Raw genomic sequence first — 115,343 nt, forward strand, 5'->3', positions numbered from 1 at the left:
GCTCCGGGGCCTGGCCGGGGTAGTGCCCATGCTGCGTTTTGTTTTCTTTGGAGCGGGCGCGCCCGCGGGTTGGGGGGGGGGGGGCCCCCCCGCCCCCCCCCCCCCCCGGGGGGGCCCCCCCCCCGCGGCAGGTCCCACAACCTGACGCAGGGTCAGGCGGCCACGGTGTGCTCGGCGTTGGCCGGCTCCAGGGCCAGTTCCAGCACCTCGCGTACGTCGGCCACCGCGTGCACGGTGAGGCGGCTCAGGATCTCCTCGGGCACGTCGTCCAGGTCGGCCTCGTTGCGCTTGGGGATCAGCACCGTGGTGACGCCGGCCCGCTCGGCGGCGAGCAGCTTCTGCTTGACGCCGCCGATCGGGAGTACCCGGCCGGTGAGCGAGACCTCACCGGTCATCGCCACGTCCGAGCGGACCGGCCGCCCGGTGAGCAGCGACACCAGGGCGGTGGTCATCGTGACGCCGGCGCTCGGGCCGTCCTTGGGGACCGCTCCGGCCGGCACGTGGATGTGTACGCCCCGGTCCTTGAGGTCGCCCACCGGCACCTCCAGCTCAGCCCCGCGCGAGCGCAGGTAGGACAGCGCGATCTGCGCCGACTCCTTCATCACGTCGCCGAGTTGGCCGGTCAGGGTCAGCCCCGTACCACCCGTCTCCGGGTCCGCGAGCGACGCCTCGATGTAGAGCACGTCGCCGCCCGCGCCGGTGACCGCGAGCCCGGTGGCCACTCCCGGCACCGCCGTGCGCTGCTCGGCCTTGCTCAGCAGCGACTCCGGGGTGTGCCGGGGCCGGCCGAGGTAGTCGCGCAGGTCGCCGGCGTCCACCGTGATCGGCAGCGGGTGCGCGTCGGCGTCCAGCGCCTGCCGGGCCGCGACCTTGCGCAGCACCCGGGCCAGCGAACGCTCCAGGGTGCGCACGCCCGCCTCGCGGGTGTACTCGCCCGCCAGCAGCCGCAGCGCCTCCTCGGTGAAGGACACCTCGGTGGCTTCCAGGCCCGCCTTGTCCAACTGGCGCTTGATCAGGTGGTCCCGGGCGATGAGGACCTTCTCGTCCTCGGTGTAGCCGTCGAGACGGACCAGTTCCATCCGGTCCAGGAGCGGCTCGGGAATCGTCTCCAGCACGTTGGCCGTGGCCAGGAACACCACGTCGGACAGGTCGAGTTCGACCTCCAGGTAGTGGTCGCGGAAGGTGTGGTTCTGCGCCGGGTCGAGCACTTCGAGCAGGGCTGCGGTCGGGTCGCCGCGGTAGTCCGAGCCGACCTTGTCGATCTCGTCGAGCAGGACGACGGGGTTCATGCTGCCCGCCTCCTTGATCGCCCGGACGATCCGGCCGGGCAGCGCGCCGACGTAGGTGCGCCGGTGGCCGCGGATCTCGGCCTCGTCGCGCACACCGCCGAGCGCGACCCGGACGAACGAGCGACCCATCGCGCGGGCCACCGACTCGCCGAGCGAGGTCTTGCCGACGCCGGGCGGGCCGACCAGGGCCAGCACCGCGCCGGAGCGTCGTCCGCCGACCACGCCCAGTCCGCGCTCCTCACGGCGCTTGCGGACCGCCAGGTATTCGACGATGCGTTCCTTGACGTCCACCAGGCCGGAGTGGTCCGCGTCCAGGATCGCGCGCGCCTCGGCGATGTCGTACGCGTCCTCGCTGCGGTCGTTCCACGGCATTTCCAGGACGGTGTCCAGCCAGGTGCGGATCCAGCCGCCCTCGGGCGACGCGTCGGAGGCGTGCTCCAGCTTGTCGACCTCCTTGAGCGCGGCGGCCAGCACCTTCTCCGGCAGATTCGCGGCCTCGACCCGGGCGCGGTAGTCCTCCTCCTCGCTGTCCGGGGTGCCGTTGAGCTCGTTGAGCTCCTTGCGCACGGCGGCGAGCTGCTGCTTGAGCAGGAATTCGCGCTGCTGCTTGTCCATCCCCTCCTGGACGTCCTTGCGGATCGTCTCCGCGACGTCCAGCTCGGCGAGGTGGTCCCGGGTCCAGCCGACGACCTTGGTCAGCCGCTCCTCGACGTCGACGGTCTGGAGCACCTCGATCTTCTGCTGGAGCGTCAGGTAGGGGGCGTAGCCGGAGTTGTCCGCCAGGTCGCTGGGGTCCTCCAGGGCCTGCACGTGGTCCACCACCTGCCACGCGCCGCGCTTGCCGAGTACGGTGGTGACCAGGGCCTTGTACTCGCGGGCCAGCTCGTGGGTGTGCTCGTCCGCCTCGACGTCCGCCACCCGGGTCGCCTCGACCCACAGCGCCGCGCCGGGCCCGGTGGTACCGCTGCCGATCCGCACCCGGCCCTCGCCGCGCACCACCACGACCGACTCGCCCCCGGGCAGTCGGCCGACCTGCTCGATCACGCCGAGCGTGCCCACCGCCGGGTATTGCCCGTCGTCGCGCGGAACAAGCAGCACCCGCGCCTTGCTCTCACTACGGATGCCGGGTCCACCGGACCGCCCCGCGGCGGCCCGCGCGGCATCCACGGCGGCACGGGTCTCCGCGTCATCGAGTTCGAGCGGGACCACCATGCCGGGGAGGACGACCACGTCGTCCAGCGGAAGAACCGGCAGGGTCAAGGTCCCGATGGTCTCGCTCATGTCATGCCCCTCAGGTAGCCACAGTCGAAAAAGTTGCGCTGCATTGACTCAAGAAACAAGAGCCTCCCTTTGTTCCCCCACCCTCCCCGATCCGTGTTCGCCCTGGGCGAAGTTGTCGGTGGACGCCGCTAGCCTGCGGCGATGGGCATGGTCGGGGAGTACCTGAGAGTCGCCCCCGCCGAGTTGGCGCGGGCGATCACCGACCAGGCGTGGGGCGAGGAATTCATCGACGACGTCCTCGACGCCGAGTCGGAGGGGTGTCCCGACCCGACGCGGGCCCGGTCGCACAACACCGACAAGGCGTGGGACGCCCTGGGCTTCCTGACCCGGCGGATCGGCTTCACCGTCGACGTCGTCCACGGTGCGGAGGCGATGCCCTGGGACGAGAACGACTGGAGTCACGGGGTTCCGCGCTACCTCACCCCGGACCGCGTTCGAGCAGCCGCCGAGGCTCTGTCGGCGACTCCCGGTCACCGGCTCGTCGCGGGTGTCGGCCCGGCCGACCTGGTGCGTGCCGGGGTCTATCCGGCCTTCGTCTGGGAGCAGGCAGAATCCCTCGAGTACGCCACCGGGCACTACGCGGCGCTCGGCGTGTTCTTCCGCTCCGCGGCCGAGGCCGGGGACGCGGTACTGGTCTGGTTGTCCTGACTCGTGCGCCCCGGTGCGGGTCGGGGATTGGGCGCAGTGGGTGAATTCCGCGCCCGGCACTTTCGTCGTGGGTCGGTGGGGCGGAAGAATCGTGCGACTCGATACGAGGGGGCGAATCCGGTCAGTGAGCGACGTCTTTCCCGAACGTGTCCTGCCTGCGGGGCCGATCACACTGCGGCCGTTCGGCGCCGATGATGCCGAGGACAACCGAGCCGCCTGTGCGGACGAGGTAGTCCAGCGATGGTTACCGCTGCCCCGGCCGTACACCCTGGAGGCATCCGTCGACTGGTGTACGAAAACGGCGCACACGCTGCGCGAGTCGGGTGACGGGGTGCACTTCGCGATCGTCGACCCGGACGAGGGCCGACTCCTGGGCGCCATCGGGCTCAAGCGCACCGACTGGCACGAACTGGTCAGCGAGGTGGGGTACTGGGTGGCGCCGTGGGCTCGCGGACGCGGGATCGCCGCCTTGGCCACGCGGGTGCTCGGGCGCTGGCTGTTGACCGAGCAGGGCTTCGAGCGCCTCGAACTCAAGGCCGCCGTCGGGAACATCCCCTCGCGCAAGACGGCGATCAAGGCCGGCCTGCACCGCGAGGGCACGCTGCGCAACGCCGGTCGGCTGCACACGGGTCGGATCGATGTCGTGCTGTACTCACTGACCCCGGCCGACCTGTAGGCCGATCGGTAGGGCCGATGGGCCGACCCGTGGACGGATCCCGTCGGGCCGACCCGTGGGCGGATTCGTAAAGCCGACCCGTGCGGTGCGGCGGGTCGGCACGGGCGGCGGTCGATCTCCGACTGCTCGGCGGCGGAAGGACGTTGACGGCGGGATACCGCCAGACCCGGCGGGTTGCCGGCGGTTGTACTGGGGGCGCCCCGCTGTCGGGGCCCCACCCCCACCGCCGAAAGGGACTTCATGTCCGTCACGACCGGATCCGACGAGCACACGACCGGGCGGACCGACCCGGCTTCGCAAGAGCGAGAGCGGGCGCGGGAGCAGGCGCGGGCGCGGACGCGGGAGCACGAACCTCGGCAGTACTGGCCGGGTGTGGTGTGTCTGGGAGTCGGCATCTTCGCGATCGTGACCAGCGAGATCCTGCCGATCGGGTTGTTGACGCCGATCGGGGGCGAGTTCGGGGTCTCGGACGGCACGGCGGGGTGGTTGATGACCGTGCCGGGCCTGGTGGCGGCGATCTGTGCGCCGCTGGTCACCGTGACCACCGGGCGGCTGGATCGGCGGGGCATGTTGGTCGCGCTGATCGTGCTGCTGGCGGTGGCGAACTTCCTTGCGGCGATCGCACCGGCGTTCTGGGTGGTGTTGGTGGCGCGGTCGTTGGTCGGGGTGACCATCGGCGGTTTCTGGTCGATCGGGGCGGGGTTGGCGCCTCGGCTGGTGCACGGGAGGGTGGTGGGTACGGCGACCGCCGTGGTCTTCGCGGCGGTGCCGGCCGGCTCGGTGTTGGGGTTGCCGGCCGGGACACAACTGGGCGAACACATCGGCTGGCGCGCTTCGTTCGTGGTGCTGGGCGTACTCGCGCTGGGGGTGGCGATCGCGCTGCTCGCACTGCTTCCGCCGCTGCCGCCGCTTCAGGTGACCCGGGCCGCGGTGTTGCGTGGGTTGTTGCGCGGCACCGACATCCGGATCGGGCTCGTGGCGACCTGTCTGATCGTGATCGCGCACTTCGGCGCCTACACGTATGTGACGCCGTTCCTGGAGCAGGTCACCCACGTGGACCGGGGGCTGATCGGCGTCTACCTGTTGGCCTTCGGCGTGGCCGGCATCGTCGGCAACTTCGTCGCGGGCGCGACCATGGTGCGCGGCCTGCGGGCGACGTTCGTCACGTGCGCGGCGCTGATCGCGCCGGCCACGCTGCTGTTCCCGGTCCTGGGCCGGTGGGATGCGGGCGCGGTCGGGCTGCTCGTGGTGTGGGGGGCGGCCTACGGCGCCGTCCCGGCCTGCTCCCAGACCTGGTTCGCGCGCTCGGCCCCTCGGGCGCCGGAGGCCGCCATGGTCGTGTTCACATCGTCCTTCCAACTCACCCTCGCCACCGGCGCGCTCGTCGGCGGGGCCGTCGTCGACGCCACGTCCCCGTCGACGGTGATGGTGTGCGCCGGCGCCATCGCCCTCGCCGCGGTCGCCGCCCTCGCGGCCCTCGCCGCGCCGGACGAAGCACCTCGTCGCACCACCTGACCACCCCCGCACCCGGCTTGCGCAAAGGCCGTACGGCGGAAGGAAGACGGGCGGGGTTGACTTCAAGTCGACTTCAACTTCTAACGTCTTCACCAGGCGCTCGGAGGAAGCACTTCCGGGGCCTCACCGCACAGTTCGCCTTTCTTTTCCCGGGGGTTCCCATGAGCATCGCCACGCACACCGAGACGCGCACCCGGACCGACACCTTCCGGCTGGCCGTCATCGTCGGCAGCACCCGCGAAGGGCGCTTCGCCCCCGTCGTATCGAACTGGTTCGCCGAAACGGCCGAGCGGCACGGGGACTTCGAGGTGGACATCATCGACCTGGCGCACGACCGGCTGCCCGACGTGTGGGCTCCGATGGGCAGCGAGCCCGCCGCGGTGGTCGAGGCGGTGGGCGCTCGGCTGGCCGCCGCGGACGCGTTCGTGGTGGTCACACCCGAGTACAACCACAGCTTCCCGGCCGGGCTGAAGAACATGATCGACCTGTTCCGCAACGAATGGCAGGGCAAGCCGGTGGGCTTCGTGTCCTACGGCGGCATCTCCGGCGGCCTGCGCGCCGTCGAGCAACTGCGCCTGGTCTTCGCCGAACAGCACATGGTCACCACCCGGGACGGACTCGCCTTCCCGATGGCCTGGGAGAAGTTCGACGCCGAGGGCCGGCCGGTCGACGTCGCGGGCACCGAGGCCGCCGCCAAGGTGATGCTCGATCAGCTCGCCTGGTGGACCGAGGCCACCCGGTCGACGCGCCTGCGCCGCCCGTACGGCGTCTGAACACCCGCTCCGAAGCAGCCGCAGCCATTCCACCGCCGAACGCCAGGAGCCCGTGATGGCCTCGACCACCGCCCCGGCCGCGAGCGCGCCCGCGACCGCCGTCCCCACCCCGTCCCGCAACATCGCGATGATCGCCCTCGTGGTCGTTCTCGGCTCGGTGATGTCCGTACTCGACGTCACCGTCGTCAACGTCGCCCTCAATCACCTCGCGCAGGACTTCGACGCACCACTGGCCACCATCCAATGGGTCGCGACGGGGTACACGCTGGCCCTGGCCACCGTCATCCCCGCGGCCGCGTGGGCGATGGGCCGATTCGGCACCAAGCGGTTGTACATGTTCTCCATCGCCACCTTCGCCGCCGGCTCCGTCCTGGCCGGGCTGGCCTGGTCGGCCGAGTCGCTGATCGCCTTCCGGGTCCTGCAGGGGCTCGGCGGCGGCCTGATCATGCCGGTCGGGATGACCATTCTGGCCCGCGCGTCGGATCCGAGCCGGATGGGGCGGACGATGGCCATCCTGGGCATCCCGATCCTGATCGGCCCGCTCGCCGGCCCGATCCTGGGCGGATGGCTGGTGGACGACGTGTCGTGGCGCTGGATCTTCTTCATCAACGTGCCGATCGGCGCGGTGGCGCTGGTTCTGGCCGCCAAGGTCTTCCCGCGCGATACGCCGCAGCCGACCAGGCCGCTGGACGTGCCCGGACTGCTGATGCTCTCCCCCGGCCTGGCGCTGCTGATCTACGGTCTGGCCACCGGCGGCGAGAAGGGCGACTTCGGCGCCACCGGCGCGTTGGTCCCGGCGGTGTCGGGCGCGTTCCTGGTGATCGGCTTCGTGGTCCGGGCGTTGCGGGTCGAGCACGCGTTGATCGATCTGCGGCTGTTCCGCAGCCGCCCGTTCGTGGCCGCCGCGGGCACCATGGTGCTGTTCGTCTGCGCCTACTTCGGCTCGATGATGTTGGCCCCGCTGTACTACCAACTGGTGCGCGGCGAGAGCGCCACCGCGTCCGGCCTGCTGGGCGCGCCGCAGGCGCTGTTCACCGCGGTGTCCATGCAGATCGCCAGCCGGCTCAGCGACCGGATCGCGCCGGGACGGATCGTGCTGGTCGGGATCGTGGTCGCCGCCTCCGGTTTCCTCGCCTTCACCACGCAGGTCGCCGCGAACACGCCCTACTGGGTGCTGATGTCCTGCATGTCGGTGACCGGGATCGGGGTCGGCATGACGCTGATGCCGACCACCGCTTCGGCGCTGCGCACCATGTCGCACGAGCAGGTCGCGGTCGCCGGGACCACGTTGACCATCATCCAGCAGGTCGCCGCCGCGATCGGCGGGGCGCTGATGTCGGTGCTGTTGGCCGGTGCGATGCGCGAGGGCCTGCCCGCCGGGCGGGGGGCCGGGGGGCTCGGTGAACTGCACATGTTGTCGCCGGCCGCGGTGGACGAGATCGGGCCTCGGTTGGCGGACACGTTCCAGGGGACGTACTGGTGGGCGGTCGGGTTCATGGCACTGGCGTTCCTGCCGGCGCTGCTGATGAGTCGACGGGCACCGCTGCCGACGAAGTGAAGCCGGACCCGCGGCCGATGCGCCCTCGCCCGCCGGACGGGCCGAGTGCCCTCGAACACCGGACACACCGAACGCCGGACGGGCTGTCGTCGACAGCCCGTCCGGCGTTCGGTGTGTCCGGCGCTACCGCTCCCGGTCCCCGCGCTCGGTCATCGTGTCCGGGCCCTTGAAGGTGCCCTCCCGGGTGGTTTCACCGTTGGCCTTCCACTCCGTGGAGTGCTCGTCGCGCGCGAGCGGTGCCGGGGCCCCTTCGGGGACTTCCGCCTCGCGGACCAAGCCGACGATCCGACGGCCCGTCAGGCCCAGGCTGACCAGGCTGAGTCCGTCGAAGAGCAGGGCCAGCGAGATGAACGTGCCGATCGCGTAGCGGCTGCTGCTGGGCCATTCGGCCAGTACCAACAGACCCAGGACCAGGTCGATCACGCCGACCAGGATGGTCCAGATCATCTTGGCCGACATGCTCGCGACGCCGCCCACGATGCGGAACATGCCCGCGCCGAGCAGCAGCAGCGCCACGAACAGGGTGAGCGCCTCGGCCGCCACCTCGGGCCGGCGCAACAACACGACACCCGCCGCGATGTTGAGCGCGGAGACCGCGACCACCAGCCAGAACGCGTTCTCCTTGCGCGCCTGAATGGCCTGGACGAAGCCGACCACACCGCCGATCAACAGCAGCCAGCCGAACAACACCATCGTGGTCAGCGTGGCCACACCCACGTAGACCAGGCCGACGATCCCGCCGAGCATCAACAACGTGCCGAGCACGACCAGCAAACCGAAACCGAAGCCCTTGCCGCTGCGCCGATGCCGTCCCGCGCCGGATTCGGCGGTCGGTCCCGTGACGCCCTTCGTGCTGTCCATGGGTGCCGCTCCTCGGATGTGCCCACGCCCGCAGAATCGCGTGCCTGGTACGCCTTCCCGCTGGAAAGCGACATATCCGCACGATCGGCTGTCCGCACGATCGGCCGAGGGCGCCGATCACGCCGCCCGCACCGATCAGCGCCGGGTTCCCGGCGGCAACGACGGGGGCAGCGCGGAGCGCACCGGGGACAGTGCCGGGGACAGCGCCGGGCGCGTGGCGGGCATCGGGGTCGGCACCGACACACCCCGTACCGCCGGGCCCGGACGGTCCATCAGGCCCAGGAAGTGCCGCCGCAGCCGGTACTTCTCCACCCGCCCGTTCGGCGTCCGCGGCATCCGCGTGACGATGCGCACCTGCGCCGGCCGCATGTACGCGGGCAACGACTGGACGCACCACGCGCGTAGTTCGTCGGGGTCCAGCGGTCGGCCCGGCTCGGGCTCGGCGTACAGGACCACCTCGTCCTCGTCCTCCCGATCGGTGGGCACCCCGAACACCGCGCCGACCGCGATGTCCGGATGCTGGTTGATCAGGTCCTCGATGTGATAGGCCGACACGTTCTCGCCGCGGATCCGGATCCGGTCCACGACCCGGTCGACGAAGTGCAGCAGCCCGTCCTCCTCGTCGAACACCGCCGCGTCGCCGGTGTGGAACCACAGATTGCGGGTGGCCTCCGCGGTGCTCAGCGGGTCGTCCACGTACTCCTGCACCAACAGTCCCGGCAGATGCGGTCGGATCGCCAGGTGCCCGACCACACCGCGCGGCACCGGCCGATCGTGCTCGTCCAGGATCGCCACCCGGGCGAACGGCAGCGGCGCGCCCAGGCAGCCCTTGCGCACGATCCGCGCCCCGTCGAGCACCGGCACGCCCAGTCGGGCGCACACCTTCGCGATCGCCGCCGGCGCCAGGCCGCGGCGCAGCGCGGGCGGCGTGGCCTCGCTCGGGTCCAGGCCGGTCAGCACGGCCGCGATCGGCAGGCCGGTCTCGACCTGTCCGTAGCCGGCGACCACGGTGTCGATCCCGTACCGGCGCGCGAACGTGTGGTGGATCGGCGGCAGCGGCTGCATGAGCACCGTGCTCAGCGGGTTGTCGCGCTCGCCGCGGGTCTGGGGCGCGCCGGAGAGCCAGCCCACCATCGTCTCGGTGAGCACCGCGCTGGTGGCCCCCGCCGACGCCACGCGGCGCCAGAAGTCGACCGGGTGGAATCGGTCCCACAACGACACCCCGGCCCCCGCCCAGGCGGCCCGGGCCAGGCCCGCGAACGCACCCTGGACCGAGTGCAGCGGCAGGTCCACGTGCACCACGTCGTCGGGCGTGGTGAGCCGGCGCAGCAGCAGCGTGTACGAGGCCAGCCAACGGTGCGGCAACACGGCGGCCTTGGGTCGGCCGGTCACCCCGGCGGTGTGCACGATCATCCCGACGTCGCCCGGATCGATCCGCACGGCCGGCGGCACCGCGCGGGCGAGGAAGTTGGCGTAGGCGATCTCCGGGTAGCCGTGCGGCGGCCTGGGCCCGACCGCGTCGTGCACGGTCAGCCGCGGCAGCCGGTTCAGGTGCGGCCGGACCGCCTCCAACGCGGGCACCAGCGCGCGTTCGGTGACCACGAGCACCGGTTGGCCGGCTTCGAGTTGCTCGACCAGCAGGTCGCCGATCGCGTCCGGATCCACCGGGCAGTACACGGCGCCGGCCTTCCAGATGCCGAACATCCACAACGCGGCGGCGTACGCGCTGCGGCAGTGCACCGCGACCCGGTCGCCGCGGCGGATGCCCGCCCGGGCCAGGTTGCCGGCGATCGTGTCGGTGGCCCGCTTGGCCTCGGCGTAGCTCAGGTCCAGGCCGTGCTCGCCGTAGTGGATGAAGACCCGCATCGGGGTGCGCACCGACCACTGGTCCAGTGCTTCGACGACCGACTCCCCGTCCGCGGCGAGTTCGGCGGCGAGACCCGCCTCGAGTTGATCGGCGGTCATGGCTGTACAGCACCCCCTGCGACGCGCGGAATCCCGGAAGGTCCCGGCTGGAGTCCGTGCGTGTACTCGCTCACACGGGGAGACGAACATATCGCCTGGGCGTGCCGATTGGGGGCCCGGGCGCGGGCTTCCTACCGGTGAGTTCAGCGCCTAGCATCCAGGCAGTCCGGTTGTCGACAGTGTGTCCGGGTCGATGGACAGGGCGTCATGACGGAGGACGGAGGCACCTGTGGTGCGAGAGCGGGGCGACGTGAGCGATACGGACAGCGAGCCCACCGACGAGCCGACCGACACGCCGAGCCACGCGCCGACCGACGAGCTCGAGCGCGAAGCCGCCGACGGGATCGACGAGGCGGGCATTCGGCGTCGGGTGGCCGATCTGGTCGCGGCGCACGATCCGACCACGATGTCCTCGGTCGAGTTCCTGGGGCACCGGTTCGACGCGGGCCTGGCCTGGGTGCACTTCCCGATCGGGTGCGGCGGCCTGGGCGCCTCGCGGGCGTTGCAGCAGGTGGTGGAGAGCGCGTTGATCGCGGCGGGCGCGAAGACGGCCAGTGGGTACCGCAATCCGATCGGCCTGGGGATGGGCGCGCCCACCATCGCCGCGCACGGCGCGGCCCGGCTGCGGGCCGAGTTGTTGCGCCCGCTGTGGACCGGCGAGGAGATCTGGTGCCAACTCTTCAGCGAGCCGGGCGCGGGATCGGACCTGGCGGGTCTGGCCACCCGCGCCGTCCGCGAGGGTGACGGCGACTGGGTCGTCAACGGCCAGAAGGTGTGGACCTCGCTCGCGCACAAGGCGCGGTGGGCGATGTTGCTCGCCCGGACCGATCCGGACCTGCCCAAGCACCAAGGGTTGACCTACTTCTTCCTGGACATGACCGCGCCGGGGGTCGAGGTGCGGCCGCTGCGCCAGGCCACCGGGCAGGCGGAGTTCAACGAGGTGTTCCTGACCGACGTGCGGATCCCGGACACGCACCGGGCGGGCGAGGTGGGTCAGGGCTGGGCGGTGTCGAACACGACGCTGATGAACGAGCGGGTGGCCATCGGCGGCGCGGCGTCGGCCCGCGAGGCGGACGCGATCGGCGCGGTCGCGCGGATGTGGCGCGACCGCCCGGAGTTGCGCACGCCGGGGCTGCACGACCGGCTGTTGCGGGCCTGGGTGGAGTGCGAGGTGGCCCGGCTGGGCAACGAGCGGATCCGCCAGCAGCTCGCGGCCGGTACGCCGGGCCCGGAGGGATCGGCGGCCAAGATCGCCTACGCCCGGCTGAACCAGGACGTCACCCGGTTGTGGCTGGAGTTGGCCGGCGAGGAGGGCCTCGGCTACGACGACTGGGCGATGCGCCGCAGCGAGTTGGGTCAGGCCACCCTCGGGGCGCGGGCGCCGGGCTACTACTACCTGCGGGCCAAGGGCAATTCGATCGAAGGCGGCACGTCCGAGGTGCTGCGCAACGTGATCGCGGACCGGGTGCTGGACCTGCCGCGCGAGCCGCGTACCGACACCAAGGTGCCGTGGAAGGAGATGCCCCGGTGAGCGAGCCCAGGATTCCGTCGTTGTTGTACGGCGAGGTCGAGGAGGATCTGCGCGCGGCGCTGCGCGAGGTGTTGCGGGATCGGTGCGGATGGCACGAGGTGCTGGCGCGGATCGACACCGAGGAGGCGTACGACGACGGCCTGTGGAAGGCGGTCGCGGCCGAACTGGGCCTGGCCGGGCTGTTGATCCCGGAGGAGTTCGGCGGGGCCGGGGTCGGGGCGCGGGAGGTCGCGGTGGCGCTGGAGGAGTTGGGCCGCGCGGTCGCGCCGGTGCCGTTCCTGGCCAGTGCGGTGCTGGCCACGTCGGCGCTGCTGGCCTGCCCGGCCGGCGAGGCGCGCGACGCGGCGCTGCGGGTACTCGCGGACGGCTCGCGGACCGCGACCCTGGCGGTGACCGCGACCACGTGGCCGGGGGCGGGTTTCCCGCTGTCGGTGACGGGTGCCCGGGACGCGGACGGTTTGTTGCTGACCGGCGCGGTGACCGGGGTGTTGGCCGCGGATCGGGCCGAGTTGCTGGTGGTTCCGGTGGTGGTGGCCGGCGAGGCGCAGCTGGCTCTGGTCGCGGGCGACGCGGCGCATCTGGCCCGGCGGGCGGTGACCTCGCTGGATCCGACCCGGCCGGTGGGCGAGTTGACGTTGGATCAGGTGCGGGGCCGGGTGGTGGCCGGGCCGGAGCACGCCGAGGCGGCGCTCGGGCACGCGCTGCGGCAGGGGGCGGCGCTGTTGGCCTCGGAGCAGTTGGGGGTGGCCGAGCAGGCGTTGGCCGAGGCGGTGGCGTATCTGAAGGTCCGGCACCAGTTCGGCCGGCCGATCGGGTCCTTCCAGGCGCTGCGGCATCGTGCGGCCGACCTGTGGTCGGACATCGCCGCGGCCCGGGCCGCGGCGCGCTACGCGGCGGCGTGCCTGGCCGAGGACGCGGCGGACGCGGCGGTGGCCACCGCCCTGGCGCAGGCGTACTGCGGCGAGGTGGCGGTGCGCGCGGCGGAGGAATGTGTGCAGATGCACGGCGGGATCGGCTTCACCTGGGAGCACCCGGCGCACCTGTACCTCAAGCGGGCGATGGCGTCGGCGCTGCTGCTGGGCACTGCGGATCGGCATCGGGCCACGCTGGGCACGCTGGTGGACCTGCCGCCGGCGATCTGAGCGGTCCGGACACGGGTGCGGCCGGCCTCCGGGTGGAGGCCGGCCGTTCAGCTCCGCAGCATCAGGACGATCATCACGACCGCGACCGCCATGAGCACGGCCCACACCGCCGTGACGAGACGAAGGCGCTTTCCGTCCCGGGCGGCGGGGGTGTCGGTCGGACCGGGGTCCGCCGGTTGCGGGTTGTCGCTCATGTCCTGGCTGCCCTCCACGGTGCCGCGCGCGGTGTCCTCCCGTTCAGGATGACACCGCGCGCGGCCCGTTGAGGAGCCCTCGCCCCGGAATGTGGCTCAGTGTCCGGCCGGGGTGGTGGGCAGTACCGCGGTGGCGTCCGCCGCCGGCCCCGCGACCGCCGGGGCGGCCTGCGGTACCTGCTGGGCGGCGATCAGCCGGGCCAGCCAGAACCGCATGAACGTGGACAGCGAGTAGCGGATGAAGAGGGCGAAACCCAGCAGCGAGACCGGGATCGCCGACAGACCCAACGTGATCGCGTCGTTCTGGGTCAGGATCAGCGTCGTGCCGTGCGACATGAAGTAGGCGCCGATGCCCATGCCGATCCCGACCACCATCAGCCCCACGCCCAGCCACATGAGCTGGGTGTCGAGCATGGTCTTGGGCGCACGCAGTTTCAGCGCGCCGACGTCGGCGGTGAACTGTCGGGTCCGATCCTGAGTGGCCGCCGGGATCGCCGCATGGCGCGGGGCGAACGCCGGTGGTGGCCCGGCCGTCGGCACCCCCTGCGGAACCGTCGGCGGCTCGCCGGCGGGCCTCGCGGGTGCGGGCTGCCCGTCGGCGTTCACGCTGTTCATACTCATCTAAGTCGTCACCTCGTGGGTCGCCGTGAGGTTGGTACGTATCCGCGGACGGCCATGTGCGATCAGCCGCCCAGGTACGCGCTGTGCAGGTCGCCGGCGATCTCGTCCGGAGTGCCGACCTGAAGGATCCGGCCACCGCTCATGACCGCGGCGAGGTCGGCGACGGCCAGGGCCGTGCGCGCGAACTGCTCGACCAGGAGCACGGTGACACCGGTCTCGGCGATCTTGCCGACCACGTCGTACAACTGGTCGACGACGAGGGGCGCGAGGCCCATCGAGAGTTCGTCGAGCAGGATGATGGCCGGGTTGGTGGCGATCGCCCGGGCGACGGCCAGCATCTGCTGCTCGCCGCCCGACATCGTGCCCGCGGCCTGGGTCCGGCGTTCCTTGAGGCGGGGGAAGATCGGGAAGACCTTCTCCTCGATCTCCTTGCGGGAGACTCCTCGGTAGGTGGCCATCCACAGGTTCTCGGACACGGTGAGATTGGGGAAGACCCCGCGGCCTTCCGGGATGCTGCACAGGCCGATCCGGGCCAGGTCCACGGGTGCGGCCCCGGTGACGCACCGCCCGGCGAGGAAGATGTCCCCGCCGGTGGGCTCGTGCAGCCCGGTGATCACCTTGAGCATCGTGGTCTTGCCGGCGCCGTTGGGGCCCAGGACCGCCATGACCTTGCCGGTGGGTACCGCCAGGTCCACCTTGTGCAGCACCTCGACCTGCTCGTACGCGGCGCTGACGCCGCGCAGTTCGAGCAGCGGCGGGGCGCCGGCCGGCCCGGCGGGGCGCGCGTCGGCCACGTTCAGCGTCATACGGTCTCCTGCAGGACTTCGTCGGCCTCCGCGGCGTCGGCGGTACCGAGGTAGGCGGCCTGTACGGCGGCGTTGTTGCGGATCTCGTCGCACGTACCGTTGGCGATTTTTTTGCCGAAGTCAAGCACGTGCAGCTCGTCGCAGGTGTTCATCACCAGATCCATGTCGTGCTCGACCAACAGCACGGCGACCCCGTCCGAGGCGATCTCGCGCAACAACTGGCCGAAGCCGCGCGTCTCCTCGTCGTCCTGGCCGGAGGCGGGCTCGTCCAGGAGCAGGATCTTGGGCCGGACCGCCAACGAGCGTGCCAGTTCGACCACGCGGCCCTGGCCGGTGGGCAGTTGGTCGGCGCGCACGTGCGCGATCTCGGTCAGGTTGAGCCGGTGCAGCAGCCGCGCGGAGGTGTCCTGCGGTGTCTCCTTGGTGCCGCGGTTCAGTCGGCGGTACTGGGCGGCGGCGACCTGGATGTTCTCTCGAACGGTCAACGAGCCGAACAGTTCCAGGCGTTGGAAGGTGCGGGCCATGCCCAGGCGGGCCCGGCGGTAGGGCGCGAGTTTGCTGACGTCGCGTCCGTCCATCCGGACCCGACCCGCGGACGGCGGCTGAAGGCCGGTGATCACGTTGAAGATCGTGGTCTTGCCCGCGCCGTTGGGGCCGATCAGGCCGGTGACCTTGCCCTCGTGGGCCCAGATGTTGACGTTGTTCAGGGCGGTGTGGCCGCCGAAGCGGACCGTGACGCCCTCGACCTCAAGCCCCATGACGCGCTCCAGGCAGGGTGGGTGACGATGATTCGGCCAGCGCGACCGTCGGCAGCGAGGGCATCGCGATCAGCTTGTCCAGGGCCTCGATGTCGGCGGACTTGAACCGGTTGCCGTTCAGGCCCAGTCCCTCGGGCTGCTCGGACAGGCCCGGCGGCAACTCCTGTTCGGTCCGCTGCGCCGTGAGCATCAGCTCGACCTTGACCGCGGCCGGGATGCCGATCACCGCGAGCAGGATGCCGATCACGAAGGCCCAGTTGCCGATCACGTCGGTGAACCGCAGTACCACCAGGACCAGTTGGGCCGCCGCGCTGCCCGCCAGGATGAACGGCCGGCGCAGGGCGGGCTCCCATTCCGGGCGGATCTTGGCGGCGATGAAGCCGTTCGGGTTCTTGCCCAGCGCGATGCCGTTGAGGCCGATCAGGATCGTGGTGAGCTGGGCGTAGTCGGGGAAGAGGTTGGTGATCAGCGGCGTGCCCAGGAAGATGCCCGCGAACAGCGCGGCGCCCGGCGAGGTCAGGCCCGCGATCACCATCAGCATCAACACCGAGAGCCCGGCGGTGAAGTCGAAGCTGACCGGCGACAGCGTGCCGGTCGCGCCGCCCAGGATGCCGCCGCCGACGCCCGCCATCGCGGCGGAGAGGCCGAAGACGGTGAGCGTGGTCAGCTTGTGGTTCATCCCGATCGTCGCGCACGCCGCCGGGCTGTCCTTCATCGCCAGCAGCCTACGGCCGAACTCGCCGCGGCGGATCCACACCACCACGAGCGAGGACAGGGCGAAGAAGACCGCGCCGAAGATGAAGTAGGCCCGGTCGGAGGAGATGTCCACGCCCGGCCAGTCGAAGCGCTCGAAGTTGAGCGTGCCGCTGTTGAACAGGTCGATCCGGGTGTCGCCCCAGGTGAACGCGGGCAGTTGGAAGATCCAGCGGTCCAGCATGACGGCGAACGCGGCGGTGGCCAGGGCCAGGTAGATCCCGGACAGGCGCAGTGCCGGCAGCGCGACCAGCACGCCGATGCCCGCACAGATCAGCGCCGCCCACAGCAGCCCCAGCGGGTTGCCGCCGGAGCCCAGGTGCGAGACGCAGATCGCGCCGATGCCCGCGAAGCCCAGTTGGGCCAGCGACATCTTCCCGGCGTAGCCCACGAGCGGGATCACCGACAGCGCGATGATCGCGAAGCCCCACATCTTGGTGCTCGCGAACAGGTCCACGGTGCCGAGGGAGTGGGCCGCGACCACCGCGCCCGCGATCACCAGGGCGGCGAAGACGAGCGAACCGGTCCAGGTCGGGCGGTGGGCGATCTCCCGGGTGCGGGAGGAGGCGTGGCCGCGCAGCCGGGAGGTGGGCAGCAGCATGATCGCCACGAACAGCACCAGCACCGGCATCGAGTCGGTGAGGCCGGCGAGGTAGGGGCCCGCGGTGGGGAAGTCGGTCTCGGTGAGGTAGCCCTTGCCGTACTCGGTGACCAGGCCGATGATCATCGCGCCGACGAAGGTCCACGGCAGGCTCTTGAGCCGGCCGATCACCGCCGCGGCGTAGGCGTTGACGATCAGCAGGGTCAGCGGCAGCGCGGCGAAGGAGAGTTTGGGCGCGATCAGGATGCCCGCGAGCGCGGCCAGCATGGTGCCGGTCGCCCAGGCCAGCATGCCGGGCACCTCGGGACGCGAGCCGTTGAGCACCGCGAGGTTGCGGTCGTCGACGGTGGCGCGCATGGCCACACCGGCGCGGGTGGAGCGCAGCAGCACCCACAGGCCGATCGCGACGATCAGCGCCACGGCCAGGGTGATCAGGTCGTGGTAGGACACGCGCGTGCCGGCCATGTCCACGGACTCGCCGGGGAAGAAGTTGACCACGTTGCGCGGGGTCTGCGGGTCCCAGACCCACATCACCGTGGCGAGCAGGCTCAGCAGCACCGCGACGGTGACCATCAGGCGCGTCGTCTCCGACGTGCCCTCCAGCCGTCGCATGATGGCGAAGTGCAGGAACACCCCGAACGCCGGGGCCAGGATGCCCAGCACCACGACGATGGACAGCCAGACCGGCCAGCCCCAGTCGAAGTGCAGTTGCCAGTAGGTGAACGCGGCGAGCGCGCCGGTGACGCCGTGGGCGAAGTTGAAGATGCCCGTGGTGGTGTAGGTCAGGGTCAGGCCACCGGCGGTGATGGCATAGATGCCGCCGGTGACCAGGCCGCTGATGGTGAGGATGATGAACTCGTGCACGCGCCCTCCGTTCGGGCCGGGCCGTGTCGCGGGGCGATCGGTCTCGGAGACTGGTGCGGCACGGCTCCTGACAGGTCGTCAGGGCCGTGGGGGCCGTTGGTGCCGCCCTCCCGCCCGGTGCGGGGCGGGAGGACGACGGTTTCGCCTGGTCGGACCGAGCGGGGTCGGCGGCCGACGGGTTCGGCGGTGGTGCGGGGTGTTGCCGGTGGTGCGTTGTCGAGTGGCCGAGGATCGGCTATCGGCTCAGGTGACGTTCTCCGGCGGCGCGGCCGGCGGCGGTTCGCCTCCGTCGGCGGGCGGCGGGGTGTTCGTCTCGGGTGCCCCGGCCGGCGGGGGTGTGCCGGCGGACGGCGGCGGCGTGTTCTGCGCCGCGGGCGCACCGGGCGCGACGGCGACCACGTTGCTCGGGTCGCAGTTGAAGTACTCGGCCTTGTTCGGCTTGGTCAGCGCGGCGTCGTACTCGAAGCCCTTGGGGCTCACCTTGAGCATGGTGAAGCAGTCCGCGGCGCGTACGTCCTTGGTCTCCACGATCGGGCCGGGGGCGAACAGGCCGCCCGCGTCCCAGTTGGCGCGCTTGCCCTTGGCCAGCACGCACTCCGTGGTCAGGTCCGTACCGCACTCCTTGACCGCACTCGCCCACAACAGCCAGGAGTTGATCCCGGACATGTGGAAGAACTCGAGGTCCTTCTTCGGCTCCACGCTGTGCAGGATCTCCAGCGCCTTCTGCACGGCGGGGTTCTTGTCGCCGAGCGACTGCGGCACGAAGGTCGGGTAGATGTAGGTCTCGGGCATCTGCGAGTTCTTGGCGGAGGCGAGCGTGTAGCGGTTGTACGCCGACGCGTCGCTGACGATGACCTTGGGGTGCCAGTTCATCGCGTCCATCTCGCGGAACATCGAGGCCGAGTCCACCGCGAGCCACGTGGTGATCAGCATCTCGACGCCGGCGGTCTTCATCTTCTCCAGCGTGGTGCGGCCGGGCGGCGGGATGACGGGGACGTCTTCCTTGTAGACGACCGTGCCACCGGCCGCCTCGACGCCGGCCTTGTAGCGGACCATCGAGGGCCGCAACGAGGCGATCGCCTGGCCCAGCAGGCCGACCTTGGCCTTGACCTCGGGGTGCGCGGCGAAGACCGCCTTGTACGCGCCCACCACCGTGGTGGAGGTCGGCAGGCCGACCGCGAGGTCCTGGAGGTCGCCCTTGGCCGATTCCTCGCCGACCACGTAGGCCGGGAAAGCGCCGAGTTTGCACCCGGTGCGAGCCTTGACCCCGTCGTTGTCGAACGGGTTGCCGCCGCCGACCACCATGAAGTCGCTCTGGCAGGCCGCCGTCATGACCGTGCCGACGTTGCTCAGCGCGGCGTCGCGCTTGGTCAGCTTGATCGTGCGGCCGTTGATCCCGCCGAGTTCGTTGCACCACTTGGTGAAGCCGTCGGCCATCTCGAAGAACTCTTTGCCCAGGCCCGGTTGGGCGGCGGCCCCGGGGTCGCCGGTCACACTGACCGAGATCTCCTTCTCGGTGACGCCCCGGTCGGCCTTCTTGGTGAGCGGCTTGCCGTCGCCCTTGCCGCAGACGTCCTTGAGCGTGCCGAAGTCACCGGGCGCGCCGCCGGCGGCCGGCTTGCCGTCCTTCGTCGATCCGGGCGCCGCCGGATTCCCGGCCGCCTGCGGACCCTTGGCCACCGCGTCGTCACCCGAGCGACTACAGCCGACCGCCAACAGGAGCGGCACGACCAGCAAGCCGGCCGCCGCTCGGCGGCGCGTCCCACGCCGCCCGGCGGAAGTTGATGCCATCAGCCCTCCCGACACTTCGTTTCCGCGGGCCGGGCCGATGTGCCCGGTGCGCTCTCACGTACTTCTCCTGCGCTGTGCTCGCGTCGTTCTCGTCTTGTGCTCGCCCTGCCCCGGGCTCCGCCTGCGAGGCGTCCCTGCGACTGGATCTGACATGCCATCAGTCAATGGGCCATGAAGCAATGGCCGGGACCTTAACGGGGTGTTCCACAGGGTGCAAGGGTCACCGAACCGGCGAAAACCGCTGGCCGGCAGCCCGAGAACAGTCCATCGTGCGGCGGGGCGCGTCACTACACACGTGTCACCGTTTCGCCCGTCAGGGTCGCAATTCATCGGCTTCGTGATGGCACTGTTATGAGGTGCCGACGATCCGTTTCCCGCGGTCCGCCAAGCGCCCCGCGCAGCGAAAAGGCGACACGGCGACACCCGTTCTCCATAAAGCGACAAGGAGTCAGCGAACCGATGCACCCGATCGATTCGACCACCGACGCACGCGAGATCGAACGAGTCCCGGCGGCGGACGGCGAACTCGTCCTGCGACGTGCGGGCGAGCACTACGAGATCATCAGCAACGGCTGCTTTTTGATGGACACGCGCGCGGGCGCCTCGGAGCGGCTGCTGGTGCGCACCGCGCTCGACGCGCTCGGTGACGACACCGGACTGCGGATCCTGGTCGGCGGACTGGGCGTCGGCTTCACCCTGCGCGAGGCACTGACCGACCCCCGGGTCGCGCAGGTGACGGTGATCGAACGCGAGCCCGCCGTGGTGCGCTGGGGCTCGGGGCCGCTCGCGCCGTTCTCCGGCCACGCCCTGACCGACCCGCGCGTGAGGGTGATCACATCCGACCTGGTGGCGTGGGTGCACTCGGGTCGCACCGGGGCGGTCGCCGAGCCCGCCGGGCGGGAGTCGGACGGGCGCTTCCACGCGCTGTGCCTGGACATCGACAACGGGCCGGACTGGACGGTGACCGACGGCAACGCCTCGCTCTACGACGACGCGGGGCTGGCCGCGCTGCAGGCCCGGTTGTTGCCGGGCGGAGTGTTGACCGTGTGGAGCGCGACGGCGAGCCCGGCCTTCGCCGACCGACTGCGGCGGCGGTTCGGCCGGGTGGGCGTGCATGAGGTGCCGGTCCCGCGCGGGGAGCCGGACGTGGTGTTCGTCGCACGCGAGGGGTAGCGGGTCGCGGCGCCGGCAAGGGATGGCGAGTCGGCGGTGGTGCGGCGGCCCGGGCGTGCGCGAGATGTAACTGACACGACGTCAGAGAAACTTGCGTGTGTCATCCAACTGCTGCCAGCATGCGATCGACGGCTGGTGAAAGGGTGGACATGCACGACGACGAGGCGGATTCGCCCGTATCCAACACTTCGGGCGAACTGCGCGATCGCAGCGAACTCCGGGACGTGGTGCAGATCTACGCCCACGGCGCCGACCGCCGCAAGCCCGACCTCGTCGCCTCGATGTTCACGCCCGAGGGCCGCCTGGTGATCCACCGCGACCCCGGCTCCACCGAACCGCCGGCGGTACGCACCGGCCGCGCCGCCATCGCCAAGGCCCTCACCAGCCTGGACCGTTACCTGGCCACCACCCACCTGATCGCCAATCAGCTCGTCGCCTTCGAGCCCGGCGGCGATCGGGCGAACGCCGAGACGTACTGCACGGCGCACCACATCTACGAATCCTGCGGGGTGCGCCGCGACCGGGTGATGTCGATCCGCTACCTCGACACGTTCGTGCGCACCGACGAGGGCTGGCGCATCGAGACCCGCACCCTGCACTGCGACTGGGTCCAGGACCGGCCGCTGACCGCATGAGCGCCGGCACGAAGGGGGCCGCGCGCACGCCGACCAGGCGCCACGGCCCGACGATGATCCTGGTCGCCCTGTCCTTCGCGGCCACCACGATGGCGGTCATGCAGACCGTGGTCTCGCCGATCCTGCCGCAACTGCAGAACCGGCTCGGCGTCTCCAGCTCGGCCATCGCCTGGGTGCTCACCGGCAACCTGCTCGCCTCGGCGGTGGCCACGCCGCTGCTCGGCCGCCTCGGCGACCTGCGCGGACGCAAACGATTCCTGCTCTACGCGCTGGCGGCGGTCACGCTCGGCTCGATCCTGGCCGCGTGCACCACCTCCTACGTGATGCTGATCGCCGGCCGGGTGCTCCAGGGCATGGGCGGCGGCGTGGTCCCGCTCGCGCTCAGCGTGGTGCGCGACGAGTTCCCCAAGGAGCGCTCGGCGGGCAGCATCGCCACCATCGGCGCCACGATCAGCGTCGGCGCCACCTTCGGCTCGGTGATGACCGGGCTGATCGCCGACCGCTGGGACTACCACCTGCTCTTCTGGCTCTCCGCGCTGGTCGCGGTGGTGTCCATGCTGATGGTGTGGCGGGTGGTGCCGGACACCGCCGAACGACGCTCCGGCCATGTGGACCTGGTCGGCGCGCTGACCCTGTCCGGCTGGCTGGCCGCGCTCCTCGCCGCGGTGAGCATGGGCAGCCGGTCCGGGTGGGGCGATCCGCTGGTGCTCGGTGGGCTGATCACCGCCGCGGTGATGTTCGCCGCCTGGATCGGCTGGGCGCTGCATCACCCCGAACCCCTGGTCGACCTGCGGGTGATGGCCCGCCGGCCGGTGTTGCTGGCCAACCTGTCCGGGGTGTTCACCGGCATGGCGATGTACGGCTCCTCGCTGCTGTTCCCGCCGTTCATCCAGGCACCGTCGGCGCTCGGGTACGGCTTCGGCAAGTCGGTGCTGATCGCCGGGCTGATCATGCTCCCGGGCACGATCGGCAACCTGGCGGCGGCACCGGTCGCGGCCCGGATGACCAACCGGTACGGGCCCAAGCCCGCGCTGGTGCTCGGACCGCTGCTCAGCGGCACGGCCTTCGCGCTGCTGATGCCGCTGCACGGGCACTGGTGGGCGTTCTCGATGGTCGGCGTGTTGTTCGGCTTCGGCCTCGGGCTCGCCTTCTCCGCGATGCCCGCGCTGATCAACGACCACGTGCCGGCGGACATGACCGGGGTGGCCAACGGCATGAACGCGGTGCTGCGCACGGTGGGCGGGGCGACCGGCACGGCCGTGCTCGGCGCGATCCTGAGCGCGTCCCTGGTCGACGCGGGCACCGCTCGGGCGGCGGGCGTCGCCCAGGCACCGGAGCTGGCCGGCTACCTGATCTGCTTCGGCATGCTGGGCATCGGCTGCCTGCTCGCGGCGCTGCTCGCGTGGTCGATCCCGAGCGCGCGCCGAACGGCGCAACCGGTGCGGGTGACGGCCGAACCCGACCGGGTGCAGGCGACCCGATAGGGAAGACTGCCCGGATGATCGGGAACGAACGAGACACCGCCCTGGCCGAGGCGATCGCGCTGCGCGAGGGGGGTCGGGTCGAGGAGGCCCGGGCCCGCTTGGTGCCGCTGGTCGAACGCCACCCGGGCGACGCGCGGATCGCCTACCAGGCGGCGTGGGCGCACGACGTGCTCGGCCTGGAGCGCGAGGCCGTGCCGTTCTACGAATGGGCGCTGATCGGGGACGGCCTGACGGCCGAGGAGCGACTGGGCGCGTTCCTGGGCCTGGGCAGCACGTACCGTGCGTTCGGCGCGTACGACAAGGCGGTGGCGATCCTGCGTCGGGGCCTCACCGAGTTCCCGGGCGACGCGGGCCTGACCACGTTCCTGGCCATGGCCCTCTACAACGCCGGCGACGCCAAGACCGCGATCGAATCCCTCCTGCGCGTCATCGCCGACACCGGCGACGACCCCGGGCTGACGCCTTACCGCAAGGCCATCGAGCTCTACGCGACCGACCTGGACGCCACCCACGGCTGACCCGGTCGGCGCGCCGTCCGGCGCTTGCCGCGCCGGCGCGTCCACGGCGTGGGCGGCGCCCACCGTGCTCACGGCGCTTGCGAACAACCGAACGGGCGACGCCGACGCGCCCGAAGCGGCGTGGGCCGCGGGATCGAGGGAGTCCCCTTGAATGCTCCTATTTCGGTTGCCGAGGCGATTCCCGGGCGGCCATGGTTCAGCGGTGCCGCCGAGTAAACGACACGGCACGGAAGGGACATCGTCATGACCTACCGCATCGGGCCGTTCGCCGGCCGCACGGCGTTCACCGCGATCGTGGCCGTGCCGGCCGTCCTCCTGCTGGTCTGCGCCTGCAATGGGGACGGCAAGAACTCCGCGCGCGTCTCGGCCACGGCCACGGCCACGGCTTCCGCATCCGATTCGGTGTTCGCACCACGCACCGCGAGCGCGACGACACCCGTCTCGACCAGGACCCGGGCCACCGAATCCCCGTCCGCGACGAGCCGCGCGACCCGGACCTCCGAGTCCTCCGCCACGCCGGAGAGCACCAAGACGGCCTACGACAAGGGCGAATGCCTCAGCGGCAGGATCAGCACGGGCGGGAGCCAGGAGAAGCTGATCACGGTCGGCTGCTCGGACCCCAAGGCCAACTTCAAGGTCCTGCGCGTGTTCCCCTACATGACGGCCGGCCGGCCGTGCGACAACGTGAGCGGCGCGGACTACACGTACTCCAGCTACTGGACGCGCAACGGCATCCCGACGTACGGAAGCACGTACTGCCTCTCCGAAATCGGCTGAGCACCCGCGCCGACCGGCGCGCCGATGCCGACCAAAGTCGATCGGGCATCGCAGCCCGGTCAGCGCCGAACCCGCGACCCGCTGCCCGGGCTGCGAACGTGTCCGAGATCCGCCGTCGCCCGAACGACCCGCCAGTCGAGCCGGTCGCCCGCACGCGCCCGACCGGCCTCCCGGCCCGGACCGGACCGGCCGCGCGTGGGCGGCCCATCTCGGCTACGCCCTCGCCGCCTTGGTGCTCGGCTCGATGAGCCTGGCCACCGCGCTCCAGGAGGACGACCAGGCGCCGACCGTCCGGGTCGAGACGGTCCTGGGCGGCGTCATGTTCGCGGCGATGTTGCTGTTCCGCCGCGGTTGGGCGACCCAACTCGCCGTGGGCCGGCCGGCCGTCGTCGGGTGGTCTCCGTCGGCCAGTTATCGCAGCATCGCTCGCTCCTCGGCTCGCCGGCTCGCTAACCGGCTCCCGGGAACAGCGACACGAACGCGTCCGAGGCCGCCGTCATGCCCTGGCCGAACGGCGCGTCCAGGTCCCAGATCAGGAACAGCAGGAACGCGATCAGCGCGCTGAACAGCCCGGCAACGATCAACTCCGGTGCGGATCTGCGGATTTGCAGCGTGAAGATCATCCCGACGGTGACCACGGCGCCGACGATCAGGCCGAACCACACCAGCCCCGGCATCGATGAACCGGCCTGCCCACCGCGGGCCTGACGCGCGTCGTCCGCGATCGCGATCTGGTCCAGGATCGGCTGGTACATCTGCGCTTCCTGGTCGCCCTGCGGCGCGTAGTCGGTCACCCCGTGTCGCACCGTCTCGAACAACTGCGAGGCCCGATCGGAGAGTTCGCCGTGGTCGGCCATGTAGGACCACTCCTTGTGGACCACGTACTTCACGTAGGCGTCGATGTCCGCCCGAATCTGGTCGCGCACCGGCGGCGGATAGACCCGGACCCGCTCGCTGACCTCGTGCAACGCCTGTGCCTCGTGCCGCACCTCGTCCTCGGCCGCGCCCCTCCCCTCCCACACGCCCGCGATCGCCAGACCGAGCACGATCGCGTAGACCACGCCGATCATCATCGTCATGTATTCGAGGACGTCCGGGGTTGCCGACGGATCGTCGTCGTCCGGCAACCGGCGCTGCTTGAGCACGACAACCGCCAGGACGACCGCGCACACCGCGGCCATCGCGAGCGCGAGTACCACCCAATGGGTCATGGATGACCTCCGGATCGAGGATTCCGATGGAGCCGAGCGGGGGGACGGACTCGCGGGAGTGGCGTCCACCGGGCCCGGGTGGAGAGCGGGCGGCGGCCCGCGACCGACGACGCGGGCGGGCCGAACCGCTCGGGGAACAGCAGGAGTCGGGTATGCCGGGCGTCAGCGCGAGCCGCCGCCCGAACCACGTGCGCCGGCCCGGCCACGCGGCTTGAGCGCGGCGCCGGCCAGGATCGCCGGCGCGGTGATCAACAGCGTCGTGGTGACGATCGACGTCCCGCGCGCCGGTGGGGCCGCCGCGGACGGTCGAGCCGGTGGGCGGCGGACCGCGATCGGTTGCAGCGGCGGTGGAGTCACGACCGGCGCACTGGTCGGCGGTGGTGTGTCGGGCGGCTTCGGCGCCGGCGGGGTCGGCCGTGCCGGTGGCGTCGACGCGGGCACCACGACCGCGACCGGGGTGGACCGGGGCGTGGGCGGCGGGGTGCGCACCGGCGTGGGTTTCGGGGGTGCCTTGGTCGGTGGCGGCGTGGGCTTGGGTTTGGTCGGTGTCGGCGACGGCTTGGGCCGACACGAGCCGTCCCGCACCAGTCGGAAGTCGACCTTCAGCCCGATCCCGCCGGTCGGTGGCCCGGTGGCCGGAATCACGTCGACCCGCACGCTCGCCCCGGGCGAAGCGCCGATCGAAACGCACACATCCACACTCGCGCCCGGCGCATGGCTGCCGCCGGTGCTCGAACCCGCCCACGCCACACCGGCCGGAGCAACCAACAAGGCCCCCGCCCCGACCACGCACCCCCACCGGCGCGCCCGACCCCATGCGCTCATGTGAACGATCATCCGGCAGAATCGATGACTTTAGGCCGAATCTCCATCGGATTCACTCGAAAGGGTTGAGTGGCCGTCAAATACGGTCATCCTGAACGAAGTTGGCGAACAACCGGTATGTATGCCCAAGGCTTGTAGAGGCAACTACCGGGCGCCGGGCCGCCCCTGCCCCACCCGCCCCTCAATGCGTCCGCGTCCCCGCCAACCAGGTCCCCTCCACCACGATCCGCCCCAGCGACATCGGGTCCACCACCCGCGGATCCGCGCTCAGCCACACCAGATCGGCCACGCTGCCCACCTCCAGCCCCCGCCGATCGTCCGCGAACGCCTGATACGCGACCCCGACCGTGTAGGCGTGCACCGCCTGATCCACCGTCAACCGCTCGTGCGGCATCCACCCCTCGACCGGTACGCCCTCGAACGTGCGTCGGGTGACCGCGACTTGGATGCCCTCCAGCGGCCGATGCGAACTCACCGGCCAGTCGCTCCCGAACGACACCCGCGCACCCGAGTCGACCAGGGTGCGCATCGGATATTGCCGCCCGGCCCGCTCCGCGCCCACCCGCGGGATGGTCAACTCGTGCTGAAGCGGGTCGAGTTGCGCCCACAGCGGCTCGAAATTGGCGATCACCCCGAGCCGCGCGAAACGGTCCAGGTCGGCCGGGTCGACCAGTTGCACGTGGGCGATCACCGGCCGCCGATCCCGCGTCGGGTCGGTCGAGACGGCGGCCTCGATCGCGTCCAGCGCGGTCCGCACGCCCGCGTCGCCGATCGCGTGGATGTGGACCTGGAACCCGTCCGCATCGAAGGCGGTGACCGCCTCGGCCAGGGCCGCCGGCGGCCAGACCGGCATCCCACAACTGTGCGGGGCATCGCGGTACGGGGCCAACATCGCCGCCGTACCGCCCTCGATCACCCCGTCCGCGAAAAACTTCACCGTCCGGGCGGACAACAACGGCCCACCCCGCTCCGCGACTTCCGCCCGCGCCGCGACGAACTCGGCGCGCTGGTCCCGCCACCGGTCCGGGTCGGCGCGAAACGCCAGGTCGGCCCGGAACGACAGCGCCCCGCGCCGGGCCGCCTCGACGTAGGCCGGCACCATCTCCGGCTCCACCCAGGCATCCTGAACCCGGGTCAGCCCGGCGCTCGCATACGCCGCACCGGCCACCCGCAGGGCGTCGACCAGTTCGTCCACCGGCCGTCCCGGCACCCGATCGAGCACCAGATCGCACGCGTGCCACTCGCGCAGCGTGCCCAGCGCCGAGCCGTCGGGTCGCCGGACGATGTGACCGAGCCGAGGCTGCGGCGTCGCGTCGGTGACCCCGGCCCGGCGCAATGCCTCGGTGTTGCACCACACCGTGTGGTAGTCGTACGCGCGCAGCACCACCGGTCGATCGGCCACCGCCGCGTCCAACCAACGCGCGTCGAACTCGCCGTCCGGGACCAGTGTCGGGTCGTAGCTCGCACCGACGATCCACTCCTCGTCCGGATGTTCGCCCGCCCAGCGGCCGACCTCCGCGACGATGTCCGCGACGCCGGTCAGCCCCTTGATCTGCGGTCCGAAGTGTTCGAGGCCGCCGAACAGGGGGTGGGCGTGCCCGTCGCCGAAGGCCGGCAGCAGCAGGCCCTCGCCCAGCTCGACGACCAGCTCCGCGTCGAGCGCGAGCGCGGCCGAGCCGAGCGCGACGACCCGCCCGTCCCGAACCGCCAGCGCGTTCGTGTCGCCCGCGCCGGTGCGAACGGTGCCCCGGAACAGGGTCCTGGTCATGGTGCGCCCTCCGTGGGTCGAGTGGATCCGGCGCAGTCGGTCGGCGACCCTGGGTGAACTGGGGCCCCCGACCGGGCCGGACAAATTAGGCCAGCCTAGCCTTCTCCAGTGAATGTCCTCCCGACGCGGGGTCGCCCGACCGAGCGCCGAGTCCTCTATCTGGTCTCGGCCCTGTTCGTGCTCGCCGCCGCGTGTCTGCTCAGCCTCGCCGTGGGCAGCCGAACCATCGCACCCGGCGCCGTGCTGGACGCGCTCGTGCACGGCGGCGACTCCACCGACGCGATCGTGGTCGACTCGATGCGGCTGCCGCGCACCGTCGTGGCGCTCCTGGTCGGCGCGTCGCTCGGCGTCGCCGGCGCCTGCATGCAGGGGCTGACCCGCAATCCGATCGCCGAGCCCGGCATCCTGGGCATCAGCAACGGTGCCGCCGCCGGCGTGGTGACCGCGATCTCGGTGTTCGGCGTGACCAGCCTGACCGGATACGTGTGGTTCGGCTTCGCCGGCGCGTTGTGCACCGGAGTGCTCGTGTACGCGGTCGCGGCGCGCGGGCGCGGCGGCGCCACCCCGGTCAAGCTCGCGCTGTCCGGGCAGGCCCTGGCGGCCACCCTCGGCGCGCTGATCACCCTGGTCCTGACCACCGATCAGGGCACGCTGGACCAGTACCGATTCTGGCTGGTCGGTTCGTTGTCCGGGCGCACCGACGAAGTGGCCTGGCGGATGTTGCCGTTCGTCGGCGTGGGCATGCTCCTGGTGGCCGGCACCGCACGCGGCCTGGACGCCCTCGCGCTGGGCGACGACGTGGCCAAGGGGCTGGGCCACAAGGTGAACCGGATCCGGGTGATCGGCGGCCTGGGCGCCACCGTGCTGACCGGCGTCGCGGTCGCCGCGACCGGCCCGATCTCGTTCGTCGGCCTGGCCGTTCCGCACGCGGCGCGCGCCCTGGTGGGCAGCGATCACCGCTGGGTGCTGGCCATGTCGGCGTTGCTCGCGCCGATCCTGTTGTTGGTCGCCGACGTCCTGGGGCGGATCATCTTCCCGCCCGCCGAGGTCGAGGTGGGCGCGATGACCGCGCTGATCGGGGTGCCGATCCTGGTCGTGCTGGTGCGCCGCAAGCCGGTGGTGTCCGGATGAGCCACCGCCCGTACGGCCATGTCCTGCTCCGCCGCCCGCGTTTCTCGTTCCTCGTGCACCGCCGCTCGGCGGTGATCGCGATGGTGCTGGCCGTCCTGCTCGCGGCCGTGTTCCTGCTCAGCCTGTGCGTGGGTGTGCGGTTCATCCTGCCCGGCGACGTGCTCAAGGTGCTGTTCGGCGTCGACGAGAGCCTCGTGGTCGAGACGTTGCGGCTGCCGCGTGCCACGGTCGGACTGTTGGTCGGGTTGGCCTTCGGCATCGCCGGCGCGCTGATCCAGACGGTCGCCCGCAACCCGCTGGCCAGCCCGGACGTGATCGGCGTCTCGCACGGCGCGGCGGCGGCCGTGGTGTTCGGCCTGGTCTTCGGCCTCGGCGGACCCACCGCGACGCCGCTGACCGCGGTGGCGGGCGGCAGTATCGCCGCGTTCCTGGTGTACGTGCTGGCCTGGCGCCGCGGCCTGAACGCGCAGCGGTTCGTGCTGATCGGCGTCGGCGTCTCGGTGGCCCTGGTCGCGGTCACCAACCTGCTGCTGACCAAGGCCGACATCGTCCTCGCCCAGCAGGCCAAGGTGTGGATGTCGGGCAGCCTGAACGGGCGCGGCTGGTCGCAGGGCGAACCGCTGTTCTGGGTGCTGCTCGCGCTCGTCCCGGCGATCGTGTGGGCGGCGCGGGCGGCGCGCTCGGCCGGCTTCGACGACGACACCGCGATCGCCCTGGGGGTGCGGCTCGGCCGGATCCGACTCGGCCTGGTCGTGGTCGGCGTGTTGCTCGCGTCGGTGGCGACCGGGGCGGCCGGGCCGGTGGACTTCGTCGCCCTGGTGGCCCCGCAGGTGGCCCGCCGGCTGACCCGGACCCCGCAGGTGCCGCTGGTGTGTTCGGCCCTGCTGGGCGCGCTGATCGTGGTGTCCGCGGACATCGGCGCGCGCATGCTGATCCCGAACGCCGAATTGCCGGTGGGCGTGCTCACCGCCGCCGTCGGCGGCCCGTACCTGCTGTGGATGTTGACCCGTTCCCGTGCCGGAGGCGCCTCGTGACCACCCATCGGCTCGCCGCACGCGGGCTCACCCTCGGCTACGAGGACCGGATCGTGGTGCGCGATCTGGATCTGGAGGTGCCCGCCGGCCGGGTCACCGTCGTGGTCGGCCCGAACGCGTGCGGCAAGTCCACCCTGTTGCGCTCACTGGGCCGGTTGCTCAAACCGGTCGCCGGCAGCGTGCTGCTCGACGGCGCGGCGCTGCGCGACCTGCCCACCCGGGAGATCGCCCGGCGCATCGGCGTGTTGCCGCAAAGCCCGGTACCGCCGGAGGGCATCACCGTCGCCGACCTGGTGGCCCGCGGCCGGCAGCCGTACCAGCGCTGGTGGCAGCAGTGGTCCGACGAGGACGAGGACGTGGTCGCCGACGCGATGCGGCGCACCGACGTGGTCGAGCTCGCCGACCGCTATGTGGACGAACTCTCCGGCGGCCAGCGGCAACGGGTGTGGATCGCGATGGCGCTCGCGCAGGGCACCGGCATCCTGCTCCTGGACGAGCCGACCACGTTCCTGGACATCGCGCACCAGGTCGAGGTGCTCGACCTGGTGCGCGAGTTGAACGTCACCCGTGAACGCACCGTGGTCGCCGTGCTGCACGACCTCAACCAGGCGTGCCGCTACGCGGACCACCTGATAGCGATGCGCGACGGCTCGATCGTCGCGCAGGGCGCGCCCGCCGAAATCGTCACGGCCGACCTGGTGCGGGACGTCTTCGGGCTCGCGTGTGTGGTCATCCCGTGTCCGGTCACCGGTGCACCGATGGTCGTTCCGGGTCGACCTCGCAAGTCCTGACCGGCGGCGACCTGTTCGCCGCCTTCGTCCTCCCGAAGGAGTTCCCGTGCCCGTCACGTCCCTGCCCCGTGTCACGGCCGTCCTCGGTGTCGCCGGCGCGCTCCTGCTGACCGGGTGCTCCGCCGAGGGTGCCGACGGCGACAAGGGTGCCAAGGCCGCGCCGGCCGACACCCGCGAGGTGCGTACCGCCAAGGGTGTGGTCAAGGTCCCGGTCGCGCCCAAGCGGGTGGTCACCCTGGACATGGGCGAGTTGGACACCGCGCTGACCCTGGGCGTCAAGCCGGTGGGGTCCGTGGTGGGCAGCCCCGGCGCCGGATTCCCGAAGTACCACGGGGATCGCACCGCGGGCATCAAGGAGGTCGGCGCGATCGGCGCGCCCAACCTGGAGGCGATCGAGGCGCTGAAGCCGGACCTGATCCTGGGCAGCCTGGTCCGCGACGCGGATCGTTACGACGCGCTGAGCCGGATCGCCCCGGTGGTCTTCTCCGAGCAGGCCGGCACCCGGTGGCAGCAGAACTTCCTGCTGGACGCGGACGCGCTGAACAAGAAGGCCGAAGGCGACCGAGTGGTGGCCAAGTTCACCGCGCGGGCCAAGGCGCTGGGCACCGCGCAGGGCGACCCCGGCTCGCTCAAGGTCAGCGTGTTGCGCTTCGTCGCGGGTCAGAACCGGCTGTACGGCAAGGCCAGTTTCGTCGGCAGCATCCTGTCCGAGGCCGGGCTGGGGCGCCCCGACGTGCAGAACGTGGACACGTTCATGGTCGAGGTCAGTGCCGAGCAGATCGAGAAGGCCGACGGCGACGTGATCTTCGTGGCCACCTACGGGCCCAAGGACAAGACGGACCACGACAAGGTGTTCGGCGGCCCGCTGTGGAAGACGCTCAAGGCGGTGCGGGCGAACCGGGCCCACGAGGTGGACGACGAATATTGGATGGTCGGCACCGGGTACACCGCGGCCGACCACGTGCTCGCCGACCTGGAACGCGACCTGCCGAAGCGGGCCTGACGGGCACCGCCACCAACGATCGAAGGGGCAGCGATCGCCGACCCGAGGTTTCGCGGGCCCTTGGGGCGACAAACATCCAGAATGCCCTTCCGCCCATCGGGCCGGGTTCGGCCACGCGTGAGGGCGGTTCCGGCCGCGACGATCGGGGGCGCACGTGTCGGAGGTCGACGACGGGCGGGCCGGCGGGCCGGCAAGTCTCCCGAATGCGCAGCACGACGGGCAGATCGTTCCCCCGAATGCGCATCGCAACGAACTCGGCGGCACCGTGCACGGGCCGAGTGTGCAGGCGCGAACGGTGCACGGCGGCATCCACTTCTCGGTGCAGCGCCCGGAGGCCGCGGTCGTGCCGTGGCAACTGCCGCCCGGACCGCCGATGATCGATCGGCGCCGCGAACTGGACGAGCTGGACGGCCTGCTCCGCGCCGGCGACAGCCCGATCGTGTTGCTCAGCGGCATGCCGGGCGTGGGCAAGACGACCCTCGCGCTGACCTGGCTGGCCAAGCTGGGCGAGGAGTTCCCGGACGGCCGGTTGTACGCCGATCTGCGCGGGCACGGCGGCGAGGAGCCGGCCCGGTGGGCGGAGATCGTCGGCGGCTTCCTGCGCGGACTGGGCGTGCCGGCGGGCGAGGTACCGCACGATCCGGCCGAACGGTTGGGCCTGTACCGGTCGTTGACGGCGCGCCGCCGGTTGGGGGTGCTGTTGGACGATGCGGTCACCGCGGCCCAGGTCAGGCCGCTGTTGCCGGCGGGCGCCAATGTGACGGTGGTGACCAGCCGCAGCAGGTTGTCCGGGTTGTTGGTCAACGGCGGGGTGCCGATCCAGCTCGAACCGCTGGATCGAAAGGCCGCGGTGGATCTCCTCGCGGCCACGATGAACGACCGTCGAGTCGACGAGGAGCCGGCCCAGGCCGCCGAGTTGGTCGACCTGTGTGCTCGGCTCCCGCTCGCCGTCCAGCTCGTCGCGGCGCGGCTGGCGGCGCGCCCCAACCGGCCGATCACCACGATGGTGCGGGCACTGACCGACGAGCGGGGTCGGCTGGACGCACTCGCCTTGGACGGCGACCACACCGTCCGGGCCGCGCTGGACGTCTCCTATCGCGATCTGCCCGAGGCCGCCGCCCTGCTCTACCGGGGCCTCGGGGTGCATCCGGGGCCCGACTTCGGGCCGGTCGTGGCCGCCGCCGTGCTCGACACCGGCGCGGGCTGCGACCCCGATGCCGCGCAGCTCGTCCTGGAAGCCCTGGTCGATCGCAATCTGCTCACCGAGGCCGCCGACGGGCGCTATCGCTTCCATGATCTGGTCCGCCTGCACGCGGTGGCCAAGCTGTGCGATCGCCCGGACGTCGAGCGCACCGACGCGCTGCGCGCGACCCTCGACCACTACCTCGCCACGGCCACCGGCGCCGAGCGGCTGCTCGACCCCCAACACGCCTCGCTGTCCCGCGACTATGCCCGCGCCGAGGTGCCCAGGGTGGAATTCGCGGACCAGGGCGCCGCATTGGCCTGGCTGGAGCAACATCGGGCCACCCTGCTGGCCGCGATCCGGATCGCGGAGAGCGCCGACCTCTTGGCCGTGGCCTGGCAGTTGACCGACGCACTGTGGCCGTTGTTCCTGCGCGGCAAGTACTTCGACGAGGCTCGCACGGCGCACGAGATCGGTCTGCGCGCGGCGCGGGCGTGTGCCGATCCGGCGGCCGAGTCGCGGATGTCGACGTCGGGGGGACTGTGCGAGCTCAGTGCCGGCGGCCACGACGCGGCGCTGCGGATGTTCACCGAGGCGAACCGGGTGTGCCTGGCCGCCGGCGACACGGTCGGGGCCGCGCGCACCCGCAACTACACCGGTCTGGCGTTGTTGCGTCTGGGCCGCCTGGACGAGGCGGACGAGGCGTTCGGGGAGGCCGAGCAGCGGTGTCTGGCGTTGGGGGACACACGTCCGGCCGCGCTGGCCCGGTTCAATCGGGCGGACGTCGCGCTGCGCTCGGGCCTGCCGACCCGGGCCGTCGAGTACGCGGAGGCGGCCCGGGTCGAACTGGTCGGGGTGGGCGACGAGTACAACGCCGCTCGGGCGCGGGCGTTGATCGGCCGGGCCCTGTCGGCGGCGGGCCGCTACGACGAGGCGGACGCGCAGTCGACCGCGGCCCTGGAGGTGCTGCGCAGGCATCGGGCGGCGGTGGAGGCGGCCCATGTGCTGTCCGCGCTCGCCGAGTCGGCCGAGCGGCGCGAGCAGTTCGACCACGCGCGGGAGTTGTACGCGGAGGCGCTGGAGTTGTACGGCACGAGGCGGACCCCGGCGGCCGAGATCGTGCGCGCACGGCTGCGCGACCTCGATCCGCCGGGGTGATGTGCCGGCCGCCGGAGTGCTGCGCGAATCAGTGCGGGGCGACCTCCCATACGGTCAACGCGTGCAGGATCGAGGCGTAGACCGGCCATACCCGGGTGGTGTTCGTCCGGCGCGCGCCGCCCGGCGCCGGGGAGCCGAGCCGCACCAGGGCCAGATCCGGGCCGCAGGCGATCAGCGTGACCAGGGCGCCGGGATGCGCCGAGGCCAACTCGCGGTCGTGGTCGAGCAATCGGCTCCAGGACGGCGCGCCGTCCTCGACCACGACCACCACGTCGGCCGATTCCCCGTCGGTGTCCGGAAGTTCGGCACACCTGTGCTCGTCGACGGTGACCCGCCCGTCGGCCGAGCGGACCACCACCGTGACCGAACGCACGTCACGATCGGCCGCTGCCGCCGTCGGGCGGGGTCGGGCGTCACCCGGGTCTGCCGCCTGCCCGGCGCACCCCGAGGGCCCCGTCATCGCAGCGGCCCCGGCAACTCGGCGACGCGGGCGAACGGTCGGCTGGGCGGCACCTTGAGCTTGAGGTGGCGATACATCAGCCCGCGCGTGTTCCGTCCGAAGGCGCCCGGCTGGGAGGTGATCCGGCCGGCGACCCGGGCGTAGTCCGCCCGGCGGAAGTCCTCGGGAATCCGCGAGAGTTGCCCGAGCATCGACCGGCGATGCCGGATCCGCGGCGCGAAGTCGGCCAACTCGCCGAGCGGCGAGGCCGGATCGATGTCCGCTTCCGGGTAGGTCGCCAGCGCCACCGGTGCCCCGGTGGCCGTTCCGTACAGGCTCAGCGAGCCGTGATCGCCGACCACACAGTCCGCCGCGACCAGCACGCCCCGCCAGTCGTCCTCCGGCGGGATCAGCGTCAGGCCCTCGCGCAACGACTCGGCGAGCCAGGAGCGTACCTGCCAGGCGCCGTGCCCGCTCCAGACGTTCGGATGCATCAGCGCGGTGACCCGGTAGGCGTCGCGCGGCAGTTCCACGGTCATCCGGTGCAGCAGTTCGGGGGTGCGGCCGAGCAGCGAATTGCCGCCCCAGGTCGAGGTGACCACGATGTGTCGCTGCCGAGCGCCGATCCGCAGCGCGTCGCGATAGCGCGCCCGATCCGGACGACTGGCCGCCAGGCAGTCGTAGTCGGGATCGCCGGCGACCACGGCGGCGGTCACCGCCTCCGGGCAGGACATGCCCAGACGGGTCAACTCCTCGTGGTGTGCCAGCAGGATCGTCGCCGGCACCAACTGCCCGTCCCGGATCAGCCATTGCGCGGACATCCCATACGTCTCGCGAGCGGCGACGGTGCGGCCACCGCGTGGGGCGGAGACCCGCTTGTTGTGCCCCGCGCCGTGTGCCATCACCATCACCGGCGCGTCCAGTTCGTGCAGTCCTCCGTGCCCGGCGGCCAACGCGAGGTCGAAGCGCATGTCGACCGCGCGCTGCCAGGGCAACGTGGTGGCCCCGAGCCGATCCAGGAATTCCGCCACGCCCGAGGAGAAGACCGTGGGCGCCATCGTGAAGAACACCTCCACCCGCAAATCCCCTTCCAGGAGCCGAACGGCCTCGATCAGGCGCTGGCCCGACGTGACGTTGTGCACCACGACGAGCACCCCCCGCGTCCCCGATCGGGTCGCCCACCGTGCCGCGTCCGGTCGGACCGGTACGGGTCTCCTGTCGCCTGCCATGATCGTCATCCATGCCTCCATGAGCGTCGTCACCACCGGACGGGCCCCGTTCCCCCGTGGCCGGGCGGTCGGTTCGTTCGGTTCGGTCGATACCGTCGATACGGTCGATACCGTCGATCCGGAGAAGCACCGTCGATACGGTGAATCACCGTCGACAACATGGACATCCCCGACCCACCGGATGAATTCCTTGCAGCCCCGCTGCAACAGGTCTGCAATGGCACCGCACGCGGGTGGGAACCGGAACGAGTCGTCACGCATAGGCGATTTCCGGTCGGATTGCCGGTGTCGCTTCTGGTGGCGCTGTGGCAGGACGTGCCACAGTGGTTGGACGACACCTCGGGACCGGGCGCGTTGGCCAGGAGGGACTGGGGCGGGGGGATAACGCGGTGCTATCGATCCATGTGCTGGGCCCGATGGAACTGTGGGTGGACGGCGCACGGCACCCATTGGGATCGGTCAAGGAACGATGCGTATTGGCCGTGCTGTTGTACGCCGAAGGTGCGGCGGTATCCACGGACACGATGATCAGTCGGGTATGGGACGACGAACCGCCGAACAAATCGGTCGAGACATTGCGCAGTTACGTCTCCCGATTACGCAAGCGACTGCGCATCGCGGGCGACAGCGTGCAGTTGTCCACGGATTCGCGAACCTACCGACTTCGACTGGATCCGGAAGCGGTCGACTTCCGCCGCTTTCGCGCCCTGCACGAGCGGGCCAACGCGACCGAGGATCCGGCGTCCGCCGCCGATCTGTTGCGGGCGGCCGAACGGCTCTGGCGCGGACAGCCGTTCGCCGGACTGCCCGGCCTGTGGCCGGCCGTCGTGCGGGACCGGTTCGAGGAGCAGCTCGGACAGATCCACGAGCGTCGCATCCACCTGGAACTCGGGCTGGGCAGACATGCGGAAGTCGTGGGCGAGTTACGGGATCTGGCGGCCCGTCACCCGGTCGCCGAGTCGGTGGTGGCGGATCTGATGCTCGCGTTGTATCGCTGTGGCCGCTACAGCGAGGCGCTGGAGACCTATCGGCGCACCCGGGCCCGGCTGAACACCGAACTGGGCGCGGACCCGGGGCCGGATCTGGAACGACTGCACACCCGGTTGTTGCACCGGGACCCGGCGCTGTCGATCCCCACACAGTCCCGACGGGAGTCGCCGGCCCGGGTGTTGCGGCCGGAGCCGACCACGACCGCACCCGACACGCTGCTCCGCGACACCCGGCACTTCGTCGGTCGGCGCGCCGAGTTGGCCCGGTTGTTGCGCGAGGACGACGTCGGCACCGCGCTGCCGATCACGGTCATTTCCGGTCTGGGCGGAGTGGGCAAGACATCCCTGGCCATCCACGCCGCGCACCGGATGCGGGCCGGCTACCCGGACGGCCGGCTCTACCTGAACCTGCACGCGCACGATCCGCACGAGTCGCCGGTGGAGCCCACCGAGGCGCTCGGCTCGTTGCTGATCTCGATGGGCATGCCGGCGCAACACCTGGCGCCCACCCTGGATCTGCGGGCCGCGCAGTGGCGACGGGAGATGGCCGATCGGCGGGCGCTGATCGTGCTGGACGACGTGCGGGACGCCGCGCAGGTCCGCCTGTTGTTGCCGGGCAGCCCCACTTGCCGGGTCCTGGTCACCAGCCGACGCCGGCTCACCGATCTCGAAGGCGCCGGGCCGCTGCCCCTGGAGGTACCGGAAACCGCCGACGCGGCGGCGCTGTTCACCCGGATCGCGGAGGAGACCCGGAAGCTGGACGAGGGGGATCGCGCACTGGTCGAGGAGATCGTGAATCGCTGCGCGAATCATCCCCTCGCCGTGCAATTGACCGCGAATCGTTTCCGGCACCGGGCCTGGCGGGTCAGCGATCTGGTCGCGCGCCTGGCCGAGGCGCCCCGACCGCTGGACGCGATCGACGCGCCGCCGGGCATCTCGATGGCGTTCGCCCTGTCCTATGCGGAACTGGGGCCGGCCGCCCGGTCGGTCTTTCGTCGGCTCGCCCTGCATCCCGGCCCCGACCTCGCCTGGCCGGCCGCGGTGGCGGTGTGCGGCCTGGCTCCGGAGGAGACCCGGCGCGGCATCGACGAGCTGGTCGAGTCGCATCTGCTGGGCGAACCCGAGCTGGAGCGCTATCGCTTCCACGACCTGGTGCACGACTTCGCGATGCACACCGCACACCGCGAGGAACCGGAGCACGAACGCGCGGACGCGCTGCGGCGGGTGCTGGACCTGTATCTGGATCTGGCCGATCAGGCGGACCGGTTGGCCTACCCGCACGGGCGGCGCTCGGGCCTGCGACCGGTGCCCGCCCGTCGGGCCCGGCCGCCGTTTCGCACGGCGGAGGAGGCGGAGGCGTGGCTCGGTCGGGAACGACCGAACCTGGTGGCCGCCACCCGGTCGGCCGAGGTCGAGTCGCCGGAGCATATCCGGATGTTGCCGGAAATACTGACCCGGTCGTTGTTGAAGTGGGGGTCCTGGGAAACCGCCCGCGACCTGTTCACCGCCGCCCTGCGGGCCTGGCGCCGCGTCGACCCGCCGAACCTCCGGGCCCAGACGCATCTGCTGATCGAGCGCGCGAACATCCAATGGCGGCTGGGCGCGCACGAGGAGGCGCTCCGCGACGCGGCCGAGGCCCTCGCGCTCGCCGAGCAGGCGAAAGACCCGCACGGCCGGGCCGAGGCACTCGCGCAGAGCGGCGCGACCTTCGTGCGGGCGGGCCGGTTCGCGGCGGCCCTGGACCACCTGGAGCAGGCGCTGGCGATCCACCGCGAGATCGACGACCCGCTCGGGCGGGCCGGCGTCCTGCTGTACCTCGGGGTGGCCCTGGGCCATTTACGCAGATTCGACCGGGCAGCCGAACGCATGCTTTCGGCCCGGGACGTCTATGAATTGCTCGGCGAATGGCGCGAGACCGCCAAAATTCTGAATAATTTGGGCGAACTCTATTTCATGCAAAACGACTTCGACAATGCGGAGCGCTACTACCTGCAATCGCTCGACGTGGTCCGCCGCAGCAACGGCCTCGGAGAATTCGGCGTGCTCGATAATAATTTGGGTCAAGTCGAGTTGGCTCGCGGAAATCCGACCGCGGCGTTGGAACGCTACGCCGCGGCGATCCGGGTCTACGAGCAGATCAACGACCTCCGCAGCGAGGCCGACACGCGAATCAACGTCGGCCACGCGCACCTGGCCCTGGGCGCCCCCGGGGAGGCGCTGGAACACTTCGCGCGCGGGCGCGCGATCGCCGAGCGGATCGGCGACGACCTGCACCGGCAACGCGCCGCCGCGGGCTTCGCGCAGGCCCGCTACGACCTGGGCGATCGCGTCGGTGCCCGCGCGGAGTACCGGATCAGCGCGGAACTGGCCCGCCACATGGGCACCGAGCTGGAGGAACTGCACGCCATCGTCGGCTTGGCACGGACGACCGAGGCCATCGACGGCGGCCCGGCCGCCCGCCCCTTCTGGTCGTCCGCACTCACCGGCTACGAACGCCTGGGCGCCCCGGAGGCAACACACGCACGGGACGCCCTTCGGCGCATCGACGACGCGGCGCCGTGAGCCCGCGGGACTCCTCGACCGGCCGACGAGGGCAAGCCACAACCACTCGGTTACATCATGAAAGTCTCGCGGAGGTTCGAGAAACCCATCATGAATGTATCGCGCATCGACATCATGAATGTCTCATGGATGCTCGAAAGCATATTCGAATCGAAAGCGGACCCGAGCAGGTCGACCGGCAGTAGGGCGAAGAGAATCGGTGCGGAGAACATGAGCATGCCGAAGCCGTCCTGAAAAAACGAGTTCTTGGACTGGGATTTACTGCGTAGAACGTATCCCATGATCGGCCCCGCCGCACATCCTTGCGATCTTCCGACCCCGAGTCACAAAACCCAAGACCACTACCGTTCCATCAGTCCCGACTCGCCCGAATAAATCGCTTGTTTTCCCCCACCGAACCCACGCGGGACATATCCGCTTTTCCGGTCCGTACGGCCAACGCCGCGAGCGCCTCGGGCGCTCCGCGCATCTCCCGCATGCCGGGAAAAGCATTCACGTCGATGATCGACGGCACGCCGGCCACCTCCAGGATGTCCACCCCGTAGACGTCGAGGCCGAACGCGGTGCCCACCCGACGCGCGAGCGCGGACCAGCCCGCCGGGAGGTCCTCGGGGCTGATCGGCTTGGTCTCCGCAGGGCCGTCGAGCGCGGTACGGCGCAGGCCCGCGAAGACCCGGCCGTCGACCACCCACAACTTGTGGTCCCAGCCGCCGTTGTCGACGAACTCCTGGGCCACGATGGGTTCGTCCGGCCACTCCCGGGCGAGCGCACGCAACGCGTCGCGATCGTCGACGCGGGCCACCAGGTCGTCGCGGCGGCTGTGTCGGCTCTTGACCATGAGGGGGAACCTCGGATCGGCGGCGAGCAACCGGCCGGGCGAGGCGAACGCCCGGGTGTCCGGGAACGGCAGCCGGGCCGCCCAGGCGAGTTCGGCCATGCGTACCCGATCCTGACAAGCACGCGTGGCTGCAGGGGAGTTGATCACCCGGGCACCGGCCCGCTCGGCCCGCTCGGCGAACGCGAGCGCCTTGGCCGTGCGCGCCTTGAGCAGGTACACGTCGGCGCTGATCGGATGCCGATCGGTGACGGTGTCCGGATCGAGCGCCACCACCTCGTGACGCAACGTCAACAGAGCGCGTGCTTCGGCCAGCAAGGGGTGGTCGGGACGGTCGGTGACGAGGCAGATACGCAGCACGTGTGCACGCGCCCCGTCAGCCGACGTACGCGGGCGGCGCGGCGTCGACGGTGGCACTCGTACCGGCTCGCGTGGGCGTGACCACGGCCCGGGAGCGCAACGACGTGCGGGCGGCGACACTCGGGACCGCGGCCAGGCTCGCGGCGACCGCCGCGCCGGTACCGACTCCCCGGCCCCCGGCCGCGAGATCGAGCACCGCACGGGCCACCCTCGCCACGCCGTCCGGCACACAGCGGAAGCTCGGAAAATCGTTGATGTCCACGACCATCGGGCCGTCCGGGCCCTCGATGACGTCCACGCCGAACAGATCGAGCCCGAAGGCTTCGCCGATCCGGTGCATGAGCGCGGCGACCGCACTCGACAACGGCACCCGGGTCTCTCGGACCGCGTGCCCGGGATGCAGCGGCGAGCACCGCACCGTCGCGTGGAATTCGCCGGAAATCGCGTAGACCTTGATGTCCTTTCCGGAATTCGGGATGTATACCTGGGCCAACAACGGTCCCTCGCCCGCGAGTTCGCCGCCGAGCCGAACCAGGTCCTCCGGCGTGGACACCAGGTGCACCGCCCGTCCCGAACTACCGCCGGCCGGCTTGACCACCAACGGATAGGCGTCGGCCGGGATCGAGGCGAGCAACTCGGGCACCGCGGCGAACCAGGTGACCGGCATCGGCAACCCGTGCGCCCGCGCGATCACCGCGGCCACCGCCTTGTCCCGCACCGAACGGATCGCCCGCGCGTCGTTGATCGTGGTGAGCCCGAGCGCCGCCGCGGCGTCCAACATGCTCAACCCCGGACCGCCGGAGACCGTCTTGAGCACCCACGCGTCGTGCGAACCGGCACGAATCAGGTCGGACAGCTCGATCAACGAGCTGCCGGGACGCACGACGTCGACGTGATGTCCCCAGGCGTCGAGTTGGCGGACCACGTCGAGCGGCATGCCGTCGAGGCGGTAGTGCTCCTCGACAAGGAACGCCAAGGCCATTTTCATCCGATATCCCCCCGGGACGGCCGCCGTTCCCCCATCCGGCAGAGCATTGACGGCACAGCATGCCACGCGTGCCGTGGACGACCGGCACACACCCCATCAAACGCCACGGGTGACCACCATCATGGGCCATTTGGGGGGTGATTCGTCATCAGGTCAAGAGTAGAGAGGAATCGGATCCTCCGCTCGGCACCCGGCATAGAGCAGGTCAAGGCGTACGCCGGCCGCGATGGCCCGCGACCGGGCGGGATCGGGGGCGGACGTACCGCAGGTGGTTCAGGCCGTGCGGGGCCCCGGGAAGCGGCCCGGGATCGGTTCGGCGCAACCGCCCGAGACACCGGTGATCCCGTCCAGGAGCCAGGTGATCGCGTCGGTGGGCGCCCGGTGGCCCGGCATCGGGGCGTCGAACACGTCGGCGGCGTCGATCGCCGCGAGCGAGGCGCCGAGGGTGCCGATGTGCTCGCCCGCCGCGACCACCGCGGCCAGTTCGGGCAACACCTGCACCTCCTCCACCCGCAGATGCCCGTCGACCGTCTCCAGCACCGCCTCGACGGCGGCGGCCACCATCCACGAGCGTTCCGGATCCCGGTCCAGGCTGCCGATCATCGCAGTGACCACGGTCAGGTCGTGGTCGATCCGGTGATGGTCGGCCTCCAGGCGATGGAGCAACAACCGCAGTTCCGGCCGAGCCGCCCGCAACACCGGCCACAGACAGGCGTCCTCGTACTCGTGATGGGCCATCAGGATCCGAGCGAGCAGCCGCCATTGGGCGGACAGATCGGCAACGAGCGGGCCCTCGGCGGTGGGTACGGCACGAATCCGCCCCGGCATCGGCGCGAGATCGCGGCGCAGTGCGGTGTGCACGAGCCGAATCCCGGTGAAGCGCAGGAGCGGGGAGGAGGCGGCATGGGGCACGGCGGACATGGGGCGGTTCCTTTTGCGGACGGTGCCGGCACAGGCATCCGGCCGGCGGGAGAGGGCGGCCGAGGCCGCGTGGACGCGCAAGTGTTACGCGCGTCAATCAACGTCCGATGCCCATTCGATCAACGCCGCCCGCGAGGGCGCCCCGGGCGGGCGACGCATCGGGACGCCCCGGGCGATCAGGCCCCGTGTGCCGGGGTTCGTCAGGCCGGCCAGGAGCAGTCGGCGCCCGCTCGCGGGGAAGCGCGGGCTGATCGCCCGGACGTCACCCGGCACGACCGCCCGCTCGCGGGACCAGTGCGCACCGATCAGGCCACGCGAGAGCACACCGCACGCGGTGATCCCGATGCCCGGCACGTGGCACGCGGCACGCGGCACGCGGCCGGGAAGTCGCCCTCGATCCCGCGCGAGATCAGCGAGTACTCGATCTGCACATCGCTGATCGCATGCACCCGCGTACGCACGGCGTATGAAATGCCACGCAGCAGCAAACGTCCGCCGACGTCGACGGCGACATGGAAGCACCCGCCGACGTCAATAGGGCAGCTGACGCCCCGACGGGGTGCGCAAATCCGCCGGCGGCTGCGGCCGCGGGGAAACGGGGCGTTTGACGATCCTGATCCGCGTCATGGCCACGTCCTCCTGGTCGTCCCGGTATCCGGCGCAGTCGCCGTGGTGCGCGCGACGCGCACTATCTGCTCCTTCGATACCCACCCGGAGCCGCCGAACCCTCACCCGAAGACGAACAACCGCTACATTCCCCGCCCTTGCCCCCCCACCGACCCAAAATTGAACGCCCATTCGACAACCACCCCCCGCCGCACCCCCAACTCGCGGGCAACAACCCCCGGTTCCACCCGAATCCGCCGGCCGGCAATGGCACCCGGTCGACGATCGAAACCGGTGCCGCCGCCGCGCCGACGAAACACGAGATCCCGCCGACCCTTTCGGGAAGGCGGGATCTCGGGAGGGTTGGTCAGTTGTGCGGTGCGGTGCGTTGGGCCGTCTCGACGACTCCCGTGACGTGGGCGGGGGTCATCTGCAGCAGACCGCCGACCTGGTCGAGCAGTGCTCGCTCGGCGGAGCCGACGCCGCCGTCGGCCGCGGCGATCAGGGTTGCCCGGGTGAGCAGCCATTCGCGTCCCTGCGGCTGGAGTTGGTCGCCGAGCGGCACCAGCACGGGAGGCAACTCGAAGCCGGCGCCCGCGAGATCGGCGTCCAACTGCGCCACCGTGTACCACGCCACCCCGGCCTCGACGACCGCGGCGGTGGCCACCGTGCGAGCCGCCGTGGACGGCGCACCCGACACCCGCAGCATGCTCACCGCGAGCGCCCGCATCCCCTGCCCCAACAACTCGGAGATCTGCGCGCTCGTCGCACCCTGCAGCACCGTGTCGTGGAACGTCCCACCGCAGGTCGTGCACTCGACGTGCGTGCCCTGCTGCTTGAACGGAAAGATCGGAATGAAGAACAACGTGAACCAGCGCCGGGCCAACTTCAGGTGATACTGCCGATCACCCCCACAGCGCGGGCAATGAAAGACGCCCTCGGAAAGCGTCTTGAATATGGACTTGAAGCCCCAAATAAGCATGTTCCCGATTCCCCGTCGTCGCAGCACCAGCCCAGCGGCCCCGATGCTCCCACACCGCACCCCCGTCCCCGCCCGGCACCCCGCCCCACCCGTACACGTGAAGCAATTGCCCGATCACCCTGAGTGTCAAAGACTTTCGGTACGCGAGCGCGCGAGCCGCCGAGGGGCAATGGGTCCGGAAAAGCAAAAGAACCCCATGGACAGGGGTTCTCGCTGGTGTCCGAGGGGGGACTTGAACCCCCAAGCCCTTTCGGGCACTAGCACCTCAAGCTAGCGCGTCTGCCAATTCCGCCACCCGGACGAGTGGGCGCAGGGGCGGGGCCCTGCGTGCACGGCAAGGATAGCAAGGTTCGGGCGGGCTTTGCGACACGGTTACCCGGTGGTTGGTTTGGCCGGCTTTCCCGGGTGATTTGTCGGGATCGGTCGACGGGTGTGGCTGGGGGTGTGGCTGGTGAACATCCTGGGAGGAGTCGATTCGGGAGGGGTTTCCCATGCAGCTCGGCAGGCCGGTGGCGACGGGTGTGGTGGTGGAGCGGGCGACGCAGGTCGAGGAGGAGCGGGAGCGGGACGCCGCGGTGCCCGAGGGCACGCAGGGTCGCAGGGGTGACGCGCGGGCCTCGGGGCCGAGTGTGGCGGAGGTGCCGTCGGGGGTCGCCGGGCGATGATCGGTCGGCGGCGGCTGCCCGAGGAGCGGCCGGACGTCGCGCCCGCGGGGTTCAAGGTCGCGGCGCTGTTGTTGTCGGTGGACGGTGATCGGGCGGGCTTCACCGGGGTGTCGATCGGGCGTGGCCAGGCGTACGAGGTCGAGGCCGAGGCGCGCTGTGCGTACGGGCGCCGGCATCGGCCGCCCGCGGCCCGCTGCGACTGCGGGTTCTATTGCCTGACGGCCGAGAGCGACGCGCGCGGGCTGATGTGCGTCACCGAGTATCGGCACGCGGCGCTGCTGCGGGTGGACGTGCTGGGCAACTACATCCGCTTCGAACGCGGCTTCCGGTACAGCAGGCAGCGGGTCACCTCGGTGCGGGTGGGAGCCTGCGGCTGTGGCAATCCGGCCGAGCTGCTGGTCGACGCGGGTACGGGGGTCGTGGGCCGGCGCGGCCTGGTCGGCAGTTGTACCGGGTGTGCGGCCGGGCGGGTGGGGCTGTCGTTCGAGTCGTACGCGCGCCTGGCCGGGGTGCCGGTCGGCGCCGACGCCAGTCCCTATGTACGCGGCGAGTACGAGCTGGTGCCGCAACTGGTCGCCGAGGTCACGCTGCTCCAGGCCCGACTCGATCGTTGCCAGGAGCAACTCGGCAGGCTGCTCGGGTCGGATTCCTGAGGCACACGTCCGGGTATGCGCGTCGGGCACGAGTGGATCCGGAGCGGGGTCGGTGGAAGGGGCTTGCGCGGGTGAGCGGGCACGACGAGGCGGCCGGGCCCGGGCTTCGGGCGCTCTTGTGGGGCTGGGTGCTGTTCGTCGGCACGGTCGTATTGATCCTGGTGGACTCCACGCTCGTGCTCGCCGGCTATTGGAATGCCACCGGCGAATGTCTGGAGCGGTGGGGCTGTCGGGAACCGGCGGTCGGCCCGGCGGACGCGTCGCTGGTGGCGTTCGGCACGAGCCTGCTCGCGCTCTTCCTGGCCACGGTGTCCATGGCGCTGTCCGAGGCGGCCGGGCTGCGCGGCGTGCGGCAGTGGCTCGGTCTGGTCACCGTGGCCGGTCAGCTCATCGGGATCACGACCGTGGTCGACGCCACGGGCTGACCGGGAAGCATCTCCCGGGCCCACCTGTTCTGGCTCGTGTGACGGAAACGGCGAGTACGACGGCGAGTACGACGGCGACCTCGACCTCGGCCGCGCGGCGGCCCACCGACGCGCCGACGCACCCGGGCGTCCTGGACGTCGTGGTGATCGGCGCCGGCCAGGCGGGCCTGTCCGCGGCCTACCATCTGCGCCGCTCCGGCCTGTCCTTCGTAGTGCTGGACGCCGACGACGGGCCGGGCGGGGCCTGGCGGCACCGGTGGCCCACGTTGTTGATGGAGGCCGTGCACGGGATCCACGAGCTGCCGGGCCTGCCGGTCCCGGAGATCGATCCGGCGCGGCCCGCGTTCGAGGCGCTGCCGGAGTACTTCGCGACCTACGAGCGCGCCTTCGACCTGGACATCGTGCGGCCGGTCACGGTGACGGCCGTGCGCTCGACGCGGGGCGGGTCAACCAACGGCGCGTCGCCCGGAGGCGCGTCGCCGGAGGCGGCCTCCCCCGCCGACCGAGCCGGCGCCGACCTTCTGCTCGTCGAGACCGACCGGGGCACCTGGACCGCCCGCGCGCTGATCAACGCGACCGGGACATGGCGCCACCCGTTCGTCCCCTTCTACCCCGGCGCCGCCGAGTTCCGCGGCCGGCAGTTGCACACCGCGGACTATCGCGGGCCGGCCGAGTTCGCGGGGCAACACGTGGTCGTGGTGGGCGGAGGTACGTCCGCCATCCACGCGCTCGCCGAGATCGCCGAGGTCGGCACGACCACGTGGGTCACCCGCCGGCCGCCGGTGTTCCGGGACGGCGAGTTCAGCGCCGAGGTCGGGCGCTCCGCGGTCGCCCGGGTGGAGGAGCGGGTCCGGGCGGGGCTGCCGCCGGAGAGCGTGGTGGCGGTAACCGGGTTGCCACCGACGGCCGCGGTGCGCGCCGCGCGCGAGCACGGCGTGCTGACGCGACTGCCGATCTTCGATCGCATCACCGCTGCCGGTGTCGCGTGGGCCGACGGTTCCTCGGTACACGCCGACGCCATCCTGTGGGCGACCGGATTCCGGGCGGCGCTCAGGCACTTGGCGCCGCTGGACCTGCGCGAGCCCGGCGGCGGCATTCGCATGGAGGGTACACATACCGCGCGTGACCCGCGCATCCACCTTGTGGGGTACGGTCCTTCGGCGAGCACGATCGGTGCCAACCGGGCCGGCCGCGCCGCCGTGCACGACCTGAAAGCACTGCTCTCCACCAAGAGCACCGCTCACCTCGCGGCCTGACTCGGGCCGGACCGCAAGTCCCGTGCGCACAGCGCCACACGGCCCGCACACGCACACGCAGCCCCACCGCTCGGCACCACACGCTCGGGCACCACACGCTCGGGCACCACACGCTCGGCACCACAAGCAACACCGCAGACACAGCACCGATACACGGCACGGCATACGCAACACCGATACTCGGCACCGCGTACGCACAACACCACACACGCACCACCAGCACGCACCCGCACACGATTCACCGCACGTGGCCGCACACGATTCATCGCACGTGCCCGTAGAAAATGCATCACCGTACGTGTCGAAGCGCCCGTCGACGTCACTCTCCGCACCTGCAAAGGATCTTGCGCCGGCGACGCCGATGCGGCATAACAATGATCACGCAACGGGTGGGAGACCAGGTGCCGCAGGATGTGCTGTTCTCGATACCGTTCGAGGCCCCGATCAGTCCGTACCTGGACCAGGCCCGGAGCCGCCATCTCGACTGGGTCCGCGCGCGCGGCCTGATCCGCACCGACGCGGGTCTGCGCCAATACACCTCCTGGGACCTGCCGGAGGCGGTCGGCCGCACATACCCGCACGCGTCGGCCGACGACCAGTACATGCTGATGAACTGGTTCTCGCTGGCCTTCCTCATCGACGACGACTGCGACGACGATGGCGACGACGATCCGGACGCGGCCCCCGAACGCCCGGACCGGGTGGCGGAGATCGCCCGCGAACTGATCACCATTCCGTTCCGCGAACCCGGCACCCCGCCCGATCTGGTCTCCCCGATCACCCTGGCCTGGTCCGAGGTCTGGGCCTCGATGTCCGACGGCACCTCGGTGACCTGGCAGAACCGCTTCGCGGCCAACTGGGCCCGGTTCCTCGCCTCGCACGCCTCCGAACTGCGGCTGAGCGCCTCGCCCACCGTCCCCGCGTTGGACAGCTACCGCGTGATGCGCCGCAACACCGCCGGCATCCCGCACTCCCTCGACGCGATCGAACGCAGCCGCAGATTCGAAGTGCCCGCCCAGATCCAGGCGCACCCGCTGATGCGCCGACTGCGCGAGGCCGCCACCGACACCATCGCGTACATCAACGACATCCAGTCGCCGGGCCGTCAGGGCCGCCGGGTCGCCTCGCACAACCTGGTCGTGGTCCTGCGCGCTCGCCTCGACTGCTCGTACGACACCGCGCTGCGCGAAGCGACCAGGATGACGTACGAACAACTCGACACCTTCATGACCCTCCAGGCGTACATGCCCCAGATCTGCGGCGAACTCGGCCTGGGCACGACCGAACGCACGGCCGTGGAGATGAGCGTCGAGGGCATGCGCAACTGGATCCGGGGCTACTACGACTGGGGCCTGCGCTCCGGCCCCTACACCGCACCGGACGCGCCCCCGGACGAACCCGAACACGGCTACGCGGAGGACGCGCAACACCCGGCGACCGTGCACCTGCGCACTCGCTAGGGTCTCAACGGCCGCACCCGCGCGCCCGGTTCCGCCTCGTCCCGGGCGCCGGCCGCCGCTCACCATCCGACGCGCGTCGCCCCCGGTCCCGGTGGCGAACTCACTGCGGCGGTCCCGGATCCGCGTGCGCGGCCCGGGCCATCCACCCCTGGGTCTCGATCGAGATGACGTTCTCGCATCGCTCGACGAAACGCGCCTCCTCGGCCGGATCCAGCGGCATCCGCGCCGTGCGATCGTCGCGCAGCCGGCGCAACTGCTCGGCCGTGCGGGCGAACGAGATCAGATTCTCCTGGTACCGCACGCCGTACCCGTAGAGCATCACCGAAGCCGAGACCGTGGTGACCACCGGCACCCAGGCCCCGAGCCGGTCGCCGCCCGCCGTGCCCGCCACCACCGCCAACGCCATACCGGTCAGCGACAACACGAACTCGGCGAACCGGATCCGGACCAGGCCACGCCGCATCCGCACCACCCGGTCGCGGTAGTAGCCGTCCGCCTGGCCGTCGACCCGCTCGCGCACATAGCCGTCCACATCGCACACGGTCGGCGGCGTCGGATCCATCGCCGGGTCCAACTGCGGCAGTTCGGCCAGCAGTTCGCTCGCCTCGTCCTCGAAGGAGGCGCGACGCGCGGACAACGCCGCCCGGCGCTGGGCCTCGCCGCCGCCGTACGGATCACTCGACGTCAGGTAGAGGTAGACCTCGCTCTTGAGGCCCTCGGCGACCGACCGCAGCCGCGTCCACGCCTCGATCCGGGCCGGTTGCAGCCGCAGCGACGTCACCAGCGGGACCAACCCCACACCCAGCGCGCCGATCAGGGACAACACCTTGCCCGGATCGCCGTGCACCTGCGTGCCGGCCGTGGCCAGTATCGCGCCGCTCACCCCGAGCACGAGTCGCACCAGCCGCCAGCGCTGCACCGACGCCTTGGCCGCGGAGGCCGCGAGCGACCAGCGGCGCTGGGCTCGCCAGGTCTGGGCCAACACCGGATCCGTACCGACGGTCACGCGGGCCTCCAGGGCGGGTTCGATCGTTCCGGGTGTCCGGCCAGGCGCATCGCCCGGCCGTGTGTACGTTTCAACTCTCCTTCACCGGACGGCGTCAACGGTGTCAGTTCGGTGACCTCGATCGAACCGCACACGCCCGCCCGGTCGGTGACGAACAGCAGCAACAACAGCGGGAAGGCCGACCGCAGTTCGCGGATCAACGTGGCATCCGGCGGATGTCGGATGACCACCACGATCGGCCCGGTTTCCTGCGCGTGCGCCTCGATCACGTCCCGAAAACCGTCCTCGCCCTCCAACTCCGGGTCGTGATAGCCGTCGTAGTCCAGATAGCCGGCCACCCGGTCCCGGATCGCGGCGATCAACCCCACCGTCACCCCGGCTCCGGCCGGCATCGTGACCTCCAGGTGCGGCCACGGACGCGGGTGTCCGCTCGCCCGGAGCAGGTAGGCCCGCAGGGTCCCGCCCCGAGTCGCCGCGAGCACCGCGACCCGCCCGCCCGCGCGGGTGCGCAACTCGCCCAACTGCGCGGCGGCGATCGTGGGCACCCGCGCGTACACGACGCTGAGGTCGGCCACCGTGCCCGCCGGATCCGGCCGCAACACCGGCAACACCTCGCCCAACGCCCGTACCAGCGGGTCTGGTTCGCGCCGAGGAGCCGCGGCGCGCTCGGTCAGCAGCGCCTCGCTCAACCGTTCCCGCAAGACTTCGCGATCGAGCCGCTCGCGCACCCCGAGCAGATCCGCCGCAGCCCGTAACCGGTCCTCGTACGCCTCACCCAGCGCGTACGTCACCGCGTGCCGGGTGGGCGAGGAACGGTCCAGGTGCCACAGCCGGACCTGCGCCAGATCCGCATGCAGCTTGACCGGTAGCCGGCCGCCGGCGATCTCGTCGTCGGCCCAGTCGCACATGTCCGCCTCACCGAGGTGGATCGCCCGGAGCGCACTCGCCTCCAGATCCGCGCGCCGTACGTCCGGCAACTTCACCGTGATGAAGCGATACCGGGTGTCCGCCCGCCGCCTGCCGTCCGCGATGCTCGCCTCGTAGCCGACGTTCGCCGAATCCAGCGCGTGCCGGGAGAGCAGCAGCACGGTGGCCTGGCTGCCGTGCAGTTCCACCGCGATCTCCTGCTGCCACGCGTCACCGCTGCGCAGGAAGTCCTTGTCGTACACCGCCTCGAAGCCGGCCGCCCGCAACTGTTCGACCAGGACGTCGCGTGCGTCCAGGCACCGGCAGCACACCTGTCCGGGCTTGGCCCGGGTGCTGTGGCTGATGAAGATCCGCGGGCGCGGCGCCGACACCGGCACGGCGCCGCGCGGGTCGGGCAGGTGATGGATCGTCACGGGCGGCTCGCGTAGAGCTCGTCGGTGGTCAGCACGCGGAACCACCGGTATTCGTAGGGGGCGAGGGTGAGCAGCGTGGGGCCGCCGCTGCGGGTCCGCTCCTGGTGCGGCGCGGCGACATCCAGCAGATCCACCAACCGGCCCGCCGGTACCGAGGGCGTGGTCAGCGCGATCACTCGCCCGTCCGGCCCGAGGTTGGCGACGCAGAGCACGTACTCCTCCTTGTACCGGCGCAGAAGCGCGACCACGTCCGCATGGATCGACGGCAATCGGATCGCGCTGCCACGGGTGAGCGCGCGCTCTCCCCGGCGAGCCCGCAACAACGCCGCAAGGCGATCCGGCGGGAGTCCGGACGGCACCTCGGCCACGGCTCGAAGTCCCGGTAGTGCCAGCGTGGCCGAGGCGATCGCCATGGCGGACGCCGGGTCGCCGTCGACGGACCCGGCGAGCGAAACGCGCCAGTTCCGGGCCTGGTTCGGTTCCACCGCCCCATCCGACCTGCCCGCCCATCGCCACGGGCGCGTCTCGCCCGCGAGCACCAGGTCACACACGCCCTCGGCGATTCCCCGGTCGCTCCCGCTCCACGCACCGTGGTCGAGCACGAGGACCTGTCCCGGGTGGTCGTCGACCAGCGTCCGCAACCCGCCGAGAAACCCCGCCGAGGGCACCGGAATCGACCCGGCGGCGCTTCCCGCAGGCCCACGCTCCGGCACCAACACCCGCGCCCCTGCGGCTCCGGCCGCGAGCAACTCCGCGCAGTACCGCAACAATCGGGGAGTATCGACCTCATCGGGGCCGACGACCACATCGGCCAGGACTCTGATCCCGGCCGCCCGGGCAGCCCGAAACAAGGCGGGTGCCGTCGAACCGACCACACCGTCGGGAGCGAAGGGCAGGCACACACAGCCGATCCCGAACCGCCGAGCCGTCTCCAGGTCGTCCTGCGTCAGGTCCATGGGCATCGTGCCCACCAGGGTGTCCCACAGCCAGTCCCTCTTCGCGTCGACCGTTCGACGAGGCGTCAGCAGGAAGGTGCGGCCGTCCTCGGCCCTCAGCTCGACCGGGCCACCCCGCCCGACGATGCCGAATGCGAAGGGGCTCGGCGCGGAGACATGTACTGCCGAGAACGGCAGTCGCCGCTCCTGTAGACGATCGGGGGCCGGCTCACTGCTCCACTTGAGCAGCCGCCCGGACACGTCCACGGCCAAACCCGAGCGTCCGTCGGGATGTGCCGCGAGTGAACGAATCTCCCGAGACAGCTCGGGTCCCCGAATGGCGTAGCTGGATGCGGACGTCAGGCTCACGACCAACTCCGGCCCCGGCCTGGCGAACACGAGGGGGTAGCCGGCCACCCCTCCGGACAGGGCCGTGATGGGGCGCTGTTCGGTTCCCGAGTCGTGCATGGGCGAACCGCCGTCGACGTGGACGAACTCCAGGTGCCCGTCGGCGAACGCGACCACGACTTGCGACGACTGCGCCGGTGCCCAGAGCCGAGGGTTCGGCCCGGTCGATCGGGACAGGATCCTCGGTGGTTCGGACGGGGCATCCGGACGAACGGCCCAGATCCCGCGTTCGTTGGCCAGGATCACCTCCGGCCGACGGCCCGTCCTCCGCGGTGGGACCACCACCGCGTCGTGAATTCTTCCCAGGCCGGACACCCTCGAGACCTCGGCTCCGCTATGGCCGACCACCACCAAATCCCCGTGGGAGCTCAGGAGTACCGTGCCGGTCGCGTGGTCGACCCGCAGCAGTTCCGGGGTGCCGATCAACCCCACGGTGACCGGCGTCACGTTGCCGAAGATCAGCAGGTCCGTGTCGTTTCCGATGCGCCGCAGCACCGCCCGCAGACCGCCGTCCGCGAGCGCCGCCGAGCCGCCGAACACCACCTCGACGCTGCGTAGTTGCGCAACAGACCCGGACTGCGGCCGAGTGGAGTACGCCTCGTCGACCAACTCGGCGAACACCGCGACCGCCACCCGCACCGTCTCGGCCGCACCCACCTCCACCGCGTACCCACCCGCACCGGCTGCCCCCGCCCCGGCCAACTCCACCCACACCCGATCCCCACCCGGCACTTCGAGCACCCGCGCGCCCGGCGCCGGTGGGCGGCTGAGGGTCAGCCCGTTGTCGTCGAGCCATACGCCCAGCTCCGTATGGCCGCGCACCGCCGCCCGGGCCGCCGCGACGCCGCCCGGGCCGTGCCGTTCGAGCACCCACTGCGGCGGGTCGACGGCCAGCCGGGTCGCCGCCGAGATCAGCAGCGTGCGGGCGAGCGCGTCGGTCGCGAGCACTCCGGGCAGCCTGGGCAGGAAGTGCACCAGCCAGCGGGACAGATCCTCGGCCGCGTCGTCATCGCCGGCATCGACCGCCAGGGCCGCCGCGAACCCGGCCAGTTCCGCGTCCACAACCGCCGCCGCGTCCGGCCCACCGGCGTCCGCCAGCGCCAACCGCGTATAGCGCCGCACCAACTCGGGTGCGTGCCGCTGCATTTCCTCCGTCAGAGCGTGGACCGCCCGTCGGCGCACCGGGTCCCGAACCAACTCGTGCCGCAAACCCGCCGCATACAGCGGATCGAGCACGACCGCCCGCGCGTCGGCGGACTCGACCAGCGGCGAGAACCACAGGTCCGCCTCCAGCCCCGCCGCACTGGCCGGGACGAACTCCAGCCGGGCCCGCCGGACGAACGCCGTCGTGGCGTGCGGAGCCAGACACAGGGCTTGGGCGAGCGTGTACAGCAGCGGATCGTCCACCGCCAACCGGCGCAGGAAGTCGAGTTCCGCCGCGCCGGGCTCGGCCCGCCCGCCGACCATCGCGTGCCCGCCGATGACCGGGTCCGGATCCGTCACCGGATCGCCCCTACCCGCACTCGTCGGCTCTCCCGCCAAGCCGCGCGAATCGAGGTCCGCCGATCCAGCGACACCAGGGCCACCCGCCGCCGCAGCGTCCACGGATGTGCCCCCGCCTCGTACGGCGTCAGGCACACCACCGGACAACCGGCCCGGTGCACCGCGTCGAGCCAGTCCCGCCATTCGGCCACGCCGGCCGCAGCGGCACCGCTGAACGGCAGTCGGCGCAGGCCCAGATCCGACACCACCACCACGGGCGTGCCCGGCGCCGGTGCCCGGTAGCCCACCCGTCCGTGCCGCCGCATCGCCCGCACACCGCGCCACGGGGTGCCCTGAAAACGCAGCACCTCGACCCGCCCGCGGCCGACCACGGCGTCCGCGAGGTCCCGCAGCCAACGCTGGTCGGCCCCGAAGGGCAACATCGATTCGCCGCCGTCCAACAGGAGTTGCAGGCCCAGTCGAGTGGTCGGCCGAGGCCGGAACGGCAATCTGCGCACCGGGGCGCCGTCGACCACCGCACGAACCAGCGCGCGTTCGTCGAGGACTCGGCCGAACACGTCGGTCGAGGCCACCGCGAACATCACTCCCGGCGCCCAACGCACCGCCCACGGCGGCTGCGTCGGCTCCTCGCCCGCACCTGGATCGAGCAACCTCCGTACGCCCGCCGCATCCGCCTCGGCCGGGCCGTCCGAATCCACCGCGTCAACCACGCCCGCCCCGCCCCGCGTCGGTCCGCGCAGCGTGAGCACCGAGCAGGCACCATCCGCCTCACCCGGGGGCGGCGCCGGGGTTCCGGTGTCCATCGCGGGTGGTTCGTCCAGGTCGGCGGGATCCGGCACGTCGTCGTCCGCCTCCGCCGCCGGCTGTGCCGCCACGTCGGTCCCCTCCCGCGGGTCCGCCGCACCGGCCGGCTCCAGCATCCGGGCGATCTCCGCCGCCGCCGCGACGTCGGTGACCTCCAGCGCGACGATCGCCCGGACCAGGTCGCCGAGATGCACCTGCCCGCGTGCCGTGCTCACCCGTGCGGCCTCGCGCTCCCTCGGCCCTTGCTCAGTGCGACCTCCACGACCAGGTCCCAGGTGCGGCTGCCCGCGGTGACGCCCAATTCGTGGCAGGCCCGCAGGGTGTCGAGGAACTCGGCCGTACTCGGACCGGCCACCCACGCGGACTCGTTCGCGACCTTCAACAGATGGTCCGCCACCTGCTCGGCCATCGATTCGTCGTGATCGGCGCCGAAATGGCTGCGCGCGACCTTCAACAGGTGCGGCCGGTCCGGGGCTTCGAGGGACAGCAGGATGCAGCGGCGGACGAACGGCGCGGGCAGTTCACGTTCGTTGTTGCTGGTGATCACGACGAGCGGTTCGGCGCCCGGTCGCGCCCGGACCGGTTCGCCGTCCGGCCCGGTGAAGCGCAGGGTGTCGAGCGGCACCAACAGGCTGTTGGGCAGATCCGGATCGGCCTTGTCGATCTCGTCGATCAGCACCACCGACTGCGGCGCGGGCCCGGTGTGCCGCCCGTACGCGGGTTCGACGGGCCGCTCCCCCGCGCGCCGGGGCACGGTGCGGTACGGATCGAACGCCTTCCACAACACGCCCTGTACGCAGTAGGCGCCGATGGTCGGCGCGACCTTGTGGATCTGCGCGTCGTTGAGCCGGCGCAGCGCGTCGAAGCGCCAGAGCAGGTCCTCGGGTTCGGTCCGCGCGGTGATCACCTCGGTGTGGCAGACCCGCCCCAGGTGCCGGGCGACGTTCGGCGCGAGGGTGGACTTGCCCGATCCCGGCGGGCCGAGCACCAGGAGCGGTCGGCGGGTGGCCAGCGCGACGTTGACCGCGAGCACGATCCGCTCGTCGTCGAACACGTATGCGCCGTCGCCCACCGCCGCGTCGCCGTCGTCGCCGCCGGTAGCCGGTACGGACGGAGCGGGAAGCGGCCGGAACGGGTCGAACGCCATGGCTTTGGGCACGGTTCCAGTGTGCCGTTCGAGTGACCGACCCGGTACGGATTCCGTTGCAAACGCACCCGATCCGGCCCCGCTACCGAACCGGCGGACCAGGGAGCGGACCCGGTGCCGATCCGGCCCTCGGTCTGACAGGATCCGAGCCGTGCGGATATCTCCGATCCATCTCGACGAGGACACCGCGGGCGTGCTGCGTCGCGACCTGCCGGTGATCGCGGGCGCGTTCGTGCTCACCGGCGGCGCGCTGGTCTGGCGGGTCGGCCTCCACGCGGTCCTGCCCGCCTTCCTCGCCTTCGCGTTGCTCGCCTCGGCTCTCGTGGTGTGCGACGCGCGCCTGATGCGGCTCCCCGACCCGCTGACCCTGCCCGGATACCCGGTGCTCGCCGCGCTGTTGCTGATCCCGTTCGACCGGGACGCCTACCTCCGGGCGCTGTTCGCGATGGCCGGGGCGTACGCCATGCACCTCGTGCTCGCGCTGTGCGGTGTCGGCATCGGCCTGGGCGACGTGAAGGCCGCGGGCCTGGTCGGCCTGGTCCTGGGCTGGACGTCCTGGGCCGCGCTCGCGCAGGCACTGGTGCTGGCGTACGTCTGCGTGGGGGTGTACGCGACCGGGCTGGCGGTGAGCAGGCGCGCGGGCCGCGGCAGCGTGGTCCCGTTCGGCCCCTTCCTGCTCGGCGCCGCAATGCTCGTCCTGCTGCTTCGCGGCGCCTGATCGGGCGGGCTCGGGAGGCCGACCGCCGCGGACGAGCCGGTGGGCGGACGGCGTCCCGCGCCGCTCCGCCCACCGCCCGATCAGTCGTCCAGCAGGTCGCGGAGCAACTCGACGGTGAGCGCCTCGGGTTCCGCACCGAGGCCGGCCAGCAGGCCGTCCAGCCGATCCACGTAGTAGTCCAACTCCGCGCGGTCGCCCGTTATATGTGTCGCCCGGAACATCGTGCGGTAGAGCATCTGCGACTCGGGGCACACCACCAGGCCGACCGAGCAGGCCCGCTTGGCGGCCTGCGGGTCGTGGTTGTCCAGGTGGTAGTCGGCCAGTCGGGCGGCGACGTCGACGATCTCGGCGATCATCTGCTGCCGGAACGGCTCGGCCCAGACGTAGCGGCGCGGACCCACCCCGTCGAACGGCGCGTCGCGCACTATGTCCAACGCCCGCGCGTAGTCCATCGCCACCTCGTGGCTCCCGTACAGGCCGGGTGCCACCAGTTGGCGGAAGCGGAACCAGTCGCAGGCGAACCCCGGCCCGAATCCGTAGCCCCCGCCGCCGACCGCGGCCGGCAGGTGGCTCGTACCGTCCTGGGCGGTGCCCACCCAGCGGCGCAGTTGGCTGATCGCCGAGTTGCGCGCGGTGGCGGTGACACCCAGCGGCCAGACGGCGGTGTCGAGTTCGGCGAGTGGACGACCGGGGTGCAGGGCTATCCACGCGGCCAGTTCGGTCAGCCGGGCCCGGCGGCCGTGCTCGACCTCCTCGCCGACGCCGATCAGGTCCACCTGACCCAGGATCCGGATCTCCGGGTAGGTCGGCGCGAAGCCCTCCGAGGGCTGCCCGGGCGCGGCCGGGGCCTCGGCGGGCAGCGCGGCGACGGGCAGCGCGACGTCCCAGGTCGAACCCACCTCCGGGGCCTCCGGCGCGGCCGTCTCGGTGTCCGGCGCGACCACCAGGAACATCCCGGAGTCCTCTACGCCGAGGCCCTCCCGCACCTGCCCCGGCGCACCCCAGTACTCGGCGGACGGCATCTCGACGCCGCCGGCGACACTCTCCGCCGGACTCGCCTGCGCGGGTCCCGGGTCGGTCGGCGCCGGTGCGCCGCGCTCGCGGCCCTGCATCAGGTCGACCTCGTCGTCCGGACCCAGTACGTGGACTCCCGAGCCGCTGAACACGTCGGCGCGAACGCCCCCGTGTCCGTTGGCGGCGTGTGCCGGGTAGGCCGCGTAACCGCCCTCCGGCGCGTCCTCGACATCCCACCGCGGGGCTTGTTCTCCGGTGCTGGTCCGAGCGTCGATCGGCACTGCTGTTCCCTCGTCCGGGGCCTCTGCGGCCGCCGCCGGATCGGCCGGGTGTCCGGCTTCCTCGGCGGATGCGTAGGGGTGGTCCTCGGGATCGTCCACCCCTTCGAGTCCTGTTTCGTCCTGCCCGACATCCGACACCGACCGCTCGTCGACCAACCGGTCGCGCACGGCCGCCTGTTCGGCATCGACGGGCGCTCCGAACACCGGTTCGCCGAGGGTCGAATCCGCCGGGACCGCCGGGTCGCCCACCGTCGTCCCGGCCGCCTCGAACACCGGCTCCTCCGTCACCGGTTCGCCGTGCTGCGACGTGGCGACGACGGCTTCCCGAGCGTTCGGTTCGGCATACACCGACCCGGCACGAACCGACCCGTCGGCGGTCGGCTCCTCGAAGGATGGCGGCACCGGCGCTTCACCGCCATATGGCGGATTCGGGTACCGCGGTTCCGCATACGGCGGTTCGGCATATGACTGTTCCGGATAGCCGGGCTCCGCGCCGACCCCGGCGGTGGGCCGCGGGTCGACCGCCGACTCCCCCGCGCCGGTGGACTCGGGGTATCCCGGAGACGTCGCGGGATCCGGGCCGTCCGGACCGACCGGCGCGGGCTGGAACAACGCGGGCTCGTCGACGCGTTCGCCCGGTGCGGGGGCGTACTCGTGCGGGTCGTCGGGCAACCACGGCAGCGGCAGCGAACCGGTGTCCTCGGACGCTCCGCCACGCCGCTCGATCCGCTCCGGCGGGGCCAACGGCCGTCCGGCGATCGGGTGGATCGCGGCGCCCCAGGAGCCGGGGCCGCCCCGGCCGGCCGTGTTCGGCGCGGGAGCCGCGAAGGCCCGCTCGTCCGGCTCGGGGTCGGTGGGATCGGGCTGGTAGTAGGCGGGAGCCGCGTCGGGCCCGGCGTCCACGTCGGTCGCGGTGCCGCCCCCCATCCGGGCCGGCCGCTCCATCCCGCCGACCGCGGACCAGGCGGCCGAGGAGATGCTGCCGGCCGCTCCGGCGCCCACCTGGACCGGCTCCGGCTCGTGGTCGGCCCGCTGTCCCGGGATCAACACCTCGTCGGCGGGCACCCCGTCCAGGTCCCGGGAGACCGTGAACATGCTCACCAGCGCCTGGTACTGCGGGTCTTCGAGGCGCTGCACGTGTACGTCGGTGTTGATCCGACTCGGCGTCACCACACCGGGCACCGTGGGCAGTCGGGTCACCCCGAGCCCGCTGAGCCAGGGCTCGGAGTGGATCGGCGCGATGATCGCGGCGGCCGCGCGCGGGTAGCTGTTGGTCAACCGCTGGATGTGCGGCACGTGTGCCTCGGTCAGCGGCTCCAGGGACAACACGATCTCCGGCGGCCAGGTGTCCGGCAGGATGCCCTTGGTCCGGGCCTGGCGCGGCGAGGTCAGCTTGGCGTCGTCGAGCAATCCGACCACCTCGTCGGACCAGGTCGCCAGTCGGCCGAGAGCCTCGTCCAACGAGTAGGCGTAGCGCAGTTGTTGCCGGCCCTCACGTTCGACGTCGCGCAGCTCGCGGCCGAAGCCGACCACCGTCACGCACAGATCGTCGCTCCACACGTTGGACAACAGCTCGACCGCCAACGCGCGCAGCACGGCCAGGTTGTCCTCACCGGATCCGTCGGTGAGTCCGACCACGCCGAGCGATTCGAGATCGATCAACAACTGCCTGCCGTCGTCGGTTTCGCCCAACACCGCGAGCGCGGGGTAGGGCGCCGGCACATTGGCCGCCGCGCTGGTGTGCAGCAACTCGGCGTCCGCCGGGCAGGTCCAGTGCATGTGGTCGCCGTGCACCGCCTCGAAGGGGTACAGCGGCGGGGACGGCGCGGCCAGGTGCAGTTCGAGTCGACGGTCGGTGAGCTGCACCGAGTCGATCAGCGGCAGGGTCCGCCCGGTGTCCGACATCCGGGCGCACAACGTCCGGAGCGTGCGGTCGAACAGGTCCAGGGCGTCCGGGGTTTCGGTGGCGCGCAGTTGTTGTTCGAGGTCGGCGGCCTCCGGCGCCGGCATCGCGATCCGACGGCCGTCCCGGCGGACCGACTGTTGGAGCCGGCGACGCACCAGCAGTGCGCCCAGCACCGCCGCCGCGCCCACCGCGCCCAGGGCGATGGCGCCGATCGGCACCGAATGCTCGGCGCCGCCGGTGCTCGGCGCCTCGGCCCGGCTGCCGGTGGGATTGGGGTTCTCGGACTTCTGCTTCGGCGCCTCGCTCGACTTGACGGGGGCGCTCGGCGCGGCGACCGGGTCCTGCTTGGCGATGTGCGGCGGCGTCTCGACGAACGGCTTCGGCTGCGCGGCGGGCGGTTGTTGCTGCTGTCGTTGCTGAGGCGGTTGCTGCTGAGGCGGTTGCTGGGGCGCGGGTGGTTGTTGTTGCGGCGGCAGTTGCGCCTCCGCACTGGCGGCGCCCGGGATGGACAACGTCCAGCCGGGTTCGATCGCGTTCGGGTCGGTCAGGGCCGAGCCGCTCGACTGCGGCTTGTCCTTGTTGGCGGCGAAGATCTCCGGGTAGCGGTCGCCGTCGCCGAGCAGTTCCTCGGCGATGTCCGACAGGGTGTCGCCGGGCTTGACCGTGACCGTCTGCGGCAACGCCTTCTTGTCGTCGCGCTGGGCCCCGGACCCGCTCTCGGGCGCGTGCGCGGCCTTGACCTCGGCGGGCGGCGCGGCATTCGCGGGCAGCGCCAGAACCCAACCCACCTCGACGTAGTCCGCCGCGTCGAAGCGCTGGCCGTTCACCATCACCTTGCCCTCGTTGAGCTCGGCGATCTCCGTCCACCGCTTGCCGTCGCCGAGTCGTTCCTCGGCGATAGTCCACAACGAATCACCGCGCTGGACGGTATGTGTGGGCCCGGCACTCGGCCCGGGTTCCTGGACCCGGACCGGGATTTCCTGCTCCACGACCCGACTGGGCGCGCTCGCCACGGTGTCCGCGAGTTGTGGAGCGGCCTGCGTTTGGCCCGCCGCCAGCGCGGTACCGGTCGGCAACAGCAGCATGATGCCGCCGATCAGCGCGCCGGCCGCCTTCTGGCTCCAGCCCAGACCGCGGATCCGCGGCGCGGACAGCCCTTTCACCTGGGCCGGGATCTCCACCACGACCGAAATCGCGAAACACAACCAGGCGATCCACGCGATGATCGCGAGCGCGGCGATGAAGCCGCTCCCGTCGTCGGGCGCGGTGAGGATCTTGGTGACCTCGTCCAGGCCGGGTAGTCGGCGCGGCAACAGCGTCGTGGTGGCCACGACGAGCAGCGCGGGAAGGCCGATCAGCAACGCGAGCAGCACGACGAGGCTGAGCAGGCCACGCACGAGGTCGAAGAGGAAGCGGCCGGGTCCGCGGCGCCTGCCGCGGTCGTCACGGCTGCGAGCGTGCGCCCCGGGACCGGAACCGGCACCGGAGCGAGAGCCTTGAGTAACGGTCACGGTGCGGCCTCCGGGGCTTGAATCCCATGGACGAGCCCGGCACGGGCATGGCCTTTGACGGTGACGGTGGAGACGCCGAAGAAGGCGGCCACCTTGGTGTTGTACTCGATCGTCACATCGACGTCGATGTAGCGACCGTCGGACGTGACCTTGGCGTGGCCGGATTTCACCACGGCGTGGGCCCTCAGATACTCGCCCGCCGCGGTCTCGGCGGCCTGCTGTGGAACCACGATCGCCGTCCCCGGAATGGCCTTGGTCGGGTCGATCGCCTGACCGGCGGCGCGCGCCGCCTCCTGCGCGTAGGCGTCGGCCTTGGAATCCGCGCGCAGCTTGCCGCCGCCGTCGACCACCAGTCCGACCAGCAGGATGATCACCGCCATCATGATCGCGAGCATGATGGCGAGCGAACCCCGATCCCGGGGCTCGCCGGTAACACCGATGTGAAGCACCCGGGTTCGCCACCTGGCCGTCACTTCGACCGCTCCCGGTAGGTGTCGATCACGGAGGTGAAGGTCCCGTTCATCGTCTTCGAGCCGGGAATGCCGGGGAAGGCGACGTCGGAGAGGGACACTTTGCACGTGACACTGACCGTGACCGTGGCCGCCTTGCCGACGTCGGTGGCGAAGCCGGTGATGTCGACGTGGGTCACCGGGGCGCAGGCGATCCCGTCCTGGTCCAGGGACTGCACCACGGCCGCCCTCGCGGCCGACTCGGCATCGGACGCGTTGCGTGCGATCGACGCCTCCCGTGCCCCCGCCTTCGCCGCCGCGTCGACCCCGTTGCCGGCCAGCGTGGTGCGTCCGAACGCGATGACCAGACACAGGAACGCGATCAACACCGGTGCGAGCACCGCTGCCTCCAGGGCGAACGACCCCTCGTCCGCCCGCAGGCTCCCCCTGTACACCCTCGCCCCCCAGCTCTTCATCGGCCCGCTGTCGTCCACCGCTCGACAACGCCGTCCGCGTGCTGCCTGATGGTCAGACTCCCGAGTCCCGGCACGATCGACAACGACGTGCCCTGAACGGTCACGGTGAGCCGCGCACCGGCCTTCCGCTCCGGAATCACCTTCAGGTCCTTGAGCATTCCCCCGCCGAGGTCCTTCGCCACATCCCGGCCGCGCTGTTCCGCCGCCGCGCTGTCGCCGCCCCTGCGCCGTCCCTCCTCGACCCCCTCCTTGGCCGCCTGCAACGCGACTTCACGGGCGTACCACCACAGGCAGCCCTGAATCACCGTGAGCAGCACGAGCATGAACACCGGGAAGATGATCGCCATGGTGATGGACATGCCGCCGCGATCCGGCCCGCCTGCCTTGCGCAGACGGCGCCGGATCGCGTCGACAAGAGAGCCGCATGGCATCTTGTTCACGAGGACGGTCCGGATCCTTCGCGTCGGATCTCTAGTTCGGCTTCGGTTCCTGGTACTTCGAGTCGGAGTTGTCCAGATCCTTCTGGTACTTCTGGTACATGGCGTAGATGACCCCGGCGATGCTGACCGCGGCGACGATCAGCACCGCGACGATGATCGCCGTCTCGATGCTGACCGCGCCGTGGTCGCGCTCCTTGCGCAGACGCCGGTAGCGGTCCACCACACCGCCGGTGACCATCAAGACGAAGGCGATCGGGGCCGGAGCCAGTCTGTGTAGGGCGGATTCCGCACGATCGAGCACCGCGGGGGATGAGGAACCGGTTTGCATTGCCTGTACTCCTTCCGGAGAACGGCTCGAGATCCGAAGGTCGTTCATACCGAGAAAATCCGGGATATGGCCGGAAATCCAAGCAGGATTCCCATGATTACCACGAGCATCGTGCCCGGAACGGTGAGCCGTTCCGAATCCGCGTTCGCCTGTTCGTGTTCGTTCGCCAGCAGTTCGATACGCAGGGACTGGGACCGGGCTCGCAACGTGCCGTACACCGCGGCGCCTTCGGTGCCGGCCATCTCGATGATGTCCGCCACGTCGGCGAGTTCGGGAAGGTCGAGATCCTTGGCCAGGTCGCGCAGGCCGTCCCAGGGGTCCGCGCCGCTCACCCGGGCCCGCGCCAACGCGTCCTGGATCCGGGAGAATGCCCAGCCGTCCCCCACCGCCGCCGCTCGCTCCAACGCCTCGCCCGGACCCGCGTCACCCGCACGGCCGAGCGCGACCAGGTCCAGATAGGCGGCGGCCGCGTGCTGGAACTCGGTCCGGGCGGCCTTGGCCTGGTCGCGCAGCGCGAAGTCCGGGATGAGCCACATCCCGGCCGCCACCGCCAGGGACAGGAACAGCGGTACGTAGAAAGCCACTCCGATGCCGGTGGCCAGCAGCACCGAGGACAGCATCGCGGGCAACAACAGACCGAGCAGCGCCAGCAGTGCCTTGGTGCGCACGAATTGCGCGACCGTCTCGCCGACCAGGTCCAGTTCGCGATGCGGCACCCGAAATCCCGGCACGCGCAGGGTCAGCGCGACGAGTTGGTCGTCGTACCTGCTGCCGGTCTGCTCGGTACGCCGCTTGGGCGTGCCGGAGAGTCGATGCAGCGCGTTGCCCAGGTCCGGCGGTGCCGGCCACAACTCGCGCACGAGCAGCGCGACGCCGGCGCCCAGGACACAACCGCTGACGATCATCACGGGTGGGATCACGACCACTCACCCCGCAGCACCGGTGCCGTGTGCACGCCTTCCGCGTTCTGTGCGTCCGCCGCCTGCGCGGCCTTGACCACGCTGCGCGGATCCGCGACCAGGAACCGGGGCTTGAACCGATCCGTGGCCAGCGACCGCATCCACATCAGCGTGCCGATGTAGCCCATCGCCAGCAGCAGCAGGACCAGTTGGCCGATCACCGTCCCGTACGGCTCGGCGTAGTCGCGGTTGATCACCACGACCAAAGCGGTCACCCCGAGCGTGATGTAGGTGATCCAGCGCACCGCGATCCGGGCGCCGGCCCGGTCCGCCTCGATCGCGCGCCGCTGGCGCACCTCCTCGCGCACCGTGCCGGCCAGGTCCTTGAGCGCCATCGCCAGGCCCGGGCCGCGGTCCGAGGAGCGCAGGATCAGCGCCGCCGCGATCTTGTCCGCCGTCGCGTCGCCCAGATCGGCGGCGAACGCCCGTAACGCCTCGTCCGGGCGCCAGCGCGACTGCAATCGGCTGACCAGGTCGCCGACTTCCTCGACGATCGGCTCGGGGCAGGTGCCCCGGGAGGTGAGGATCGCGTTCTCCAGACCGGCGCCCAGCTCGATCAGGTCGGCGATCCGCCGGGTCCACTCGGCGAGCGCGTCCAGCCGGTTGATGACGGTGCGATCACTCTTGGTCGGCGCGAGCAGCCAGGGCAGTCCGGTGAAGGCGACGACCACCAGGAGACCGGCCACCAGAAAGCCGGTGAACAGCCAGACCAGCGCGGCGACCGCGAGTCCGATGCCCAGGCGCACCCGCCGGGCGGTACGTTGCCGGGCGCTCACCGGACCCGAACGCATCCGTCGTACGGCCAGCTCCAGCCGGCCGGGCGGCTTGGGCGTCGGATCGTCGTACGTGCCGACGACGCCGACCACCAGACCCACCAGGCCGCCCACCAACAGGCAGCCGCACACCGCGACCAACAGGGCGTCACCCATGTCCGTCACCCGACCTGATTCACTTTGAGCTGCAACGGCCGCCAGCCGTGCGGCTCGTCGAGCAGATGCGGACTGAATCCGGCCCGGATCAGGTCCGGCATGTCCGAGGGGTACATCCGGGCCATACCTCGCGGGTCGTCGCCGGTGGGCGCGAAGATCGTGTTCACGGCCGGGCGGCGGTGCTCACCCATCCCGGTCACCTCCAGCACGTGCGACACGAAACGATGCCGCTTCCCACCGATCGCCGTCTCGTCGATCATCCGTACGAAGACCACGTAGTCGACCGCGTTGGAGGCGAGCCGGTAGGCCAGTTCGGGGCTCATGTGTGCGCCGTACTCCAGGCAGAGTTCGGCGATCCGGTCGAAGATCATGTCCGGCTCGCGCACGTGCAGCGTGCACATCGAGCCGCCCTCGCCGTTGGTCATCACCCGCAACATCGGCACGATCTCGCTGGAGCGCACCTCGCCGACGATCATCCGGGACAGCGACATCCGCAGCGCGGAGGGAATCAACTCGCCGATGGTCAACTCGCCCGCCGACTTGCCGTCGATGCCCCGCTCGCCGTTGCCCTCGCGGGCCTCGATCGCCACCACCTGGCGCAGGTGTCCCAACTCGTGCAGGAACAATTCGAGTTCGGTCTCGAAGGTGCCGATCCGCTCGTCCCGGGGGATCTCGTGGGACAGCGCCCGCAACAGCGAGGTCTTGCCCACCCCCTGGGTCCCGCAGATGATCAGGTTCTTCTTGGCCCGGACCAGCGAGCCCAGGAAGGCGGCCAGGGTCCGGTCCAGGGTGCCCAGTCCGATCAGGTCGGCGAGCCGCACGTCGCGCACCCGGTGCCGACGGATCGTCACGTAGGTGTGCGGGGTGACCTCGGTGATCGCCTGGAGACGCGAGCCGTCCGGCAACCGCAGGGCCAGGGTGGGCTGCGCGGTGGACAGGGTGCGTTCGCCGCTGCCGTGCCGGCGGGCCAGGTCCCTCAGCAGTTCGCGGAGTTCCTCGTCGGAGGCGGTGAGCGGCGGCACCTGGACGCGGGGCCGGTCGGCGTAGTCCACCCAGACCGTGTCGTAGCCGTTGACCAGGATGTTCTCCACGGCGGGGTCGGTCAGGTACGGCTCCAACGGCCCGGCCCGGAACAGCCAGTCCCACACCGCCCGGGCCATCGCCCGGTCCTCGGCGGGGGTGGTGGAGATGCCACGCTCACGCGCGGTGATGTCGGCCCATTCGGCGACCACCTGGGCGACGATCGCCCGGCCGCGCTGTTCGCGGTCCTCGTTGGTCAGGCCGGGCGACATCTTGTCGAATTCGTGGAGTTGCTCGGCCGCGCGGTCCTTCAGTATCCGGACCAGCGCCGGGTCCACCACCGGTTCGCCGGAGGGATTGCGCGGCGGCTTGGCGGGTCCGGTCGTGGCGGGCGCCCGGCCGGCGGGCGGGGGTCGCCGGCTGACCGTGCCCACGCCGTTCGCGCTCACGCTCGCGGTCGGCGGCACGGTGAACATGCCGTCCCGGCCGCCCGCGTGCCGGACCGCGCCGTTCAGCGGCCCGTTCGGGTGCGCCGTCGCGGCGGGCGAAACCGGGGTGCCGTTGGCGGGCGTCGGCGGTGGAGTGTGCCCCACGGCGGGGGTCAGCGAGCCCGCGCCCGCCGACCAGGTCGGCGGGGGAGGCGCGTCGGGTCCGGCCGAGGCGCTTCGCTGGAAGCCCTCGGGCCAGGTGCGCAACGGCGGCGTGGGCGGCGCGTACAGCACGTCCTCCGCCTCCGGCAGGCCCGGCACGACATGCATGTGTGGGCGATAGCCGGTCTCGGCGGCAGGATCCGGTTCCGGTTCCGGCTTGTTGTGCGGGTCCGGGTGCAGGGGTCGCGCGTTATCGAACATGACCCGCCTCCTCGCCGGCCGGCCGGTGCGCCGGTTCGGCCTCGGGTCGGGCTTCGGGCTCCGCGGGTCGGCGGATGTAGGCGGCGGCCTGGGCCCAACCGTCGCCCGGCAGCGGCGCGTCCGGCCCGGCGGGCAACTGGCCGCCGGGCGCCGGGCGCGGCGCCAATCGCATCCGGCGCTGGTTGGCCAGGGCCAGCGCGGCCTCCGCGGTGGTTCGCGCGGCACGCATGAACTTCGACCGCAGGAACCGTTTTCCGGTGTCCCCTTCGCCGTCGGACAACACCCGGGCCCGTTCCGGATCGAACGGCAACAGGCCCAGCACCGGCGCCTCCAGGTGCTTGCCGATCTCCTGGCGCGCGTAGCGCCCCTCCTCGATCACCACGAGCGCGATCGAGTCCGAGCCCGTCCCGTGCGTGTCCAGGTCGTGGCGCAGCGAGGCCAGCCGGGGCTGTGCCTGGGCCAGCGAGGGCAGCGTCCCGCGCACGACCGGCAGTACCAGGTCGGCTCGGCGTGCGGCGATGGCCGACGCGCCCGTGGTGCCGCGCCGGCCCAGGTCGATGATCACGTCGTGCGGGATCTGCTGATTGCCCAGACCGGCCGCGAGTTGCGAGATCGGGTCCCACGTGTAGGCCAGTCCGGAAGCCTGGGTGGGGTCCACCAGGCCGGGCAGCAGCAGCCGTTCGCGCCGGCCGTCGGACAGGTCGACCAACTGCCGAAAGAACGCGTCCACCAGGTTGCCCTGACGGTGCGCGACACCCAATTGGTGCAGCCCGTACTCGGCCGAAACCCGACCCTGGAGCGCGCCGGCCAGGATCGAACCCCCGTCCGGATCGGCCTCGATCAGGATCACCCGGCGGCCGGCCGGCAGCGGCCAGGTGAGCAGGAGCGCCAGCGCGGTCGAGGTGGCGCCGGGCGCACGGGTGCCACCGGTGACCGCGACGACGGTCATGGGGCTCCTCCGGTCCTGGCCGGTGCCGCGTCCGCGTTGCCCGTGTTCAGCACGACGATGGAGAACCTGCCCTCGGCCACCTGGAGCGCCAGCACCGGGCCGTCCTTGGCGGGTACCGCGACGTCCAGGACGGCCTTGCCCGAGCTCGAATTCGAGTCCGTGTTGCCGGAGCGGATCACCGTGGCGGCGGTGGTGATCGGCTGCGTGGAGGTGGAGTTGGCGGCGCCGCCCACCGGGGGCGCCGACGTCACGACCAGGATTCGGGTGCCGGGAGTGACCCGCTGCACCGGCATCTTGGTGGTGTCCAGGGCGATCGGGACGAGGGTCTCGCCCGGCTGGATCGCGATCCGCTCGGTGACCTGGTCCGAGGTCAGCAGGGTGCCCGCGCGCAGCTCGACGGCCGCGCGTTTGCCCACGATGACGGCCTTGGAGCCGGATCCGATCGGGCGCAGCCCGGGCGCGTCGTTGATCTCCACGACGCGCAGATCCTCGGCGGCGATCGTCTGGCCGTAGGGCACCGTGCGGGCGACCGCGAGCACGGGCACCCGCTTGTCGCCCATCTGATAGAACGCCGCCGAACCGAGTCCACCGGCCGCGATCAGCGCGACCGAGAGCGCGATGAGCGCCGGCCGCCGGCGTCTGGCGCCGAGGCTGCGCGTGGGCGTGACCGGCATCGTGCCGGCGGCAGCGCCCTGCGACACGACGCCATTACCCGATGGCCGTTCCGTAGCTGCCTTCACCACCGGCTCCGCCCCCTTGCTCTGCCGGGTCCACCCAGGTTCCGTGCGGACCGTGATCCACTTCGGAGCTACCGCTCGTATCTTCCACCACACACACTGTCAGGTGAATGGTGAACAGCCCGAAAACAGTCGTCGAAGTCGATCATTCGAAGCTTTCCGGAACGACTTCCCACCACGTCAACCAGCACGATCGCGGACGCCGTATGACGAACCCGACCCCACCAAAGATCACGGGCAAGCATCTCGTTCCGGACATCGAACGGGCCCCACGATGGTCCCGAAACGAGGCGCTCCGCAAGCACTTTCGGGCAATTGTTGGCCGGCCGAGTTCTGCGCGCACCGTGATCGGCCGAACGTGATAACGCACTGCCGTCCCGACGCTGCGAACCGTACTCGACACGCTGCGTGGGCGCGCGCGGGGCCTCGCCGGCGAATCCGGCGAAGGGGTGGAAGTGTCGTCAAATTGCTTAGGCGCCTACCAGGGCCGGGAGTTGCCGGCCGAGGGCGGGTCGCCTCAGGTCCTTCGGCGGACGGCCGTGACCGGGAGATGCCCGGGGCGCGGCAGCGCGCTCGTCCTCGGGCGGGACGGTTTGCCGGGCACCGGCCGCAGTTGCCAACGGGCGGACACGGTCGCGACGGTGGTCACGATCTGGGCCAGGAACAGGTGTTCGCCGATGCATCGATGCACCCCCGCGCCGAACGGCATGTAGACGCCGCGCACCCGCCCGGGAAAGCCCGGTTCGGCCCATCGGTCCGGATCGAAGCGCTCGGGTTCCGGAAACAGCTCGGGGTCCCGGTGCAGCGCGTGGTGGCTGTACAACACGTCGCCTCCGCTCGGGATGTGATGACCCATCACGTCCACGTCGCGATTGGCCCGGCGAACCACCAGCCAGGGCGCGTACAAGCGAAGCGTCTCGTCGACAACACACCTTGTATATACGAGAGCCCCGATGTTCTCGGCGGTCACCGGTCCACCGGCCAGCACCTCGTCGAGTTCGGCGTACAGCCGTTTGCGTACGTCCTCGTGCCGGCCCAGCTCGAAAAATACCCACGAAAGGGTGGCATTCGTGTTGTCGTTGCCGGCGATCAGCATCGACACCACCTCGTCGCGCACCAGTTCGGGCGCCATGTCCATCCGGGCGAACTCACCGAGCAGCCCGGTACCCGCGTCGGCGTCCACGGCCGAGGCGATCGCCGCCCGCAACCGGCGGCCCGTCTCGGCGAAGCGCCGGTTGCCGGGCGTGGGCAACTGACGGGCCCACTCCGGCAGCACGGTGCGGGTGAACACCTCCTGGATGAACACCGGCAACGAACGCCGCACCTCGGCCACCGCCGCGTCGGCCGCCGGGCTCTCCCCGAAAATCAACCGACCGAGCGTGTCCAGCCCGAGTTCGCTCATCTCCCGATCGAGCGCGAGCGTGGATCCCGGCAACCATTGCGCGCTCGCCTGCTCGGCCCGGCGACGGATCAGCTCGACGTAACCGCCGATCCGCGAGCGCTGGAACGCGGGTTGCAACGTCCGTCGTTGGCGTCGATGCAGGGGGCCGTCGGAGGCGGCGAGGCCGTCCCCGATGTGCAACCGGGCCTGCTTGAAGAAGCCGTCCCGCTCGATGGTGTCCGCGTGTTCGACCAGGACACACCGAACCAGGGCGGGGTCGTTGAGGACGTACAGCTCCCTCGGACCGACCCGGATCCGCACGATCGGCCCGTGGGCACGCAGCGACGACACGAAGTCCCAGCGGCCGCGCAGCAGCGCCGGGGTGTGGCCGAGCAGCGGAACTGCGCCCGGGGCGATCGGGACCACGTTGCGACTCCTTGGGGTTGACCGGCGTGCCGAGCGTATTGGACACACCCGCGGAGGCGGAGCGGCGGTCGGAGGGGTTCGCGGGCGCGGTTCCCGGCCCGGGCCCGTCATGTGCGGCGGTGGTCAGGGCTTCGCCGGCGCGGCCGAACCTCGGTTGCGCGCCGCCAGGGTCGGTTCGACGCCCCGGTCCACGTACGGCTTGCCGGGCGTGACGACGCCGGCCCGGCCGGGCCCGGGCGCCCGGAGCCTGCGTGGCGCGACCGCCTCGGGGTCGTTCGTGGCGGGCCGGTCTGGAGCGGCGATCGGCGGCGGATCGATCCGCCGGCCGGCCCCGACCGAGGTCACCGAGGCGGGCGGCGGCTCGTCCGCGTCCGAGGCGGGCGCGATACCCACCCAGGCACCCAGCGCGATGCCGACGGTCGCGAGCACGGCCCCGACCGGACCGGCCCGTCGCATGGTCCGGCCGGGCACCCGGTCTCGACGGTTCGACACGGAAGCACTCCTTCGCTGTCACCGGTGTCGGGCGCCGCGCACGGCGCCGAACGTTGCACACGGAAATACGGCTCCCGAGCGACCCGCGTTGCACTCCACGCCCGTCTCGCACACGTGCGGAACATCTCCCGGGTCCGATGCAACCCGGGGCGGCCGAGCCGCGTATCCCGTGGATGACAGGCCCCTCGACAGGCAGACGAACAGGCGCCCGGCACCGGCCGGGCGCTCCCGCGTTCGCGGCGCGGGCCCGGTGAGGAGGAGATCACGGTGCGCGACCCCCGCGACCACCCCCTGGCAACCCCGCTGCCGAACGCGTGAGGGAGGCCGCCCGTGAACGGGAGTTCCGCGAATACGCCGAGGCCCGGCAGGCCCAACTGCGCCGCTCGGCCTATCTGCTGTGCGGCGACTGGTACGAGGCGCAGGACCTCACGCAGACCACGCTGATGAAGATGTACACGGCCTGGGGCCGACTGCGCCGGGACGGCAACATCGACGCCTACGCCCGCGTGGTGATGACGCGCACCTACATCGACCAGCATCGCAAGGGCCGTTGGCGGGAGGAGCCGGTCGACGAACTCCCGCAGCGGCCGAGCGACGAGTCCTCCTCGCCGGACCTGCGGTTGACCCTGCGGGCGGCGCTGCTGCGACTGCCGCCGCGCTACCGGGCCGTGCTCGTGCTGCGATTCTGGGAGGACTGGAGCGTCGAACAGACGGCGGAGGCCCTGCGGATCAGCACCGGAACGGTCAAGAGCCAGAGTTCGCGCGGCCTGAGCCGACTGCGCGAACTCGTCGGCGAGCACATGTGGGAGCTGTCCGAACGGTGAGGCCGGCCATGAACGATCACGACCTGTTCCAGCTCATCCTGGACCGACCCGAGCCCGATTTCCCGAGCGTGGTGGACGCGGCCGTCGCGGGCGGCCGACGGGCCCGGCGGCGGCGCCGCGTGGCGACGCTGGCCGCCGGCGCGGCCGTGCTGGCGATCGCCGGCGCGGGGGTGTTGCTGACCCCCTCGGCTTCGGAGCAGGTGGGCCCCGCGGCGCCCGTCCCGCCGCCGCCGGCCGCGGCGTCGGCCCGGCCGACGCCGAAGTCCGCGGCGCCCGACGTCTCCGCGACGCCGCGCTCGACCGAGCCCCCGACGACACCGCCGGAGGACGGCACGCGCGCCGACGCGAGCATCGCGCCCGAGGGGCCGCCGGAGGCGGTCGAGGCGGACAGCCCGCCCCGACTACCCACCCAGAGCTCCCGGACGATCAGGTGTCAGGCCACCGACGAGGGCAAATGCTCATCATCCGCCCGAAATTGACGGATTGTCACTCCCGAATCGCACCGGTCGTCACCCGCCGATCACGCCGCAATCGCGCACCCGGCCCCTAATCTGATCCCGGATCACTTCGTCCGGAGGGAAGAGAGGCCCGGCGTGAACAGCACGGACCCGTGGACCGTGGATCGCATCGCGCATGCGCTCCCACACCCCGAAGCCCGCCACGAATTCCTGCGACTGGTACACCTGACACCGATCGGCGATCTGCCCGGCCTGCTGGCCCGCTACGCACAGGTCGCGGAGGAGTTGATCGCCGCGCTGCCGCACGCGCGTGCCCTCGCGGCCCAGGTGCGGGCCACCGGAAAGGACCCGGACCTCGACGAGGTGGACGAGGAGATCGTCCGCAAGTGGATCGCACGCGGCCGAGCGCAAAGCAGTGCCGCGTGACGTGGCGCCCGAGGATCGGCATCGAGCACCAAGAGGTCATCGACCGCTTCCCCGAAACCACGCTCAACCACTGGGGAATGCTGCTGTACAAGCTGGTCTGCGACCCGTACACGGCCACCGTCCGCTACGGCGAGGACGATCGCATCGTCCGCACCGCAGCGGCGGGGCCCTTGATCGTGGTGGTACTGCTCAACGAGGGGACGACGACCGTTACCGTGCTGCAGGTCGTGCACTTGGGTTGATCCGGCGCTTCCCGCCGCCCGGCACGCAGTAGTGGTCGGCCACTTCCCCCATCACGCCTTCGTGCCGCTGGCGGCGCACCCCCGGCGCACCGGTACGACCGTCATGGTTTGCCCGCTTGGCGTGCTTGGTCTCCGGGTCGAGTACCCGACAGACCTTGCGGACCTGTGGGTGCTGGCCGGGAATGGCGTAGGCGGAAGCCACTCCCGCGAACGCGAGACCGAAACATGCCACAACCATGATCGCTGTCTTACGGATCCTGCTCATTCGGCAGAAGATAGCGGAGCCGGCGCCGACGCACTAACCGTCTTCGCGAACCGCCGAGACCGGGTGGCACGACAACGCCCCACCATCGCCCGCTCCACGGACCGAGCGGCCGCGACACCCCCGCACCGCCACCGCCTCCTCACCCACACGGCCCCGCGCCGAGCAACCGCCCGACAACCGCACCACCGGACACCGACACCCCCGAGGACCAGCGGAATCCTCGTCCGACCCGGACCCACCGAACCACCCTCTCCCCCTCTCCCCCATCCAGTCGGGTGGTTGACCGACCATCCCTCCGCCTAGGCTGCCGCCCGCTCCGCCGTCGGTAGCCACCGGAGGGATCCCGCATGCCCCGAACCCCCACCCACGCCAAACTCCGCGGTCGGGCCATGGTCCTGCTGGTCGTCGTCCCGGCCATCGCACTGCGCGACCTCTTCGCCTTCCTCGACATCACCGGGATCGACGCGTGGCTGGCCACCGCCGCCTCGCTGGCCCTGTTGTGCGCCGTCGTACACCTCGCCAACTCGACCCTCGACGCCCGCACCGATCACCCGGACGACCGCGCCTTCGAACTCCGGATCGCCGACCTCTGCCGCCGCGACGGCCTACTCGCGGTGCAACTCGCGCCCGGCGCCGACATCAAGGCCTACCTCCCCAACGGCAGCCTGGTCCTGATCCGCTGCGGCCCCACCGACCACGCGGCCCGCCCCCTGGACCTGCACGCCTTCATCGGCACGGCCCACCACGACCACCGGGCCGACATCCCGGTATTCCTCACCCTCCACGGACTCACCACGGAGGCGCGTGAGTTCGCCCGCCACCACGGCATCGTCCTGCTCGACCGACCCCGCCTGGACCAATGGCAACAGGGCCACGGCCTGACCACCCTGGTCGGCACCACCCACTGACCACGGCAGGACCGCCGACGCCCCGGCCACCCGACACGATCCCGCGCGATAGCCACCGTTTTGCCCCGACCCGTGCCCCAAACCCACTACACGCAGCGATCCGCCGAAGACGCTTACGGCCCACCCGATCAAGTGCAATGATGCTTCGGATCACCGTTGAGCACCGAACTCCGAAGATCGCACTGCGGGGGTGGCAGTTTTGGCCGGACCAATCAAGTCCCAACTCCCCCCAACCCTCCTCGCCGCCCTAACCACCCTCACCCTCCTGACCACCACCACCGCCTGCTCATCGGACAAAACCCCCAAACACCCCAAAATCAACCAAGCCGCCCCCAAAACCGCCGCCCCTCCCCTCCCGGCGGCGTCGAATGCCCCACAAGCCCCGGCATCGGTGGCACCTCCGGTCAGCGAGAGCGAAGCCAAAACCATCGCTCAGAACTACTACGACCAGAGCAAGAAGGCGAAGTCGGGTCACGATATCGCCGCCCTTGACGGGATTGAAACCGGAATACTGCTGGATATCTCAAAGGCACGCCAGGCACGAGTTTCCAAGTTCGGCAACAACATCCGAGTCGCCGAGGAGCTGGCCACCACAACCGATATTCAGGTCGCCGCTCCGCAAGGCGCCCCTGCCGGCAACGACCGATGGCTCCTCTCGACTGGACTCCAGAAGCTCGATGCCGACTCGAGGTCTTCCCTGGGGGTCCTGCGGCAGACGCAGGGAGAAGGCCCTTGGAGGATGTCATTCCTGGCCTTCACCGGATCCAAGAAGACCCTGCCGACCATGACGAAGATCTCAACTGTCGATGGCACCGAAAAAGGCGAGATCGACTACGGGGACAGCGTTTGTAGTGATTTCTCGACCGGGCTGAGCGGTGGCCCGACCTCAAGCAATTGGGGAACGTCCGCAAAGTCGACTCTCCAATCCGAACAAGGAAATAAGGAACAGGCCGTCTCCATAACAAAAGGCGGAACCGTTTCCGTACAAACGGAACCCGTCGCGCAGAACCGCACTCCCACCTGGAATACCACCGATGGTGGCAAAGTGGTGATGTGCACCATCAAAGTCACATCAAATATGACGGCAGGATCTTCCGGAACGTTCACCATTGACCAAAGTCCCACCTACGAAAATTTGAGCGGTCGCGTCACAAAGTGGCGATCTCTCACATTGAGCAACGTCGCAATGTATGCATTCAAAGTACCAACCAACGGGCCTATCGATCTCATTGCCAGCTCAACTCGTCCATTCAATGTGGACGGAACTTCGGCCCAGTGATTACCAAGAATTCCATGCAGCCATGTTCGACATTCCAGAGGGAGATGTCATGGCAAACTCAAGAATCGTGAGAGTTGCCGCGCTAACGTGCACTGCCGGTTTGTCGGCAGCCTTCTTGGTCCTCCCATCCGCCAAAGCTGACGTCAACCAGTGTGGCAATCTCCTTATTTGCATCGACATCCGGGTTCCGGGTTCCTCCGGGGGCACCGGAACGTCTGGCGGTACAGGTTCAGCCGGTGGCAGCACAGGCGGCGGAACAACCGGATTCAGCACCGGTGGCACAGCCGTCACAACCAGTGGCGCCACGGCAGGCCAAGGAGGGGGCGGAAATCAACCGGCTCCGCCCCCCGCACCGGCCGACGTTGCGCTGAGGGCCCTTGCGACACTCGGACTGGAGAATCCGGAGATCGCCGTCAACCCGGCGCCCGGAAAACTCGGCCTGGTAGGGCTTCCAGTTTGGATGTGGATCGCCGGGAACAGTAAAACCACATGGTCCAAAGAATGGCTGAGCCAAACTCTGACCGTCGGCACCGTCTCCGTCACCGCATTTGCGCGTTCCACCAAGGTCGAGTGGAATATGGGTGACGGCGGGAAGGTGACGTGCGACTCGCCCGGAAGGCCGTACCAACCGTCGGATCTCAACAACATGAGCGAGTGCGGCTACAAATACAAGAACACCTCACAGGGTCAGCCAGGCGATAAGTTCACCGTGACCGCAACCGTGTTCTGGGAGACCTACTACACCGACGCGGCGGGCTCGCATCCCCTGCCCGGTTTGACCGGCACGGATACCGCCGAAGTCCGCATCGGTGAACTCCAGTTGATCAACTGACCTCGCAGCGGACCGCCGTGGTGAGGCTCATGTATGGCGCGAGGGAATCACTTCGCCGGCGGAGTGGGCGTGGCCCTGGCCGGCGAGAAGGCGCGTAGGGCGGCTTCCGATGGGGAGGTGGGGGCGGCGGTGTAGGTGACGAGGGTTTGGTCCGGGTCGTCGGAGGTGCGGAAGCTTTCGTAGGACAGGGTGAGTTCGCCGATGGCCGGGTGGCGGAGGTGGTAGCCGCCGTGCGTCTTGTCGCGGACCTCGTGCGTGGCCCACAGGCGGCGGAAGTCGGGGCTGGCCGCCGAGAGTTCGGTGATCAGCTCGGTGAAGGCCGGGTCGCCGGGGTGCCGGCCCGCGTCCAGCCGCAGGTAGGCGACGACGTCCTGCGCCTTGGTCTCCCAGTTGACGTACCGCGCCCGCAACTGCTCGTCGCAAAAGACCAACCACGCCTTGTTCCGCCGCTCGACCGGCACCGCGTCGAGGTCGATGAACACCAGAGCGAACAGCGAGTTCCAGGCGAGCAGATCGGTCCGCCGGCCCATCACGAACGCGGGCGTCTCCGGCATCGAGTCCAACAACCGGCGCAGCCCCGGCCGAACCCGCTGAGTCGGCAGCGCCGTTGCCGCCGCCGACTCCCGGCGCCCCGATCCCGCCCGGACCAGATCGCGCAGGTGTCCGTGCTCGTCCCGGTTCAGCCGCAGCGCCGACGCGATCGCGTTCAGCACCTCGTCGGAGACGTTCTCCGCGCGGCCCTGCTCGAACCGCACGTAGTAGTCCACGCTCACGCCCGCCAGTCGGGCGAGTTCCTCGCGGCGCAGTCCAGGCACTCGGCGGCGTTCGCCGAACCGGGTCAGGCCGACGTCCTCGGGCTGGAGGCGGGCCCGGCGGGTGCGCAGGAAGGCGCCCAGGTCTGCTCGCGTGGTCATTGTGCCGATCCTAGACGCGGGCCGGCGTCCGGGGCCGGCGAAGGTGGTTCTGCCGGACCCAGGAAAGCCTGTTCCCAGCCCGCGCAAGGCCCTGGGTAGCCGGTGCGGCCGCCTCCAGGATGAGGGCACGGCGCAATCGCCCTCTCGCAGCACCGAGTCGAGTACGGAGTACCCACATCATGAGTCTGTCCACCACACCCTTCGGCAGCACCGACATGGCCATCACCCGGGTCGGCTTCGGCTCGTGGGCGGTGTCCGGCGCCGGCTGGAACTACAGTTGGGGCGCCACCGACGACGCCGAGTCGATCACCGCGATCCGGCACGCGATCGCCGCCGGCGTCAACTGGATCGACACCGCCGCCGTATACGGCCACGGCCATTCCGAGCGTCTCGTCGGCAAGGCCGTCGCCGATCTTCCCGAGGCCGAGCGGCCGTACCTGTTCACCAAGGTCGGCCTGGTCTGGGACCCGGAGAACCCGGCCGCCCCGGAGCGTCGGGTGATGAACCCGGCAAGCGTGCGCCGCGAACTCGAAGACTCGCTGCGTCGGCTCGACGTCGAGCACATCGACCTCTATCAGGTGCACTGGCCCGACACGGGCAAGGCGTTCGAGTACGGCGCCGATGTCTCGAAGCCGTCGCCCGACGCCACCCCGCTGGAGGAGTACTGGCAGGTGATGGCCGACCTCAAGGCCGAGGGCAAGGTCCGCGCGATCGGCCTGTCCAATCACGACGTCGCGCAGTTGGAGATCGCCGAACGCATCGCGCACGTCGACGCGATCCAGCCGCCGTTCTCCGCGATCAACCGTTCCGCCGCGCCCGAGTTGACCTGGGCCGCCGCGCACGGCACCGGCGTGATCGTGTACTCGCCGATGCAATCCGGCCTGCTCACCGGCGCGTTCTCGGTGGAGCGCGTCGCGGCTCTGGCCGACGACGACTGGCGCAGGACCCACGGCGACTTCACCACGGGCCTGACCGCCAACCTCGCCCTCGCCGACGCGCTGCGGCCGATCGCCGCCGCGCACGGTGTGTCGCCGGCCGAGGTCGCGGTGGCCTGGACGCTGGCCTGGCCGGGCGTCACCGCCGCGATCGTGGGCGCCCGTACGCCCGCTCAGGTCGACGGCTGGACCGGTGCCGCCGATCTGGTCCTGACCGCCGCCGACCTGGACGCCATCGCCGCCGCGATCACCGCGACCGGTGCGGGCACGGGCCCGATTCGGCCCTGACCCACACCACCCGCTCGGCGGGGTGCCGGGCCCGGCACCCCGCCGAGCGTGGCAGGTGCCGACCCGGGTGCGGTCAGCGGACCCGCCACCCCATCGTCGTCGCGAGCGTCACGGCCTGTTCCAGGCCGATCGTCGCGCCCTTGAACTCGACCGTCAGCGGGTCGAGCGAGGACAACTCGCTGCCGCGCAGATCGGCGCCGGTCAGCTTGGCACCGTGCAACATCGCGCCGGACAGGTCGCAACCCGTCACGGTCGCCTTCTCCAGCCGCGCGGCGGTCAGGTCCGCCTCGCGCATCCGGACCCCGTCGAAGCCGGCCTGGCGCAGGTCGGCACCGGGCAGCCCGACGAACGACCAGTCTCCGCCCGAGACCTCGAACAGGGTGTAGGTGCACTGTCGGAACAGGCTGCCGACCAGCTTGCAGTCGGTGAACCGGGTGTCGAAGAACGTGCAGCGCTTGAACGTGCAGTTCGTGAACGCCGCCCCGGTGTGGCGCGACGCGTTGAAGGCGACCCCGGCGAAGGTGCACTCGTCGAAGACCGCGCCCTCGTCGACCACCTCGGTCCAGTCCGTGTCCAGGAACGAGTAGCGCGAGTACTTCGTGGTCTCGGTCAGCGACCTGCCGTACCAGTCCTCGTTCCGGATCACCCGTTCCCGGTCGGGGATCGGCGGCTCGGGCGAAACCGGATCGATGTTGGCGCGGGCGGGTCGAATGGCCATCCCTCCATTGAACCCGCCGCCTCCGACATTTGCCCGATCACACCGCCCGTGACGTCGCCCCGGGGCGGTCCCGTCAGGCGGCCCAGTCCGCGTCCACCACGAAGCGAAAGCCCAACGCGTCCAGGAAGGCCCGCAGCAGTTCGTCCGGCGTGCCCTCCGCGCGCAGCGTGCTGTCCAGGGCGGCCTCGTCCGGCGTCAGCCCGGCCTCGCGGGCCCAGCCGACGGCGCGCGGCACCACCCGTTCCGGCGGTGGGCCCAGTTCCGGATCGAGCCCGTACGAGCCGGCTGCGCGCGGCGCCAGGGCGCAGTGCCAGACCTCGCCACCGCGCGGGCTCTGCGCGTCGATCATCGCGAAGTGGCCGGACACCACGTCGGCGGTCAGCACCGGCGCGTCCGTGTCCGCCATCAGCGACGGCCCCGGATCCAGCCCGGACGCAAGCAGCAGCACCTGCCAGTCGCCGTCGCGAGCCGACCAGTGCGGTTCGCCGCCGGCCTGCTGGACGGCCGGCAGTTCCAACAGCGGCCACGCCGATCGAGCGACGACATATACCCCGAAGCTACCCATCGCATCCCAGCATAGGACCCGGCGGGCAGACGTCCCATCCCTGCGGGCCGAGCCGCCGACCACCTGTACCCCCTCCGATCCCGCGTGAGAACGTGGGCGGATGGAGATTGCCACACACATCGAGATCCTGCGCGCCGACGGCGAGTTGCTCGCCCGGACGGCGCAGCGGGCCGGTCTGGACGCGCCCGTCCCGAGCTGCCCCGACTGGCGGATCGGGGATCTGCTCGCGCACCTGGGCGGCGTGCATCGCTGGGCCGCGTTCGTCGTCGCATCGGGCAGCCTCACGCGCCCGAGCCGCGAGGATACGGCCGAGTTGTTCCGCGCCCCGAGCGGCGACGAACTCTTCGACTGGTACCGGACCACACACGCGGATCTGCTGAAGACCCTCACCACGACCGCCCCGAACGCCCCGGCGTGGACCTTCTTCGAGGGTCCGTCCCCACTCGCCTTCTGGGCCCGGCGCCAGGCGCACGAGACCGCCGTGCACCGCGTCGACGCCGAACTCGCGGCCGGCCTGCCGTCCGGCGTGCCCGCGGACTTCGCCGCGGACGGGATCGACGAGTTGTTGGCCGGCTTCCTGTCCCGGCCCGGGCGCAAGCTGGTCGCCGACCCGCCGCTGAGCCTCGCGATCGTCCCCGACGACGACCCGGCCGCCCGGACCATGTGGATCGACCCCGACGGGCGGCGGGTGGAGGCGGGGGCCGGGCCGGCCGATCTCACCGTCTCGGGTCCCGCCGAGAAGCTGTACCTGCTCCTGTGGAATCGGGCCGACGCCACCGGCTGCCGACTCGACGGGGACCCGGAAGTCCTGGTCCGCTGGGGCGAGTTGGCCACGGTGGATTGATTCGGCCCGGTGCTCGGAATTGGTGGGCCTCCGCGGGGCTAGCCTGCCCGCGGAGGCCCGCTGTGCCGCCCGATCGGGCACGCCGGCACGTTTAAGGACCAGGGTCGTCTTGAAAGTCGTCGCGTTCTACCGTTGAACTACCAGGCCACGAGCGGCCCGGGCTGGAATCGAACCAGCAACCGACGACTGGAGCCCCGTCCGGTCGATCCGGCGATAGGCGGCGATGCTGAGTCTGGAGCAAGAGTCTGAGATTGATCGCGGGCTGCCTCTGCCGTATTGGGCCATCCCGGCTCGTGGTGCCGGGAGGAGGGTTCGAACCTCCACCGTTACCCGCGTTCGTCACGACAAGCTTCAGTTTCAGCTTGCGCTTTTCGCGCACCCCACGACCCTCCGGTCGGGGGATTCTCGAATGCTACCCGCCGTGGCCGGTGCCGAGCAGGTAGCCGAAGACGGCGTCACCGATCAGCCGGTCCGTTACTTCGGCGCCGTTGGCCTCCTCGCGGGCGAACTTCACCGCGCGCTGCAACTTCTCGACCCGCTCGACGAGTTCGTTCACCCGGCGGGCGGGCAGCGCGCCGGAGAACTTGACGGTGGTCCAGTAGCCGGCGGCGATGTCCTCGAAGTACATCTCCACCTGGGCCGGGTGGTGTTCGGTCGCCTCGGCCTTGACGTGGTTGCGCGGCACCTTCTTGGTCCGCACGGTACGCACCGGCTCGGTCCGCCAGGAGTCCGTGGAGGGATCCAGCGTCCAGGTCTCGGCGGCGTCCAGGACCGGCAGCTTGCGCACGAAGGTGTGCACGTCGACCAACTGCTTCTCCAGGAAGAGCAGGTACGACACCGGCACGTCGCGCAGCAACGGGGTCCCGTCGACGACCACGTCGGCACGGGCCTCGCAGTTGGCCCAGTCCTTGGTCGCGGTCACGTCGAAGAGACGGGTGAGCGCTCCGGTGACGGAACGCAGCATCTCCTCGCCCTTGACCTGGACCCGGGTCGACTCGGGCGGCAGTTGCTCGCCCTCCTCGTCCTTGGGCTGGTAGGTACGCGAGATCCCGGACAACAACGCGCCCTTCTGGACCCGCTGATGGGCGTCCGTCAACTCCTGGAAGGACTTGGTCTTGACGCCCTTCTCCACCGCGATGATCTGGTTCAATTTCGCCACGCCGCGACGCTAGCAGGGGAACATACGTACGGGACAAAGGTTTTCGTCCGCGCCGAACGGCTCCGACCGGGCCCGAGCGGCGCGCCGGCGCGAGTGGGCGGTCGGCGCGAGCGGCGCGCCGGCGCACGTGGCAGTCGGCGGGAGTGGCAGTCGGCGCCACTGGCACCGGGTGCGAGCGGCGGCCCGGCGCGGCGGCGACCGGGCACCGCAGGTGGACCGGCGCGGCGGCGGCCCACGCAGCCGCCCGTCCATCGAACCGGTGATATACGTGTGGAACGGCTCCGCCGCGGCCGTCCAGACCGGTCGTGCGGGCACGACCGCGACGGTTCTCCCTCCCTCGATGCCCGGTTCCCCGTTCCCCAGCTTTCGGAGACGACATGAGCGACCTCGACGCCTACGGCGGCGCACCCGACCACCCCGACGTACTCGTGGTCACCACCAACGACGTGCCGGGGTATCGCGTGGAACGGGTGATCGGCGAGGTGTTCGGCCTCACCGTGCGCTCCCGCAACATCGGCAGCCAACTCGGCGCGGGCCTCAAGTCGATGGTCGGCGGCGAACTGCGCGGCCTCACCAAGACCCTGGTGCAGAGCCGCAACGAGGCCGCCGAACGCCTCGTGGAACAGGCGCGCGGCCGGGGCGGCAACGCGATTCTGGCGATGCGGTACGACGTCACCGAGGCGGGCAACGGAACGGAGATCTGCGCGTACGGCACGGCCGTGGTGCTGGTACCGGCGTAACCCGGCCGGGGCAAAGCCGCTCCTCCCGGCCCTCGGCTCCGCCCCGCCGCGCCCCCGCACACGCCCCCGGGCCCCGCGCGCCCCCGTGCGCCCCGTTGTGAGCTCGTGTGCCGAGCGGGTCCACCGGCCAACCGGTCCGATATGTCGACCATGGCCGGTCGATACCCCTAACCTTCAGATGCGGGGTGGTCCACCCGAATGGGCTCGGCCGGGGAGGCACACATGACCGAACGTGGTGGGCGGGTCATCCGAATCCCGTCGGAGCGCGGGCAGTTGCTGCTGGTGGAGGGTGGTAGATCCGGCGGGCGGGGACGACAGTCGGACAACGGGAGCAACCTGGTCGCGATGTCGGCCCTGACGCCTCATCAGCTCTTTCCGGACGCCGCCGCCGACGTGGTGCAGTTGCCGGACGCGGTGCAGCCGCACGCGGTCCGGGCCTACCTTCAGGCCGCCGGCTCGGTGGACGGGCCGGTGATCGTCTACCTGACCGGGCGCCTCCTGTTCGATCGCAGACGCCGCGAACTGCACCTGGGCCTGCGAGATTCGACGCCCGGCTCGGTGCGCTACGACGGGCTTCCGTGGTCCTGGGTGGTCGAGCTGCTGGGTCCTCGGCCGGCCGAGAACACCCTGGTGATCTGCGATCTGACGGCGGGGCGGGAGTCCTGGGAGGCGGCCCGCGAACGGGCGCACGAATTGTGCCGGGGCATCCCGCTGTGGGGCGTGCTGAACCCGCCGGACGTCAAGGGTCCGCCGCATCCGTTCACCCGGGCACTGGTGACCGCGCTCGCGCAGGGCTTTCCCGAGTTGCCCGACCCGGTACCGGCCGAGGAGATCCATCCGCTGCTCGCCGAGCGGGCCCGACTGGCCCCGGACACCATCGAATTCGCGCCGTCCGCCGGCTCGCTCGCGCTGGCCAACTGCTCCCCCGAGGCCCGCCCGCCGACCCTGCGCACGGCCGTTCGGCGGCTCAAGGCGGTCACCCCGCGCGGCAACGGCGCCACCGGGACCGGAATCTCGGCGCTGTCCGCGGTGCCCCCCAACGGCATGACCCCGGCGCAGCGCTCGGGGCTGCGCGGGTCCGGTGTGGTCGGCGGCGGGGCCGACCACGAGCCCCCCGAGCGGCGCCCGACGCCCGACGCCCCACGTACCGAACCCGAGGCCCACCCGCCGGCCCGCCCCCGCGACGAAGCCGGCGTCGGCCGACGCGCCTTGGGCCTGGTCCGTTCCGTACTCACCTCCGGGCCGGACGACGAGCCCGAAGTGCCCGGTACCAGCCTGCGCGAGGCCCTCCGGGCCGGCGCCGCCCGGCCGGGCAGCCTGCCGACCCCGCCCGCCCGCAAGGACGGCACACCGTCGGCGACCGGTCGTGGCGGCGGCGCCCCGGCCGGGCGAGGCAAGCCGCGCCCGGCCACCAAGTCCGTGCTGATCGACCGCGAACCGGAGTTCCCCGGGCCGACGGACCGCCGCGCCGACCCTGCCGCGCCCAAAGCGGCGACCCGCCCGACGAACCGCCTCGCCGCCCGCACCACGACCGGGGCCGAACCCGATCGCCGGCCGGCCGGCGCCGCGCCGCGCCCGCACCCCGAGCCGCCGCCCTCGCCGCTGCCGCCGCGGATAACCGTGCGGATCCAGACGAGCGACGCGAGTGCGCTGACCCCCACTCCCGCGCGTCGTCCGCCGACCACGAGTCCCACCCAACTGCCGCCGGCTCTCGCGCCGAACCGAGGGATCGGCCCGGGCCGGCCGATGTCGATGCCGGTGCGCGGCCGGGCCGTGCCGCCCGCCCCCGCCCGGCGGGCGTTGTCGCAGGGCGCGTCGGCGGCGGGCGCGTTGATCCGCCCGGCGGACGTACTGCCCACGTACTGGAACGAATTGGCCGCCATCCGGCACGCGGCGGACACCGGGCGCGGCATGGAGGCGTGGCAGAAGGCCGCCGAACTCGGCATGCACATGGAGAGGTTGGTCGGACCGGCCCACCCCGGAACGCTGGACGCCCAGGCCATGTTGGCGTTCGTGAGCGCCGGACTCGGCCGGGTCGCGGACGCGGTACTGATCTACTGCCAGGTCGCCGAGCGCGGCGCCGAGGCGGTCGGCCCGCACCACCCGAGTACGATCGCCGCCGCCGACAACGCGCTCAAGGTGTGGCTGCGGGTCCCGGACGCCCAGGAGTCGGTACGGCTGGGACCCGCCGTCGTGGCGATGCGCGAACGGGTCCCGGGCCCGGCGAATCGGGGCCTGGAAACCGCCCGGGCGCACCTGACCCGGATGCGGTTCATCCTCGACCCGAGCACGGCGGAACCCCGCCCACGGCCCGAGCATCGACCCGAGGCCGGCTCCGATCCCGATCCGGATCCCGCCCGCCGACCGACCCAGGTCCGCGGCGCCCCCGTCCGCCGCCGACACGCGAAGACCTGAGCCGGCACCCGGAGTTCACCCAGCCCCGCACCCGCCTCAGCACGATCCGTCGCGCCCACCACCCGAGTCCCCCGGGTCACCCGAGCCGCCCGATTCCCCGGACTCCCCCGGACCGCCCTCGCCCTCCCCCTCCGCCGCCGAGCCACCCGGCGGAGCAACCGGATGCGGCCCCACCGCCCCGACCCGAAACGGCCCGTCCGGACCCTCCCAGGCCGCCACGCCCTCCCCACGCACGATCACGTCGTGCCCACCCGCTCCCGCACGGCAACAGCCGCCCGCGCCCGGCCCACCGTCTCCCGTCCCGTCCCCGGCCGTCCCGATCCGCCGCGCGTCCGCGTACCACCGGTCGATCGACCGGGCGAAGTCCGGATCCCGTTCGGCCCGCAGCGACAGTGCGCCGGCCAGCGCGTAGGCCCGGGTGTAGGCCCGCAGCCCACCCGGCGTCTCGTGCCCGAGCAGGGTCAACTCCAACTCGCCCGTGGGTATCGGCGCCGGGCGACGCGGTACGGACGCCCCGGCCGCACGCGGCGACCCCGCTGCCGGCGGTATCGCGCCCGGCTCGCCCTCGGGCCGCTCCGCCTCGGGCGGCAGCGGGGTCCGCACCAGTTCCACGAGGCGCGTCCAGGCCAGACGGCCGGCGTCGCCGCCGGCTCCCGCGGCAAGCCCGCTCAGTAGGTCCACCGAGATCGATTCCACGCGATACCCCTTGCATCGGGCGATAACGGTGGGTCCACGGTAGAGCGCGACGGCACCCACGCGGGCCCGAACCGGGTGCGCAAGTGTTTCCCAATCGATCTCCGGATTTCGGCAACAACGACCGTCGCCGGGATTCGACGGTCGCCTTCCCCGGAAATCGCCCGCCCCGACTCGCGGGCCGGCACGGACCGCGCCGGTCGGGTCTCCGCGGAACGGCCTTGACCGGCCCGCGCGTTCGACCGCCCGCATCCGCCCAGGTACAGCCATTGCCCGCGATCGAAATCGAAACCCGTTCCATTTCTTGGCGTTCGCTCTGGTAGCGCGCTACCGGCCGGTACTAAGGTCACTCCACGCGTGGGCCCGGGGGGTCGTCCCTTCCCCCCGGTCCGACGTATTTCGCACGGCCGTGTTTCCCCAACACCCCCCCTGTACCTCGATAGACCCACGCTCGTCGAGGAGGCCGCATGTCTTCCACCACGTCCCCACCGGGCCCACCGGCCGCGAGCGATCCCGAGCCTTCGCCGGCGGCGCCTCCCGGCCCGTTGCCCGCATTGCTCCGCGGCCTGTGGCACCGCCGATTGGACCGCTACCCGACCAACGGCGCGCGGATCTTCTACCTGTCCATCGTGGTCATCGGCTCGGTGATCCTCTACTACGAGCTGTACATCCAGTACGCGGTCTCCACGCTGCTGATGCACGAGTACGGCATGACCTTCATGTACGCGACGATGATCTCGGTCGTCGGCAACGCGGTCGGCGCGTTCGCCTCGCTGCTGGCCGGCCTCGCCGACCGGTGGGGTCGGGCCAACCTGGTCGTGTACGGCCTGGCGCTGACCGGCGTGCTCGTACTGTTCGCGTTGCCCAACGCGCAGAGCAAGGGCTGGTTCCTGTTCTTCATGGCGCTGGTCAACATCGTCGAGGGCATGGCCCTGGTCGCCACGCCCGCGCTGATCCGCGACTTCTCGCCGCAGGTGGGTCGAGCGGGCGCGATGGGCTTCTGGACGCTGGGGCCGATCGTCGGCAGCCTGGTGGTCACCACGGTCAGCAGCAACACGCTGGACACCAGCAGTTGGCAGGACGAGTTCCGGTACGCGGGCATCGCCGGCCTGGTCGTGTTCGTGATCGCGCTGTTCGGGCTGCGCGAGTTGTCCCCGGCGCTGCGCGATCAACTCATGGTCTCGCTGCGGGACAAGGCGCTGATCGAGGCCAGGGCCCGCGGCCTGGACGTGGAGGCCGCGCAGAAGAGCCACTGGCGGCAGATGATGCGGCTGGACATCCTCGCGCCCGCGCTCGGGATCAGCCTGCACCTGATGTTCTACTACACGGTCGTCGGCAACCTGGTCGTCTACTACTCGACCGTCTACGGCTACTCCGAACAGCGCACCAACGCGCTCGCCAACTGGTACTGGGGCGCCAACGCGATCGCCCTCGTCGTGGTCGGCATCGCCTCCGACCTGACCCGGGTGCGCAAGCCGTTCATGATCGTGGGCGGCGTCGGCACGGTGGTGTTCACGTTCCTGTTCGCGCTGACCACCGACAAGCCGGACACGGACTACTACACGTTCGCGTGGCTCCTGGTCGGCATCGGCGTGTGCAGCGGACTGACCTACGCGCCGTGGATGGCCGGGTACACCGAGACCGTCGAGAAGCACAACCCCGCGGCCACCGCGACCGGGTTGGCGGTGTGGGGCTGGATCATTCGGATCGTGGTGTCGGTGTCGGCGGTGTTCACGCCGGTGATCGTCACGTCGGCGACGCCGCTGGTGAACCACGGCGAGGAGGTGGTCGCGGCGCAGGCGGACGCGGGTCCCGCGCTGGAGTTGGTGCAAAAGGATCCGGAGCTGTTCATCCGAATGTCCCGGTTCCCCGACCGCGCGTCGATCCCGGTCGAGTTGCAGATCAAGGCGTTGCAACTGGCCGGCGGTGACCTGGCCAAGCTGAATCTGGTCGAACAGAAGCAGAAGTCGCTGGGGGTCCTGATCGACCACGGCGAGGAGGTACAGAAGGCCAAGGATCGCGCGAGCGACGAGTGGATGCGCTGGTGGTGGCTGACCCTGGCGTGTCAGGCGCTGTTCATCCCGTGCGTGTTCGTGATGGCCGGCCGCTGGAGTCCGCGCAAGGCGCGGGAGGACGAGCAGGCACACGCGCGTCGGGTCGAGGAGGAGCTGGCGGCGCTCGGCGCGGACGGCTCACCGGGCCTGGCGAAGACGACCTGACCGCCGTCCCGGACGTACCGCGGCAGGAACGCCGTCCGGAAAACGCCGAGGGCCGGCGCCGCACAAGTGCGGCACCGGCCCTCGGTCGTGCTGATCGGTGAAGATCAGAGGCGGTTGATGTTCTCCGCCTGGAGGCCCTTCTGGCCCTGCACGACGTCGAATTCGACGGCTTCGCCCTCGACGAGCTCACGGTAGCCGTTGCCCTGAATCGCGGAGAAGTGGGCGAAGACGTCGTCGCCGCCACCGTCCTGCGCGATGAAGCCGAAGCCCTTTTCCGAGTTGAACCACTTCACGGTTCCGGTAGCCATATTTTTCTCCCTACATGTGGGCCGATGAACGAATCCACACTTCGTGAATCCGGGCGTCGCCGCGTTTTTCGCCCTCATTTCGGAAGCTACCGAAATGCAAAATGCACCTGTAGTGAACAGCTCTACAGGCGCACTCAGAAGATGATGCGAACCACAACTGCAACAGGCTTCAGACTAACACAGGATGGGAGCGAGATCGAGTCCTGCTGCAAAACGGCCGTGTCCGACCGCTTCGGGCCGCCCTCTGCCCGCCCCATGGCCGGGTCCTGATCGGCACCGCGTCGAGATGCCCGATGCGGGTGACTCGCGCGCCATACCCACCTGTGACGGATTCCAAACCAATGAACCTGGACATCGCGCCGCCCAGGATGTCACTCTGAGCGCGCCGAGCCGGCCGCGTCCGCGCGTACGGGCTTGTCGTACCCCGGGCGGGTCGCGTCGGACGCCGACCTCACCGGGCCTCGCAGACCCTCCCTCGCCCCGCCTTCCTGCCAGGACGCCCGTGTAACACCCCCCTTCCGCCTCGGCCGCCCGCTGCGGCCCCCGCGACCGTGCCCTTCGCCGCCGGTCGCCCCACGCGCGGCTCGTACGTCCTTCCTCGGGCACGTCCGCGCGCGCACCCAGAGCACCCCACCGCGCCGAAGCGCCCCGTTCGTCCCCACGACGGGCCCTCGGCCGGCCGCGCTCCCCTGCCTCGCCGCGCTCGCCGGCCCGCCTCGTGGCGGCGCCCGCGCCTGCCGCCGGCGGCCCGTTCGGAAACCGAGCTTCACGTGTTCGTCTTCACCCTGCCCGCGCGCGCCCGCGCGGCCCGGTCCGGCTCCGCCGTCGCGGCCATCTCGATCCTGGCCTCGGCCGGCTTCCTGATGGCCAACCTGCTGCCCGCCTTCCTCGATGCCGTCCGCACCGGCCTGGGCCTGTCCGGCACCGCCGCCGGCGCGATCGGCACCGCAGCCCTGCTCGGCTCCGCGCTCGCGGGTGCCGCCGTCACCCGCGCGGCGGGCGGCACGGGGCGCCTACGACAGGCCCGGATCGGGCTGCTCCTGATGGTCGGCGGCTTCGCCCTCGCGGCGATCACCGGCAATACCCGGCTCGCCGTCGCGGGCGCGATCGTCGGCGGCGCGGGCAGCGGGATGGCGCTGACCGTGGCCACCGCCGCGATGGCCGGCACCCGTGATCCGGGCCGGACGTCCGGCATCGCGATGTTGGTGGTGGCGCTGTCCGGGACCGGGCTGTACGCCCTGGTGCCGCTGCTCGGTGGCGGTCGACTGGCCACCGTGGGATTGATGGCGACGGTCGGTCTGGGCGCGTTGCCGATGGTGCGTCATCTGCCGGCGGCGGCTCCGGCCGATGCGTCGGCGGCGGTCGGGCCGGCGCCCCATCGGCGCGCCGGGCTGTTGTTGACCACCGCGTTCGGGGTGCGGTCGGTGGCGATGAACGCGCTGTGGGCGATCGCCTCCGGGGTGGGCACCGAGCGGGTGGGGCTGTCCACGAAGACGGTGGGCGTGTTGTGCGCCGGGTGCCTGTTGGCCGGGGTGCTCGGGGTCGTGGTGGCCACGTCGACGGGGCGGGGTCGGGCCAAGACCGTCCCGTTGATCACGGCGGTGGCCGCGGGGGCGATGGCGGTGTTGGCAGTGACCTGCGCGCCGCGTGGCGGGCTGGTGCTGTACGCGGTGGGGCTGCTCGGCTGGAACGCCTCCTGCCAGGCGGTCACCACCTACGTCCTGGGCGTGGCCGGCACGCTGGACGAGCGCGGCCGGTGGAGCGGGCCGGCCATGTCGGCCAACACCTTCGGCGCCGCCTGCGGCCCGATCGTCGGCCTGACCGCCCTCGGCGCGTTCGGCGCACCCACCACCGGCGCCCTGATCGCCGTCACCGCCGCCCTGTGCATCGTCCCCCTCGCCCACGCCGCCCACACCGCGAGCACCCTCGCCGGCCGGGCGCCACGAACCGTCCCCGTCGTCATCTTGGCCCCAAGGCGGCCGAGCCCCATCACGACCATGCCGCTCACCCTCGCGGCGGCCACCACCGACGCGCGGCCGGTCGCGGTGCCGGACGAGCGGGCACCGGCACTCACCGGCGCCTGACCGCGCGGCACGGTCGCGGACACGGGCACACCCGGCGGCGGGCACTGCACGCCCGGGCCCCATGCGCCCGCGCGCACCGGGGCCCGCCCCGACCGCGCCGAAGACACCGGCGGGACCCGCTCGTTCGTGCGTGCGAAGCGTGGTCCCGGCGGCCGGGCCGGGCGCCCGCCCACCTTCGTTGCCCGAGAAGGGCAAGATGGGCGGCATGGCGAAGATAAGCAAGGGCGGGAACACTCCGGTACCGACTGCCGAGCTTCGGGCGGTCCTGACCTGGCGCGCGGCGGGTGCCCCCGACGTGGACGCCTCGGCGCTGCTGCTGAACGCCGCCGGGAAGGTGCGCACGGAGGCGGATTTCGTCTTCTACAACCAGCCCTCGGACGCCGCCGGCGCGGTCCGACACGACGGTAAGCGGCCCGCCGCCGACGGCTTCGTCACCGACACGATCCGGGTGAACCTGGCCGCGATGCCGGCGGACGTCGAGCGGGTGGTGATCGGCGCGTCCGCCGACGGCGGCACGTTCGGGCAGGTGCCGGGGCTGGCCCTGCACGTGGTGTCCGCGCAGGGCGGTCCGATCGCCGAATTCGACATCGACGAGGCGTCCACCGAGACGGCGTTCCTGTTCGGCGAGTTCTATCTGCGCGGCGGGGCCTGGAAGTTCCGCGCGGTCGGCCAGGGGTACGCGTCCGGGCTGACCGGCCTGGCCACCGACTTCGGCATCGAGGTCGCCGCCGACGACGCGCCGAGCGCGGCAAGCACGCCGAGCGCCCCGAGCACGCCGGCGCCCGCCAGGCCGAGCACGCCGCCGCCCGCAGCACCCGCGGTCGGCCTGAAGAAGCAGAATCTGGTCGACATGGAGAAGCGGCTCGCCCGGGAGGGGCACCCGCAGTTGCTCAACCTGACCAAGCAGGCCGCCGTGAGCCTGGAGAAGCGCGGCCTCGGCGAGCACACCGCGCGGGTCGCCCTGTGCCTGGACATCTCGTACTCGATGCAGTCGCTGTTCAAGCGCGGCAAGGTGCAGGCGCTCGCGGAGCGGGTGCTCTCGCTCGGCCTGCGCTTCGACGACAACGCGGCCGTGGACGTGTTCCTGTTCGGCTCCCGCGGCCACGCGATCGGCCAACTCGGGCTGGGCGAGTACCAGGGCTGGGCCGAGCGGATCCGCAAGAACCCGGGGCTGGAGGGCTCGACCGACTACGCCGGCGCCATGCGGCTGGTCCGCGAGCACTACTTCGGCGGCAGCGGGCCGCGGCACCAGCCGCTCGCCAACGACCTGCCCGTCTACGTCATGTTCATCACCGACGGCCAGACCACCTCCCGCGATGCGACGCGCGAGCAGATGACCTACTCCAGCTTCGAGCCGATCTTCTGGCAGTTCATGGGGCTCGGTCGGCCGGGCGGCTTCTCGTTCCTGGAGGAGTTGGACGACCTGACCGGCCGTTACGTCGACAACGCCGACTTCTTCTCGGTGCAGGATCCGGCGAACGTCCCGGACGGACAGCTCTACGAGATGATGACGAACGAGTACCCCGGCTGGCTCGCCCGCGCGAGGGCCCAGGGGTTGCTGGGCTGACCGGGGCTGCGGCCCGATACCCCGGGCATCGCCGATCCGAGCCGGGTACTACCGATCCGACTCGTGCACCATCGAGCCCGCCGAGGTCGGCCCACCCCCCTGCGGCCGGGTCGACTCGGCCGGCCGGGTCGACCCGCGCACCCAGCGGGCGGGGAACGCGGAGAGCACGTGCAGGGCCGCCTCCATCGGGCCCTTGCGCAACACGTGCCGCCAGATCCAGCACAACAGCAGCGCGGTGACGGCGAAGCCGAGCAGCCGCTTCCAGCTCTGCGCGGCGTCGAGCGGGAACCAGCGCTCGATCACGATCAGGTGGGCGGTGTACACGGTGAGCGCCATCGCCCCGACGCAGATCAGCGGGTCGAGCACGATCCGGCCGATCCAGGCGCGGCAGGCCAGCAGGGTCAGGCCGAGCAGGGCCAGGGCCACGCCGATCGCGCCGACGATCTCGAACGGCGTGCCGGTGTGGCCCTCGGCGACGGTCAACCACGCGGGATCGGACACCGGGACCGAGCCGACCCGGCTGTGGATCAGGTCGAACACGCCGGACGGCTCCGCGTCGCGGGCGAGTCGGTCGCCGGTGAACATCTCGACCACGAGCCAGGACCCGCCGTACCCGAGCACGGCCAGCCCGGTACCGATCCCGACGAACGCGCGCTGGACCCGCAGGTCGGCAAGTCGCAGCCGTCCGACCGCCATCCCGGCGAAGACGAACGGCAGCCAGGTGATCGCCGGGTAGCTGCCGGTCAGGAACAGCGTCTCGAACAGGTGACCCGGGCCCTGCCAGTCGTCGAAGCCGGGTGCCGCGTAGCGAACGTCGCCGGTGCCGCCGCTCCTGCGCAGCAGGTACGAGGCGATCGGCCCGAGCAGGGCCCAGCCCGCCGCGAGCAGCACCAGCGCGCGGGTGTCCAGCCACAGCGCGGGCCAGGCGAGCAGGAAGTAGAGGCCGTAGAAGGCGAGGATGACCAGCACGCCGGTGTCCAGATCGGCCAGCCACATGCCGAGCGGGATCAACAACACGGCCCTGATCAACACCCGGACCACGACGGCCGAGGTGCGCCGACTGCGACCGCGCAGCGGTGCCCGGCCGGACATCAGCACCAGCGAGACGCCGGCCAGGAACGCGAACAGCGCGGAGGCACGGCCGGAGACGCCCTGAACCAGGGTGTCCACGCCGCCGTCGTAGGGGTCGGGGCCGACGTGTGAGGCGAACATGCCCAGGATGGCGAGGGCGCGGGCGACGTCCACGCCGACGATCCGTGCCCGCGTGCTTGCCGGCTGCTCCACCGGCTCCCCGTGCTCCCCCACTTCGGCCCGCATGCGTCCAGATTAGGCGGGTCCTCGAACTCCCGTCGGACCCGCCGGGTGCCGGCGGCCTTGACCTGCGGGCGGCCGGTGGTCTATTCGCCCGTGTCCCGGGCCCGCGGGGCGTCCGACACCTGCGGGGCGACGGGCGAGCGCGGTGCGGCGGACGACTTCGGGGCGGGCGCCGCCTGTGGCGCGACCGACGGCCGGGGCGTCTCCGACCCCTGTGCGGGCACCGGCGCCGCCGACTCGCCCGGCGCCGAATCCGCCGGCTCGCCGCGCCGGCGCACCGCGACCATGCCCAGTGCGAGCGCGACGCAGCCGACGAACACGCTGACCACGACCGGCGTGGACAGGCCGCTGCGTACCGAGGCTCCCGCCGCGCACTGGACCATCGTCATCGGCAACATGCCCAGCGCGGTGCCGAGCAGGAAGTGGCCGGTGCGGATCCTGGTCGCCGCCGCGCCGTAGCTGACCACCGAGGAGGGGATCACCGGGATCATCCGCAGGATCGTGATCGGCACCAGGCCGTCTCGGGAGAGTCGGCGATCGAGCACGGCCAGCGCCTCACGCTTGTGCAGCCAGCCGCCGATCCGCTCCCGGCCCAGCCGGCGGCCCAGGTAGAGGCTGATCAGCGCGCCCAGGGTGGCTCCGACCAGGGTCACCACCGTGCCGCCGATCGCGCCGAACAGTGCACCCGCGATCGGCGCGAACAACGACTTGGGGACGAGCGCGGCCACGCTCAGCGCGCAGACCACGGTGAAGATCGCCACCGAGACCGGGAGCGGCCAGTGCGTCCACGCGCCGTGGTCGAGGAAATCCCGCAGCGAGTCGAGCAAGCCCCGCACGGTGTCCAACCTGCGTCCGCCCCTCGTACCCATGTGTGTATGCGCCCGATGCGCCGATGGGCCGGACCCCATAGGTGGGTGATCCGCTCCGCATCGTCGGCCACGCCGTCGCGGCGACACGCCCGCGACCACGCCGTGCCCCCGGCGCGCATTCGGCCCATTGTACGGAGCGTTCGCGCTCCCCCGTGCGGGCCGGCCGGCGGCGGAACGACCACGAGGTGAACAAACGACTTCGAAGTCGCACGCCGATCGCGCCGGCGCCGAAGGGTCGCCTCGTGTTAGAAAACCTACTGACCACTAGGTTTTGACGGAGGATCCATGACCGAGATCACCGCGCGCAGCCGGTTCCGCGCCGCGACCTGCCCCTACGAGGACGCATCGTTGTCGATCGAGGAACGGGTCGCGGACCTGCTCGGCCGGATGACGGTCGAGGAGAAGGCCGGTCTGATGTTCCAGACCATCGCGGTCATGGGCCCCGAGGGCACGCTGCCGGACGACAAGGATCTGTTGCCGTTCGACTTCACCGTGCGGGAGATGATCGCCGAGAAGGGGATGAACCACTTCAACCTGGTCGGCGGCGGTCGGCCCGAGCACATCGCGCAGTGGCACAACCGGATCCAGGAACTGGCGCTGGAGACCCGGCTGGGCATCCCGATCACGCTCTCCACCGACCCCCGGCACCACTTCACCGACAACCCCGGCACCGCCGCGTACGCCGAGGGCTTCTCGCAATATCCCGAGACGCTCGGCCTGGCCGCGATCGGCGACGAGGAGTCGGTCCGCGAGTTCGCCGACCTGATGCGCCGTGAATACCTCGCGGTCGGCATCCGGCTCGCGCTGCACCCGCAGATCGACCTCGCCACCGAACCGCGCTGGTCGCGGATCAACGGCACCTTCGGCGAGGACGCCGAGCTGACCGGCAAGCTGGTGGCCGCCTACATCCGCGGCGCGCAGGGCGAGACGCTGAACACCGAGTCGGTGGCCTGCATGACCAAGCACTTCCCCGGTGGCGGCCCGCAGCTCGACGGCGAGGACCCGCACTTCGCGTACGGACGCGAGCACGTCTATCCCGGCGACAACTTCGACTACCACCTGGAGCCGTTCAAGAAGGCGCTCGCGGCCGGGACCTCGCAGATGATGCCCTACTACGGCATGCCGATCGACACCGAGCACGAGGCCGTCGCGTTCGGCTTCAACAAGGGCGTCATCACCGGCCTGTTGCGCGAACGGCTGGGCTTCGACGGCATCGTGTGCACCGACTGGGGCCTGATCTCCGACGCGAACATCATGGGCCGGCCCATGCCCGCGCGGGCCTGGGGGGTCGAGGACCTGTCCGTGCCGGATCGGGTGTCGCGGGTGATCGAGGCGGGCTGCGACCAGTTCGGCGGCGAGCACATCCCCGAGCAGGTCGTCGCGCTGGTGCGGGCGGGTCGGCTCACCGAGGAGCGGTTGGACCTGTCGGTCCGGCGTCTGCTCCGGGAGAAGTTCGTCCTGGGTCTGTTCGACCACCCGTTCGTGGACCCGGCCGCCGCCGCCGAGCTGGTCGGCACGGACGCCGGCATCGCAGCCGGGCTGCGCGCGCAGAGCAGGTCGGTCACGGTGCTCAAGAACGAGTCGGTGCTGCCGCTGGGCGAGGGCACGCGCGTCCACGTCCGGGGCATCGACCCCGAGGTGGCCGCCCGATACGGCACGGTGGTGGCCACTCCCGAGGAGGCGGACGTCGCGATCGTGCGGATCAAGACCCCGTTCGAGCCTCGTGAGGGCGCCTTCGAGCAGTTCTTCCACGCGGGTTCGCTGGAGTTCCCCGAGGCCGAGCTGACCCCGATCCTGGACCTGTGCGCGACGGTGCCCACCGTGGTGGACATCTACCTGGAACGCCCGGCGGTGATCCCGGAGATCGCCGCCGGGTCGGCCGCGCTCGTGGCGAACTACGGCTGCGCCGACGCGCCGTTGCTGGACGCGCTGTTCGGTCGGGTGCGGCCCGAGGGCAGGTTGCCGTTCGAGCTGCCGCGCTCGATGGCCGACGTGCGCGCCCAGCGCTCGGACGTGCCGCAGGACGGCACCGACCCGGTGTTCGGGTTCGGGCACGGCCTGACCTACTGAGCATTCGTCGCGCGCACCGCGGCCATTACCCCCAACGGGTATCGGCCCCGGTGCGCCGGCGGCGCGGTGCGCACCCGTGGTGGGCGCGCCCGACACGTACCGGTTCACCATTGCCGCCCGCGCCTGCTTAGGGTGCTGCCATGGGTAGCGAGCAGCGGGAGGACGTGGCTCTCTCCTTGCACGCGACGGCTCGGGCATTGCGGGTGTATCGGCTGCGCGCCGCCGTGACCACGGTGATCGGTCTGGCCTGCACGGGGACCTGGTTCGCGATTTTGTCCACGGCCGAGGACGGCGGCGACGCCGCCTGGGGCGGCTGGGGCACGGTCCCCCTCGTGGTCGGCCTGGTGGCCCTGGTGATCGGGATCGGCGCGCTGGTCCTGGGCCGCCGGATGCGCCGCACGCTGGCCCGCCATCCGTGGGTGACCTGCTCGTGCCGCTTCCGCGATCCGGCCGACGGCGACGGGGCGTGGGGACCGCCGCTGGTGATCGGCCACCGCGCCGGCGACGGCACGCAGTACGCACTGACCGTGGTGTCCATGTCGCACCGCTGGTGGCACCTGCACAAGTGCGACGGCGGCGACGTCTGGTTCGCGGGTGACCCGGCGCACGGCGGAGTGGTCTCCCCGCCCGGCGGCGAACTCCTGCTCTGGACCCGCCCGAGCCGACTCAGCCGCAGCAGTCGCCCCACCCGTCGCGCCAACCCGGCCGGGGCGTAAGAGCCCTCGCCGAGCCCCCCGCCGGGGACCGACTCATTTGATCGGACGCAGGCTGATCGGGTAGCGCATCACGTCGCCGCCGGCCGCCCGGGCCCCGCCGAGGATGGCGCAGACCGCGATCGACGAGAACATCAGGCCGATCAGCAGGCCGCCGAAGTCGCCGAGCAGGCCCAGGATCGGCGCCAGCACGAACGAGAGCAGGCAGGTGAGCTGGAAGTTCAGCGCCGCCTTGGCGTTGTCCCGGACGAACTCCGAGTCGGCGCCCGCCGTCTTGCGGATCACGTACGGACCGATCACGGGCGCACAGAAACCGCTCCAGTGCGCCGCCGCGCCCCAGCCCCGCTCCCGCCCCGGACGCAGCCGCTCGTACTTCGCGACGGGCCGATCCAACCACCACGGCGGCGGCATCGGCGGTCCGGGCATCACGCGGTGCATCGGCATCGGCGGCGGCCCCGTCATCGGCATCAGCAGATCGTCGAGCAGCGCCTCCAGGTCCGCCCGGGTGCGCCCGGCCAGCGCCGCGGCCACCCGCTCCTCGAACTCGTCGGCGTTCAACCTGCCTTCGCCGTAGGCAAACTTCAGGTGTTCGATCGTACGTTCGCGATCCGCGTCGCCGACCCGCATATGCGCGGGCATACCGTACCAATGGGGTGGATGAGGACCGGAGTTCGGGTGCATGCGCGGCTCCTCTCGCTGTGCACACGGCTTCGTACAGCATGCGCCGTCGAGGCACCGTGGTCCATCAGGGATAACCCTTGGCCCAACCCCTAGACAACCGCCGCAGGGATGAGTGTGCCCCGCCCCGGAACAACGGCACTCGTGGTCGACGGCCGCTCCGACACCGGGCGGGGCCGTCAGAACAGCCGGCGCAGCAGCCGCAACGAGTGCGCCTCCAGGAGTACGGAAGTGCCCGCCTTGGCCGCGGGTCGGTCCCGATCGAGCAGCACCATCGCGCTGTCCAGCACCGTTGCCCACGCCGCGCCGTATTCGGCGGGCGGCAGGGTGAAGTCCAGGTCCCCCTCGTGCGCGTTGATCAGCAGGAAGAACGAATCGTCCCGGATCGGTTCGCCGCGCGGGCCGGGTTCGCCGATCGCGTCGCCGTCGAAGAAGACCGAGATCGCCTTGTTGAATCCGGCCTGCCAGTCCGCCTCGGTCATCGGCCGCCCGCCGGGCCCGAACCACACGATGTCGGCCGGCCTGACCTCGTCCACCGACGCCCCGCGCGGGAAGCGCCGGCGGCGAAACACCGGATGCTCGCGGCGCAGCCGGATCAACAGTTGCACCCATTCCAGGAACACCCAGTGCTCCCGGCCGCGTTCCCAGTCGACCCAGGAGACCTCGTTGTCCTGGCAGTACGCGTTGTTGTTGCCGCGCTGGGTGCGGGCGATCTCGTCCCCGTACAGCAACATCGGCACCCCCTGGGACAACAGCAGCGTCGCGACCAGGTTGCGCTTGGTCTTCTCGCGCAGCGCGAGGATCTCGATGTCGGTGCTCTCGCCCTCCACGCCGCAGTTCCAGGACCGGTTGTGCTCCTCCCCGTCCCGGCCGTCCTCACCGTTGGCCTCGTTGTGCTTGTGCTCGTAGGAGACCAGGTCGTGCAGCGTGAAGCCGTCGTGCGCGGTGACGAAGTTGACCGACGCGGTCGGCCGCCGGCCGTCGTGACGATACATGTCGCCGGATCCGGTGAGCCGGGCGGCGAAGTCCGGGAGCACGCCCGGCACACCGCGCCACAGGTCGCGCACGGTGTCCCGGTACCGGCCGTTCCACTCCGTCCACAGCGGCGGGAAGTTGCCCACCTGGTAGCCCTGGTCGCCGACGTCCCACGGCTCGGCGATCAGCTTGACCCGGCTGACCACCGGGTCCTGCTGGACCAGGTCGAAGAACGCGGAGAGCTTGTCCACCTCGTAGAACTGCCGGGCCAGCGCCGCCGCGAGGTCGAAGCGGAAGCCGTCGACGTGCATCTCGGTGACCCAGTAGCGCAGTGAGTCCATGATCATCTGGAGCACGTGCGGGTGCGACATGCGCAGCGAGTTGCCGGTGCCGGTGGTGTCCCAGTAGTGGCGCGGATCCTGTTCGGAGAGCCGGTAGTAGGCGCCGTTGTCGATTCCGCGCAGGGAAAGCGTCGGACCCAGGTGGTTGCCCTCCGCGGTGTGGTTGTAGACCACGTCCAGGATCACCTCGATACCGGCCTGGTGCAGGCACTTCACCAGGTAGCGGAACTCCTGAACCTGCTGCCCCAGCGAGCCGGTCGAGGAGTAGGCGGCATGCGGCGCGAAGAAGCCGATCGTGTTGTAGCCCCAGTGGTTGGCCAACCCCCGGGCGACCAGGTGGCCGTCGTCGACGAACTGGTGCACCGGCATCAACTCGACCGCGGTGACCCCCAGCGAGCGGAAGTGATCGATCATCGCCGGGTGGGCCAGGCCCGCGTAGGTGCCGCGGATCTCCGCCGGGATGTCCGGATGGCGCATCGTCGACCCGCGCACGTGCGCCTCGTAGATCACCGTGTCGTGGTACTCGTGCCCGGGCCGGTGGTCGTCGCCCCAGTCGAAGTACGGGTTGACCACCACCGAAGTCGTGGTGTGCGGCGCCGAGTCGCTCTCGTCCATCCGCTCCGGGTCGCCGAAGGTGTACCCGAACACCGGTTGGCCCCAGCGGATATCGCCGTCGAAGGCTTTGCCGTACGGGTCCAGGAGCAGCTTGTTCGCATTGCAGCGCAGGCCCCGGCCGGGGTCCCACGGGCCGTGCACGCGGTAGCCGTAGCGCCGCCCGGGTTGCAGTCCGGGCAGGTAGCCGTGCCAGATGCCGCCGTCCACCTCGCGTAGCGGCACCCGTTCCTCGGCGCGGTCGTCGTCGATCAGGCACAGGTCGACGGCGTCGGCGACGTCGCTGTACAGGGCGAAGTTGACGCCCGTTCCGTCGTAGGAGGCACCCAGCGGAAACGGGTGTCCGGGCCACGGTTTCATCGAGGTTCCCCCTTCACGACCGCGATCGGCCGACCGCAAACCTGCCCCGTTCCGGGTCCGGGAACCGTGCCGGAGTGTGCTGCGTCGGATGGCCATGCGAATCCACGACCGTTCCACGCGCGGGGCCGCGGCCCTGCCGATATTCGTGCTGACGGCGGGACTCGTCGTCAGCGGTTGCACCTCCTCCGGCGGCGACTCGAAGCCGGATCCGGTCCGCACGGCCGCCGCGTCCGACGAGACGATGCGGCTCACCGCGTTCGACTCGTGCGGCGCACTGGTCGACGACTTCCGGGCGGCGGCGCTGCGCACCCTGGCCGACCGGAAGTCCCCCGACACCACGAAGTCCGACGGGATTCCGCCCGGGGCGATGGCGGACGCCGGCGAGGCACCGGCCGCCGCACCCAGGGCGGCGGCCCCTCCGGGGCTGGCCGAGGACAAGGCGGCGCCCACCGCGCCGGAGCACTCGACCACCAACACCCAGGAGCGGGGCGTCGACGAGCCCGACCTGGTCAAGACCGACGGGCGTCGGGTGCTGACCGTGGCCGACGGCCGGCTGAGCGTGGTGGACGCCGCGACCCACCGGGTCTCCGGCACGCTGGAGGTGCCGGGCGCGCGGGCGAGCGATCTGCTGCTGTTCGGCGATCGGGCCCTGCTGATCCTGGGCGGCTCCTCGAACCTGCCCAAGAGCAAGGGGGGTTCGGGCAAGATGGCGCCGATCCCGGTCGATCCGGGCGGTTCCTCACGTCTGCTCCCGGACAGCCGGGCCCGCTTCGTGCTGGTGGATCTGACCGCCGCGCCCCGGGTGATCGGCGACCTGTCGGTGGACGGCAGCTACACGGACGGGCGGCAGATCGGCAGTACCGCGCGGATCGTGGTGCGCTCGCGGCCTCGCCTGTCCCTGTCCTCGGCCACGTCACCGGGCAAGGCCAAGGACCTGGTCCAGCGCTCGACCGCCGCGGACTGGCTGCCGCAGTTCACCCTGGCCGCGAACGGCCGGACCGATTCCGGCAATCTGGTCGGCTGCGACCGGGTCAGCCGGCCGCAGGCCAAGCCCGGCGAACCCGGGCACACCGGCGCCGCGACGCTGAGCGTGTTGTCCTTCGACCTGACCCGCGACCTGGACAAGGGCGATCCGGTGACGGTCGCCGCCGACGTGGACAACGTGTACGCCTCGGAGTCCAACCTCTACCTGGCGACCACCGTCATGCGGCGCACCGTGTCCAAGGACGCGAAGGTGATCGGCGGCGGACCACCGAACACGACGACCACGATCAACCAGCTCGACATCTCCGGCAAGGGCACGCCGAAGCTGGTCGGCACCGGCGCGGTCTCGGGGGCGATGGTCAACGAGTACGCGATGTCCGAGCACGCGGGCAACCTGCGCGTGGCCACCACGCTCCAGCCCGGCGACCCGACGATTCCCGGGACCGTGCCCGGCGGCCTCCCCCGCAACGAGACGACCCGCGGCAGCGCCCCGGGCAGCGCCGCGTCGGGACAGGCCGTCCCGGACGCCGCGCCGCGCGGCGCGATCGCCCCGAGCGACCCCACCGAGGCCACCCCCGGCCCGCCGCGGGACGTGTCGCCGCCGATCGCACCGCGCACCGGCACCGAGTCGGTGGTCACCGTACTGGCCCGCAGCGGCGACCGGCTGACCCCGATCGGCCGGGTGGGCGGCCTGGGCCGGACCGAACGCATCATGGCCGTGCGCTTCGTCGGCCCGCTCGCCTACGTGGTGACCTTCCGGCAGACCGACCCGCTGTACACGCTCGACCTGAGCGACCCGCGCAACCCCAGGACGGTCGGCGAGCTCAAGATCAACGGCTACTCGGCCTACCTGCACCCGATCGCCGACGGCCGGCTGATCGGTGTCGGCCAGGACGCCACCGACGGCGGCCGGCGTCTGGGCACCCAGGTGTCGTTGTTCGACGTGAGCACCCTGGCCGATCCGACCCGGATCGCGCAGTACGCGCTGCCGGGCGCGAACTCGCAGGCCGAGCAGAACGCGCACGCGTTCCTGTACTGGGCCAAGGACGGCACCGTGGTGGTGCCGGTGAACGACTCCTACCGCGCGGCGCAGCCGCAGATCGCCCCGGGTGAGAAGTACCCGAGCGCCGGCGCGTACGCACTGGTGTTGCGGATCCAGGGCTCTTCGATCGTCGAGGTGGGTCGGGTCACCCACCCGGGCGCGAACATCCAGCGCTCGCTGGTGATCGGGACCGACCTGTGGACCGTCTCGGCGGCGGGCATCTCGGTGGACCGGCTCGCCGACGTGCGTCAGGTGGCCTGGATCCCGACCGCCTGATCGTCTCGGGCGGGCCGGTCTGGTATACCCGGGAGAGCTGATCTGACAGACCATCAGAAACGATCGGGAGCGCACATGGCGGCCACCGTCTTCACCGACCTCCAGCAGATCAAGGACTCGGTGGGCAAGCACCTCGGCCACAGCGAGTGGCTGGAGATCACCCAGGAGCGGATCAACCTGTTCGCCGACGCGACCGGCGACCACCAGTGGATCCACGTGGACGTGGAGAAGGCGAAGGAGGGCCCGTTCGGCGCGCCGATCGCCCACGGTTACCTGACCATGGCGCTGTCCAACCTGTTCCTGCCGCAGATCGTCGAGGTGCGCAACATCTCGATGGGGGTGAACTACGGCGTGGACAAGGTGCGCTTCCCGGCGCCGGTCCCGGTCGGCTCCCGGGTGCGCGGCGGCGCGGAGATCGTGGCGGTCGCCGACATCGCCGGCGGCATCCAGGTGACCACCCGGATCACCGTCGAGATCGCCGACTCGGCCAAGCCGGCCTGTGTGATCGACGCGATCAGCCGCTACCTGGTCTGAGCGCGGACGACCGGCCCACGACCGGCCGTCCACCGCCCACGACGCCGGGCGGGCCGTACTCGGCCCGCCCGGCGTCGTGGGCGCCTGTTCCAAACGTCCGGCTCGCGGGCCCGGGCGGGCGACCGGGTCTACGCGTCCGGCTCGATCACGACGCAGCGGGTGCGGCTGTAGATGGTCGGCATGCACTTGTTGCAGTGGATGCACAACGACTCGGTCTCGGCTTCGGCCGCGATCCGGTTGATCAGGTCGGGCTCGCGCAGCACCGCGCGGCCCATCGCGACGAATTCGAAGCCCTCGGTCATCGCGAGGTCCATCGTGCTCCGGTTGGTGATGCCGCCCAGCAGGATCAGCGGGAGCTTGAGTTCGGCCCGGAACCGCCGGGCGGAGGCGAGCAGGTAGGCCTCCTCGTACGGGTACGAGCGCAGGATCTGCTTGCCGATCAGCTTGACGCCCAGCCGCTGCGGCTGCGGGAAGGTCGCGGCGAACTCCGGCACCGGGGCATCGCCGCGGAAGAGATACATCGGGTTGAGCAGCGAGCTGCCCGCGGTCAGCTCCAGCGCGTCCAGCGAGCCGTCCTCCTCCAGCCAACGAGCGGTCCGGATGCTCTCGTCGAGCTGGATGCCGCCCGGGACGCCGTCCTCCATGTTGAGCTTGGCGGTCACCGCGATCCGGTCGCCCACCGCGTCCCGCACCGCCCGACACACACCGCGGGCGACCTTGGCCCGGTTGGCGAGCGAGCCGCCGTAGGCGTCCTTGCGGCGGTTGAGCTTGGGGCTGAGGAAGGCGCTGGCGAAGTAGTTGTGGCCGAGGTGGATCTCCACCGCGTCGAAGCCGGACTCGATCGCGAGCAGCGCGGCGTCGGCGTGCGCGCGGGTGATCCGGTCGATGTCCGCCTCGGTCGCGGCCTGCGTGACGCGCATGGAGAGCGGATTGAACATGCGTCCGGCGGACAGCGCGGGCCGGCGATTGGACTTGGCGTTGGCCACCGGACCGGCGTGGCCGAGCTGCGCCGAGACCGCCGCGCCCTCGGCGTGCACCGCGTCGGTGAGCCGGCGAAGTCCGGGTACCGCCTCGGGGCGCATCCAGATCTGGTGCCGGTCGGTGCGGCCCTCGGGGGCGACCGCGCAGTAGGCCACGGTGGTCATCCCGATGCCGCCCGCGGCCGGACGCCGGTGGTATTCGATCAGGTCGTCGGTGACCAGCGCGTCCGGGGTGGCTCCCTCGAACGTCGCGGCCTTGATGATCCGGTTGCGCAGCGTCAGCGGGCCGAGCGTGGCGGGGGCGAAGACGTCGGGTATCACGAGGCACCTCGTTCTGTGCGGGCGGTCGGGGACGGGCCGGGCAGGGACGGGCCGGGTGCGGACGCGTCGGCCGGCGGGTCGGCCGGCCGGGGGGCGTCGAGGCCGGCGGTGACGAACCCGACGACGGCCGCGGCGGCGGGGGGCGGTACGAACGCGTCCGCCACGGGTTGGCCGTAGAGCTGGAGCAACAGGTCGAAGGCGAGCCGCCAACGGTCGGCGATCTCCCGGGCGCTCAGGTCCGGGCGCGCCGAGGCCAACAGCGCGCGCCACGGTCCGTGCCGAAACCACGGGTCGTCCCACGGCAGTTCGTGCCCGGAGAGCACGGTACGGGCGAGCAGTTGCAGCAACATCGGCCCGTTGGGTTCGCGGGCCAGCCGGTCGAACGGCTCGACGATGATCGTGACCACCTCGCCGACCGTGGGCGTCCACCCCGCCGCCCGGGCCCGCTCCAGGTCGGCCAGCGGCCCGGCCCACAGCGGCCCCAGGCGCTGTTGCAGCAGCGCCACGACCAGGTCCCGTTTGGAGCCGAAGTGGTAGTGCACGGCGGCCGGATTCATCCCGGCGGCGGCGTTCACCGCCCGGACGGAGACCCGGTCGTAACCCTGGGCGAGGAAGAGCCGTTCGGCCTCGTCGAGCAGTCGGGCCCGCGATTGTGCTGTCACGGCAGGCACCAAACCACGAAGCGCCGGCATTTTCAATCACTGATTGAAGCACTGATCGAAACGGGATCGAAGCGCCGCGTGCGGCGCCGATCACCGTGCCGTTCACGGCGCCGAGCACAGCGCCGTTCGAACGGGGGCGCACGGCCCGCCGCGCCGGACGTCTCCCGACGCGCACGGCGCCGGGCACCTCAGTCCAGCGGGACCACCAGGACCGGGCAGTGCGCGTGCTCGATCGCGGCGGTCGCGACGTGGCCGACCCAGTGCCGCAGCGGGCCGCGGCGGTGTCGCACGCCGACCACCGCCAGCGCGCTGCCCGCCGACGCCTCCACGAGCGCGCCGGCCGCGTCCGCCATCACCGAGTCCGTGCGCACCTCGACGTCGGGAAACCGCGCCCGCGCCGGAGCCAGCGCACCCTCCAGCGCGGTCGCGTGCACCTGCGCGACCGCGCGCATGTCCGCCTCGCCGGGCCCGGCCAGTCCCGCGTAGCCGGGCCAACTCCACGCGTGCACCGCCCGCACCGGCAGACCCCGCTCGCGGGCCGCCTCGAACGCGGCCCGCACCGCCCGGTCGTCGCCGTCGCCCTGCACCCCGAGCAGCACGTCCGCCCCGGCCGGCCCGAGCGCCGGCGTCCCGTGCTCGCCGCGCACGATCAGCAGCGGGCACGTCGTGCGCGCGGCCAGGAACCGCGAGACCGAGCCCAGGAGCAGGCCGACGAACCCGCCGCGCCCGCGCGACCCGGCGACCAGCAACAGCGCGCCCTCGGCCGCCGCGAGCAGCGCGTCCCCTGGCAGGCCGTAGCCGACCCGGGCCTGCACGACCAGGTCCGGATGGCGCCGCAGCGCCGCCGCACCGGCGTCGCGGACCAGCGCCTCGGCCGCCCGGCGGGTGTCCTCGTCGGGTTCCACCGTCTCGAAGCCGGGCGTGGCCATCGGCATCCGGATCGCGTGCAGGATGCGCAGCGGTGCGCCGCGCCGCGCCGCCGCCTCGGCGGCGTGGGCCACCGCCCGATCGCCGTGTTCCGAGCCGTCCGTGCCCACCACCACCGGCGGTGTGTCCGACTCGCCCGTGTTCGCCATGCTGCTCTCCCCTACCAATGTCCCAACGGCGAAGACCGGCCCGGCGAACCTGCCGCCGGGCCGGTTCGGGTGACCGCCGCGCTCAGAAGTTCAGATTGCTCAGCAGGTTCGCGACGCTCTTCCCGCTGCTGTGGATGCTCGGCGCGATCGAGGTACTGGCGAGGTAGAACCCGAGCAGCGCGCACACGATCGCGTGCGGGATTCGCATGCCGCCCTTGCGGATGAAGATGAACACGATGACGCCCAGCAGAACGACGGTGGAAATGGACAAGGCCATGGGGGTGACTCCTCGGGAGGCGCGCTGGGGAGCGCAGGGGACGGAACGACCGCGCCGATTTCGGGACAGCGCGAAGAGAGCCTGATGCCGGTGGGACGGCGGAGCGTGGGTGTTTGTACCTGTGTCACCGGCACAAAAACTAACAGAAAGTATCTATAAAGTAGCAAAATGTCATGATTCCGCTCATCGAGTCGCACACCGTCTCGGCGTGTCTCGGCGTGTCCCGGCGTGTCGGCGCGCCACCGGCCCGAATTCGCCCGCAGCCGGCCGTCGATCGCCCTTCCCGACCCACCCGAGCCGTGGAATTCTGGCCGCGCCCGCGCCCCGCCAGCACCCTGCCGGAAGGTCCGCCGTGCCCGAAACGATCGACAGTGCCGCCCCGGACGCCACCACGTTCGACGTCTACAGTCCCGACAGCTACGCGGCGGGCATCCCGCACGCGACGTTCGCCCGCATGCGCCGCACCGCTCCCGTCTACCGCCACGCCGACCCGGAACGGCCGGACGGCTTCTGGGCCGTCACCCGCCATGCCGACGTGATCCGGGTGTCCCGCAACCCGGAGATCTTCTCCTCACGCGAGCGGCTGTCGCTGCTCGTCGAACCCGAGGAGGACGTGCTCGCCACCCAGCGGCTGATGATGCTCAACATGGACCCGCCGGAGCATTCGCGGCTGCGCAACATCGTCAACAAGGGCTTCACCCCGCGCACCACGCTGACCCTGGAGGACAAGGTCCGCGAGGCGTGCGAGCGGATCGTGGCGAAGGCGGTCGACCAGGGCGAGGGCGACTTCGTGGCGATGTGCGCGGCCGAGTTGCCACTGGTGGTGATCGCCGACCTGATGGGCGTGCCGCAGGTCGACCGACACCGGCTGTTCGAGTGGTCGAACAAGCTGGTCGGCGACGCGGACCCGGACCTGCGCCCGGAGGAGGGCGAGGCGGAGCAGGTGCAGATGGAGATGTTCGGCTACGCGGACGCGCTCGGCGCGGCCCGGCGCGAGTGTCCCGTGGACGACATCGTGTCCAAGCTGGTCTGCCCCGACCGCGACGGGCAGGAGTTGACCGCGCTCGAGTTCGACCTGTTCTTCATGCTGTTGGCGGTGGCCGGCAACGAGACCACCCGCAACGCGATCTCCGGCGGCATGCTCGCGCTGATCGAACACCCCGAACAGTGGGAGCGACTGCGCGCAGACCCGGCCGGGCTGGCCGGCACCGCGGCCGACGAGATCGTGCGCTGGGTCAGCCCGGTCAACGCCTTCAAGCGCACCGCGGTCCGGGACACCGAGCTGAGCGGCCGGCCGATCGCCGCCGGCGACAAGGTGGTCGTCTACTACGCCTCCGCCAACCACGACGAGGAGGTGTTCGTGGACCCCTATCGGCTCGACATCGGGCGCGACCCCAACCCGATGCTCGGCTTCGGCGGCGGTGGCCCGCACTTCTGCCTCGGCCGGCACCTGGCCAAGCTCGAACTGGAGATCATCTTCCGCACCCTGGCCGAACAGGTGGCGCGGGTCGAACCGCTGGGCCCGGCCCGGCGGATGCGGTCCAACTTCCTGAACGGCATCAAGGACATGCCGGTCCGGATGCACCGGGCCTGAACCGACCGCGGCCGGCCCGAGGAACGCTCGGGCCGACCGCGGCACACTCGGGTGCCCGCCGTCAGGTGGCCGGCACCTCGATGTCGGTCTCCAGGCGGCGGCGCGCCCGCAGCCCCTGGGTGATCGGATGCTCGTCGCCCAGCTTGCGCCGACACGCCCGCTCGGTGCGGGTGAACCATTCGCGGGACTCGTCCCGGCGACCGATGTCGCCCAGGCTCTGCACCCGGTTGCAGGCCGCGACCAGGGTGTGCGGGTGGTCCGCGCCGAGCAGCGCCTCGTACCGGTCGTAGGTCACCCGGTCCAGGTCGGCACACTCGTTGGCCTGGCCCGCCTTGTACAGGTTGTTCGCGTGGTTGAGCGCCGCCGCCAGGGTGTACGGGTGATCCTCGCCCAGCAGTTCGCGCAGACCCTCCAGGCCGCGCAGCCCCAGCGCCATCGCCTCCTCGTCCCGACCGGCCGCCCGCAGGTAGATCGACAGGTTGCTCGCACATCCGTAGGTGAACGGGTGCTGGGCGCCGAACTGCTCGCGGTATCCCTGATATGCCTCCTGGGCGAGGTCGAGCGCCGCCTCGTCGTTGCCCATCGCGTGGTTGTCGGCGGCGAGGTTGACCGTGCAGGCCAGCAGCACGGGATGGGTGGGACCGAGGTAGGCCCGGTACTTGTCCAGGGTGTCGCTGTCCAGCGAACGGGCGTAACGGGCGTCCCCCGTCTGCCGGATCGTCACCGCCAGGCTCTTGGCGGTACGCAGCGCGTCCCGGGTGCGGCCCAGCGCCTCCTCGCGCGCCAACGTCTGCTGGAGCACCGCCCGCGAGCCCGCGTAGTCACCCAGCTCGCGCAGGTCGTGGCCGACCTCGTTGGCCAGGAAGCAGGTCCTGGGGTGGTCTTCGCCCTGCATCCGCCGGCGTCGGTCGAACGCCTCCTGGTGCACCTCGCGCGCCTCCTCCAGCCGGCCCATCAGGCGCAGCGAGACACCGAGGTTGTTGGCCGCGAGCAGGGTGTCGTTGGCGTCCTCGCCGAAGACCTCGCTGAAGCGCGTGTAGTTGTCCCGGTCGGATTCGAGCGCGGTGTGGAAGCGGCCGAGCGAGCGCAGGTCGCCGCCGTAGCCGCGCCCGGTGATCAGGGTGTGCGGGTGGTCCGGGCCCAGCGATTCGCGCTGCGCCTCCAACGTCGCCCGGTCCAGGTCGTAGGCCTTGCGGTACCTGCCCTGGGAGCGGTAGACGTTCGCCAGTTGGGTGCACATCCGCAGGGTCAGCGCGTCGTGCCGGTGGAACCGGGCCCGCCAGCGCTCCAGCGCGATCTCGGCGATGTACTGGCCGAACTCCCAGTCGTTGAAGCGCCAGGCGAAACGCACCTGTTCGACGATCCAGCGGCGCACCGACTCCGAGTCGCTCTCCAGCGCACGGGAGGGCACCAGGTGCTTGTAGAGCTCTTCGTACGTCTCCTGGTTGGCCGGGTCGTCCACGTCGCCGGGGGCGTTGGAGGCCAGGATCTCCAGCACCCGGGCACGCCGGGCGGCGTTCTCCTCGGGCGGCATCTGGTCGCGCAGCACGGCCTGGACCAGCCGGTGCACCTGGATGGTGTCCTCGCCGCGATCCACCCGGGCCAGCGCGTACCGGCCGAGCTGCTGGAAGATCCGGGACAACAGGAGCGTGTCGCCCAGGGAGCTGTCCACCCGCACCAGTTCCTGGAGCACCTCGCGCGAGCGCAGCAGCCGCATCGAGATCGAGTCGGGCGACAGATACGCGCACAGTTCCAGCAGTCGCACCGCGGCCGGCTGCCGCTCCTTGAGCTCGTCGAGCGAGACGGTCCAGGTCGCGGCTGCGGTGGTCGGGTAGTCCGGCGGCTGGCCCTCGTCCAGGATCGCGCTGACGCGCGTGTTGACCCGCTCCAGGTATTCCTCGACCTGCATCGCCGACTCGGCGAGCCAGGCACCGGCCTGCTCGACCGCCAGCGGCAGATCACCCAGCGCGGTGGCCACCTTCTGCGCGTCCGCCTCGGTCAGCGAGGGCACCCGGCGCTGGAGCAGCGCGACGCTCTCGTCGCGGCGGAACACCGGGACCTCCAGCGGACGCGCGCTGCGCGCCCACAGGTCGTTGCGCGAGGTGACCAGCACGTGGCCGTTGACGCTGCCCTGGGGCATCAGGTGGGCCACCGACGCGGGTTCGTCCGCGTTGTCGTAGATCACCAGCCAGCGGTCGTAGGGCTCGCCCTGCTGCAGGGTCTGCAACACCGAGGCCGCCGCGTCCGAGACGTTCTCGCCCGTCGGCAGGTCGAGCCGGTCGCCGAGCCGGGCGAGTTGGGCGGCGACACCCTGCGCCTGCTCCGCCGACACCCACCAGATGACGTCGTAGTCGGCGGCGAAGCGGTGCGCGTATTCGAGCGCGACCTGGGTCTTGCCGACGCCGCCGAGGCCGTGCAGGGCCTGGGGCAGCACGGCGGTGGCGCCCTTGGCGAGTTGGTCGCGCAGCCGCTCCAGGATGTCGTCGCGTCCGGTGAACGCCGGGTGGCGCGGCAGCAGTTGGGAGACCCTGGGCTTGGTCCCGGGGAACCTGGGACCGTCCGCGGGCGGGGTCGTGGTGGGCGTGCGGCCGAACGCGGTCAGGAGCACCGTGCGGCACTGCTCCTCGGACAGCGCGGTCAAGGTGACCGTTTCGCCCACCCCCGGGTCGCTGTCGATCAGGTCGTCCACCCGCAGGGTCACCACGCTCGCCTGGTCGACCGCGGCGAGTCGGCGCAGCGTGGTGCGCATCGCGGTCCAGGATCGGCTGGGCAGCGAGTGGGAGGAGGAGACGACCACGACGCTGTCGACGTTCTGCAGGTCCTCCAGCGAGGTGTCGCAACCACCGGTGCCGACCACCTGGGCGCCCGAGGCGGTCAGTTGGGCCCGCACCCAGTCCACCCACATGCGGTCGCGGGCGCTGTAGAGGATGCGCATCGTGACCGGGGCGGTGTAGCGGATGCGCTCGAAACGGCGCAGCTCGCGTCGACGGTCCACCTCGTCGATCGGGTCCAGCCGGGAGATCGCGCCGTCGGTGAGCACGCCGGTCAGCCGCTCGTACGCGCTGAGCAGGCTGCCCTCCTGGAGCGGGCGGTCGCCGAGCGTGGCGAGCGTCTCCTCGTAGGCGTAGAACGCCTTGTACGGGACCTCGACTTCGCCCCAGTACTTGGTGCGCTCGGCCTCGGTGCGGTCCGCGAGGAACTCGGCGAAGCGCTCGCGGGCGTGATCGCGGCCGGCTTCGAGCTTGTCCTTCTCGTCGTCCTCCACGCGCATCGGCACGGGCAGGATGCGCAGCGGACGGTCGGCCTGGCGGGCGATCGAACGGGCCACGTTGACGCCGCCGTCGATGGCCTGTTCGTTGAGCGTGAAGCCGTCCACCACGATGTCCGGCAGCAGCGTGGTGCAGATGCCGGCGATGTCGTTGAGGCCGGTGCGGCTGTCGATCAGCGCGTAGTCGTAGGAGGCGCGCATGTCCTCGCGCAGCGCGTCCAGGAAGCCGATGCCGTGCGGGCTCTCGCAGAAGTCGGCCCAGTTGAAGCCGGCCAGCGTGGCCGCGTACTCGTGGTTCTGTCGGCCCGGGCCGAGGAAGCGGATCAGGCCGCCGTCGGCGAAGTCCCGGTCGACCTTGACCGCGCAGCCGTCCACCCGGCTCTCCGCGTCCCGGCTCGCCTCGATCATCGCGTCCGTGCTGGCCGGGGAGCCGACCACCTTGGCGAACGCGCGGATCATGTCGAGCACGCCGCGCGTGTCCTCCAGCCGCTTGTCGATCAGGTACGGGTGGAAGTAGCGGTGCAGGCCCGGCGATTCGAGGTCCCAGTCCACGACGAGCACGCGCTTGCCCCGGGAGGCCAGGATCCAGGCGACGTTGGCCAGGGCCATCGTGCGTCCGGTGCCGCCCTTGTACGAGTAGAACGTGACGACGGTGCCCGGTGGGTTGTCGCTCATCGTTTCAGTGCTCCTCAACATCGCCACCGGGTCCCCACAGCAACGGGCGGCGGGGATTGTGTCGGGCCGTGATCCAGCGGGGTCGGGTGGGCAGGTCCGGGCCGGTGCGCGCGTGCATGGGCAGGACCCGGGCAGCGGTGACGACCGGCGCGGAGCCCGCGTACGGCATGCGGGCGGGGGTGGGGAGGCTCGGCGCGGTGCGGGCACCGAGGAGTTCGCGCGCCTCGGCCGGCGGCAGCGGGCGCAGCGGGACGCGGTTGACCTCGACCACCACGCGGGCCAGTTCGGCGATCAGCCGTCGGTAGTCGGCGGAGTGGCCCTCCAGGCGCATCAGGTCGAACAGGCCCTGGCGGGCGTAGATCGGGCCGAAGTCGCCGTCGGCGCCCACGTCCGGGGTGGGCTGCTCGCCGGGGCGGGCGTCGGTGGCGCGCCAGCGCACGGTGACCATCGCGTCGAGTTGTTCGCCGGTACGCACGCGGTGGCCGCGTACGCGTTCGGCCATCACCGCCCATTCGCGCATGGCGTCCGGATCGGCGAGGTAGTCGGGCGAGGCCAGCACCACCGCGGCGGGGACCGAGCAGGCGGCGTACGTTTCGGGCGGATCGCCCGCGTCGTGGTCCGCGCACGGCGACAGCAGGCCCCGTGCCCCGTCCCGGCCCGGCACTCGGGCGGATACGGCTTGTTCGAGATCGGCGTGGAAGCGTTCGACGTAGACACGCTCATCGCCGCACGACCGACTCGTGAAGAAGACTGGTGTCATCTCGACCCCTGCTGTCGGTGCTTCGTTTCGACGCGCGCGGGATTGCCCTCCCCGTCCGTCACTCGTTGTTCCCAGGCTACCCGAGTCCATCACTCGAAGTTACTCCTCGTGACATCAGGTAATCTCATGTTCTCTCTCGTTTCGTAGCGTTTTGCCCATCCCCACCACCCGCCCTCCCGGGTCCGCCCCGGCCCGGGCACCGTTTCGCTCCGCCCAGGTGCGCCGGCCCGATCGCACCCGTTCGGCGGCGCGGCGCGCCGCCCGGACGGGCACCTCCTCGCCCCACCAGGGCTCGACGGTGTCCGCCATGCCGGCCACGACCCGCTCGCCGTCCGGCGTCAGTTCGCCGCACGCGCGCAGTGTCGCGATCGCCTCCGCGACGTGCGCCCGATGCACGGCGAACTCGGCCTGCGCCCGATCCTGCTCCTCCCCGTCGGTCGTCTGCCGTCGGATCCGCCAGAAGTCCGCGATCCCCAGGTGCGCGTAGGCACCCTGGAGGAGTGCGCCCACCGGTCGGGGGTCCAACCGCCAGGGCGCCCGATACCGAAGCATCGAGCGTTCCGAGAGATTCGTGATGTCCTGTACCGCGCCGAGCTTGTTGTGCTGGAACTCGTGGATCAGCGTCACGGCCAGCGTGATCGGTCCCATCGCCGGCGTCAACGCGATGCTTCCGAACGCGTATCGAGACGACGAGCTGAGGCTGGCCCCCGGTTCCGCGAGCACCGGGACCAGCGTGGACAGCGCCTGGCCCAGGCCGGCCGCGTGGGCCCGGTGGGCGACCGCCAGTCGGCTCCACGCCTTCCCGAAGTTCCTTTGCAGCAACGATACTTGGTGCTCGGTCAAGCGGGCCGTCGGCTCCCAGCCGTGCACGTCGCGATAGGGGTCCACGTCCTCTATCGCCACGGTGGCGGACAGGCCGGCGGCCGTCGCGGAACATACCCGATTCGCCTCGCGTCGCGCGAGCGGACCGGCGCCGCGCCAGTGCCGCCCGATCGGCGCGGTCCGACCCGAGTCCTCGGCCGGCCGCACCCGGCCCAGGGTGGGCAGGTAGACCCAGCCGTCGACCGCGCGAAGCCGGATCCGCTCCCCCGCCTCGTGCTCGGGGTCGGCGCGCAGCGCGGCGGCGGTGGCGATCGAGCCGAGGTGGTCGAGCAGTCGATCCGCGTCGGGTGCCGCCGGGCCGGTCTCGGGTCGACGCAGCCACCACAGGCAACGCATCGCCCACGCGCCGGTGTACGGATGCATCAGCACCGTCCGGGCCGCCCGCGGGTCGGTGCGCTGGATCTGGGCGAGCAGGTCCAGCGCGTCGACCAGGTGCGCGGTACGGGTGCTCGGCAGGCGCTCGCGGGCGGTGGCGACCACCGCGTAGACCTGGAGCAGCCGGCGGCTCTCCTGGGCCCGGACCAGTGCGGCCACGGCCTCGGATCCGCCGTAGCCCGCGGCGAGTTCGGCGAAGACGGCGGCGTCGAGGCGATGGGTGCGGATCATCGCCGACGCTCCGGGCCGACCAGTGCCCGCAGATCGGCGTGCACCCGGGTCCTCACGTGGTCGATCAGTGCCCGCAGATCGGCGCAGTACACCGAGGGATTGTCGAATCCGTTCGCCGGGTGGTAGCGATGCGCCCGCAGGCCGCCGCCGCAGGTGCGCAGCACGGGGCAGCGCCGGCAGGTCGGGCTCGGCTCGGCGGGTTCGCCGGCATCGGCGCCGAGGCCGCCGAACCCGCTCGCGGCGAGCACGGTCGCCGGGTCGTGCCGGAAGACGTCGAACCCGGTGGCCGCCGCCCCGTCGTAGGCCGCCTTGAGCGCGTCCTGCCGCTCGAAGGTGCCGTCCGTCTCGATCACCACCGAGCCGGCCGGGCTCAGTCCGAGCGTCTCGCTGCGCACGGCCCGACCCAGGGTCAGGTCGACCAGGTCCTCCAGGAGGCGTACCCGGGTCTCCCGCACGGGTGCGCCGTACCAGCGGTCGAAAACGGCGATCAGCCAGTCCGCGTGCGCGGTTTCGCCGGTCCTCGCGCCCGGCGGCGGATACTCCCACGTGGCGTGCGGCAACAGCAGGTCGATCATCGGCGGTGCGTGCGCGAGCAGTTCCTCGTAGGTGGCGACCGGATCGTTCGCCAGGTCGATCGTGGCGAGCAGCCCGCCGTACAGGGGCCGATAGCGGGGCCGGCGCAACAGTTCGATGCCGCGCACCGTCGCCGCGTGACTGCCGCCTCCGTCCGGCCCGCGCCGGTGCCGGTCGTGGGCGACCTCGTCGCCGTCGAGCGAGACGCCGACCCGGATCCGGTGCGCGAGCAACACCTCGGCGCAACGCTCGTCCAGGAGCACCCCGTTGGTCTGCAGCGTGAAGCGCGGCTCGGCCACACCCGCCAGCGCGGCCCGCAGGTCGGTGGCGATGGCGTCGAGGCGGGCGGGGCCCACGAGCAGCGGCTCGCCGCCGTGCAGCACGATGTCCAGGGTCCGCAGGCCGGCCTGTTCGGCGTGCGCGCGCAGCCATCGTCCCAGCGCGGTCACCGTCTCGTCGGCAATCAGCCGCGGGCGGTTGCGCCAGCCCTGGTCCCGGAGTTCGTACACATAGCAGTAATCGCACGCCAGGTTGCAGCGTGCCGCTGTCTTGACGACGAATTGCCGAAACGGTAGCGCCTCGTTCATCGGCCCTCCCACGTCAGTTCCGAGTGCCGGGACTCCCATCGGACCGGGATTCCTCGACACCGTCGTCGGCCTCGGCCGGCACCCAGATCCGGGCGAAGGCGGGTTCGACCGCGCTGTCGAAGGCGGCGACCACCGCCTCCGAGGGCTCTTCGGACTCGCGGATCAACCGGCGCAGCGCGGAGCCGAGCACGGAGTCCGGCAGGTCGTCCAGATCGTCGAGACAGAGCCCGTCGAGGTCCGGCAGGGCCGACTCCACGTCACCGCGCTCCCCTTGCATCCGCAGGTCCCCCGTTCTCCCGCGTCGCCCGGACGTTCGGGTCCGCGTCGGACGACCGGCGTGTGCCGCTCGCGCGTGCCGTCCGAGTGAAACCCGTACATTCGAGTGCGGAACGTATCGCCACGATTACACAAGCCTTCCTATACTAGCCGGGCCGGGTCGGCCTGCGCGATGCTCTGTGTGGGCAGAGTCGTACACACGAACGGCCGGCACGGGGGCGGCAGTTGCCAGACCCGCCGTTTCGGCGCGTGGGTGTCGCTCCGCCGTCCTTGTACGGTGCTCGATCCGGGGGTCGCTTGGTGGACTACGACTTCTTCACGAGTCACGTCGCCGACCGCGATCCCAAGTGGGCGGCCCGCTTCCACGACGACATCGAGGCGGAACTGCGGCGCGGGGGCGATCCGGTGCGGGCGGCGATCCGGCTGCAGCCCACCTTCGGGCCGATCCAGATCCCGGACGGCGATCCGCCCGCGCGGGCCCGCGCGATGGTCGCGCTGTGCTCGGACGACTACTTCGAGGATCTGGACTGCGGGCGCGATTGGGCGGTGTTCACCGACCGGTTGCGTCGACACGAGTCGATCGTGGGCGTGTCGCCGCCGAATCTGATCGCGGTGCCCTGGACCACGATGGAACAACCGATCCCGGCCGCCCTGGGC

Annotated in this window: 99 protein-coding genes and 1 tRNA gene (1 of these 100 cut by a window edge); 44 read left to right on the forward strand and 56 right to left on the reverse strand. The window is 71.3% G+C overall.

Annotation, left to right across the window (positions count from 1 at the left end):
- Positions 1-152: 152 nt before the first annotated feature.
- Positions 153-2,570 (reverse strand): endopeptidase La, encoded by a 2,418-nt coding sequence (lon, locus tag ACH4U8_RS00330; protein WP_395775399.1) that lies wholly within the window; start codon positions 2,568-2,570, stop codon positions 153-155.
- 141 nt (positions 2,571-2,711) lie between these two features.
- On the opposite strand from lon, the gene ACH4U8_RS00335 reads away from it, so the two are divergent.
- The 5 genes from ACH4U8_RS00335 to ACH4U8_RS00355 all read left to right on the forward strand — a co-directional run bounded on the left by ACH4U8_RS00335 (position 2,712) and on the right by ACH4U8_RS00355 (position 7,740).
- Positions 2,712-3,218 carry a YfbM family protein gene (locus ACH4U8_RS00335; protein WP_395775400.1) on the forward strand — a complete coding sequence of 169 codons (507 nt, stop codon included), beginning with the start codon at positions 2,712-2,714 and terminating at the stop codon, positions 3,216-3,218.
- A 124-nt stretch (positions 3,219-3,342) separates the two neighbouring features.
- A complete protein-coding gene (locus ACH4U8_RS00340) occupies positions 3,343-3,894 on the forward strand; it encodes a GNAT family N-acetyltransferase (protein ID WP_395775401.1) in 552 nt (183 codons plus the stop codon).
- Positions 3,895-4,134: 240 nt separating this feature from the next.
- Entirely contained in the window at positions 4,135-5,409 is a 1,275-nt protein-coding gene (locus ACH4U8_RS00345; RefSeq protein ID WP_395775402.1) for an MFS transporter, read from the forward strand.
- Positions 5,410-5,570: 161 nt separating this feature from the next.
- Positions 5,571-6,182 (forward strand): NADPH-dependent FMN reductase, encoded by a 612-nt coding sequence (locus tag ACH4U8_RS00350; protein ID WP_395775403.1) that lies wholly within the window; start codon positions 5,571-5,573, stop codon positions 6,180-6,182.
- 55 nt (positions 6,183-6,237) lie between these two features.
- Complete coding sequence (locus tag ACH4U8_RS00355) at positions 6,238-7,740, forward strand: DHA2 family efflux MFS transporter permease subunit (RefSeq protein ID WP_395775404.1); 1,503 nt, start codon at positions 6,238-6,240, stop codon at positions 7,738-7,740.
- A gap of 123 nt (positions 7,741-7,863) precedes the next feature.
- Here the strand turns inward: ACH4U8_RS00355 and ACH4U8_RS00360 are convergent, their stop codons facing one another.
- On the reverse strand, positions 7,864-8,601 hold the full coding sequence (locus ACH4U8_RS00360; RefSeq protein ID WP_360312598.1) for an HdeD family acid-resistance protein: 738 nt from the start codon (positions 8,599-8,601) through the stop codon (positions 7,864-7,866).
- A 135-nt stretch (positions 8,602-8,736) separates the two neighbouring features.
- Positions 8,737-10,566: an AMP-binding protein gene (locus ACH4U8_RS00365; protein ID WP_379992570.1), complete on the reverse strand. Its 1,830-nt coding sequence runs from the start codon at positions 10,564-10,566 to the stop codon at positions 8,737-8,739.
- Positions 10,567-10,909: 343 nt separating this feature from the next.
- Between ACH4U8_RS00365 and ACH4U8_RS00370 the strand changes: the two genes are divergently transcribed.
- Positions 10,910-12,097, forward strand: coding sequence for an acyl-CoA dehydrogenase family protein (locus ACH4U8_RS00370; RefSeq protein WP_395775977.1), 1,188 nt, complete (start codon positions 10,910-10,912; stop codon positions 12,095-12,097).
- Positions 12,094-13,239: an acyl-CoA dehydrogenase family protein gene (locus tag ACH4U8_RS00375; protein ID WP_395775405.1), complete on the forward strand. Its 1,146-nt coding sequence runs from the start codon at positions 12,094-12,096 to the stop codon at positions 13,237-13,239. Before ACH4U8_RS00370 ends, ACH4U8_RS00375 begins: the two co-directional genes overlap by 4 nt.
- A 47-nt stretch (positions 13,240-13,286) precedes the next feature.
- Here ACH4U8_RS00375 and ACH4U8_RS00380 read toward each other — a convergent pair whose 3' ends face one another.
- From ACH4U8_RS00380 to ACH4U8_RS00405, 6 genes are all read right to left on the reverse strand, one after another.
- A complete protein-coding gene (locus tag ACH4U8_RS00380; RefSeq protein ID WP_380020600.1) occupies positions 13,287-13,433 on the reverse strand; it encodes a hypothetical protein in 147 nt (48 codons plus the stop codon).
- 96 nt (positions 13,434-13,529) lie between these two features.
- A complete protein-coding gene (locus tag ACH4U8_RS00385; RefSeq protein WP_360312590.1) occupies positions 13,530-14,054 on the reverse strand; it encodes a hypothetical protein in 525 nt (174 codons plus the stop codon).
- Between the two features lie 62 nt (positions 14,055-14,116).
- On the reverse strand, positions 14,117-14,860 hold the full coding sequence (locus ACH4U8_RS00390) for an ABC transporter ATP-binding protein (protein WP_360312588.1): 744 nt from the start codon (positions 14,858-14,860) through the stop codon (positions 14,117-14,119).
- Positions 14,857-15,618: an ABC transporter ATP-binding protein gene (locus ACH4U8_RS00395; protein WP_360312586.1), complete on the reverse strand. Its 762-nt coding sequence runs from the start codon at positions 15,616-15,618 to the stop codon at positions 14,857-14,859. The genes ACH4U8_RS00390 and ACH4U8_RS00395 overlap by 4 nt, the downstream gene beginning before the upstream one ends.
- Positions 15,608-17,836 (reverse strand): ABC transporter permease, encoded by a 2,229-nt coding sequence (locus tag ACH4U8_RS00400; RefSeq protein WP_395775406.1) that lies wholly within the window; start codon positions 17,834-17,836, stop codon positions 15,608-15,610. Before ACH4U8_RS00400 ends, ACH4U8_RS00395 begins: the two co-directional genes overlap by 11 nt.
- A 243-nt stretch (positions 17,837-18,079) precedes the next feature.
- Positions 18,080-19,627: an ABC transporter substrate-binding protein gene (locus ACH4U8_RS00405; RefSeq protein WP_395775407.1), complete on the reverse strand. Its 1,548-nt coding sequence runs from the start codon at positions 19,625-19,627 to the stop codon at positions 18,080-18,082.
- Positions 19,628-20,086: 459 nt separating this feature from the next.
- On the opposite strand from ACH4U8_RS00405, the gene ACH4U8_RS00410 reads away from it, so the two are divergent.
- The 5 genes from ACH4U8_RS00410 (at position 20,087) to ACH4U8_RS00430 (ending at position 24,214) form a co-directional block, all read left to right on the forward strand.
- On the forward strand, positions 20,087-20,800 hold the full coding sequence (locus ACH4U8_RS00410; RefSeq protein ID WP_360312580.1) for a spermidine synthase: 714 nt from the start codon (positions 20,087-20,089) through the stop codon (positions 20,798-20,800).
- Between the two features lie 149 nt (positions 20,801-20,949).
- Positions 20,950-21,435, forward strand: coding sequence for a nuclear transport factor 2 family protein (locus ACH4U8_RS00415; RefSeq protein WP_360312578.1), 486 nt, complete (start codon positions 20,950-20,952; stop codon positions 21,433-21,435).
- On the forward strand, positions 21,432-22,919 hold the full coding sequence (locus ACH4U8_RS00420) for an MFS transporter (RefSeq protein WP_360312576.1): 1,488 nt from the start codon (positions 21,432-21,434) through the stop codon (positions 22,917-22,919). Before ACH4U8_RS00415 ends, ACH4U8_RS00420 begins: the two co-directional genes overlap by 4 nt.
- Positions 22,920-22,933: 14 nt before the next feature.
- The gene (locus tag ACH4U8_RS00425) at positions 22,934-23,437 is read left to right on the forward strand and encodes a tetratricopeptide repeat protein (RefSeq protein ID WP_360312574.1); all 504 of its coding nucleotides are present in this window, start codon (positions 22,934-22,936) and stop codon (positions 23,435-23,437) included.
- A 243-nt stretch (positions 23,438-23,680) separates the two neighbouring features.
- The gene (locus ACH4U8_RS00430; RefSeq protein WP_395775408.1) at positions 23,681-24,214 is read left to right on the forward strand and encodes a hypothetical protein; all 534 of its coding nucleotides are present in this window, start codon (positions 23,681-23,683) and stop codon (positions 24,212-24,214) included.
- A gap of 449 nt (positions 24,215-24,663) precedes the next feature.
- Here ACH4U8_RS00430 and ACH4U8_RS00435 read toward each other — a convergent pair whose 3' ends face one another.
- From ACH4U8_RS00435 to ACH4U8_RS00445, 3 genes are all read right to left on the reverse strand, one after another.
- The gene (locus ACH4U8_RS00435; protein WP_395775409.1) at positions 24,664-25,425 is read right to left on the reverse strand and encodes a hypothetical protein; all 762 of its coding nucleotides are present in this window, start codon (positions 25,423-25,425) and stop codon (positions 24,664-24,666) included.
- A gap of 162 nt (positions 25,426-25,587) precedes the next feature.
- A complete protein-coding gene (locus ACH4U8_RS00440; protein WP_360312566.1) occupies positions 25,588-26,250 on the reverse strand; it encodes a hypothetical protein in 663 nt (220 codons plus the stop codon).
- 181 nt (positions 26,251-26,431) lie between these two features.
- Entirely contained in the window at positions 26,432-28,018 is a 1,587-nt protein-coding gene (locus tag ACH4U8_RS00445; RefSeq protein ID WP_395775410.1) for an amidohydrolase, read from the reverse strand.
- A 108-nt stretch (positions 28,019-28,126) separates the two neighbouring features.
- Here ACH4U8_RS00445 and ACH4U8_RS00450 point away from each other — a divergent pair, with 108 nt between their 5' ends.
- From ACH4U8_RS00450 to ACH4U8_RS00470, 5 genes are all read left to right on the forward strand, one after another.
- On the forward strand, positions 28,127-29,149 hold the full coding sequence (locus tag ACH4U8_RS00450; protein ID WP_395775411.1) for a FecCD family ABC transporter permease: 1,023 nt from the start codon (positions 28,127-28,129) through the stop codon (positions 29,147-29,149).
- The gene (locus ACH4U8_RS00455) at positions 29,146-30,183 is read left to right on the forward strand and encodes a FecCD family ABC transporter permease (RefSeq protein ID WP_379987902.1); all 1,038 of its coding nucleotides are present in this window, start codon (positions 29,146-29,148) and stop codon (positions 30,181-30,183) included. The genes ACH4U8_RS00450 and ACH4U8_RS00455 overlap by 4 nt, the downstream gene beginning before the upstream one ends.
- Positions 30,180-30,974, forward strand: a complete 795-nt coding sequence (locus ACH4U8_RS00460; RefSeq protein WP_360312558.1) for an ABC transporter ATP-binding protein — start codon at positions 30,180-30,182, stop codon at positions 30,972-30,974. Before ACH4U8_RS00455 ends, ACH4U8_RS00460 begins: the two co-directional genes overlap by 4 nt.
- Before the next feature lie 46 nt (positions 30,975-31,020).
- Entirely contained in the window at positions 31,021-31,977 is a 957-nt protein-coding gene (locus ACH4U8_RS00465) for an ABC transporter substrate-binding protein (RefSeq protein WP_395775412.1), read from the forward strand.
- 154 nt (positions 31,978-32,131) lie between these two features.
- The gene (locus ACH4U8_RS00470; RefSeq protein ID WP_395775413.1) at positions 32,132-34,318 is read left to right on the forward strand and encodes an ATP-binding protein; all 2,187 of its coding nucleotides are present in this window, start codon (positions 32,132-32,134) and stop codon (positions 34,316-34,318) included.
- 28 nt (positions 34,319-34,346) lie between these two features.
- Here ACH4U8_RS00470 and ACH4U8_RS00475 read toward each other — a convergent pair whose 3' ends face one another.
- Together ACH4U8_RS00475 and ACH4U8_RS00480 are read right to left on the reverse strand one after the other, a co-directional pair.
- Complete coding sequence (locus ACH4U8_RS00475) at positions 34,347-34,691, reverse strand: hypothetical protein (RefSeq protein ID WP_395775414.1); 345 nt, start codon at positions 34,689-34,691, stop codon at positions 34,347-34,349.
- Between the two features lie 83 nt (positions 34,692-34,774).
- On the reverse strand, positions 34,775-35,995 hold the full coding sequence (locus tag ACH4U8_RS00480) for a hypothetical protein (RefSeq protein WP_360312550.1): 1,221 nt from the start codon (positions 35,993-35,995) through the stop codon (positions 34,775-34,777).
- A 380-nt stretch (positions 35,996-36,375) separates the two neighbouring features.
- Here ACH4U8_RS00480 and ACH4U8_RS00485 point away from each other — a divergent pair, with 380 nt between their 5' ends.
- On the forward strand, positions 36,376-39,537 hold the full coding sequence (locus ACH4U8_RS00485) for a BTAD domain-containing putative transcriptional regulator (protein WP_395775415.1): 3,162 nt from the start codon (positions 36,376-36,378) through the stop codon (positions 39,535-39,537).
- Positions 39,538-39,889: 352 nt separating this feature from the next.
- Here the strand turns inward: ACH4U8_RS00485 and ACH4U8_RS00490 are convergent, their stop codons facing one another.
- From ACH4U8_RS00490 to ACH4U8_RS00515, 6 genes are all read right to left on the reverse strand, one after another.
- Positions 39,890-40,729: a RimK family alpha-L-glutamate ligase gene (locus tag ACH4U8_RS00490; protein ID WP_395775978.1), complete on the reverse strand. Its 840-nt coding sequence runs from the start codon at positions 40,727-40,729 to the stop codon at positions 39,890-39,892.
- Between the two features lie 19 nt (positions 40,730-40,748).
- Entirely contained in the window at positions 40,749-41,714 is a 966-nt protein-coding gene (locus ACH4U8_RS00495) for a RimK family alpha-L-glutamate ligase (RefSeq protein ID WP_395775979.1), read from the reverse strand.
- 279 nt (positions 41,715-41,993) lie between these two features.
- On the reverse strand, positions 41,994-42,641 hold the full coding sequence (locus ACH4U8_RS00500) for a hemerythrin domain-containing protein (protein ID WP_395775416.1): 648 nt from the start codon (positions 42,639-42,641) through the stop codon (positions 41,994-41,996).
- 93 nt (positions 42,642-42,734) lie between these two features.
- Positions 42,735-42,995, reverse strand: coding sequence for a hypothetical protein (locus tag ACH4U8_RS00505; RefSeq protein ID WP_395775417.1), 261 nt, complete (start codon positions 42,993-42,995; stop codon positions 42,735-42,737).
- A gap of 619 nt (positions 42,996-43,614) precedes the next feature.
- Positions 43,615-44,229: a zinc ribbon domain-containing protein gene (locus tag ACH4U8_RS00510; protein WP_360312540.1), complete on the reverse strand. Its 615-nt coding sequence runs from the start codon at positions 44,227-44,229 to the stop codon at positions 43,615-43,617.
- A gap of 214 nt (positions 44,230-44,443) precedes the next feature.
- Positions 44,444-44,530 (reverse strand) — tRNA-Leu (locus ACH4U8_RS00515).
- 190 nt (positions 44,531-44,720) lie between these two features.
- Here ACH4U8_RS00515 and ACH4U8_RS00520 point away from each other — a divergent pair.
- The 5 genes from ACH4U8_RS00520 (at position 44,721) to ACH4U8_RS00540 (ending at position 48,688) form a co-directional block, all read left to right on the forward strand.
- Entirely contained in the window at positions 44,721-44,894 is a 174-nt protein-coding gene (locus ACH4U8_RS00520) for a hypothetical protein (RefSeq protein ID WP_395775418.1), read from the forward strand.
- Positions 44,891-45,547 carry a hypothetical protein gene (locus tag ACH4U8_RS00525; protein WP_395775419.1) on the forward strand — a complete coding sequence of 219 codons (657 nt, stop codon included), beginning with the start codon at positions 44,891-44,893 and terminating at the stop codon, positions 45,545-45,547. The genes ACH4U8_RS00520 and ACH4U8_RS00525 overlap by 4 nt, the downstream gene beginning before the upstream one ends.
- A 71-nt stretch (positions 45,548-45,618) precedes the next feature.
- Positions 45,619-45,972, forward strand: a complete 354-nt coding sequence (locus tag ACH4U8_RS00530) for a hypothetical protein (RefSeq protein ID WP_395775420.1) — start codon at positions 45,619-45,621, stop codon at positions 45,970-45,972.
- Positions 45,973-46,103: 131 nt separating this feature from the next.
- A complete protein-coding gene (locus ACH4U8_RS00535) occupies positions 46,104-47,228 on the forward strand; it encodes an FAD-dependent oxidoreductase (protein ID WP_360312732.1) in 1,125 nt (374 codons plus the stop codon).
- A gap of 401 nt (positions 47,229-47,629) precedes the next feature.
- On the forward strand, positions 47,630-48,688 hold the full coding sequence (locus tag ACH4U8_RS00540; RefSeq protein WP_395775421.1) for a terpene cyclase: 1,059 nt from the start codon (positions 47,630-47,632) through the stop codon (positions 48,686-48,688).
- A gap of 100 nt (positions 48,689-48,788) precedes the next feature.
- Here ACH4U8_RS00540 and ACH4U8_RS00545 read toward each other — a convergent pair whose 3' ends face one another.
- Genes ACH4U8_RS00545 through ACH4U8_RS00565 form a run of 5 tightly spaced genes read right to left on the reverse strand, consistent with a single transcriptional unit; the run spans position 48,789 to position 55,843 of the window.
- On the reverse strand, positions 48,789-49,694 hold the full coding sequence (locus ACH4U8_RS00545) for a DUF4231 domain-containing protein (protein ID WP_395775422.1): 906 nt from the start codon (positions 49,692-49,694) through the stop codon (positions 48,789-48,791).
- Positions 49,691-51,034 (reverse strand): toll/interleukin-1 receptor domain-containing protein, encoded by a 1,344-nt coding sequence (locus ACH4U8_RS00550; RefSeq protein WP_395775423.1) that lies wholly within the window; start codon positions 51,032-51,034, stop codon positions 49,691-49,693. The genes ACH4U8_RS00545 and ACH4U8_RS00550 overlap by 4 nt, the downstream gene beginning before the upstream one ends.
- Positions 51,031-53,880 carry a hypothetical protein gene (locus ACH4U8_RS00555; protein ID WP_395775424.1) on the reverse strand — a complete coding sequence of 950 codons (2,850 nt, stop codon included), beginning with the start codon at positions 53,878-53,880 and terminating at the stop codon, positions 51,031-51,033. Before ACH4U8_RS00555 ends, ACH4U8_RS00550 begins: the two co-directional genes overlap by 4 nt.
- The gene (locus ACH4U8_RS00560) at positions 53,877-54,899 is read right to left on the reverse strand and encodes a hypothetical protein (RefSeq protein WP_395775425.1); all 1,023 of its coding nucleotides are present in this window, start codon (positions 54,897-54,899) and stop codon (positions 53,877-53,879) included. Before ACH4U8_RS00560 ends, ACH4U8_RS00555 begins: the two co-directional genes overlap by 4 nt.
- Positions 54,896-55,843 (reverse strand): MoxR family ATPase, encoded by a 948-nt coding sequence (locus ACH4U8_RS00565; RefSeq protein ID WP_360312522.1) that lies wholly within the window; start codon positions 55,841-55,843, stop codon positions 54,896-54,898. The genes ACH4U8_RS00560 and ACH4U8_RS00565 overlap by 4 nt, the downstream gene beginning before the upstream one ends.
- Positions 55,844-55,982: 139 nt before the next feature.
- On the opposite strand from ACH4U8_RS00565, the gene ACH4U8_RS00570 reads away from it, so the two are divergent.
- Positions 55,983-56,549, forward strand: coding sequence for a prepilin peptidase (locus ACH4U8_RS00570; protein WP_395775426.1), 567 nt, complete (start codon positions 55,983-55,985; stop codon positions 56,547-56,549).
- Positions 56,550-56,629: 80 nt separating this feature from the next.
- Here the strand turns inward: ACH4U8_RS00570 and ACH4U8_RS00575 are convergent, their stop codons facing one another.
- The 12 genes from ACH4U8_RS00575 to ACH4U8_RS00630 form a co-directional block, all read right to left on the reverse strand.
- On the reverse strand, positions 56,630-61,147 hold the full coding sequence (locus tag ACH4U8_RS00575) for a LysM peptidoglycan-binding domain-containing protein (RefSeq protein WP_395775427.1): 4,518 nt from the start codon (positions 61,145-61,147) through the stop codon (positions 56,630-56,632).
- Between the two features lie 110 nt (positions 61,148-61,257).
- Entirely contained in the window at positions 61,258-61,839 is a 582-nt protein-coding gene (locus ACH4U8_RS00580) for a pilus assembly protein TadG-related protein (protein ID WP_395775428.1), read from the reverse strand.
- Positions 61,731-62,165, reverse strand: coding sequence for a TadE/TadG family type IV pilus assembly protein (locus ACH4U8_RS00585; RefSeq protein WP_395775429.1), 435 nt, complete (start codon positions 62,163-62,165; stop codon positions 61,731-61,733). Before ACH4U8_RS00585 ends, ACH4U8_RS00580 begins: the two co-directional genes overlap by 109 nt.
- Before the next feature lie 17 nt (positions 62,166-62,182).
- Positions 62,183-62,617, reverse strand: coding sequence for a TadE family protein (locus ACH4U8_RS00590; protein ID WP_360312728.1), 435 nt, complete (start codon positions 62,615-62,617; stop codon positions 62,183-62,185).
- Between the two features lie 40 nt (positions 62,618-62,657).
- Positions 62,658-62,954, reverse strand: a complete 297-nt coding sequence (locus tag ACH4U8_RS00595; RefSeq protein ID WP_360312514.1) for a hypothetical protein — start codon at positions 62,952-62,954, stop codon at positions 62,658-62,660.
- A 44-nt stretch (positions 62,955-62,998) separates the two neighbouring features.
- Positions 62,999-63,874 (reverse strand): hypothetical protein, encoded by an 876-nt coding sequence (locus ACH4U8_RS00600; RefSeq protein ID WP_360312512.1) that lies wholly within the window; start codon positions 63,872-63,874, stop codon positions 62,999-63,001.
- On the reverse strand, positions 63,871-64,842 hold the full coding sequence (locus tag ACH4U8_RS00605; RefSeq protein WP_360312510.1) for a type II secretion system F family protein: 972 nt from the start codon (positions 64,840-64,842) through the stop codon (positions 63,871-63,873). The genes ACH4U8_RS00600 and ACH4U8_RS00605 overlap by 4 nt, the downstream gene beginning before the upstream one ends.
- Positions 64,843-64,847: 5 nt before the next feature.
- The gene (locus ACH4U8_RS00610) at positions 64,848-66,713 is read right to left on the reverse strand and encodes an ATPase, T2SS/T4P/T4SS family (protein WP_395775430.1); all 1,866 of its coding nucleotides are present in this window, start codon (positions 66,711-66,713) and stop codon (positions 64,848-64,850) included.
- Positions 66,703-67,662 carry a hypothetical protein gene (locus tag ACH4U8_RS00615; RefSeq protein WP_360312506.1) on the reverse strand — a complete coding sequence of 320 codons (960 nt, stop codon included), beginning with the start codon at positions 67,660-67,662 and terminating at the stop codon, positions 66,703-66,705. The genes ACH4U8_RS00610 and ACH4U8_RS00615 overlap by 11 nt, the downstream gene beginning before the upstream one ends.
- Complete coding sequence (locus ACH4U8_RS00620; protein ID WP_395775431.1) at positions 67,659-68,363, reverse strand: SAF domain-containing protein; 705 nt, start codon at positions 68,361-68,363, stop codon at positions 67,659-67,661. The genes ACH4U8_RS00615 and ACH4U8_RS00620 overlap by 4 nt, the downstream gene beginning before the upstream one ends.
- 553 nt (positions 68,364-68,916) lie before the next feature.
- Positions 68,917-70,206, reverse strand: a complete 1,290-nt coding sequence (locus ACH4U8_RS00625) for a cytochrome P450 (protein ID WP_395775432.1) — start codon at positions 70,204-70,206, stop codon at positions 68,917-68,919.
- A gap of 123 nt (positions 70,207-70,329) precedes the next feature.
- Entirely contained in the window at positions 70,330-70,698 is a 369-nt protein-coding gene (locus ACH4U8_RS00630) for a hypothetical protein (protein WP_360312500.1), read from the reverse strand.
- Between the two features lie 314 nt (positions 70,699-71,012).
- On the opposite strand from ACH4U8_RS00630, the gene ACH4U8_RS00635 reads away from it, so the two are divergent.
- The 7 genes from ACH4U8_RS00635 to ACH4U8_RS00665 all read left to right on the forward strand — a co-directional run bounded on the left by ACH4U8_RS00635 (position 71,013) and on the right by ACH4U8_RS00665 (position 75,932).
- Positions 71,013-71,522 (forward strand): SigE family RNA polymerase sigma factor, encoded by a 510-nt coding sequence (locus tag ACH4U8_RS00635; protein WP_360312498.1) that lies wholly within the window; start codon positions 71,013-71,015, stop codon positions 71,520-71,522.
- 8 nt (positions 71,523-71,530) lie between these two features.
- Positions 71,531-72,001 (forward strand): hypothetical protein, encoded by a 471-nt coding sequence (locus ACH4U8_RS00640; protein ID WP_395775433.1) that lies wholly within the window; start codon positions 71,531-71,533, stop codon positions 71,999-72,001.
- Positions 72,002-72,115: 114 nt separating this feature from the next.
- Positions 72,116-72,406 (forward strand): hypothetical protein, encoded by a 291-nt coding sequence (locus ACH4U8_RS00645; RefSeq protein ID WP_360312494.1) that lies wholly within the window; start codon positions 72,116-72,118, stop codon positions 72,404-72,406.
- Positions 72,403-72,648, forward strand: coding sequence for a hypothetical protein (locus tag ACH4U8_RS00650; protein ID WP_078974732.1), 246 nt, complete (start codon positions 72,403-72,405; stop codon positions 72,646-72,648). Before ACH4U8_RS00645 ends, ACH4U8_RS00650 begins: the two co-directional genes overlap by 4 nt.
- A 612-nt stretch (positions 72,649-73,260) precedes the next feature.
- Positions 73,261-73,821 carry a restriction endonuclease gene (locus ACH4U8_RS00655; RefSeq protein ID WP_395775434.1) on the forward strand — a complete coding sequence of 187 codons (561 nt, stop codon included), beginning with the start codon at positions 73,261-73,263 and terminating at the stop codon, positions 73,819-73,821.
- Positions 73,822-74,011: 190 nt separating this feature from the next.
- Positions 74,012-75,100, forward strand: a complete 1,089-nt coding sequence (locus ACH4U8_RS00660) for a hypothetical protein (RefSeq protein ID WP_395775435.1) — start codon at positions 74,012-74,014, stop codon at positions 75,098-75,100.
- Between the two features lie 22 nt (positions 75,101-75,122).
- Complete coding sequence (locus ACH4U8_RS00665; RefSeq protein ID WP_395775436.1) at positions 75,123-75,932, forward strand: hypothetical protein; 810 nt, start codon at positions 75,123-75,125, stop codon at positions 75,930-75,932.
- A gap of 47 nt (positions 75,933-75,979) precedes the next feature.
- On the opposite strand, the gene ACH4U8_RS00670 is transcribed toward ACH4U8_RS00665, so the two are convergent.
- The gene (locus tag ACH4U8_RS00670) at positions 75,980-76,846 is read right to left on the reverse strand and encodes a helix-turn-helix domain-containing protein (RefSeq protein ID WP_395775437.1); all 867 of its coding nucleotides are present in this window, start codon (positions 76,844-76,846) and stop codon (positions 75,980-75,982) included.
- 179 nt (positions 76,847-77,025) lie between these two features.
- Here ACH4U8_RS00670 and ACH4U8_RS00675 point away from each other — a divergent pair, with 179 nt between their 5' ends.
- A complete protein-coding gene (locus ACH4U8_RS00675) occupies positions 77,026-78,069 on the forward strand; it encodes an aldo/keto reductase (protein WP_395775438.1) in 1,044 nt (347 codons plus the stop codon).
- 73 nt (positions 78,070-78,142) lie between these two features.
- Here the strand turns inward: ACH4U8_RS00675 and ACH4U8_RS00680 are convergent, their stop codons facing one another.
- Together ACH4U8_RS00680 and ACH4U8_RS00685 are read right to left on the reverse strand one after the other, a co-directional pair.
- On the reverse strand, positions 78,143-78,787 hold the full coding sequence (locus ACH4U8_RS00680; protein ID WP_395775439.1) for a pentapeptide repeat-containing protein: 645 nt from the start codon (positions 78,785-78,787) through the stop codon (positions 78,143-78,145).
- 73 nt (positions 78,788-78,860) lie between these two features.
- Positions 78,861-79,352, reverse strand: coding sequence for a hypothetical protein (locus ACH4U8_RS00685; RefSeq protein ID WP_395775440.1), 492 nt, complete (start codon positions 79,350-79,352; stop codon positions 78,861-78,863).
- Positions 79,353-79,452: 100 nt separating this feature from the next.
- Between ACH4U8_RS00685 and ACH4U8_RS00690 the strand changes: the two genes are divergently transcribed.
- The gene (locus ACH4U8_RS00690; protein WP_395775441.1) at positions 79,453-80,196 is read left to right on the forward strand and encodes a maleylpyruvate isomerase family mycothiol-dependent enzyme; all 744 of its coding nucleotides are present in this window, start codon (positions 79,453-79,455) and stop codon (positions 80,194-80,196) included.
- Positions 80,197-80,608: 412 nt separating this feature from the next.
- Here ACH4U8_RS00690 and ACH4U8_RS00695 read toward each other — a convergent pair whose 3' ends face one another.
- Positions 80,609-81,355, reverse strand: a complete 747-nt coding sequence (locus ACH4U8_RS00695; RefSeq protein WP_395775442.1) for a hypothetical protein — start codon at positions 81,353-81,355, stop codon at positions 80,609-80,611.
- Positions 81,356-81,732: 377 nt separating this feature from the next.
- Between ACH4U8_RS00695 and ACH4U8_RS00700 the strand changes: the two genes are divergently transcribed.
- Positions 81,733-82,095 (forward strand): YbjQ family protein, encoded by a 363-nt coding sequence (locus ACH4U8_RS00700; RefSeq protein WP_360314491.1) that lies wholly within the window; start codon positions 81,733-81,735, stop codon positions 82,093-82,095.
- 222 nt (positions 82,096-82,317) lie between these two features.
- Positions 82,318-84,510 carry a hypothetical protein gene (locus ACH4U8_RS00705; RefSeq protein ID WP_395775443.1) on the forward strand — a complete coding sequence of 731 codons (2,193 nt, stop codon included), beginning with the start codon at positions 82,318-82,320 and terminating at the stop codon, positions 84,508-84,510.
- Between the two features lie 36 nt (positions 84,511-84,546).
- On the opposite strand, the gene ACH4U8_RS00710 is transcribed toward ACH4U8_RS00705, so the two are convergent.
- Complete coding sequence (locus ACH4U8_RS00710) at positions 84,547-85,206, reverse strand: hypothetical protein (RefSeq protein WP_379992687.1); 660 nt, start codon at positions 85,204-85,206, stop codon at positions 84,547-84,549.
- 464 nt (positions 85,207-85,670) lie between these two features.
- Between ACH4U8_RS00710 and ACH4U8_RS00715 the strand changes: the two genes are divergently transcribed.
- Positions 85,671-87,422, forward strand: coding sequence for an MFS transporter (locus ACH4U8_RS00715; RefSeq protein WP_395775444.1), 1,752 nt, complete (start codon positions 85,671-85,673; stop codon positions 87,420-87,422).
- 104 nt (positions 87,423-87,526) lie between these two features.
- Here the strand turns inward: ACH4U8_RS00715 and ACH4U8_RS00720 are convergent, their stop codons facing one another.
- Positions 87,527-87,730, reverse strand: a complete 204-nt coding sequence (locus ACH4U8_RS00720; RefSeq protein WP_020555278.1) for a cold-shock protein — start codon at positions 87,728-87,730, stop codon at positions 87,527-87,529.
- Between the two features lie 770 nt (positions 87,731-88,500).
- On the opposite strand from ACH4U8_RS00720, the gene ACH4U8_RS00725 reads away from it, so the two are divergent.
- Positions 88,501-89,814, forward strand: coding sequence for an MFS transporter (locus tag ACH4U8_RS00725; protein ID WP_395775445.1), 1,314 nt, complete (start codon positions 88,501-88,503; stop codon positions 89,812-89,814).
- A 205-nt stretch (positions 89,815-90,019) separates the two neighbouring features.
- Positions 90,020-91,381 carry a VWA domain-containing protein gene (locus tag ACH4U8_RS00730; protein ID WP_395775446.1) on the forward strand — a complete coding sequence of 454 codons (1,362 nt, stop codon included), beginning with the start codon at positions 90,020-90,022 and terminating at the stop codon, positions 91,379-91,381.
- A gap of 48 nt (positions 91,382-91,429) precedes the next feature.
- On the opposite strand, the gene ACH4U8_RS00735 is transcribed toward ACH4U8_RS00730, so the two are convergent.
- Both ACH4U8_RS00735 and ACH4U8_RS00740 read right to left on the reverse strand, forming a co-directional pair.
- Positions 91,430-92,698 (reverse strand): DUF418 domain-containing protein, encoded by a 1,269-nt coding sequence (locus tag ACH4U8_RS00735; protein WP_395775447.1) that lies wholly within the window; start codon positions 92,696-92,698, stop codon positions 91,430-91,432.
- 80 nt (positions 92,699-92,778) lie between these two features.
- Positions 92,779-93,564, reverse strand: coding sequence for a TVP38/TMEM64 family protein (locus tag ACH4U8_RS00740; protein ID WP_360314477.1), 786 nt, complete (start codon positions 93,562-93,564; stop codon positions 92,779-92,781).
- Between the two features lie 285 nt (positions 93,565-93,849).
- Between ACH4U8_RS00740 and ACH4U8_RS00745 the strand changes: the two genes are divergently transcribed.
- Positions 93,850-95,634 carry a glycoside hydrolase family 3 protein gene (locus ACH4U8_RS00745; RefSeq protein WP_395775448.1) on the forward strand — a complete coding sequence of 595 codons (1,785 nt, stop codon included), beginning with the start codon at positions 93,850-93,852 and terminating at the stop codon, positions 95,632-95,634.
- 140 nt (positions 95,635-95,774) lie between these two features.
- A complete protein-coding gene (locus tag ACH4U8_RS00750) occupies positions 95,775-96,350 on the forward strand; it encodes a hypothetical protein (protein ID WP_360314473.1) in 576 nt (191 codons plus the stop codon).
- Between the two features lie 33 nt (positions 96,351-96,383).
- Here ACH4U8_RS00750 and ACH4U8_RS00755 read toward each other — a convergent pair whose 3' ends face one another.
- Together ACH4U8_RS00755 and glgX are read right to left on the reverse strand one after the other, a co-directional pair.
- The gene (locus ACH4U8_RS00755) at positions 96,384-96,986 is read right to left on the reverse strand and encodes a DUF1707 and DUF4870 domain-containing protein (protein WP_360314471.1); all 603 of its coding nucleotides are present in this window, start codon (positions 96,984-96,986) and stop codon (positions 96,384-96,386) included.
- A 218-nt stretch (positions 96,987-97,204) separates the two neighbouring features.
- A complete protein-coding gene (gene glgX / locus ACH4U8_RS00760; RefSeq protein WP_360314470.1) occupies positions 97,205-99,313 on the reverse strand; it encodes a glycogen debranching protein GlgX in 2,109 nt (702 codons plus the stop codon).
- Positions 99,314-99,401: 88 nt separating this feature from the next.
- On the opposite strand from glgX, the gene ACH4U8_RS00765 reads away from it, so the two are divergent.
- Positions 99,402-101,615, forward strand: a complete 2,214-nt coding sequence (locus ACH4U8_RS00765; protein WP_395775449.1) for a beta-propeller domain-containing protein — start codon at positions 99,402-99,404, stop codon at positions 101,613-101,615.
- Positions 101,616-101,690: 75 nt separating this feature from the next.
- Positions 101,691-102,149, forward strand: a complete 459-nt coding sequence (locus ACH4U8_RS00770) for a MaoC family dehydratase (RefSeq protein ID WP_360314466.1) — start codon at positions 101,691-101,693, stop codon at positions 102,147-102,149.
- Between the two features lie 128 nt (positions 102,150-102,277).
- Here ACH4U8_RS00770 and ACH4U8_RS00775 read toward each other — a convergent pair whose 3' ends face one another.
- The 4 genes from ACH4U8_RS00775 to ACH4U8_RS00790 all read right to left on the reverse strand — a co-directional run bounded on the left by ACH4U8_RS00775 (position 102,278) and on the right by ACH4U8_RS00790 (position 105,465).
- Positions 102,278-103,450, reverse strand: a complete 1,173-nt coding sequence (locus tag ACH4U8_RS00775) for an NADH:flavin oxidoreductase (RefSeq protein WP_395775450.1) — start codon at positions 103,448-103,450, stop codon at positions 102,278-102,280.
- Positions 103,447-104,112: a TetR/AcrR family transcriptional regulator gene (locus ACH4U8_RS00780; RefSeq protein ID WP_379992786.1), complete on the reverse strand. Its 666-nt coding sequence runs from the start codon at positions 104,110-104,112 to the stop codon at positions 103,447-103,449. Before ACH4U8_RS00780 ends, ACH4U8_RS00775 begins: the two co-directional genes overlap by 4 nt.
- 188 nt (positions 104,113-104,300) lie before the next feature.
- Positions 104,301-105,188, reverse strand: a complete 888-nt coding sequence (locus ACH4U8_RS00785; RefSeq protein ID WP_395775451.1) for a universal stress protein — start codon at positions 105,186-105,188, stop codon at positions 104,301-104,303.
- An 82-nt stretch (positions 105,189-105,270) separates the two neighbouring features.
- Positions 105,271-105,465 carry a DUF2304 domain-containing protein gene (locus tag ACH4U8_RS00790; protein WP_126639508.1) on the reverse strand — a complete coding sequence of 65 codons (195 nt, stop codon included), beginning with the start codon at positions 105,463-105,465 and terminating at the stop codon, positions 105,271-105,273.
- A gap of 352 nt (positions 105,466-105,817) precedes the next feature.
- Here ACH4U8_RS00790 and ACH4U8_RS00795 point away from each other — a divergent pair, with 352 nt between their 5' ends.
- The gene (locus ACH4U8_RS00795) at positions 105,818-107,059 is read left to right on the forward strand and encodes a cytochrome P450 (protein WP_360314458.1); all 1,242 of its coding nucleotides are present in this window, start codon (positions 105,818-105,820) and stop codon (positions 107,057-107,059) included.
- 61 nt (positions 107,060-107,120) lie between these two features.
- Here the strand turns inward: ACH4U8_RS00795 and fxsT are convergent, their stop codons facing one another.
- The 5 genes from fxsT to fxsA form a co-directional block, all read right to left on the reverse strand.
- The gene (gene fxsT, locus ACH4U8_RS00800) at positions 107,121-111,002 is read right to left on the reverse strand and encodes an FxSxx-COOH system tetratricopeptide repeat protein (RefSeq protein ID WP_360314456.1); all 3,882 of its coding nucleotides are present in this window, start codon (positions 111,000-111,002) and stop codon (positions 107,121-107,123) included.
- 4 nt (positions 111,003-111,006) lie between these two features.
- Positions 111,007-111,762 (reverse strand): hypothetical protein, encoded by a 756-nt coding sequence (locus ACH4U8_RS00805; RefSeq protein WP_360314454.1) that lies wholly within the window; start codon positions 111,760-111,762, stop codon positions 111,007-111,009.
- A 114-nt stretch (positions 111,763-111,876) separates the two neighbouring features.
- Positions 111,877-113,250 carry an HEXXH motif domain-containing protein gene (locus tag ACH4U8_RS00810; protein WP_395775452.1) on the reverse strand — a complete coding sequence of 458 codons (1,374 nt, stop codon included), beginning with the start codon at positions 113,248-113,250 and terminating at the stop codon, positions 111,877-111,879.
- Positions 113,247-114,410: an FxsB family cyclophane-forming radical SAM/SPASM peptide maturase gene (locus tag ACH4U8_RS00815; RefSeq protein WP_360314450.1), complete on the reverse strand. Its 1,164-nt coding sequence runs from the start codon at positions 114,408-114,410 to the stop codon at positions 113,247-113,249. The genes ACH4U8_RS00810 and ACH4U8_RS00815 overlap by 4 nt, the downstream gene beginning before the upstream one ends.
- A gap of 13 nt (positions 114,411-114,423) precedes the next feature.
- Positions 114,424-114,687, reverse strand: a complete 264-nt coding sequence (gene fxsA, locus ACH4U8_RS00820) for an FxSxx-COOH cyclophane-containing RiPP peptide (RefSeq protein ID WP_360314448.1) — start codon at positions 114,685-114,687, stop codon at positions 114,424-114,426.
- Between the two features lie 299 nt (positions 114,688-114,986).
- On the opposite strand from fxsA, the gene ACH4U8_RS00825 reads away from it, so the two are divergent.
- Positions 114,987-115,343, forward strand: partial view of a toll/interleukin-1 receptor domain-containing protein gene (locus ACH4U8_RS00825; protein WP_360314446.1) — the beginning only. Its footprint extends 687 nt past the window's final position; the window shows 357 of its 1,044 coding nt (coding positions 1-357); its start codon is at positions 114,987-114,989; its stop codon lies beyond the right edge, outside the window.

The organism is Embleya sp. NPDC020886, assembly GCF_044333915.1.
Classification (GTDB): domain Bacteria; phylum Actinomycetota; class Actinomycetes; order Streptomycetales; family Streptomycetaceae; genus Embleya.

Bases quoted from the DNA above. Each gene is read 5' to 3' on its own strand.
- lon (WP_395775399.1), bottom strand. From the start codon at position 2,570: ATGAGCGAGACCATCGGGACCTTGACCCTGCCGGTTCTTCCGCTGGAC.
- ACH4U8_RS00335 (WP_395775400.1), top strand. From the start codon at position 2,712: ATGGGCATGGTCGGGGAGTACCTGAGAGTCGCCCCCGCCGAGTTGGCG.
- ACH4U8_RS00345 (WP_395775402.1), top strand. From the start codon at position 4,135: ATGTCCGTCACGACCGGATCCGACGAGCACACGACCGGGCGGACCGAC.
- ACH4U8_RS00350 (WP_395775403.1), top strand. From the start codon at position 5,571: ATGAGCATCGCCACGCACACCGAGACGCGCACCCGGACCGACACCTTC.
- ACH4U8_RS00355 (WP_395775404.1), top strand. From the start codon at position 6,238: ATGGCCTCGACCACCGCCCCGGCCGCGAGCGCGCCCGCGACCGCCGTC.
- ACH4U8_RS00360 (WP_360312598.1), bottom strand. From the start codon at position 8,601: ATGGACAGCACGAAGGGCGTCACGGGACCGACCGCCGAATCCGGCGCG.
- ACH4U8_RS00365 (WP_379992570.1), bottom strand. From the start codon at position 10,566: ATGACCGCCGATCAACTCGAGGCGGGTCTCGCCGCCGAACTCGCCGCG.
- ACH4U8_RS00380 (WP_380020600.1), bottom strand. From the start codon at position 13,433: ATGAGCGACAACCCGCAACCGGCGGACCCCGGTCCGACCGACACCCCC.
- ACH4U8_RS00385 (WP_360312590.1), bottom strand. From the start codon at position 14,054: ATGAGTATGAACAGCGTGAACGCCGACGGGCAGCCCGCACCCGCGAGG.
- ACH4U8_RS00390 (WP_360312588.1), bottom strand. From the start codon at position 14,860: ATGACGCTGAACGTGGCCGACGCGCGCCCCGCCGGGCCGGCCGGCGCC.
- ACH4U8_RS00395 (WP_360312586.1), bottom strand. From the start codon at position 15,618: ATGGGGCTTGAGGTCGAGGGCGTCACGGTCCGCTTCGGCGGCCACACC.
- ACH4U8_RS00405 (WP_395775407.1), bottom strand. From the start codon at position 19,627: ATGGCATCAACTTCCGCCGGGCGGCGTGGGACGCGCCGCCGAGCGGCG.
- ACH4U8_RS00410 (WP_360312580.1), top strand. From the start codon at position 20,087: ATGCACCCGATCGATTCGACCACCGACGCACGCGAGATCGAACGAGTC.
- ACH4U8_RS00415 (WP_360312578.1), top strand. From the start codon at position 20,950: ATGCACGACGACGAGGCGGATTCGCCCGTATCCAACACTTCGGGCGAA.
- ACH4U8_RS00420 (WP_360312576.1), top strand. From the start codon at position 21,432: ATGAGCGCCGGCACGAAGGGGGCCGCGCGCACGCCGACCAGGCGCCAC.
- ACH4U8_RS00425 (WP_360312574.1), top strand. From the start codon at position 22,934: ATGATCGGGAACGAACGAGACACCGCCCTGGCCGAGGCGATCGCGCTG.
- ACH4U8_RS00430 (WP_395775408.1), top strand. From the start codon at position 23,681: ATGACCTACCGCATCGGGCCGTTCGCCGGCCGCACGGCGTTCACCGCG.
- ACH4U8_RS00435 (WP_395775409.1), bottom strand. From the start codon at position 25,425: ATGACCCATTGGGTGGTACTCGCGCTCGCGATGGCCGCGGTGTGCGCG.
- ACH4U8_RS00440 (WP_360312566.1), bottom strand. From the start codon at position 26,250: ATGAGCGCATGGGGTCGGGCGCGCCGGTGGGGGTGCGTGGTCGGGGCG.
- ACH4U8_RS00445 (WP_395775410.1), bottom strand. From the start codon at position 28,018: ATGACCAGGACCCTGTTCCGGGGCACCGTTCGCACCGGCGCGGGCGAC.
- ACH4U8_RS00455 (WP_379987902.1), top strand. From the start codon at position 29,146: ATGAGCCACCGCCCGTACGGCCATGTCCTGCTCCGCCGCCCGCGTTTC.
- ACH4U8_RS00480 (WP_360312550.1), bottom strand. From the start codon at position 35,995: ATGACGATCATGGCAGGCGACAGGAGACCCGTACCGGTCCGACCGGAC.
- ACH4U8_RS00495 (WP_395775979.1), bottom strand. From the start codon at position 41,714: ATGGCCTTGGCGTTCCTTGTCGAGGAGCACTACCGCCTCGACGGCATG.
- ACH4U8_RS00500 (WP_395775416.1), bottom strand. From the start codon at position 42,641: ATGTCCGCCGTGCCCCATGCCGCCTCCTCCCCGCTCCTGCGCTTCACC.
- ACH4U8_RS00510 (WP_360312540.1), bottom strand. From the start codon at position 44,229: ATGCTTATTTGGGGCTTCAAGTCCATATTCAAGACGCTTTCCGAGGGC.
- ACH4U8_RS00520 (WP_395775418.1), top strand. From the start codon at position 44,721: ATGCAGCTCGGCAGGCCGGTGGCGACGGGTGTGGTGGTGGAGCGGGCG.
- ACH4U8_RS00525 (WP_395775419.1), top strand. From the start codon at position 44,891: ATGATCGGTCGGCGGCGGCTGCCCGAGGAGCGGCCGGACGTCGCGCCC.
- ACH4U8_RS00590 (WP_360312728.1), bottom strand. From the start codon at position 62,617: ATGCCATGCGGCTCTCTTGTCGACGCGATCCGGCGCCGTCTGCGCAAG.
- ACH4U8_RS00595 (WP_360312514.1), bottom strand. From the start codon at position 62,954: ATGCAAACCGGTTCCTCATCCCCCGCGGTGCTCGATCGTGCGGAATCC.
- ACH4U8_RS00605 (WP_360312510.1), bottom strand. From the start codon at position 64,842: ATGGGTGACGCCCTGTTGGTCGCGGTGTGCGGCTGCCTGTTGGTGGGC.
- ACH4U8_RS00610 (WP_395775430.1), bottom strand. From the start codon at position 66,713: ATGTTCGATAACGCGCGACCCCTGCACCCGGACCCGCACAACAAGCCG.
- ACH4U8_RS00615 (WP_360312506.1), bottom strand. From the start codon at position 67,662: ATGACCGTCGTCGCGGTCACCGGTGGCACCCGTGCGCCCGGCGCCACC.
- ACH4U8_RS00640 (WP_395775433.1), top strand. From the start codon at position 71,531: ATGAACGATCACGACCTGTTCCAGCTCATCCTGGACCGACCCGAGCCC.
- ACH4U8_RS00655 (WP_395775434.1), top strand. From the start codon at position 73,261: ATGCCCCGAACCCCCACCCACGCCAAACTCCGCGGTCGGGCCATGGTC.
- ACH4U8_RS00665 (WP_395775436.1), top strand. From the start codon at position 75,123: ATGTTCGACATTCCAGAGGGAGATGTCATGGCAAACTCAAGAATCGTG.
- ACH4U8_RS00670 (WP_395775437.1), bottom strand. From the start codon at position 76,846: ATGACCACGCGAGCAGACCTGGGCGCCTTCCTGCGCACCCGCCGGGCC.
- ACH4U8_RS00675 (WP_395775438.1), top strand. From the start codon at position 77,026: ATGAGTCTGTCCACCACACCCTTCGGCAGCACCGACATGGCCATCACC.
- ACH4U8_RS00680 (WP_395775439.1), bottom strand. From the start codon at position 78,787: ATGGCCATTCGACCCGCCCGCGCCAACATCGATCCGGTTTCGCCCGAG.
- ACH4U8_RS00685 (WP_395775440.1), bottom strand. From the start codon at position 79,352: ATGGGTAGCTTCGGGGTATATGTCGTCGCTCGATCGGCGTGGCCGCTG.
- ACH4U8_RS00690 (WP_395775441.1), top strand. From the start codon at position 79,453: ATGGAGATTGCCACACACATCGAGATCCTGCGCGCCGACGGCGAGTTG.
- ACH4U8_RS00700 (WP_360314491.1), top strand. From the start codon at position 81,733: ATGAGCGACCTCGACGCCTACGGCGGCGCACCCGACCACCCCGACGTA.
- ACH4U8_RS00705 (WP_395775443.1), top strand. From the start codon at position 82,318: ATGACCGAACGTGGTGGGCGGGTCATCCGAATCCCGTCGGAGCGCGGG.
- ACH4U8_RS00715 (WP_395775444.1), top strand. From the start codon at position 85,671: ATGTCTTCCACCACGTCCCCACCGGGCCCACCGGCCGCGAGCGATCCC.
- ACH4U8_RS00720 (WP_020555278.1), bottom strand. From the start codon at position 87,730: ATGGCTACCGGAACCGTGAAGTGGTTCAACTCGGAAAAGGGCTTCGGC.
- ACH4U8_RS00730 (WP_395775446.1), top strand. From the start codon at position 90,020: ATGGCGAAGATAAGCAAGGGCGGGAACACTCCGGTACCGACTGCCGAG.
- ACH4U8_RS00735 (WP_395775447.1), bottom strand. From the start codon at position 92,698: ATGCGGGCCGAAGTGGGGGAGCACGGGGAGCCGGTGGAGCAGCCGGCA.
- ACH4U8_RS00740 (WP_360314477.1), bottom strand. From the start codon at position 93,564: ATGGGTACGAGGGGCGGACGCAGGTTGGACACCGTGCGGGGCTTGCTC.
- ACH4U8_RS00745 (WP_395775448.1), top strand. From the start codon at position 93,850: ATGACCGAGATCACCGCGCGCAGCCGGTTCCGCGCCGCGACCTGCCCC.
- ACH4U8_RS00750 (WP_360314473.1), top strand. From the start codon at position 95,775: ATGGGTAGCGAGCAGCGGGAGGACGTGGCTCTCTCCTTGCACGCGACG.
- ACH4U8_RS00755 (WP_360314471.1), bottom strand. From the start codon at position 96,986: ATGCCCGCGCATATGCGGGTCGGCGACGCGGATCGCGAACGTACGATC.
- glgX (WP_360314470.1), bottom strand. From the start codon at position 99,313: ATGAAACCGTGGCCCGGACACCCGTTTCCGCTGGGTGCCTCCTACGAC.
- ACH4U8_RS00765 (WP_395775449.1), top strand. From the start codon at position 99,402: ATGGCCATGCGAATCCACGACCGTTCCACGCGCGGGGCCGCGGCCCTG.
- ACH4U8_RS00770 (WP_360314466.1), top strand. From the start codon at position 101,691: ATGGCGGCCACCGTCTTCACCGACCTCCAGCAGATCAAGGACTCGGTG.
- ACH4U8_RS00785 (WP_395775451.1), bottom strand. From the start codon at position 105,188: ATGGCGAACACGGGCGAGTCGGACACACCGCCGGTGGTGGTGGGCACG.
- ACH4U8_RS00790 (WP_126639508.1), bottom strand. From the start codon at position 105,465: ATGGCCTTGTCCATTTCCACCGTCGTTCTGCTGGGCGTCATCGTGTTC.
- fxsT (WP_360314456.1), bottom strand. From the start codon at position 111,002: ATGAGCGACAACCCACCGGGCACCGTCGTCACGTTCTACTCGTACAAG.
- ACH4U8_RS00805 (WP_360314454.1), bottom strand. From the start codon at position 111,762: ATGACACCAGTCTTCTTCACGAGTCGGTCGTGCGGCGATGAGCGTGTC.
- ACH4U8_RS00810 (WP_395775452.1), bottom strand. From the start codon at position 113,250: ATGATCCGCACCCATCGCCTCGACGCCGCCGTCTTCGCCGAACTCGCC.
- ACH4U8_RS00815 (WP_360314450.1), bottom strand. From the start codon at position 114,410: ATGAACGAGGCGCTACCGTTTCGGCAATTCGTCGTCAAGACAGCGGCA.
- fxsA (WP_360314448.1), bottom strand. From the start codon at position 114,687: ATGCAAGGGGAGCGCGGTGACGTGGAGTCGGCCCTGCCGGACCTCGAC.